This is a genomic window from Vibrio cidicii (assembly GCF_009665415.1).
Classification (GTDB): domain Bacteria; phylum Pseudomonadota; class Gammaproteobacteria; order Enterobacterales; family Vibrionaceae; genus Vibrio; species Vibrio cidicii.
On sequence record NZ_CP035922.1, the window covers coordinates 1037117 to 1152459 of the forward strand.

Genomic DNA, 115343 nt, shown 5'->3' on the forward strand with positions numbered 1-115343 from the left:
GCATAAAAAAAGCCAGAAAAAATTGAATTTCATCACAAATATTTCTTAGCAGTGGTAGAATTAGGCCGCCTAATCCCTTCAGCCCAAGTAAACACAAGGGCTGAGCTCAATCATTTATTGGTCAAATTGTAGATGATGGACGGTGAAACAGCCTGTTTTTGGTAGTAATAAAGCCGTGCAATGATTATAGTGTGCCCAATTCAAAACATAAGCTAAGAAAAGATGTTTCAAGATAATCCACTACTCGCCCAACTTAAGCAGCAAATTCAAGAAAATCTGCCTAAGAAAGAGGGAACCATCAAGGCAACCGAAAAAGGTTTCGGTTTTCTCGAAGTCGACAGCAAAACCAGTTTCTTCATCCCGCCGGCTTACATGAAAAAATGTATGCACGGTGACAAAGTGATTGCCATCATCCGCACGGAAAACGAACGTGAAGTCGCCGAGCCTCAAGAGTTGGTGGAACAATCACTCAACCGTTTTATTGGCCGCATCAAAATGTTCAAGGGCAAGCTCAACGTCACGCCTGATCATCCGCAATTGAAGAAAATGTCACTGAAAGCCAAAGTGAAAAAAGGGCTAAAAAGTGACGACTTCGCCGAGGGAGATTGGGTAGTTGCGCATCTTGTTCGTCATCCATTAAAAGACGAAAACGGCTTCTTTGTTGAGATCTCGGAAAAAATCACCGATGCCAATGACAAAATCGCTCCGTGGTGGGTTACGTTGGCCGAAAATGATCTACCAAATTCCGAGCCTGCGGGCATTGAACACTGGGAAATCAAAGACGATGCGGATCTACAACGCATCGACATGACGCACGTACCCTTTGTCACGATTGATGGCGAGTCGACCAAAGATATGGACGATGCCTTATACGCGAAGAAAAACGCCGCTGGTGATTTTGAGCTGACCATCGCAATCGCTGACCCAACTGCGTACATTACGCCAGACGATGAGATGGACAAAGTCGCGCGCGAACGCGGTTTCACCATTTACCTGCCCGGACGCAACATTCCGATGTTGCCACGCGATCTGGCCGACGAGTTGTGTTCGTTGATCGAAGGTGAAATTCGCCCTGCCCTTTGCTGCACGGTTACCGTGTCGAAAGATGGCGTGATCGGCGATGACATTCGTTTCTTTGCTGCCAATATTAAATCGCATGCTCGTCTGGCCTACGACAACGTCTCCGATTGGTTAGAAAACGGCGTATCGGAAAAATGGCAGCCAAGCGAAGAAATCGCAACCATCGTTCGTGACTTGTACGATTTTTCTCTGGCTCGCGCACAGTGGCGTGAAGAACACGCGGTCGTCTTCCCAGACAGACCGGATTACCGCTTCGAACTCAGTGAAGATAACGATGTGATCGCGATTCATGCCGACTCACGCCGCAGTGCAAACCGTTTGGTTGAAGAGTCGATGATCACCGCCAACATCTGTGCAGGTAGAACCTTGCAAGCGCACTTTGGTACAGGCGTATTCAACTGCCATTCTGGCTTCAAAGCAGAAAAATTGGCTGATGCGGTTGAACTGGTTAATCCCGACGGCACCTTACCTTTCACCAGTGAATCGTTAGCCACTTTACAAGGCTTTGCTGCGCTGCGTCGCTGGTTATGTCAGCAAGAAAGCACTTACCTCGACAACCGTATTCGCAAGTTCCAAACCTACAGTGAAGTGAGCAACCAACCGCTGCCTCACTACGCAATGGGGCTAGATATTTACGCGACTTGGACCTCTCCTATCCGTAAGTATGGCGATATGATCAACCACCGTATGCTTAAAGCACTGATCCTTAATAAAGAGCCAGTGCAAAAACCTGATGATACCGTCGGTGATGAGTTGGCTCTGCATCGTAAACACCACAAGATTGCGGAGCGCAATGTCGCAGATTGGCTTTACGCTCGCACTCTGGCAAATGAGCCAGCGAAAGAAACCCGCTTCCATGCGGAAATCTTTGATATCAACCGCGCGGGTATGCGTGTTCGTCTGCTGGAAAATGGCGCAGCAGCCTTTATTCCCGGAGCACTGATTGTCGACAATAGAGAGCGCATTGAGTGTAATGGTGATGCGGGGACAATCTCCATCGATAAAGAGTTGGTGTACAAACTGGGCGATGTATTGGAAGTGGTGCTCACCGAAGTCAACCAAGAAAACCGCAGTTTGGTGGCCAAACCAACCGCCGTGTTTGCCGAATTGCCAGTCGCTGAAGCGATACAAGGTGAATAAATGATAACAAGCGCTCAATTTGGGCGCTTTTTATTTTCCTCAATCCCAGTAAAATCACCTCGAAAAGAAAAAACGATTGAAGGGCACGACTCTAACTGTCCATTCAGTGATCAACGACCAAACAGCGATTTCGATTTTATGCCAGCAATAGAGCTTCTGACCTTTACTCACTTCGCGCCGCGCAAGCAAGAGCGCTACCCGACAGCGCAAAACGGTCTGTTTTGTGTCGAGAAAGGGAAATTGCAGCTTCATCCACAAGCTGGAGAAGCCTGTTTATTGGCAGAAGGCGAGTTTGCCTTTTATCACTCCGACCAATTTAAAGAAGCGTTGGCACTGCCCGGAGAGCAAGGCTTTTCCGCTGTCGTCCTGATCTTCACCCCAGCCCTGCTACAAAAATTTCGCAATAGCTACCCACTTGTCAGCGCAACCACCAACCAAACTGAATTTCTGACTAAGTTTGGGGCAACCGCGCCAGCTCTCCAACAGTTGAAGCAACTGCTAATCGAGTCCGTATCGCGCAAAAGCCCTCAACTGGCACAGGAACATTTAGCGCTGGCACTCTTGAGTTTGATGGTTGACGCTCAGCCTCAATTGTTGGGGTCTATCTTCGCGGCTACTCAGTTTAGTGAAACACAAAAGATCATCTGCTATATCGAAGAGAACCTCGATCACGAGATCTCGTTAGAATCACTGGCACAGCATATGGGCATGTCTATCGCGACCTTAAAGCGCCGCTTAGCCGCAGAGGAGATGTCTTTTTCGCAACTGCTGAAAATCAAACGTATTAGTTATGCGACCAACCAACTGCGCAACAGCCACAAATCCATCAATGAGATTGCAACGGAATCAGGCTTTAAAAGCGCCGCCCATTTCAGCACCGCCTTTAAAGCGCTTCAGCACATGACACCTAAAGAATTTCGTGCCAAGGTTTCTGGGAAATCGTGATTAATGGGAGAGTTGGAAAGGGATTACCAAAAACAGCCAGCCGGATCGTGCTCTATCTCATAGAGAATATCCTCAAGATGCGCACTTTGCGTTAAAGTCGAATACGGCTCCCAATAGTAGTTTTCACCATCGAATCGAGCGATAAAAAACAGCCAGTGCTGCTGCCCTTCATCAAAAAGAATCTGGGCTACAGGAGAGGTGTACTCACTGTGTCGGGAGTCCAGAAGATAGCTCGCTTTGTGCAGCTCAACCCCAGTTTCAAGCGGCACATAGAGACATTTGCCAAGCTCCACCGGTACATTGGTGTTACGCTTGGTACACAACTCTTCAACTTCTTTATAGAGACGATTGGTGGCTATTTGCGTGACTGACATGGTTTTCTCCCGCGCCCAATACGAGTAATGAGTATACGCAAACTCTACGCTTATCTCACAAGAAAGCCAGTCTGTAGCCATGCTTTCACAGGATATGCCAGCCCTTTCACAAAAGTGTAACCTGAACGAAATATCATAGGCGGCTAAAATACGCTTATATTGGAGTACCTTATGATTCGCTTAGCGGTCTCTACCTTTTTGGCTTTTGCCCTATCCTTTCCATCCGCTTACGCCAAAGAGCTCAATATTTCAGGTTCAACCTCTGTCGCACGCGTGATGGATGTGTTGGCTGAAGAATTTAACAAAACTCATACTGAAACCTTTGTTGCCGTACAAGGCATCGGCTCCACAGCGGGCATCACCATGGTCAATAAAGGGGTGGTGAAACTGGGCATGAGCTCACGCTACCTTACTGAAATGGAGAAAGGTGAAGACCTGAATGTCGATCTGATTGCTTATGACGGTTTGGCGCTGGTCGTCAATATCTCCAATCCAATCAATAACCTAACACAGCAACAAATCTTCGATATTTATCAAGGTAAGCTGACCAACTGGAAACAAGTGGGCGGTGAAGATAAACGAATTGCTGCGGTAACACGCGAAGCGTCGTCCGGTTCACGCTACAGTTTCGAAAGCCTTTTGGGTCTGACTAAAATCATTAAAGACCGATTAGTCTCCGATATCAGCACCAGCAATCTGGTAGTAAATAGTAACAGCATGGTGAAAACCATCGTCAACCACAACCCACAAGCTATCGGCTTCGTTTCTTTGGGGTCAGTGGATCGCTCAGTAAAAGCCATTACTATTGATGGTATTGATGCGAATGCGAAAAACATCGCGACTAACCGCTATCTTTTATCGCGGCCATTTTTGATTTTGTACAAAAGTGACAACCTAGATCAATCGGAGAAAGAGTTTATCCGCTTTATCAAGTCCGAGAGAGGCCAAGCGATTATTCAAGAGTACGGTTACATTCCGGCAAAAGAGCGTGATTGACCGATAGCCTAAGATCTGAAAGGCCTGCGATTGCAGGCCTTTTTAATACCACTTAGCGGGTTAATGACTTACTTGGCGCGGCGTGCGGCCACGGCATCAGCCAACTGACGAAGAACGTTTTCGGTATCTTGCCAGCCGATACACGCATCGGTAATCGACTGACCGTAAGTCGGTGCTTTGCCATCCACCAAATCTTGGCGTCCTTCAACGAGGTGTGACTCGATCATCACGCCGAAGATCGCATCTTCGCCACTGGCAAGCTGCTCAGACACATCATCGGCCACCAGCATTTGACGCTTAAACTGCTTCGAGCTGTTTGCGTGGCTGAAGTCAATCATCACTTTTTGTGGAAGACCAGCAGCGGCGAGTTCCTCTTTCACCGCAGCAACGTGTGATGCACTGTAGTTTGGCTCTTTACCACCGCGTAAAATGATGTGGCAATCTGGGTTACCTGCCGTTTCAACAATCGCAGAATGTCCGTATTTAGTGACCGAAAGAAAATGGTGTGAAGCACTCGCAGAGCGAATCGCATCACTGGCAATTTTGATATTGCCGTCGGTGCCATTTTTGAAGCCAACCGGGCAAGAGAGACCTGACGCCAACTCGCGGTGTACCTGAGATTCTGTGGTACGTGCCCCAATCGCGCCCCAACTGATCAAATCAGCGACGTATTGCGGGGTGATCATGTCTAGGAATTCGCTGGCTGTAGGTAGCCCCATGTCCGTGAGATCCAACAACAGCTTACGCCCCATACGCAGGCCATCATTCAGCTTGTACGTATCGTTTAGGTATGGGTCGTTGATAAGCCCTTTCCAGCCAACCGTCGTGCGGGGTTTTTCAAAGTAGACACGCATCACGATTTCCAGTTTATCGCTCAGCTCATCACGCAGTGCTTTGAGTTTCTTACCGTACTCCACCGCAGCGACAGGATCGTGAATCGAGCATGGGCCAACGATCACCAGCAGACGATCATCCTCACCGTTCAAAATATTGTGAATCGCATTGCGAGATTCAAAAGTGGTCGAAGACGCGGTTTCAGTGGCCGGATACTTCTCTAGAACCGCCACAGGTGGTAACAGTTCTTTGACTCGATTTATTCTTACATCATCAGTTTGAAACATTGCGTACTTCTTCCTATTCACTCTTTTCTGGCTGAAATCGCAGAAGGAACGGATCCTCTGCACAGCCCGTTTTTTCTGGGTATGGGGGTAACTTATCGGCTTAAAACGGAGACTGCAATCATTTTTTTTATCAAAAGGCAAACTTTTCAATAATTTTACGCTTTACATTGATTGTAAATATTTAATTACACCCTCTTGGAGTACACTCCTATGCAATGATCAAGAGAGACAAAACAAAGATTCCTATTCGTCCTATATATGAGACATATCACATAATTTCACATTCTCGCATGGGGTTTGCAACATTTTGTCACTAGAATGAAGCGACTTGACTCTCTTGCGTTGACCACGTTGTCATCACGTTTAATGACAAGTTAATCAAGTTCCCATACCGTCTTAGCCTGAGAACAGAAGGAATAATTATGAAAAAATTAGCTATCACTATTTCCGCCGTGCTAGCTAGCAGTGGTTTTTTCTCAGCTACCGCTACAGCCGCCCTCTCTGATGTATACGTGGGTGGTAAACTTGGCTACGTTGCTCTTGAGGATGCCTGCTACGCATCCAGCCCTTGTGATTACAAGTCCTTTGGTTTAGGGGCTTACTCTGGCTACAACTTTACCGATAATATCGCTGCCGAAGTGGGCATTGATATGCTGGGTAAATTTGAAACCACATTTTCAGATTGGCGCTATGTCAAAGATCGCCTCTCAGCAATTTCTGTTGCGCCAAAGCTCAACTTGCCAGTCAATGAAAAGCTCGATGCTTTTGCTAAGCTAGGTGCGGCCTACATGCGCTTTGGTGATGAGAATGACATTGTTGCCACAGGCTCACTGGGTCTTGAATATCAATTGTCAGAAACGCTAAAAGCGCGCGCTGAATATCAACGCTTCCAAGATATGAGTGACGATATCGTACAAGACATGGACACTAACGTGTTCAGCTTGGGTGTCACTTATCTGTTTGGCCAATCAAGTGCAGCGCCCGCTGCCACCAGCGAGTCTGTGGTAGAGCCACGTCCTGTCGAACAAGAGCAACCTGCCGTTGTTGAACCCGTTGCTCAAACTCAGCCAGAGGAAGTGGTTCAGGAAGTGAAAGAAGAAGTGAAGCCTGAGCCAAAACCGGAGTGGGTGACTAAATTCACTAATCAGAAGTACAACCAAGAGCTGTTTGCAACCGGAAGTTCCACACTTTCTGCTGGTGGCAAAAAATCGCTGGAACCTCTTTTGGAAGTGTTACTTGCTTACCCAACCGCGAACGCGGAAATTGTCGGTCACACTGATTCAACCGGTTCAGAGACAGTTAACCAACGCATTTCGGAGAAACGCGCTCAAGCGGTGGCAGATTATCTCATCCAGGGTGGCGTGAAAGCAGAGCAGTTGACCGTAGTCGGTGCGGGTGAATCAAGCCCTATTGCTTCTAACGATACGGCCGAAGGGCGTGCACAAAACCGCCGTGTAGAAGTCACGATTCCAAGCTTTGAGTATCAAGAGCTTAAAAAAACAAATTAAGGCTCACTTAGCCTCTACAGTCCAAGGGGAGCGAATCGCTCCCCTTGTTTTTTCTCTCTACCCCCCTTCGCATTCCTGTATACAGGTTGCTGATATCCCCTTGATTTCACTTCCATAGCAGAAGCTTTGGCAGAAATTGACTATCTTTACAGCAACACGTTTTTTTGTTCACAACTAAACGATTGGCTTCAAAGAAATGATAGTTGTTATCATTTAGATTAATTCCAAGCAAGATGCATAAGGAACAAAACAATGAACACCGAGATCGCTGCATGGTTAGCCCGAGATCCTGATCCAATCAGTAAAACCGAGTTACAAACCCTCATTGATAACCACCGAGACGAAGAACTGGCCGATCGCTTTCGCGGCCGACTCGAATTTGGCACCGCTGGCCTACGTGGCAAAGTCGGCGCTGGGCCAAATCGTATGAACCGCTTAGTCATTCAAGAAACGGCCGCGGGGCTTGGTCACTACCTGATGCAAACTATCGACAACGCCCAATCGCGCGGCGTAGTGATCGGCTATGATGGCCGCACCGATTCGAAACAATTCGCTCACGATACCGCGGCGGTGTTGAGTGCGCTGGGGTTTAGAGTCTACCTCACGTATAAAGTCTCCCCGACTCCGGTAGTCGCCTATGGGGTAAAACATTTCCACGCAGCAGCAGCCGTGGTGGTGACAGCGAGTCACAACCCTCCCGAATACAACGGCTTCAAGGTATATTGGGAAAACGGCGCGCAAATCATTCCCCCACATGATGCAGGCATTGCCACGCAAATCGACCTCGCCGCAGCGCGCCCGATCCCTTACCAAGCGCTGGAACAAGCTGAACAAAATGGTTCATTGATATGGCTGACGGAAGAGTATTACCAAAGCTACCGTGAAACCATGAATAACCATCCGCTGCTGGAGAAAAACGCGCCCAATAATCTCGTGCTGGCTTACACCGCTATGCACGGCGTGGGCGCTGAAATGGCCGAAACGCTGCTTCGAGACGCAGGATTTTCCGAGGTCCACAGCGTTGCCGAGCAACGTGAACCAGACGGCACATTCCCGACGGTAAACTTCCCCAACCCAGAAGAGGCTGGAGCGATGGATCGGGTGATCGAATTAGCCACATCGGTCAATGCCGAGATTGCGTGCGCCAACGATCCAGACGCTGACCGCTTTGCCGTTGCCGCAAGACGAAGTGATGGGCGCTACCAGATGCTCAGTGGCGACCAAGTCGGTGCGTTGTTTGCGGACTATCTGCTTAGCCGCGGCGATGCGAGTAAACAGTTGGTCGGCAATACCATAGTGTCATCTCGCCTGTTGTCTGCCATCGCCAAACATCATGGCGCAAGCTACTACCAAACGCTAACCGGTTTCAAATGGCTGACTAACGTAGCGATGAACCTGCAAAGCGAAAACCAGCAGTTTCTTTTTGCTTATGAAGAAGCGCTAGGATACACAATCGGCAACAAGGTTTGGGATAAAGACGGCTTGTCTGCGCTGGTGGCGTTTGCCCAGCTCACCGCCAGATTAAGCGCACAACACATGACCATTTGGGATAAGTTGGAAAGTCTCTATCGTCAACATGGTTTCTATTGCAATGCGCAGCGCAGTATCGCCCTCTCTCCCGATTCACCGCCGATTGGCGACAAGCTAAGAGCACTACCGCCCAAAACGATTGGCGGGCAGAAGGTCGTCGTGACTGAAGATCTCAAAGCTTCTTTGCGTTTTGTCTCAGGTGGCATCACAGAGGCAATCAATCTGCCTGCCAGTGATGTGCTGATCTATCATCTGGAGGATCAATCGCGTGTGATTGTCCGCCCTTCAGGCACAGAACCAAAGCTGAAGTGCTATTACGAAGTGATTGGCGATTTCCCGGCTGAAATGGATTACGCCACTGCGCAGCGTCATACTGAAGAGAAGATGAACGCCCTGATCAACGCTCATCAAGCAAGTCTATAATCTGATTGTTTCACGCCAAGCAGAAGCTTGGCGTGTTAACCATTCCCGAGTGTACGCTAAATACGTTTTTGCAGAAAATATTTACTAATGCCTTCGGCTGGAAATCCGCGATACTCACCCACTTTTTCAAAACCCAGTTTGAGGTAAAAACCCAGAGCTTGAAAACTGAAGGTGTCGAGATAAAGATCCGTTATCCCTTTGGGTTTGACTTCCGCCTCTAAACGTTGCATCAGTTGCGTGCCAAGACCGCCCTTGCGATGGTTTTCATCCAACCAGAGAAATTCAACAAACACCGTGTTCGCAAATAAGTTGCCTGTCAAACCGCCGACCATTTTGCCCTCTTCATCGCGCACAAAGCAGCCAATTCGTGTTACTTCACCTGAAGGTAAATGCTGCAAGTTATAGGCACGAATGCCGCTACGAATCGTTTCAAAATCCTCCGGCTGGAGATCAAAAGTGAATTCCGTTGTCATCGTCATGGTGACGTGCTCCTCTGGCTAAGAAAAAGCCAGCAGTTGCTGGCTTTAGAAATGAGGCATAACCCTATCACGAGTTGAAATTGGATAACATCCAAAGAGATAAGAAAACAAATACCAGCCCCATGAGCTTATGTTGATAGAGGCGGAAGGTATCGCTTTCCAGCAAACGCTTACCCAGCGTTCCGGCTAATACCACCAAGCCGAGATTGAACAGTAACCCCAGTAAATTGAGCAGCAGCCCCAGAGCCAGCATCTGCTCACCAGAGCTGGCGCTGATGTTGGCCGACACAAACTGTGGCAAAAACATCACAAAGAAAACGAGCGCTTTCGGGTTAAGTAAATTACTCATTAAAGCGCGCTGATAATAAGTGGCCGCCATCGCTTTGGCGTCGTAGTTTTCCGGGGCCTGCGCAGGCGTGCTTGTGAGGCAATCCCAACCCATTTTCAGCAAATACGCACCACCGAGCAGATGCAGCGCTTTTAAGGCAAGTGGGCTCATGGCAATTAAAGCCGACACGCCCATCGCCGCAAGCAGAGTGAGAATCATACCAGAGGTCGCATTACCCAAACTGGCAAAAAGGCCCACTCTTTTTCCGTAGCTCATACTTGAGCTGGCGATCAACAACATGTCGGGGCCAGGCAACAGTAGCAGAGCAATGACCGCCGTCAGGTAAACAGGCAATATAGAGAAATCGATCATTTGTTTAGTGAATCGTTGTCAACAAAGCGGCGGATTCTATCCTAAGCCATGCAAGCAAGCCATATTTACGGCTAATCATTTAATATCAAGCCAACTATATGACTAATAAATATCCGAAGAACGGAGAATCAAACCAATTTACCCGCGGTGATATCATCCAGAGCAATTTTGTACAAAAATGGCGTTTCGAACTCGGGTAGACTGGACGAAGATGCTGTTGCGAATCACCACACGATGAAAAATGAGAATAAAGAAATCGCCCATTTCCAGATTGCCGCCGAACTCGGGGGCTTAGAACTGCTGGATGCCAAGTACGAGAAACAGAATTTTTCTCGGCACTGCCACGAAGGCTACACCATTGGCGTGATTGAAAAAGGCGCGCAGCGATTTTTCCGCACCGGAGGAAACCACATCGCACCGCAAGACAGCATTATTCTGGTCAATGCCGATGAAGTGCATAACGGCCACTCAGCTACCGAAGGGGGCTGGGAGTACAAAGCGATGTATCCGGTGCCGGAGCAGTTTGCCAGACTGAGTGACGAGCTCAATTCGCCCAACTTGGCGCAGCCTTACTTCCCGCAACCCGTGGTGTACGATCCTGAATTGGCAATGCAGCTACGGCTGGTGTTTGACACTTTAGCCAATTCAGACAATCGGTTACTACGCGAAACATTGGTGTACGGCACCTTGATCAAACTGGCGGCCAAACACAGCAGTGTACGCCAGCCGCCACGAACGCCTGTCTCTGCTCAGCGCCAGCTCTCGCTGGTCAAAGAGTTTCTTGATGATTTCCCCCAAGCCGATGTCTCTTTGGAAGAACTGGCGAAACTTGGTGGCATAAGCCCGTTTCACTTGGTGCGGGAGTTTCAAAAAAACTACGGTTTTCCACCACACGCCTATCAGATCCAGCAGCGTTTGCGCCTTGCCAAGCGGTTATTAAGAGGTGGGCAGCGCATCTTGGACGTGGCGCAAGAGTGCGGTTTTCATGACCAAAGCCATTTCCACCGTCATTTTAAAAAAGCCATGGGCGTGACGCCGGGGCAGTATGTCAAGCATTTGGATCGCTTGGCAAATGGCTAGCCGTCGCGTCTTCTCTCAGCAAAAAAATACAACACTTTGCCCACACGTCTCGCTAAAGTGAGAAAAAACAGCAAAGAGTACACTATGGATATCAGTTTGACCTCACAACAACACGACTCAAAAACGAGACGATTCTGGCAAGGCACGATTGCCATGATGCCACTGAGTATCGCTGTTCTTCCTTGGGGGCTGCTTGCCGGCTCCTTTGCCATTGATTCAGGCTTACATCCTTTTGAAGGACAAGCCCTGTCGGCGATTCTATTCGCCGGCTCGGCGCAACTGGTCGCAATGGGCATGATCAAAGCGGGCGCAGGGCTGACGACCATGCTACTCACCACCTTTTTCATCACCTCTCGCCACTTTCTCTACAGCGTGTCGATGCGCAGTAAAGTAGCTCCTTTGCCGCTAAGGTGGCGTTTGTCACTGGGTTTCTTGCTAACCGATGAGCTGTTTGCCCTCGTTGGGCATCAAAGCGAAAAGCAGTTTGATCGCTGGTACGCGCTGGGTGCAGGGCTTAGTTTTTATCTCTTCTGGAATCTCGCGACCTTTGCTGGCATTTTGGCGGGCAGCTTCCTACCTCAGCTCAATGAACTGGGTTTAGAGTTTGCCGTCGCCGCCACTTTTATTGCCATCGTCGTCCCCGGGATCAAAAATCTGCCGGTCTTGCTCAGCGTCGTAACGGCCCTGCTGCTTTCGGTGGCATTGCACTTTTTTAAGGTCGAAGGCGCTTTGATGATTGCCAGTATCGGCGCGATGGCTACAGGCTATTTAGCCGAAGAGCTTGGAGGTAAAAAACGATGATTTTATTGACTATTTTAGCCATGACAGCGTTAGTGTTTGCCAGTCGCTATCTGTTTCTCGAACCCAATCTGCCTTTGAAATTAGGCCAGCGAACGCAACGCTTTTTGAGCTACGCCAGCCCAGCGGTTTTAACCGCCATCTGGGCTCCGATTGTCTTCTCCCCCGAGGGAGAGCTTCATCTGTCGCCGCAAAATCCGTACATTTTAGCCGCGCTGCTGGCGGCCTTCATCGCATGGAAAAGCAAGAACGTGCTGCTGACGACTATCGTCAGTATGGCGGTATTTCTGCTGCTAAAGCTGCTGGTGTTCTAGCTCGCCAGCCATTCGATTTCGATCAAGGTATGCTCACCACATTTAAGGCGGCCCAAGAAAACGTCGCCTTTGTGCACCACTCCGACACCTTGCGGCGTTCCAGTCATGACGATGTCGCCATCTTGTAATGTCACGTAGCCTTTCAGTTCGGCTAAGATGGTCTTTGGAGAGTAGAGCATCTGATTGACATGCCCCTTTTGTACTCGGACGCAGTTGATAAATAGCTCAAGGTTGAGATCGCCGATATCCAATCCGGCAAGCGAAACAAAACGGCTCAGAACCGCAGAACCATCGAACGCCTTCGCCCGCTCCCACGGCAGCCCTTTCCCTTTCAGATAAGTTTGCATCTCTCGTTTAGTGAGATCCAAACCGATGCCAACGCCTGTATATTGGCCATCTTCCACCACAAAACAGATCTCAGCTTCATAGTGCAACGGCTCTTGATGGAATGAACTCAGGGAGGGAGTGACCGAAGTAGCAGGCTTATGAAATAGAACCATCTGTTCAGGCAGCGCGTTATCTAACTCTTTAATGTGTTCGACATAATTTCGCCCGACACAGAGCACTTTACTTGGCTGCAAGTTTTTGTTTCCTAAATAGATAGGATGCATTTTTCTTCCCTGAATGAACTCAAAAAATAGATTCTAAACCAGCCACTGATAAAGTGCTCAGAATTCAATCACAGAATGACAGAAAATGAGATCTGCTCTCCATTAGCCCAGTTGGCCAATCACTCGTTCACACAACGTTTTCAAGGTGAGCAATTCATCCAAAGAGAGATCAAACTTGCACTGCATCTCTCGCGGAATCGACAACGCTTGCTGTTTTAACGCTTGCCCCATCTCTGTCAGGTAGAGCTCTCGTACTCTTTCATCATCTTTCCCGCGCCGCCGCTCTACGATGCCTTTGCTCTCCAAGCGTTTGAGTAGCGGCGTTAAGGTGCCCGAGTCGAGATACAATTTTGCACCGAGATCTTTCACGTTGATGCCGTTTTTCTGCCAGAGCACCAACATCACCAAATATTGAGAATAGGTGAGATCGAGCTTATCAAGTAACGGACGATACGATCGAATGACCGCATTCGCGGCGCTGTAGAGCGGAAAACAGATCTGATTTTCCAGCAAAATGGCATCTTCTATACTGATCTGGCAATTGGAGTGGGACTGAGACATAGAATCATCCTTGCAAATAAATTGCGCACAATATACTTGCAAACAACTCAGGGATCGATATAAGATTGTAAGCAATTAAATTGCACACAATCAAAAAACAAAGGAAAGACGATGACGACACTGTATAAAACATCCGCAACCGCTTCTGCTGGTCGTAATGGCATGGTCAGCACCGACGACAAACTGCTTGAGCTGAATTTAAGCTATCCAAAAGAGATGGGCGGCAGCGGCGCAGCCACCAATCCAGAACAGCTATTTGCTGCAGGTTACGCCGCCTGTTTTTCTAATGCGATTTTACACGTCGCGCGCGAGGGCAAAGTGGCTTTAAAACACGCTCCGGTAACGGCAACGGTTGGCATTGGTCCAAATGATCGCGGTGGATTTGCCTTAACAGTGGCTTTAAACGCCACACTGGATCTCCCTCAACAAGAAGCCAATCAACTCGTTAGCCTTGCGCATCAAGTCTGCCCTTACTCCAATGCTGTACGTGGCAACATTGATGTGAAAGTGAGCGTCAACGATCAGCCACTGTAACTAAATCGGCCAGCAGAAACGCTGGCCTTTTCTTCTGCCCATCTCTTTTTCATCTTTCGCTATACGCTTCGTATAAAAACCAATCAATTCATAGATTTGAAATATATTCACAACCGAATTGTCATCAATCAGCCATCGATTGTTCATTTTCAACCCGTACCTTAGCCACATAAACAAAACGGGCAAGTAAGCCCATTGATTACAAATAAGGTAACAAGTAATGAAAAAGGCAGCTCTAGCAACAGCAATTCTTTCAGCAGTGGTAACAGGTTCTTCATTTGCTGCAACGGTATACAGCAATGAAGGCACCGAACTAAAGATTGGTGGCCGCGTTGAATTCCGTGGTGACTTCATCGGCAGTAAAGGCGCTGAAATCGACGGTACGATGAAAGACAGCACACGTGCTCGTCTTAACCTTAAAGGCAGCACCGATTTGGGCAACGGCCTAGAAGCATTCGGTTTCTATGAAGCTGAGCAAGGTACAGGCAAAAGCACCTTTGACAACCGCTACATGTATGCTGGTGTGAAATCTGACGCAGGTTCGTTCTCTGTCGGCCGCCAAAACATGGCTGCAGTGATTATCTCTGACCTAACGGACATGACTGAGTTCTCTGGTGTACAACAGTACATCGACTCATCATCAGACAAAACAGACAGCACTTTTGCTTATCGTGGCACTTTTGATGCGCTGCAAATTCAAGCCACTTACTCAGCAAAAAGTGCAGACAACAGCGACCTTATGGGTATCAGCGGTTTGTTTTCCCTACCGATGGGTCTAGACCTTGGTCTGGCTTATTCATCTGGTGACCTCGGTAAAGGCGCAGGCAGCGAAAACCAAATCCTAGCAGGTGCAGGTTACACGCTCGACAAATTGTACCTCGGTGCCACTTACTCAACTGGTGATATCGATGATAAAGCGAAGAAAGAATTCACAGCGTACGAACTTGTCGCGCAGTACAAAGTCAGCAAACCTTTTAGCCTCGCGCTGCTCTACAGCTTCGCAGAAGAAGACAACAACGGCACGAAGTCTGACGCAACTAAGGGTATTGAGTTGGCTGGTTACTACAAACTGAACAGCAACTTCCGCACTTACGCCTCTTACTACATGAACCAAATGGATGAAGTAAAAGACGCAGCCGGTAAAGTCACCCAAGGTGAAGACACGCTTCGCTTGGGTGTACGGTACGATTTCTAATTGTCCTTAACACTTAGAGTCTTTAAGCCGGTCCAGTCACCGGCTTTTTTTGTTTTCGAGCAACGATGGCGTCAATTGGTGCATAACAACTTGCCCTCACTGTGCACCAAAGGGGATATTTGAGCCTGATCTTGGTGCAATCAACGGCATATCAAAATAGATAAGTCTATAAATATCAATAATTTAAAAATTGGCACACATCATGCTTTTATTAGAGTACAAATGCATGGCAGCGTTTGTGCTTCTCGTTCTTAGCCTCTTAATCAGAGGTAACGTCCTTTAAATCGGCATTTGCCCCCTTCACTGGGGGCTTTTTTTATCTCGCATTTGGTAGCGAAACGTTGGCTTAGCCGGCGAGAAAACGTATGATTCTCAAACTTTTATTAACACCAATTTTCTATGCATTCTCAACATCACCCTATTCGAGGCGCGAGTTGGATGTTAACCGCAGGGCTCGCTTTTGCTTTGGTTAACAGCCTCGCACAAATTGCCAGTATTCATTTTTCCATTCCGTCTACCACCGTTGCTCTGTTGCAATACGGTATTGCGCTGATTGTGATTCTTCCGTATCTCAGAACCCTCGGTATCCGCCGTTCACTGCGAACCTCGCACTTTGGTTGGCATGCACTGCGGGTTTTTCTCTCCGTGATTGGCATCCAATTGTGGTTGTGGGCACTCGCCTACCCGGTGCCAATTTGGCAAGGCATTGCGCTTTTGATGACATCACCTCTGTTTGCCACTATTGGCTCGGGCCTGTTTCTCAAAGAAAAAGTCGGTATCGCTCGCTGGGCCGCCACATTAATGGGGTTTGTCGGCGCGATGATCATTCTTGAGCCATGGACCGATGATTTCAGTTGGGCGACCTTATTGCCTGTCGGTGCAGCCTTCTTCTGGGCATGTTATTCACTGATGGTGAAAAAGCTCTCAGTGAATGATCCCCCTTCCACCATGGTGGTCTACTTACTGCTTTTGATCACCCCGTTTAACATTATGCTGGCCTTGCCCGATTTTACCCTGCCGAGCAACACAACTATTTGGTTGGTACTTTTTGCCGCAGGCTGCATGACCGCACTGGCACAGTGGGCGGTGGTGAAAGCGTATGACAGCGCTGATGCTTCCTTTGTACAACCGTTCGACCACGCAAAGTTGCCGCTCAATGTCTTGGCAGGTTGGCTGGTTTTCGGCTGGGTTCCACCAGGTCGGCTTTGGGTTGGCGCGGCGATCATTATCGCTTCCGTCGCTTTTATCACCCATTGGGAAAGTAAGAAAAACAGACGGTGAGAAATCGATACTAAGAAAGCCGTTGCTAACAAAACTGAAAGTAAGAAAGCCGAAAGTTAGAAAAACCGAAAGTTAGAAAAGCCGATAATTTCCACTAGGCTGAAAGAAAAGGCAGATAGGTTCGTTCTTATTCACAAGAAACTGATTAAATTAAAGCGAATAGCCAAATTAAGGAAACACTCGTGAGTAAACCGATCAAAATCACTTTGTATAAATGGGCCGGAAGTTGGGGCCCTTTTAAAGTCAATATTCCTTGTGGCGAGTGCACCTTAACCAAGGACATTCTCACTGACACCTTTGCCAACGAATTGGCAGACGTACCCGTTGAGCTTGAGGTCAAGGATTGGCTTTCTCACTGGTGGGAACCGCTAAAACGGGGCGCTTGGCACGCACCGATTCTGCTGGTTGAAGGCAAAGTAGTCAGTCAGGGAGAGGCGCTCAACCGTGGCGTATTGGTTCAATCGGTCATCGCCGAATGGTCTAAGCGCGATACACTCAAAGGCAACATCGTCTACGGCAAAGCGACCTGCCCTTACTGCGTGAAAGCCAAAAAACGACTGGATGATGCAGGCATAGAATATCTCTATCACGATGTGGTCAAAGAGAGTGCGGCTCTGTATCGCATGATCCCTGAGGTAAAAGCCATCATCGGAGAGAAAACGCCTGTGACCGTCCCACAAATATGGCTGGAAGGCCATTACATCGGTGGCTACGATCAACTGCAACTCTGGCTAGAGCAACGTGGTTTAACCTCGTTGCCAGACAATGTGCTGGATATGAGTCACCAATCGGCTCACTAAAATCCTAACTGAGCGAAAATAAAAAACCTGGCTAAAGCCAGGTTTTTTTTGAAATTTTATTACAAATCGATGATCTTATTTTGCCATTTTTTTAAACATACGGCTGATCAAAGAGGCTTTCTTCTTGGTGCTTTTTCCGTACAAAGCGTTGTGCATCGCTTGTTTTGCCATCATTTGACCAATGTACGCGCCACCTAGTTCGTTACCCATTTTGCTTCTCCTCAGTTTTCTTTTCTCTCATTTACGTTGTAATTTTACTTCATATTTGACCAATAACAAGCGTTAGATCACATTTATTTCGTAATTTTATTTCATGAGATGATAAAAAGATCTTATCGAAATAAGAAAAAGAGGGCAGCGTTGCCGCTATCAACAAAAAACGCCGCGGTGAACAACACGGCGGCGTTTTAACACAAAGAGAAAGGAGGTTAGCTGCGTTTGGGCTGCTGGTATGTTTTGCCTGCCGCTTGGTAAGTCTCCTTCGCTTTCACTTCAAACATGCAGTCAAAGAACCAAGCCGCAAATTTCACCAAGTGCTCGCCTTCGTTCATGATGTGTTCTAGGTACTCGGTTTCTTCTCCCGCGTCATTCTCTTGGTAAGAAACATGATAGACACGTCGCTCCCCCTCGACTTCAGCCAAAACAAATTGACCAGTGAGAGATTGCGCTGCCTGCGAAATTTCTTCATCGTCCGACGCTTTTAGCAATTCCAGCGCTTTAGGTAGGTTTTCTTGCTGGCAAAGCGCTTTCACCAGTTGTTCAAATTCGTTCTGTTGCATCAGTATGCCCTTGTGAAGATTTGCGCGCATTGTAGTAATGCCGCTCGGTAGAATCAAGCTCACACTTGCTGTACTTCGCGAGCAACAATAATACGGCTATTAAAAAGCAGTACCGCAAAGCAACCACTTGCCACCATCAGATAGAACAGCCCTAACTGTGTTTGCGTGGCAATGCAGTGCTCCACCAAAAAGCCGCCCAACAACGCGGCAACCGACATTTGTACCGAGCCAGAGAGCGCAGACACCGCGCCCGCCTTTTGTTTATGTGGCGCTAGCAGCAAGCTGATCGACAAGGGAAATGACAAGCCTTGAGCAAAACTCATCAAGGTGAAAGCGCCCACAAGACTCGCCACACTCAGCGGTAAGCTCATGAGTGCAAGCCCCGCCAGCACAATCAGGGTAAAACTGAATCCAAGCACCATCCGGATAGTAAAACGGCGCAGCAGAATATTCACTGCGACACTGCCACAAAGAAGCCCGACGGAGGGAACGATCATCAAGCTACCGTAATCTGCAGCCGATAAACCAAGTTGATTTTGCATCATGAAGGGGAAAATCGATAAGCTGACTAAACTCGCGAGGTAACTCATCCAGTTAAAACTTGCACTGCCCAAAACTTGCGGGCTGCTCAACAGTTCACGGTAGGTCGCAATTAGGCTCAGTGGACGAAAGCGTGTTTTCGCATACGGCAAAGTTTCCGGTAAGACAAAATAACCCAGCGTGAAGATAGCCAATAGGTAACAGAGCACGAACACAAACACCGCTTGCCAACTAATGTGAAAGGCTATCCAACCACCAAACACCGGGGCGATGATCGGCATAATTGACGCGGTTACCGAAATGTACGACAGCGCTTTGGTCAGTTGATCACCTTCGTAGCTGTCTCGCAATACAGAGCGCCCGAGTACCGATGCACTCCCTGCGCCCAATCCTTGCAACAAGCGGCCAAATTCCAACGCTTCCATACTGGATGAAAAAGCGATGCAGACTAAGGTACCCAAGAGATATATCCCTTGACCAACAATAAATACCGGACGGCGGCCAATCGCGTCCGAGAACGGCCCGTAGAAGAGTTGCGAGAAGCCAAAACCGAGTAAAAACAGGGTCACCAGTTGCTGCACACTGGCTTGCGCCAAACCGAGTTCAGCACTGATCATCGGCAGCGAAGGCATGTAGATAGCCACTCCAACCTGCCCAGTTGCAATAATCATCATCGCCAAAAGTAGTGGTGTTTTACGCAGCCGATTTTGCACTTTACTTCCTTCTCCCCTTAAGCTCATCGCCGCAGTGTATATTGCTTATGATTTGATGATAATCTAGGAAACTGGAAAGAAATTAATTCCTAGAGAGAATGAATAATGGATTGGATTCAAAGCGTACAGAGTTACATCAGAGTGGTGGAGGAAGGCAGCTTTAACGCTGCAGCGAGAAAGCAGAACACCACCAGTTCGGCGATCAGTAAGCGTATTCAATGGCTTGAAGATAAAATTGGCGTGCAACTGTTAAAGCGCACCACGCGCTCGATCAGCCAAACCGAAGCTGGCGCACTGTTTTATCAACGTGCAAAAGTGCAAATGGAGAGTTGGCAATCGGTGTTAGACGAAACACGTTCCGTCAACCAAAGCCCAGCAGGTCTGTTGAAAATTGGCGCAACCTTGGCGGTAGGCTCTAAGTTTCTCGTTCATTATCTAGATGATTTTCTTGAGAAATATCCAGACATCAAAATTCAGCTCTTTACCACGTTACCCGGCCAACTCCCTGAGTTGAGTTTGGATCTGTTTATCAGCCGCGAGCTAGAACAGTTAAACTCGCTCAGCTTTATTGCCACCCCTCTCTTTGAGCACAAGGCGACATTTTACGCCGCCCCTGCGTATCTAGCCAAACATGGCACCCCGACCTGTGCAGACGATTTGTTGCAACATAACATACTCATTTGGGGAGAAAAACCGAGCCGGGAGGTGAAAATCAACAAAGGAAAACGCCTTACTCTCTCCGGTAATTTCTCCACGACTAACCCAGAAGCGCTTTTCCATGGCGCCAAACGAGGCATGGGCATTTTGCTAAGTAACAACGTAATGATCAAAGACGAATTAAAACAAGGCACACTGGTGCGGGTTTTACCTGAAATCACTGCCGACGAATCAACGGTCTATGCTTACTATCCAAAACTCGACTACCAGCACACGCGCACAAAACTGTTTATCGACTATCTAAAAGAGCGTTTGGAGCAAGAAAGGGCCAGTTGACATGCATTTTTACCTAATGGAAAAACAGTAGCTTAGCGGCTAGGCAGACAATCAACGTTGCAAACTCAGCCAACCTGAACAATATTTAATACGATGCATAAAGTAATGATTTTGCAATTCTATGCACCAATAATAACTCGTGAAAACTATTCAGGCAGAGATAACGTCAGATGAAAGGTTCAACCTTGGAAGCTTGCATTGAACTCGATACCCTCATCCAGGCTTTGTCCCTCGATGGGAATGAGTTGCTGCACCAAGTCACTGTAGAACTGCAAAGAAAGTTTGCGGCTTACTCAACTTGCATCTTGCAGGTTGATTTGCATAGTGGCCACACCAGTATCAAGTCATGTGCCAAACGCGACTCGGATTCTGATCTTGCACGCGTGACGCCTGAATCGTTAGAGAGAGTCGCGTTAGCCATCACTGAGTATTGTCTTAGCCACGCGAGTTGTTACTGCTCTGCCCCTCATTCAGCGACACTCACCGCGATGGGAATCAAAACCTTTGTCGGGATCCCGCTTCACGCACCCAATGGTGACATTCTGGGTATGTTGATCTCCGTGTATGACTCACCGCCTGAGGAGACGGTTAATCTGATCAAGCACCATCAAGTGTACGCAAAATTAGCGGCGCAAAGCATGCGTGAACAGTGGCTCACAGCTCGATCTGATCAACTGGTTAATCAACTCAGCTACGAAGTTTCTCATGACAATCTCACTGGCTTGGAGAATCGCAGTAGCTTGAGTGATACCTTGGAGATGCTAACCGAACAGACTGAGAGCCCGTTTTCTTTAGTCTATTTAGATATTGATAACTTCAAATTGATCAATGATATTCACGGTAACTACGTCGGCGACCAAATTCTTAAATTTACTGCCAATGCCATTCGTCAGGTCTTGCCACCACCGAGGTTGGCCTATCGAATTTCTGGCGATGAGTTTGCTCTTATTACTTTCGCAGTACAGGCAGAAGATGTCTGCCAACAAATTTTGCACAGCCTCTCATCTGGGTATCAAGATAAATGCAACCATGTCAGTTTTGATGTCAGTATGGGCATAGCAAAAGCAGTCAACAAACGAGTGATGAGCGGTGAAGAACTGATCCTCAACGCTACCTTGGCGATGAAAGAGTGTAAGAAGAATCCTCAAGAACGGATACGCAGTTACGATACACATCTCAGTGCGCACTACCACCGTAAATCACAATTGATTGAAGCTATCCGCGAGCAACTCTCCTTACCTGTCGAACAAAGCGAGGAATTTTATGTCGTGGTTCAGCCCATTGTTAATGTCAATAACAAACGCTGGGACTATTTTGAAGTGCTCGCTCGCTGGAACAGCGCTGAGTATGGGGCAGTATCACCCGTTGAATTTATCGATGCTGCAGAACAGTCTGGCTTAATTACTCAGTTAAGCGAACGCATTATTGAGTTGGCGTGTCAAAGTAAAGTGTGGCTGGAAAATGAGCTAGGCTATCGAGTCAAACTCGGAGTTAACTGTTCAGCTTATGAGCTGGTCAACGACCAACGCTATTTGGCTTTTCTCGATTCGATGATGCGCAAGTATCACCACCATCCGAAAGATTTTGTTATCGAGCTAACTGAAACGGTCTTACTGACTCAATCTGGAAAAGAGCTACTTTTGCTTGATGCACTACGGCAGAAAGGCTTTCAAATCGCACTGGATGACTTTGGTACGGGCTATTCTAGCTTGAATTACATCTATAGCTACCCTATTGATGCCATAAAAATTGATGCCAGTTTTGTGCGAAATATGCTCAGCAACCAAACCGCCGAACGTGTTGTTTGGTTGATTATTCAATTAGCTAGCCAACTCAATGTCGATCTGGTCGCCGAAGGGGTTGAAGAAGAAAGTGAGTTGAACAAACTGATTGAGATGGGCTGTGAGCGAATTCAGGGCTACTACTATTCCAAACCGCAAAAACCTCAGGAAATTATTGCTAGATTGCAGGCACAGAACGCACGCAGCGCCTAAACAGAAAATCGTTTCAAACAGATCAAAGAGGGTTCACTTTGATCTGTTTGTTTGATCGTAATTGGATCATATCGCTTGTGAGGTCTGCTCATGCAAAATTGAATCCACTTCTTTCACCGTTGCTAAGAAAGATTTCATCTCCTTACTTGGCACCGAACTGGCCATTGGGATATTGGCTTTCATCGCATCAACCGGGCGATTATGCTCCAACAATTCATAGTGAAGATGTGGCCCAGTCACACGCCCCGTGTTACCAGACAAACCAATTTTTTGCCCACGCGACACTTTTTGCCCTTTTCGCACCAAGATCTTACTTAAATGCAAATAACGAGTTTTGTATTTGCTGCCGTGTTCAACCACTACATAGTTGCCGGCAAATGGATGATTACGCACCATGATGACAGTCCCATCGCCTGTCGACATCACTGGGGTACCAATTGGCGTGGCAAAATCGGTTCCGTTATGCGGGGCCACACGCCCAGTAACAGGATGCAAGCGACGTGGATTAAACTGCGAGCTCAAACGCCAATTGCGGGCAACGGGATAACGCTGGAAGGCGCGTTGCAAACTCTGCCCTTTGGCGTCGTAGAACTGCCCATCGGTGTGCAGATAAGCGCTGATTTCACGCCCACGGTTGTAAATTTTGATCGCTTCTAGCTGGCGCTTGCCACTGTCAATACCATCGATGTACTGCATCCGCCGCACGACTTCAAACTTGTCACCAGCGCGTAGATCTCGCGTGAAATTCAACTTCTCTCTTAACAAAGACACCACTTGATCAATTTCTGTACTACTTAATCCCAGGCGATTGGCCGAAGTAGAAAAGCTGCCATCAATCGTTCCCGTCAGCGGTTGCTGACGCCACTCACCTGGAAGGTTAACCTGCTCAAAATCGAAAGTCCCGTCACTGTTGCGTACATAAACCGCTTTGTCTGCGATGCTGAACTCCAACTCCATTTTATTGAGTTCACCAGTGACTTCATTTCTCCAGAATCTCAGCGTATTACCGGGTTTTAAAGTATCAAGCGCCAGATAGTTTAAGTCCGTTTCCATCACTTTCATCATCTCAGCGTAGCCAAAACCAAGCTGAGTGAAAATTGTGCTGAGGTTATCACCACTTTTTATCTGGTATTCAAAACTGGGCGGAATCAACCAACCGTCTGACTTGTTGACGAACAGCGACTCAACCACTTGGCTCGTCTCAGGTAAATTGAGCTCAATCGTGCGAGTGAGGTTGGATTGGGGTAATGACGCGGCAATACCGACAATTGCCACCAGCGGTAGTGAGAACATCATCCACTTTTTACCGCTAGTGCGTTGAGAAACACGTCTGTTAATTACTGGGGAAGACACGGCCTTACTATCTCCTGCTGAACAGGCTTCACAGCTTATGCATTTCTTATTGAGAAATCACCATGAAATTGCCATTTTTAGCACAAAAAGTCGTTCAAAAATGATTATTTAGATTGTTTGAGTTTATTTCCCACTCGTTCATATCGCTGCGTCACTCGGTCAAGCGGTTGTTCTATATAGGATTGTTGCGCCGAATGCTGCAAAAACGTCACTTCGATATACTTATTGTCGCCAAGCTGCGATTGTTCAAGCTCGATACGATCACCGAGAAGAACGGAGTCCGTCATAATGACTCGTCGCGGCTGTGGGTCATATTTAAACAATCCCAAATAGTAAAAACGGCCGCTTCCCTGATTACTGACCATGAATGGCGCAGTAAACCAGATTTCTTCATCTGAACGGAGATCCAGCTTAAATTGGGTAAACAGCGTAACGCGGCCTCTCTCCGTCCCCGCGTCATACTGACCAGATGCCAGCCCATTGGCGCTGTCATACTCATCAATAAAGGCAAACGCTTTGCTTTCGGGCACATTGAGGGTCAAGGGGTTGGGCGAAGAGATCCCAAGCCAAGCGTAAAGCAGCGCATCACTTTCTATAGGTTGATTGGGAAACTTTGCCATGATGTCGTCGTCAGTGAGGCTAAAGCGGTACATGCCCGCTACAATCACTACCGCTAACATTACAACTGGAATGAGCAAAATCAAAGGGAACAGCAATCGGCGTTTTTTCATCTTTCTACTGGGCAAAACTGAGTTAAGCAGACCTTAAAGATATTTTTCTCCATGATCAAGATAGCAACATAAAGTTGAAAGAGGACGGAACATACTTTGACTCGTTTTTGTCACGTGGAATGACCTTTCACTCAAATTTTTATATAAAAGTTAAAATTTACTTGAGAATGATCAACCACCAACAGCTCGTACCACTTTAACTTGGCGCACGCAGCGCTATAATCACCACCTTAGTCTTTGAGAGAGATGACCGTGATTTCAAGATTGCCTCGTTGGGTTGAATTTGGTGCCTTCTTATTGGCACTGTTGGCTGGCTGCGTGAACGCTATTGGTCTGATGGGGTTTCAGCACCAGGCGATTTCACATCTCTCAGGTACGGTAACGTTGCTCGGTAGCAGCTTTCTCACGGACACCACCAATACTTTTCACTTGGTGCTGATTATCGTTAGCTTTTTATTAGGCTCCACCTTCAGCGGTTTTTTTATCGAGAGCAGCGCATTAAAACTCGGTCGCCGTTACGGCGTGGCACTCTGTATCGAAGGCTTCTTGCTGATCATGTCACTCGGTTTCTTAGTCAATGGTCATATCTACGGACAATATTTAGCCTCTGCTGCCTGCGGGTTGCAAAACGCCATGATCACCACCTTCAGCGGCGCGGTAGTTCGTACCACCCATATGACCGGAGTGATAACCGATCTAGGCATCATGATTGGCGAAAGCTTGCGCGGTCAGCAGTTCGATAAACGCAAAGCTAAATTGTTCTTATGCATATTCTGCGGCTTTCTCCTCGGTGGATCAGTTGGCGCTGTTAGCTTCCTTCATTATCAACTTTACGCATTAATTTTCCCCGCCAGTCTGGCTATTACCATCGCGTTCGCCTACTGGATCTACCTATACATAAATCGAAACAAGGTTCTTTAACAGAGTTATCGATTATTTTTTGGCTTCTTCACGCAGACGAAATCACAAATTTTTGCATTAATTGAAGCTCCCCACACTCAAAATGATACAATTTCCTAACATTTGACACATAGTCAATACAATACTCTGATTTCATATCGCACATCGGATGTTACGCCTGAATATTTAGGGTATTTTGTTGAATAGTATTGCATCGAGGTGCGTTTGCGAGTACTCTCGCGAACTCTGTGATTAAACACAGACGTTTAGTGAATATCTATTCTCCAGAAATGGAAGTATTGACTAGTAGTAACATGAGAAACGTATGACAGAAAACACCAATACTGCCACGCTGACCAACGGTGAAGTGGCCGGAAAAAACAACTTTTGGAAATTTTTCATTCCTTCGCTTATTGGCCTACTTCTTTTTATGGCTCCAATCAGCTACCAAGGTGAATTAACCATCCCAGTGGCAATTTTAGCCAAGCTGGTACCTGCTTTGCTGGGCGATCATCTTGTCGCACTCGTGACGGCAATTATCGCTTTTATGGCTGTGGCCTCTCTTGCTACCAAACTTTTCCAGCCAGCGAAAATCGTCAACAATACGTTTCTCAACGGACTGTTCAACCCAAGCTCTCTGTGGCTAGTCGTTCGCCTTTTGGGTGGCGCAGCCGTGGTGATGACGTTCTTTCAAGTTGGACCAAAAGCAATCTGGGAAGAAAATACTGGTGGTTTAGTCCTAACTGGCCTTCTGCCTACTCTGTTTGCGGTATTTATCTTTGCGGGCATGCTACTGCCACTACTGCTCAACTTCGGTTTGCTGGAGCTGTTTGGCGCTCTTTTGAGCAAAGTTATGCGTCCTATATTTAACCTACCAGGTCGCAGTGCCATTGATTGTATGGCTTCTTGGCTTGGCGATGGTAGTGTGGGAATACTGCTCACGAGTAAGCAGTATGAAAGTAAGTTTTACACTCAGCGCGAAGCTGCGGTTGTAGGCACCACTTTTTCAGCGGTATCGATCACCTTCAGTTTGGTCGTGATTGCCCAAGTGAAACTGGAACACCTGTTTTTGCCATTCTACGGTGCTATCTGTCTCGCAGGCATTGTTGCCGCTATCATCATTCCTCGCTTACCACCACTGAGCATGAAAAAAGATCGCTATATCGATGGTAGTGAACCGCACGCTGACGCCAATGCCGTGCCAGCAGGCCATACCTCATTTAGCTGGGGCATGGAACTGGCTCTAGATCGAGCTGGCAAAGTGACGTCGGTAAAATCTGTGGTTGCTGAAGGTATTCGTAACGCGGTGGATATGGTGTTTGGAGTGCTACCCGTCGTTATGGGACTAGGCACCATGGCATTGATCATTGCTGAATACACACCTGTATTTTCTGTTCTTGGTCAACCGTTCATTCCTTTCCTAGAGCTACTGGGTGTACCAGAAGCCGTTGCCGCCTCTGAAACCATTGTTGTTGGTTTTGCCGATATGTTCATCCCAGCCATTTTGGCGGCTTCTATTGATAACGAGATGACTCGATTTATCATCGCAGCCATGTCGGTCACCCAACTCATTTATATGTCTGAAGTGGGCGCGCTATTGCTCGGCAGCAAGATTCCGGTCAATATCGTTGAGCTATTCGTAATTTTTATTCTACGCACACTGATCACTCTGCCAATTATTGCTGGCGTGGCGCATCTCATTTTCTAGCCCGTACGACCTTAGAGAGAGCCTCGTTTCATACGAGGCTTTCTTGCATTTGAGACATTAATGCATCTCATATTTGTGACACTTCTTTACTATCAATCCGCTTAATATTCAATCGGATGCAAAGGAAAGCCATCAAAGTCACAAAAAGAGGACTGACATCTACAAATATTTGCCTAGCTTGGAAAAAAGTAACAAATTGTACTTAGGTATACGGCGCAAATGCCGATATTACTTCTACAATTATTAAAAATTACAAAGCTTGCTGGAATTAAGTTAGGGGATTTATATGAAATTCAGTCATAAAGTTGTAGCAGCCTCTTCTGCGCTGCTGTTAGTGACTATATCCTTGCTGTCACTTAAGCAAATTTACACTGTTCGCAGCACCATCGAAGAACACGTAACTAAAAGCCTAGATGAGATGATAAGCAGTGTGCGCAATACCGTGGTTTCAGAGATGGAAGCGCGTAAGATGCTGGCTCAGTCCACCACCGAAGTGATCGAGATTTCGCCATCCGATAAAGCCTACGTCAAAACCATCCTTGAGAAACCAAAATTGAAATCCAGCTTTCTTGCGGTGGGTTTCGGTTATGAAAAAGATGGTTTCGTGGTAGAAAATGACGATGGTTGGGAAGCAGGTCCGGATTACGATCCTCGTAAGCGTCCTTGGTACATCGATGCCAAAAACAAAAATCAGCTCATCGTCACCGCCCCCTATGTGGATGTGTCGAGCAAAACTGTGATTATTTCGGTCGGTACGCCAGTAAAAGAGAATGGCCGTTTCGTCGCCGCCATGTTCTATGACATGAAACTGACAAATTTGGCTAATCTAGTTAACCAAGTTAACCTTTTTGACGCAGGTTATCTGTTCCTCGTCGCCGCCGATGGCACCACTATTGCTCACCCAGAGCAAAAGAACAACGGCGAGAAGTTATCGAGTTACTTGCCACAAGTACAGCTCAAAGAAGGCTCGCAAGAGTTTGAGCTCAACGGCACTCGCTATCTGGTTGAGTTTAGCAAGATCCCAAGTGAAAACTGGTATATCGGTGCAATTGTCGATCAAGACATCGCTTTCTCTGCGGTTAACTCACTGCGCAACAACTCGATGATTTATGCGGTGATAGCCTTAATCCTTAGCTTGACCGCGCTTACCATGCTGATCCGTTTCTTAATGCGCCCGCTGGATGCATTAAACGCAGCCATCCAAGATATGGCTTCGGGCAACGGAGATCTGACTCATCGCCTTGATACCAATACCGATCAAGAGTTTTCACAACTTGCAGCAGGCTTCAATACCTTTACCGCCAATCTGCAAAAGCAAATTATTGAGTCCAAAGAGATCGGCGTAGAAATTCGCCACGGTACGGAGCTGACGGCAAGCGGTGCTCGAGGTTCGGCAGAAGCCATGAGTGAGCAATTGCAAGAGCTGGAACAACTGGCGACCGCCATGAATGAGATGGCGGTCACCGCAACCGAAGTGGCGAACAATGCCCAAGGTGCAGCCGCCGCCGCTCAAGAAGCCGACGACGCCACACAACAAGGCGCTAACGTGGTCAATCAGTCAACCGATTCTATCAACCTGCTGTCGCAACGTATTGATATGGCCGTTGAAGAGGTGCAGGGATTGGAGTCCGCGACTGCCAATATCGAAACCATTTTGAAAGTCATCAACGACATTGCCGACCAGACCAACTTGCTGGCACTTAACGCCGCAATTGAAGCGGCCCGAGCAGGTGAATCCGGGCGTGGTTTTGCCGTGGTTGCCGATGAAGTTCGTACCTTGGCACAAAGAACTCAACAGTCTACGACCGAGATTCGCAATATGATTGAGCAACTGCAATCGGGCGCATCTTCTGTCGCTGGTGCAATGAAAGAGAGTAAAAGCAGCGCAGTTGACGCAGTAGAAAAAGCCAGCTTGGCACGTAACTCTCTACAACGTATCCGTGATGCGATTCAGCGAATCACCGATATGAATATGCAAATTGCCTCCGCTGCTGAGCAACAGAGTTTGGTTGCGGAAGAGATCAACAACAACACCGTTAACATCAAAGATCTCTCTACACAGGTAGCAGGTGAAGCGCGAAATGCCAACCAAGCGATGCAAGTACAGACGGACAACGTGCGTAAATTAGACGATATTCTCAACCGTTTTACTGTCTAACTAACGATAGAAAAAGCGAAGGGTTCCCCCTTCGTTTTTTTACGGACAAAAAATACTTTATAAATTAGATATTACTAAATAAATAACTGGATGAACGGTACTTTATTAACTATAAAATTATAAGTAGTTGGTTACTTAACCAAACTGAGGGACACAGGATGAAATTTAGCCATAAAATTGTTGCAGCCTCTTCATTACTGCTGCTCGTGACTGTTTCTTTGCTAACCGCAAAGCAATATTTTACTGTTCAGGACGAACTGACCAAACAAGTCGAAGCCAGTGTCACTGAAATTGTTGATGGGGTTCGCAATACGGTTGCGGCTGAAATTAACGGCAGAAAAGCCATCGCCGCCTACTCAACCAGTATGATGGAAACCGACCTCTCACCAAAACACATTTCCGACGTCATTACCCGCCCAGTGGTTAAAAATACCTTCCTGCTCGCGGGGTTGGGGTTTGAAAAAGATGGCTCGAACATTAATAACGACCCAAACTGGAACCCAGGGCCAACTTGGGATCCTCGTGTTCGCCCTTGGTATAAAGATGCGAAGAATGCCGGAAAACTGATCATTACCGCACCGTATGCCGACTCGGCGACGAATGAAATTCTTGTCTCCATCGCGACGCCGGTGCGCGACAACGGAAAGTTTATTGGCGCGATTTTTTACGACGTGAGTTTAGCGGGTTTGGCCGAATTGGTGAACCAAGTAAAACTGTTTGATGCAGGTTACGTATTCATCGTCGCAAAAGACGGCACCACCATCGCTCACCCAGAGACAAAGAAAAACGGCAAACCCATGTCGGAATACATGCCAAACGTGCAAATTACCGACAAACCGCAGAAAGTTGAGTTGAATGGTACTTCTTATACTCTTGATTTTTCTGCTGTTCCTGGGGAAGACTGGTATGTAGGCGTGGTACTCGATGAAAGCATTGCTTACCAATCGATCAGCCAATTACGCAACAGCTCCATCATCTATACCTTGATTGCACTGATTATCAGTATCGCAGTTTTGCTGGTGTTGATCCGCTCTTTGATGCGTCCACTTGATGACCTCAATACAGCGATTCAAGATGTTGCTTCTGGCGATGGAGACTTAACTCAACGTCTAGATACCAATACAGACCAAGAGTTCTCAAAACTGGCCAGTGGTTTTAATGCCTTTACGGGCAATTTGCAGCAACTCATTAAGCAGTCTAAAGCGATTGGAGCTGAAATCTTACATGGGTCAGAAAACACCTCCGTCGGTTTACAAGAGTCTGCTGCTGCGATGCAAGAGCAATTGCGTGAGCTCGAACAGCTTGCCACCGCGATGCATGAGATGGCGACCACCGCTTCTGATGTCGCTTCTAACGCACAAGGTGCAGCTTCTGCGGCGAAAGATGCCGATGACGCCACTGTCGATGGCACGGCCATTGTCAACGACACAACTCAAGCGATCGATGAACTATCTACCCGCATTGACGAAGCGGTCACAGAGGTACAAGTGCTCGAGTCGGCCACGTCGAATATCGAAACCATTCTAAAAGTGATCAATGACATTGCCGATCAAACCAATTTGCTGGCTCTAAACGCGGCAATTGAAGCGGCACGTGCAGGCGAATCTGGACGTGGGTTTGCCGTGGTTGCAGATGAAGTGCGCACCCTAGCTCAGCGCACTCAGGAATCAACAACCGAAATTCGCAGCATGATTGAGAAGCTGCAAAGCAGCGCGAATTCAGTGGCAAGTGCGATGAATCAAAGTAAAGACACCGCGATCAACGCCGTGGCAAGAGCACAAGAAGCCAATAGCGCACTTGAGCGTATTCGCGGCGCCATTCAGCAAATTAGCGATATGAATATTCAAATCGCTTCAGCCGCTGAAGAGCAAAGCTTAGTTGCAGAGGAGATCAACAACAACACGGTGAAGATCAAAGATCTCTCCGTACAGGTATCTGAGTTGGCAGAGAGCGCCAACATTGCGATGCAAGTTCAGGTAGAAAACGTCCGTGAACAAGACACTATCTTGAACAAATTCATCGTTTAGCGCTTTTACTCACCATAAAAGGCGGCGAAGCTTAAGCTTCGCCGTTTTCTTACCACATCATCAAGCTGGTTTTCGCGTCGATGGTGAAATCAACTCGGCCTCTACTTGAACTGTAACGTTTTCCAGTCAGCACATCCGTTAAGGACGCGTTGCTAGGGATAGAAACCGACTGTTTGCGACTCGACTTATTAATCACCACAAAGCCTTCTTGACCACGACGAAATAGCAGCATGTCGTCATTGCCCTCCAACACCTCCATCTCTTCACCGTGGAATCGGTTGTGAAATGCAATCATTTTCGCCATTTTGTCATCGCACCAAACGTTCAGCCAGCGCGGTTCTCCTAAGGAGTTTTTCATTTCACTGGTGTCGAGATCGGTATAAATCAACGGGCTACCACCATCACGGCCAAGGATATAAGCGTAAGCCAACCATTCGGATGTCTCATCCATCACCAGATTGGTAAACACATCGTTATTGGGAATATCGTGGGTTACTACAAAGGTTATCGCCCTGCGTTTAGACAGTGCTTGGCCAAAACAGTAAGGATCGATCAGGCTTTTGAAACTGCCCTTTTCTGAGAAAGCCTTGAATAGCGTACTAAAGAGCGGAAAGTCGTATGCCCCCAAACGCGTTTCTTGCAAATAAGGCTGTAGGAAAAGTTCATACTCCTCCTGAGTCGCCCCTCCATCGGTAATGATCTCACCAAAAATATGCATCCCCTCAGTAATTTCATCCGTCCAAACTTGTTTAATATGCTCCAAGGTCATGTGCTTGGCTGCATCAATGCGAAAACCTTTCACACCAAGTTTTTTCAATGCTCGAAGGTAGTTACGCTGCTGTTCAATCACATGTTCATGCACACGTAATGTCGGCAATCCCGGATCACTTGGACCACCGGAGATCCGCCCGTTTTGCACCTGCCATTTATCTTTCCAGTCTTGGATGCCGAACGCTTCAACAAAGTCATTCTCGGTGAATAACGGCTCCGAAAGATCACCAAACAGGCGCTGCTTTTCAAAGTACTCAGCGTTGCTGATGTACTCTTCCAGCACAGATTTAGCTGGATAGCTCAAGTCGCGACGTTGCTTGGCTTCGTTGGCCATATGGTTAAAGACGACATCGGCGTAAACGCGAACGCCAACCGCTTCAAGAGCTTGAACCATATTGCGGAAATCTTCGGTGTTGCCGAGAAAGTTGTCGATAACACGATAGTCTTGTGGCTGATACCGTTGCCACCATTTTGCGGATTTGGCGCTACGCAGCGGTGGTGATACCAGCACCGAGGCATAACCCATTTGATTGATCTTTTCTGCTTGAGCGCCAATCTCATCATAGCGCCAGTCGAAAGCGTGCAAAATCACGTTGCCTTTTCGTTTTTGCTCGTTGTTTAAGCAAGCCATTTTCACTCTCCTTTCACGTTGCACCTTGCGAAACTGCGTATCGCCATATCGCTTCGGTGCGCCTGAAGAAAATTATAGAGCGAACTGGCTATTCGCCATCCACCTAGTGAATGTACAAACGGGAGGAAACACAGGGCGTAGAAATTGGCCAAGTAGCCAACTATCATCCTTCCTACAGTCATGGAGAAACGAGAGCATATAGAAAAAGAATTCTATCTTACTGTTTTAAAACAACAAAACAGGAAATGCACGTTTCATTTTGGAAAGACAATCTAATGATAAGTATTTGAAATTAGGCTTGAGAGCAAAATAACACTGAGATGTATCACATCAAATTTGTGAACTTAATCCAAGTAAATCATCAATCCAGAGTATTAATCTCTATGATTCATTGCGCCAGTAAGCATTGATATTTACTAGTCAGGGCTTGTAACGCCTCTTCCAGATCAGGCTCCGGCTTACCCAGATGAGTCACGAGTGTCATGAAGTAGCAATCCAATAGTAAAGGAATTTTGTCTCTCAACGTGTCAGGCAAACTCATCGTCGCAAACAAAGTTTGGTTGAACGATTGATAGTAGTCCATATCCCACAGCACTTCTTTGAGCAGTGCGCGGCTCAAATTAACATTGGCAAAATAGTAGCTGTAATAGACTCGCGCAAACTGTATACCGAGCTCAAAAGGATCGAGCGATGGATTCGACACACCCTGCTGCGCAAGCAGCGACAACTGCTTCATCATACCTTCGCGTAAAATAGCCAGTTTAGTCGCAAAATGGCTAAACACGGTTCCATCGGCAACACCCGCTTCTCTTGCAATCTGCCGTGTTGAGGTTTCTTGATACCCCTGTGTTTCAAATAGTTGCCACGCAGCGGCTAGGATACGCTCTCTTGTCTGATCTCGCTTACTCATGCTTTATCCATCTCAAACTCTTTAGGAAAGATGATACCTTTCCTGACCAGAGTTGACAAACTGAGCACGCTCAATTATAAAATGAGCACGCTCAGTTTATTGGAAAAGTTTTATGCAACCTCTAATCAAAAACCTGATCTTAAAGATTGTTCAATGGGTTATATTTTTACCTGGGATCTTTCTCTTCTCTTATGTTATGCGTCCGATTTTGATGTTAATACTGGTGCCCGGCGGCTTGATATTACTGGCGCTAATTGGCGGTGCAGAAGTGAGAAGAGAAATAAAACTACTGTTTAAGGAGCTACTATGACGCAGATACACTCTGTCCCTATACCGAGCCAGAGTTCATTGTTTGGCCGTCAACAGAAAAGAGGGTTTAGTGACGCTTTGCGCTTCGAAATCGCAGACACCAACCGCACACCAAGCGAAGTCTATGTCGATGTTTTTGGCCATTTGCCAAAGAGTGTCGAAAAGCTCATGGCGCTGAGAAATGCGCTGGTAAAACCGTTTGGTTTTGCTATATCGGCGGGTAAAGTTGCGCTGAATGCACAACAACTTCGAGAAGGCGAAGGTATCGGTTTGCATCACGTCGAGTCACTCACCGCAGACGAGATCATCTGTACCACGGAAGATAAGCACATGCGTGTCTCTCTTTCCATCGTCAAACATGCGCCCGGAAAGTTTACGCTCTCGACTTTAGTCAATACCCACACTTGGATTGGTTATCTTTACCTGCTGGCGATCATTCCTTTTCACAAAGTGATCGCTTTAGGTAGTCTGCGTTCGATGCTCAATCGTGTTACAAATGCAGTGCACTCTTAACAATCAGTTGTGCGAAGTAGCGCCTAAGGACGTGGCTCTGACTCCGCGATCTTCTTATCGGCTCTTAAATGCAGCAGATGATTGCGGTAAAACTCGTCCTCAACACAACCATGTTGCCGTGCTTTTTTGTAGATTGATGCGACAAAAATGTCCGCCAGCGAGAAGTGATGACCGATGGCATAGCCTGAGTCACAGCACAGAGCTGCACGCAATTTCTCTAGGCAGCGCATAATCCACTGCCCACGCAAGACCCGCTTTTCTCTATCGCCTAGCTCAGGCCGCCAAAAGGCCAACACCGTTCTATTTTGTGGTGAGTGAATACTGGCATTAACGTACTCGCATACTCGTCGGACATGGGCTCTTTCACTGCGCGTTCGCCCGAGTAAAGGCCAATTGTCGCCACTTTCTTCAAGGTACTCAATAATCGCCATGGACTCTGAGAAGATCTCGCCATCCACTGACAATGCCGGCACGTAGCCAAAAGGATTAATATTGAGATAACTGCCAGCAAGCGCTTCGTTGCTCAGTTCTATCCGCTGGTAGGCAATTTGCTTGTAATTCAGTACCCATTCCACTCGCTCCGAGCTGTTGGAGCCTTTCGCACTGTAGAGAATAACATCCATATTTTGCCCTAAAACGCTCTGTTCAATCAGGAGATGACTAGCGAAGCTTAACTCATATCACGTCCGATACAGCACCTTCACCACATGCCAGCCAAATTTGGTTTTTACCAGATGTGGTGTGAGCACTTCGCCGCTGAAACACACTTTGTCAAACTGAGGAACCATCTGACCACGTTTGAACTCTCCTAAGTCACCACCGCGTTTACCCGATGGGCAAAGAGAATGCTTTTTGGCAAGTACGTGAAATTTTACCCCTTTTTTCAGTTGCGCAATGATCTCTTCCGCTTGTTCTTTGTGTTTCACCAAAATGTGCAACGCCGCTGCTGTTTGGGCCATGCTATTCCCCTCAAAAATGTCAAAGTGCGCAAGTTTACCTGAAGTCCTCAATCGGGTCATTAATTGCTGATGAGATAGCTCTATCGCACTTTCGTCGTCGATATCCCTTGAAGGTGAGCCATTATGCAGTAAGATTGACAGTAAAAAATAACGTTAAGCAAGGTAACAGTATGGCTAAAGCCCCTAGTAAGGCAAATCAATCGCAGGGAATGCTGGTGTTTAAGCTGACACTAAAGCAGAATTTCGCTATTGGTACGCTCAAAGTCCGGGAGATCGTGCCATATTTGCCCACCACGCAAATTCCTTATTCACACCGCCACGTCATCGGCACTGTGACGATTCGTAACCTGACCGTTCCAGTCATCGATATGTCGGCGGCGATTGGTTTTCGCCCGATTGATAAGTCGGAATACAAAAATAGCTATTTGATCGTCACGGACTGCTTGCGCACTGTCGTGGCTTTTATGGTGCGTTCGATTGAGAAAATCATCGACTGCGATTGGCGCTCCATCGAGACACCCCCAGCCAGTGCCGGACACAATGTGTTTGTCACTGGTATCACCCGTTACAACAATGAAATTGTGCAGATGTTGGACGTCGAACTGCTGCTGTCAAAAATTTACCCGCAGTATGAAAATACTAAGATTCCGATGCTCACCGACATTGAACGCGAACGACTTAAAGCATTAAGCATCTTGCTGGTGGATGACTCGTCGATTGCCCGTAAACAATTGAGCGATGCGTTGGACAGCATCAATATCTCTTACCAAATCTGCAAAAACGGCGCAGATGCACTGGAATTAATGCGCCGTGAAGCCGAACGGGGTCGTCCGGTTGATTTGCTGGTCAGCGACATTGAAATGCCGGGTTTGGATGGCTACGAACTGGCGTTTGAAGTACAAAACGATCCGGCGCTTAATCGCTCCTATCGTATTTTGCACACCTCACTATCGAGTGAAATTTGTGTCGATCGTGCCCATCAAGTTGGCGCGCATGAGGCACTGGAAAAATTCAATGCTGGTGAATTGGTGGAAGCCATGCTGCGCGGTGCGCGAGCGCTTGAAAAATCCAAAGAGGCGGTATAATCCGCCTCCTCTTTCCTTAACTTGCATTCATCACTGTCGTTTCGGCATCGGATAGCTTTTACTCACAAACTCCGTCTCTTCCACTTGGTTAACTTGGTTGGTGTACGAGGCAAGCGCGTACATCACATTGGCCAGTAAATTGCCATAGCGAAACAGGATTGGCGCAGGCGACTTCAGGCCACTGTGTTCAATCGCAACTAAGGCCCTCACTACTTTTTTTGCCTGACAGCGGCACAGGTGCAATTGCGACGACACCGGATGACCACCCGGCAGCACAAATCCAGCGAAACCACCGGACAAGGCTTCACGCAGCGCGTCATAGTCGGCAGTCAACGCCTCAACATCCTCTTCGCTGATCGCTAACTTACCACGCACTGAACCGTTGAGGTGATAGATGTTCGCTTGCAGTCGGCTCAGCACCTGTCGCACCAGTGGGTCGAGCGGCTGCATGCTCAGGACGAGGCCAACTCGGCAGCAGAGTTCATCTGCGGCAATTTCAAAATCACACACCGGACTCTGTTCATAAATAAACGGATAACAGAGCTCTACCATAACTTTACTGACGGGTTTCACAAGGTCTCTCCAACCGATAAAAAAGGGAGTCAGTATAACTAACTCCCTTAAAATCATGAATATTTACCAGCGTTGAGCTTAGCCATTAGAGATCTGGCGGTGCCCTTCTTGCAAATGAACAAAATCGACCAAATCCTCACCAGACACTTGATATGCTTGACCAAAGCCTTTGACAAACAAACCCCGTTCAGCTTTTAAATTGAACAAGACAAAATCTTCCAGTTGGCTCAAGCCTGCAACAATTTCACCAAAGCGCTCTTGCATCTGACCAATCACCTGCTGCCAAAGTTGGCTATCGCGCTCCACCACACTGGCAACCGCATCAAACGTCAGGCGTTTACGCGCAAATAGCTGCTTTGCAGAGTCTTCATCTTCGATCATCATCAAAGAGACTTGTGGATTCTCTAGGAGATTGCGGGCATGACGTGCGATTTGCGAAATCAGCACAAAGTAGCCTTCTTGGTTTTGTACAAAAGGCGCGTAGCTGACATTTGGGCGGCCATCTTTATCCACTGTCGCCAGTTGCAAGGTTTGACGCTCTTGACGAAACTCTTTGATCTCCGGCTCTAAGCGGCCTTGTAGTCGTTCTTGTTTTACCTGCTGATCCATGACTTTCTCCTCACTCTTATTCTGTTACTTTGCAAACTCAGCTTGCATCGCTTTAAAACGCTCCACTTGCTGTGGAATCAGCTCACGCTTCTCATCACGGCCAAGGTAGATTTTAAAAATATTTTCCCCGCTCTGGGAGAAAAAACCAAAATAGTGGCTTTCACGCCCCATAAAAGGCTTACTCACTAAACCAACCGCTTTAACGTTGTCCAGCTTGAGATGACCATGCAGCTCACCTTGGCGTCCCATCAGGTTATAGTAGCCTCTGGCTTCTTTTCCTTTGGGAAACGGCGCTTTCACCTCAAATATCGAACCAAAAGCGTGCACTATCGTCGTCACCGGGCCGAAATCGACCAGACTTTCCAATACAGGTTGAGCCATTTCACCCGGTAGCATTACCGCCATGTCGCTTGGCAAGGCACTGACCACATCCAGCTCTGACACATTAAGGCGTTCGGCCATTGCCCCCGGCAACAGCGTTGGTTCTTGTTGCAACAGTTCTGCGACTTTTGCTTGTAGTTCGTTCATTTTGCTTCCAAAAGTTCTTGGTTTATTCAATAAATTGCGCTGTTGTTACAGCGCAATATCGTAAATCTGCTGTTGCTGCTGATACTCAGAGCTTAGTACTTGGATGCAAGCTTGGGCGAGTGTCACCGCCCAAAAGCTGCCGGCTAACGTGAGCACCAGACTCTGCCCATTCAGCTCAATTAATCCTTTTTGCTGCCAAACTTCAAACAGTGGACGCAGATACTCAAATGTATCCATTCCAGCAAAATCAGTAAGCTGACAGGCTTGCAGCACACCGCGATCAAAACCCGATTTTAACGCTGAAAAAATTGGCTCTAAGTGGTGCTGCTTTGTCACCAGCATCAAGGGCACGCGTTGCTGTCTCATCGCTTCGAGATAGCGATCAAGCTGGCGCTCTTGCATCAAACCATAACCACCAATCGAGCCACCCGCACCACAACCGATTGGCAACACTTCAGCGTAGGTTTTTGCCAAACTGTTGTATAAACTGCGCTCGCGATTGTCCGTTGCCCAGTGATTAACACTGAGCTGCTTGAGGTGATGTGCTTGCATAAACTCAACACCCAGTTGATACATAGACGCTTTCTCTGCGGTGGTCGCGGGTGCGGGCAAACGGCCTTTTTCCACTAAGTTGAGCATGGGCGCACTGCCACCAACGACCAGTTGATACAGATCTAAACCATGCGCACCGGTTGAGATGAAATCCTGCAGATCTTGCTGCAACACTTGCTCAGTTTGATGCGGTAAACCGTAAAGCAGATCAACAATGATGGGCGCTTCATCGTAACCAGCCAGCTCACTAATGCGAGAAAGCACTTGCTCTCTGTCGTCTAAGCGTTTGGCGCTGCGTCTTACTAAGGTATCAAAACTCTGAACGCCAAAGGAGAAGCGGTTAAAACCACCTTTTAGCGCACTTTGATACATCTCATCGCTAAAACGGTTGATTCGACCTTCTAAAGTGATTTCGCAGTCAGCCGCCAATGGAAAGCGGCTGCGCAGCATCGTGCCGAGCTGCTCGACCTGTTCCGGCGATAAGTCTGTTGGCGTTCCGCCGCCAACATAGACAGCATGAAACACACCGTTTTGCGTCCAAGGCTGTGCCGCTTTGAGTTCAACTTCGGCCATCAAGGCGGCGAAATAGCTATCGACCAACTGACGGCTAGCCGCATTTTGGAAGAAATTACAAAAGGTACAGCGCACGCGACAAAATGGAATGTGCACATAAAGGCAACGCTTTTGCTTGGTGCTCTCTTGCTGAGACATCAGCCGCTGGAACGTCGGACTCATTTTGTCCGCGGCTAGGGGGCGACTTCCTCCGCCGGCGTGCGCAGCGTGTTTTTGTGCAAATGCAAAGCGCAGTGGATCGGGGGTGTTCGCGCCAAGAATCGATTGATCGTACTTCTCTAAATTAAGCGTCATCGGTACTCGCTTATTACTCACCAGGTGAAGCTTGGTAAGCCTAATTCCTTAAACTGGGCAAATGATAAAATCAGACAAATGATAATGCAATTGATAATTGATATTATTTGTATTGTAGGTAATAATCTCGCCCAGTTAGCTTGATTGGACAGTATGAACATTGTGAATTTACCTAGATATGTCTTCGCAGGAATGGCGTCTCTCGTGCTGCACGCTGCCATACTTTTTGTTGCAGATGAGAAGCAAGCCTTTGCTGCAACCGCTGGAAATCAATCGTCTTCCGTAGCGGTGAATCTTGTTGCGGTTAATCCTCAGCCACCGGCAGCTAAAGTCGAACCGCAACATCCACCCGTCGAAAAAAAACCGGTGATCGAAGAGGCAAAAAAGCCTCAGCCAGCACCCATTCAACGAGAAAAAGTGCACAAGCCAGTCAAGAAAGAGGCTATCAAACCGCCAGCAGAAACGCAGCCTGTCAAAACAAAACAGACGCCAACAGTGGCAACGAACAAGGTTGAAACTCAAGCAGAGCAGACAGAAGTACAGCCGACACAAGTAAAGCAAACCGTGACTGAAGATCCACAACCGAGCAGTAAACCGACACCAGCGCAGAGCGCGCAAGGAGCGAGCAGTTTACCGGTACTGGTCGACAGACCAAGTTATCTCGAAAGGCCCGTGCCACCGAAGTATCCTCGTCTTGCACAAAAAAGAGGCATCGAAGGCACCGCGATGATTGAGATTTGGCTCGATGAAAAAGGCGAGCAGATCAAATCGGTGCTGATCGCCTCCAGCGGCACAGAGATGTTGGACAACGCCGCATTAAAAGCGACCAAAGCGTGGCGCTTCTCTCCACACGTTGAGAACGGCAGAAGAATGCCTTCTCGCATCAGAGTTCCCGTTCGTTTTTCATTGGATTAACTATGCAACATATACATGAACTACAGAGCCAACTTGGGCTAATGGCTTGGCCGCTAATCATTTGTTCCACCGTGATGGTGATGATCCTTGTCGAGCGATCCATCCAAGTCGTGCTGAGTCTTGGCGTTGGCAAACGTGCCATTCGCCGTGAGTTGCACACTATTTCGCCCACCAATAACCTGCACATTGAACAGTTGGCCGAACGCCTAGCATTGAAGCGTCCACTGCTTTACAAAGGGGTCGCCATGTTACTGGCGCATCACGCGTTTGCGAAATCCTTGCGAGAAGATGCCGCTGGAATGTGGCTACAAGAAAAACGCCATCAACTTCACTCAGGCTTACGCTTGCTCACTCTGATCGGCGTGCTTAGCCCTTTAATTGGCTTGCTCGGCACCGTACTGGGGTTGATTGAGATGTTTAAAGGCGTCGCTGCTTCCAGCGGTAATATCACTCCCAACGATCTCGCCGATGGTCTTGGCCTCGCAATGCGCACCACCGCTGCTGGCCTATTGATTGCCCTGCCCGCAATTGCAGGGGCGCAGCTACTTGGCCTTTGGGCTGATAGAGTGATGGCCAAACTGGAGCACACGCTCAACTACGTCAACTTGTGGCTGGAAGGCGTTGCCGTACAGCACGTTTCTCCACAGGGTCTGCGCACAGCAACCGAACTGACGACGGAGCTGAAATGATCAAAGCGCCGCCACCCGACAACTCGCATGGCTTGACACCCGATCTCACTCCGCTGCTCGACATCATCTTCATTGTGATGGTGTTTTTGATGCTAACCGCGGCTGTCAAGCTCGATTCCATTGATGTTGACTTGCCGAGCAGCGATTCCAACGCCGTCGCACCAGTCGAAAAGCAGTCGTTGACCATCAATATTCTAGCTGACGAGCCACACTGGGCAATCAATGGCCAACGTTACATCGATTGGGACAACTTTACGCTCGCTTTAATTGAAGAAAGCAAAAACTCAGACAAACCCGTGGTGATTGGCGCAGATAAAACCGCCGACATTCAACATCTGGTGAGGCTGCTCGGATTTCTTCAAGAAAGCGGCATTAAAGCAACACAGCTTCTTACCGAACCACCGCAATAAGAGATTTCATCTATGAAAAAGCAACTGACAACCATCGCTGCGAGCATCGCTCTGCTTGGCACAGTGATGGTGAGCCAAACCGCCACCGCAGAGGAACGCCTCATCAGCGCAGGCAGCGCCGTAACTGAACTGGTTTTTGCGCTCCACGCTGAAAAAAGTTTAGTCGGCGTCGATGTGACGAGTCATCTACCCGATTCGGTATCACTGCCCAAAATTGGCTATCACCGCAGCCTCTCCGCTGAAGGATTACTGGCGCTAAACCCAACCACGCTCGTCGGCTCCGATGAAATGGGCCCAGCACCTGTGCTAGCACAGCTTAAATCCACCGGTGTGGATGTGAAAGTGGTTAACACCGACGCTGATGTCGACGGCTTGATGCAGCGTATCGACGATATTGCTCAACTACTTGATCGTAAAGAAGCAGCTTCTCAGTTGAAACAGATCGTGGCCCAGCAAGTAACTAAGCTCGACAGTAATCAACCGGCCGAAAGCAGTAAAAAGAAAGTGCTGTTTCTTTTGATCCACGATGGTCGCGCCCCCAGCGTGGCTGGCAATGACACTACGCCAGATGCCATCATCACGCTCGCTGGTGCCATCAACCCCGCCGCGACACAATTAAACTCATACAAACCGCTGTCAACAGAAGCCATGGTCGAAATGCAGCCCGATGTGATTTTGGTGAGCGGCCGAAGCTATGAAAAATTAGGCGGGCCGGATGCAATCATCAAGATGTTACCGCTACTTGCTGCAACCCCAGCAGGCATCAATAAACAGATCGTCACCATCGATGGGTCAGCCCTTGTGGGTGGCTTAGGTCTAAAAAGCTTAGCCGAAGCTGAGCGTCTTAATCAGCTTCTCTATACCAACTAGTGATCACCATGTTACGCCGTCTTTCTCTTGCCCAAGTGCTGTGCTTTTTTAGCTTGCTGTTAGTTGCAACCGCCGTCTCTTCAGTGACCGTCGGGCCGATGAACATCAGCGCCAATGACACTTTCCACAGCTTACTTAATTTAGGCGACTTACCAGCGCACATCGACATCGTGATCCGCGAGATCCGCCTGCCACGCACCTTACTCTGTATGTTGGTCGGCGCGATCCTCGCGTTGTGTGGCGTAGTAATGCAAGGCTTGTTTCGTAACCCATTAGCCGAACCCGGTATCATCGGCGTCTCGGCCGGTGCCGCGCTCGGCGGCGCAGTGGCCATTGTCGGCCTTTCTCAAGTCAGTCACCTATATCCGCAGCTGATGAACTTGGCGATTTTGCCGCTGTTTAGCTTTCTCGGCGGTGCGGGCGCAACATGGCTTGTCTATCGTATTGGCGCGAGCAAGTTCGGTACGTCAGTCACCATCATGCTACTTGCGGGTGTCGCTATCAGTGCCATTTCTGGCGCGGTGATTGGCTATCTCAATTTTCTCGCCGACGATCAAACCTTACGCGATCTCTCATTATGGTCGATGGGATCTCTCGCCGCCGCCAGTTGGTCATCCATCATGCTGGCACTGGTCACTATGCTGATTCTTTATGGTTACTTTGCCCGCAAAGCGATGCCACTCAACGCGCTGTTACTCGGAGAGGCCGAGGCAAGACACCTTGGCATTGAGGTGCAATCACTCAAGCGAGGGCTGATCACCTTGGCGGCTGTGGGCGTCGGCGTAACGGTCAGCATTTGTGGCGCGGTCGGTTTTATCGGTTTGGTCATCCCTCATCTTGGCCGAATGCTCGCCGGGCCGGACCATCGCAAGCTGATCCCTATTTCGGCGATGCTTGGCGCGTTGCTGCTGACAGCTGCCGATATGATTGCACGCATCGCAGTAGCCCCCGCAGAACTGCCTGTCGGTATTGTCACAGCGGCGATTGGCGCTCCTTTCTTCATCTATCTGTTACTGCAACAAAAAGGAAAAATGCTGTGAGTGGACATGTCGTGCTAAGTGGTCGACAACTGGAGGTCAAATTTGGCTCCCGAGTGGTGCTAAACAAAGTCGATATTGATTTTCGAGCTGGCGAAGTGACCGCATTGCTCGGTCCAAATGGCGCAGGCAAAAGTACCTTGCTCAAGCTGCTATGCCGCGAAATTTCATCGCAAAATGAGATCGAATATTTCGGCAAAGCGGCTTCACAATGGCAGCCCGCCGAACTGTCCCGCCATCTCGGCCTTTTGCCACAGAGCAGCGCACTCACCTTTCCTTTCCTGGCACGTGAAGTGGTCGAGCTGGGCGCGATCCCCTTAAGTTTGCCGCAGCATAAAGTCAGCCAACTGGCCCAAGATTACATGCAAAAGACCGATGTATTGCATCTTGCCGAAAGCGTCTACCCTTCGCTATCGGGCGGCGAAAAGCAAAGGCTCCATTTAGCGAGAGTGCTGACACAATTGCACCAAGCGGGAAAAGATAAAATTTTGATGTTGGATGAGCCGACTTCGGCACTCGATCTTGCCCACCAGCACAACACGTTGGTGATTGCACGTCAGTTGGCCAAAGAGGAAAATGCGGCCGTCATCGTTGTCTTGCACGATCTAAACCTCGCTGCACAATATTCGGATCGTTTGGTCATCTTACATCAAGGGAGAATTGCGGTAGACGCTGCGCCATGGCAAGCGTTAACGCCAGACATAATTGAAAATGTCTATGGCTACAAAGCACTGATAGCTCAGCACCCAACTCTGGGCTTCCCACTGGTCCATGCCGCAGCATAACGCGTAAACGTGAAAATAAAAAAGCTCCGAAACTCGGAGCTTTTTTATTCCACTAACTTAGCTGAATCAATGATTTACCTATCAGCCATTCCAACTCTTTCTCACTGCCCTCACCAAACTGGCTATCCACCATTTTATACAAACGATCGATGCCATTGGCGGCAAAATCATGGGCACGCTCTGCCGCCACGATGTGGTGAAACAGCAGACGGAGGATGGCACGGAATTGGTCATTTTCCAGTGCAGCTATCCAGCTATGAGAAAATTCACCCAGGCCTTTATCGAACTCAAGGTGCTCCACAAACAACTTAAAAATCCGCCCATCCAGTGCCGAGGTAAAGTCCGTTTTCTTTGGAAAATGGTGGCTTATCCCCGTACGTGAAATGCCTGTCTGTTGGCTAAGAGTGGTGTAGGACATTTTGTCGTACCCCAGTCTCAGAAGTTGATCAACAACCGCATCCATGATTTTCTGGATAGTGATTTCGGTATCTTCTTTACTACGCTTTGGCATATTTTCAGCTCTACTCTTTGTAAATACATCCTGCTCTACGTATGGAGCAGGAATGGTCATCGCGACTAGGGATCACGGCCCTTAGACTGCAAACCGAAAATAAAATCACCTACTTTTTATGACGGTACTCTGCAATAAATGCAGAGGCATGCCTAAGAGCAAATCCAAATCACAGAATATGCAACCAAATTAACAACAAATATTGTTATCAAATTGGATTTTCTATCTGCTTGAAGAATCTTTTAATAGCGATAGATTATGTAAAATTTATTTATGCCGAGATACTGTAATAAAATTCTCAAAGGTGCAACTCACGCAACAGGTTTACTGTACTACTAAACGGTTAAATCGGTTCAAAAATTGACGGAGATCACGTCATCCATTAACAAAAGCTAAAATGATAAGCGGGTTATGCTCACTGCGCTTAATCTGACTAGATAGAAACCGAGTGAGTCCGCTATAATCCCTTTTTTAAGTGAGGATTCGTTATGAGCATTGAGACACAAGAAAACGCCGTATGTGAGGCCTGTGGCTGCGCTGGTGAGATTGGGTTCATTATTAAAGAAGGCGATAATGTTGCCGACGTTACCATTTATGCAAGTTCAAAAGAGTTGCTGGAAGCAGAATTTGCACGTTATTTAGAATTGGCAAAGTCGGTGAATGAAAACGTTGAATTTAATACCAGCGAACTCAATTCTGAATCGACCGAATTAAAAGCGCGCTTTAAGTTTGAAGTGAGTGCAGAAAAACTGATTTTTGAATTAAAAAGTCGTTCTTTAGCACGTTAATACTAATTTGTTTAAATTATATGCAAACGAGTCTCTATGAGGCTCGTTTTTATATTTGGTGATTGATTAAACTCCACTCATCCTAAAGTAATAAAAAAGCAACTTGGCGAATATATTTTAAACACGTTGCAGTCACCTTCACCTTTTTCGCCTAAGTAGAGTACACTGATACTTCGCTACTGTTCTCAAACTAGGATGTTGTCGTGACACGGTCTGTTCTGCTCTCTTGTCTATTACTCTTGCCCATAACTCTTCAAGCGCAAGCCCTCGATCACTATCAGATCCTCAATCATCTGGATAACTACGGCAATTTAGACCTGCGAAACAAACCCTACACTTCGCTACCAGACGGATTGAAAGTCAAAGGCAATCTCAATATCGGTAAAACAGCAATAAAAGCACTGCCACAAGATCTCGATATTCAAGGCAGCTTGGATGCGAGAAATAGCACACTCACTACCGTCTATGCCGGTACTTCAATAAAAGGCTATGCCAACTTACTCGGCAGCCAAATTAAAAACTGGCCAGCAGGGGTGAAACTTGGCGGTTACCTTAATTTGACCGATACACCCCTGGAAAAGCTGCCCAACGGCTTGGTCGTCAAAGGTGACCTCAGCGTGATTCGCACACCGCTAAAAAGCCTACCGGAAGGGATCGTGGTAGAAGGGAATCTGTATATCGGCGGATCGGCCTTAAGCGAGTTCCCCAATAAAATGACCGTCAAAGGCAACATTTTCCTCGGGGGTAACCGCATATCCAAATGGCCACAAGAGCTCAACCTTGGTGGCGCAGTGGCTCGCTAGCACAAGCAGTGGCGCGCTAAAACAAATAATGCCGTTGATGAGAAAGTAAAAAAACAAAAGCCGACCAATTGGACGACTTTTGTTTTGAATGGTTAAACGCTTATCTGCAATCTGTTTGTAACTGATTGTTGACCGGGTTGGCGTAGCTCGCCACCAAATAGTCTCTGGCGCCCTCTGGGAGTTGATGCAATTTCTCGCTTAGCTGACGACGCACGGCCTCCGCAATCTCCGCACTTTCTTGACCAGCGGCCAGACGGTTGATCGGATAGACGTAGTAGTTGGCATGAATTTGACGATCAATCTCTTGCGCCAATGCTTCTGGCGTTTCAAAAGCCCCTTGGATCACATCACCAAACGCGACATGTACTCGGCCTTTGTAGCCGACAATTCCCTGTATGATGCTCTCGATATCCTCAAACTCACCTTTCTCATAGCGGCCATGCGTCGCTTTCTCGTACAACTCTTTCGCCTTAGCGATGTCGCACGGATCGTTCTCGTATGAGATGGAAACAGGAACAATTTTCAGCGCCGCCATATAGTCAGCAAAGGCGATTTTTTGCTTACGGCCTTCAACATGAAACATCTTTAAAATAGCGGGATCGGTAAAATCATTGCCATCTTTTGCTCGGCCCTCTTTCTGCGCGATCCAAATCGAGTTACCGCTATCAAGAGAAAACTTGATATAGGAAGAGAGCTGGCCCAGCACTTTCATCATTTCACGCGGCGCTTTTACCGAACGCTTCACAATAAAGCTCTTGTTTAGCTTCATCAGCTCCGTGGCACACGGCTTTTTCAGTAGGTTATCACCTATCGCGATACGTACCGTTTTGTGTCCGCTGGTAAATAGCCCATAGTTGACCAAAGCCGGATCCATCGCAATGTCACGATGGTTGGAGACAAACAGATAGGCACTGTTGCGGTCAAGTTTATCGAGCCCGCTATACGTCACCCCGTCGGTGGTGCTCTCTAAAGTATCTTCCAGATAGCGTTTCACCACTAACTGGATGGCTTCAACAGAATCCAGCGTACGCCACTTGCGCTTCAGATAGAGACGCAGAAACGGTTTTACTAGTCCTTTGAACCAAGGACTACGCTGTGGAAAACGATGTTGCAATATCGCACTGATAAATTCATCGTCTTGGATCAAGCGCTCTATTGCCGCAGGGATCTCTTCGTCATTGTAAGGACGAATCTCTGCATAAGGATCGATATGGTCAGTCATTATTCTTTTCGTGTTTTAAAAAAGCTGGCACATTCTACGCATTGTTATTCGCGTACGCAGCTACCTTAGCCATAGTTTGAGGAAGGTCATACCAGTCAAATCACAAATATGACAATTTGTTGCGCTCTGGGTTCATCGAAGTGCCGAAAATACCCAATCTCCGGGGCAGCAGTTGGCTTTTGCCTTAAGAGGCGGTAATCTTGGCGCCCCAAGATTTGAGGTACCTAAAATGAACTACGCGATCGAGTTTAAAAGCGAGCACCACCGCCACCTATTCGCCACGGCGAGAAAGCGCACTTTGAAACATCAACTGGTGATTGTGCGCACTGGTCTTGCGCTGGTGAAACTCGGTAAGCAAGAGTTTGCGGTCAAACCTGAGCAAGCATTTTGGATCCCACAAAACTGCTTAACCGCGCTGACGATTCTGCCACATACACAGCTAGAGCGGTGCGATCTTTCTCTTAGACTCAAAGAATTGTTTCCAAGCAGTTCAGGCTACGTGACACTCACCCCCTTGATGAGTGCACTGTGCGACAAACTTGCCGTGACACCCGCTCACTCCGCTGCCCAAAACGAATTGCTCGCCGTGCTCAAACGTGAGATCACCGAACTTGAGCCATCTTCTTTGCCCAACCCGCTCAACGACGCGATAAATCATTGGGAAAAAGCGAGCAAAGCACTGCCAAATGAAGTCTATCTGGCTTTATTGGTGCGTGAAGCGCTCAAACGCCAGCAATCCGGTGTGAGTAAAGATGCGATTGTCGATGCATTGTTTGCGGGAAATCTAGCGCAGTGCGATCAAGCTTGTGAAGCCATCGCAGGGCGGATTCTCTAAGCGAGAAATTGGGGACTTACAATACGACACCGCCGCGTAATCGCGGCGGTAAGTGAAAAAGCACGAAACGCTTAAAAAGGCAGTTCGATTTGCATCATCACATCCCCTTCCGAGGTATCGTGCCAGCGGTAATCAAAGCGCATTCGCGGATGACCTGCTTTTTTGTCGCCAAAACCAATACTAAAAAGCACGCCATGACTACGCAACCACTCTTCTGTTGTCATATTTTGCGCTTCTTTTTGGTACTCCTCCGGCAACCAAAAACCAATACCAAAATGATTACTGGCTAAATTTTGGCTGATCACAGGGCTGTCTTCAGATTTAAGTGCCCATTCATCCCAATAATCTTTTTGTTGTGTGGTCTGTTGATCATCCAAATGAAGTATCACTGCATCGCTTTCATCCTCATCGATGCTCTGGCATGCCTCATACATCTCATCTTCTAACATCACCGAACGCTCTTCGGGAAGAACGCATGAAGCGTAAGCATGATGAGATAGCAGCAGATAAAAACTTGCGATAACCAGATTCTTCAACATGCTCATCAGACCTCTACTCAGAAGCGGGTATTGTCTTATACAGACACTTTTTAATCAATAATTTTGTGACCGATGCTGTAGTTAGCGTATGTAAACTTTCACCATTTTCAGCCGCCCGACGAATATCGGTACTTCTGATTTTTACCTTCTCAGGGCAAGCCATCACTGACCAGCGCTTGAGTATTTCTTGCGCTTTATGGAAGTCAGCAAACTTAAAAAAGTTATCTGGTCCGATCACAAAGGTAATATCGGCATCAGGATACTTTTCTTGAATTTTTTCTAATAGGGCAAAAGTGGTGACGCTTTGACCTGGCTGGTATAACTCTTGCTCAAATGAGGAACGCTGAATGTTCGAGAGCGACAGATCCTCAATAAATGCGTCAAGCAGTTCGCACCGAGTTGGGTAATCGAGCATGGTTTTGCCCCACGCATGGGCAATCGCCGGTTCTAATAGGACTAAGTCAAAATGGGACAGAGACTCGATCACACTTTTGTGACCCAAACTGGGGGGATTAAACGCACTCCCAAATACAGCGATTTTCAGCATAAATGGTATTTACTCAGGCTTTGGAGTTTTCTCTTCAAATGAATCGGGTATGATACTACCAGTCTTGATTATTTTGTATTACTCATCTGGATTTACCCCTTCAGGTGTACTTCAGATGACTTAAGCTTGCAGGAAAAGGAAACCGAAATGGAACAACTCATCCGCGATGAAATGCGTGTTCTCCCAACAATTGACCCGCATTTTGAAATTGAACGTCGCGTTTCTTTCATCAAACGAAAACTGCTTGAATCCGGATGCAAAGCGCTGGTTCTTGGTATCAGCGGCGGTGTCGATTCCACGACTTGCGGCCGTTTAGCACAGTTAGCCGTCAATGAGTTAAATGCAGAGAGCGGCACTAACGCCTATCAATTTATCGCCGTACGCCTTCCTTATGGTGAGCAAAAAGACGAAGACGAAGCGCAGTTGGCACTCTCTTTTATCCAGCCAACTCATTCCGTTTCCGTCAACATCAAACAAGGCGTCGACGGCTTACACGCGGCGTCACACCGAGCGCTAGAAGGAACGGGCTTGATTCCGAGCGATGCAGCCAAAGTAGACTTTGTTAAAGGTAACGTCAAAGCGCGTGCTCGCATGGTGGCGCAATACGAAATCGCCGGTTACGTTGGCGGTTTGGTGTTAGGGACGGATCACTCGGCAGAGAACATTACGGGTTTTTATACCAAATTTGGGGATGGCGCTTGCGATATGGCTCCCCTATTTGGCTTAAGTAAACGTCAGGTGCGACAAGTCGCCGCAACCTTGGGCGCGCCAGAATTGCTGGTGAAAAAGACGCCAACAGCGGATTTGGAAGAGCTGGCACCACAGAAGGCCGACGAAGATGCATTGAATCTGACGTACGAGCAGATTGACGATTTCCTCGAAGGCAAACCCGTCAGCCAAGCAGTGTCTGAGCGACTGATTGCTATCTACAAAGCCACCCAACATAAACGTCAGCCTATTCCAACCATCTACGACTGAATAACTCGCTGACATGACACCATGTAAAAAGCCAGTTGCGCTGTGCAACTGGCTTTTTGTTTACTGCGGATGAGATAAGTTGCGCGACGTTAGCCGAGCTGGAAAGTCACATCCGACTCTGGTACGCAGCAACACGCTAGCGCTTTACCGTCACGTTTCTCTTCCTCCGACAGCGCAGGCACGTCCAGCTGATGCACACGCCCTGCAGTGACCGTCACTTTGCATGCGCCACAAAACCCGGCGCGGCAACTGTAGCTCATCTCCAATCCTGCGTTTTCCACTTGTTCGAGCAAAGGCTGCTGGTTGTTGCCGTCAAATTCGTGCTCACCGAAGCGGATGGTCACGTTTTGCAGCGGTTTATTGGTTGCAGCAGAAACCCCAAAAGCTTCTTGATGGTAATGGTTTTCAGGCAAGCCTTTTTTCAGCAATAGACTCTTAGCTTTTTGCATAAAGCCATCTGGCCCGCACACAAACACCTGACGCGTCTCAACCGCTGGGATCTGTTTGATGTGCGATAAGCTCAGCCGTCCTTTGAGCCCGAACCAATCCACTGGCGCTTGAGTTAAGGCGATTTTCACACTCAGGCCCGGATGCTGCGCTTTCAACTGCTCTAACTCGTCACGGCACGGAATGTCTTCAACACTACGGCACTGATGGTAAAAAACCACATCGTCCATCGCTTGATGATCAGCCAAATAACGCAACATGGAGAGCATCGGAGTCACACCGCTTCCGGCTGAGAGCAGAAGTAACGGGCTGTGTTTATCGGTGAGATGAAACTGACCATCAGGCGTTTGCGCACTGAGCACATCACCGACGGAAAGATGCTCTGCCAACCAGTTCGATACGCGCCCACCTTCAATACGCTTGACCGATATAGCATAACGCCCAGGTCGAGATGGACTCGACGAGAGCGTATAGCGGCGCGCAATCCGGGCTCCATCAATTTCAATTTCAATCGGTAGGTGCTGGCCGGGTTGGTAGATAGGCAATTGCCCCGACTTTGGCTCCAACCAAAAGGTGATAAAATCACGCGCTATGGTCTCTTTCTCAACACAAGTCAGTTCAATGCGCGCTGGCGAGTTGTCCGGGTAGAACTCTCTCTCTTTGCTTTCGAGCACTTCTACGCGATCGCCCGCGCGGATCATCCCTTCATTAAGCGCGACTAAGTTCTGGCCAAAAAACACGCCGCCACGTTCATTGGCTCTAAATTGCAGCAAGGTTTTTAGCGGCTCTTTACTCTGGCGAAACTGACCTTTTTCCACATCTACTGTGGTCAATACGCAGCGCTCACACGGCTTGACAGCCTCAAATTCCACCTCGCCAATACGAATGCGTTTCCAACCGTCCTCGGCAAACGCATCGGTATTGCTCACCACTAAATTAGTGCGAAATTGATCCATCAGATGATGTTCAGGACTACGACGATTCAGCTCCGCCAAAGACGCTTCACTGATGACAAGCAAGGGATAACCATCGGCAAAACTGACGTTGTGCCCTACTTTTTCACGCACTCGGTTCGACTGTTCACCGCAAAACAACAGTTCGACACGCTGCTGCAACACGTCACTAAACCAGTCATCCGCTTCATCGGTGGTGGTATAGGCAATAAACTGATCTTTCCACACCTGCGCGGGTGCTTCTTGCATTTTAAAATCGCGGTAGCGAATCGTCAGTGATGGTTTGCCAACAGAGCTAAACACCACACCGTCAGCCACAAGCGCGGAAGAAATGGTCACCAATTGAGGATATTTGCGCGCTGTTACCATGCCACCATCGGCGGTTGCCAGCATAAAGCGGCGGTCAAAACTCAGCCCCTGCTTCTCGACCCAAGCACTGGAGAGGGACAGTCCACCGACCGATTTCACCGGAAACACGTTAATTTGTTTGAGAATGGCTTGTGACATGGGCTTCGCTTCCTTGTTATTTGGCGTGAAGCATATGATAAACAATTGATATCCATGTTAAAACGTTTTTAATTTGCAGAATGGCAAACTGTAACCGCAATGAAAAAGCGGATGAAATGTCAGACGCTTTCCTATATCATCCTGTCGCCTAAACGGTAGCGTTTGCGCAAACTGTTTAGGCTCCTTTCGGATCACAACTTTTGGTGGGAGCAACAATGACAACACTTACGATTACTCGTCCTGACGACTGGCACGTTCACCTACGCGATGGCGAGGTTTTAGCCGATACCGTTCGCGATATTAGCCGCTATAACGGTCGCGCGCTGGTGATGCCCAATACCGTTCCTCCTGTTACCACCACCGAAATGGCGCACGCTTACCGCGAGCGTATTATGGCGCACCAACCCGCCGCCCAGTTTGAACCACTGATGACGCTCTATCTCACCGACAACACCACCGCTGAAGAAATTCACCGTGCGAAGGCAAGTGGTATCATCGTCGCGGCGAAACTCTATCCAGCTGGCGCAACGACAAACTCCGACTCTGGTGTGACCGACGTAAAGAAAATTTACCCAACGCTGCAAGCGATGCAAGACGCCGGTATGCTGCTGCTGGTCCACGGCGAAGTGACTCATCACGATGTCGACATTTTCGACCGCGAAAAGACTTTCCTTAAAACGGTTTTAGCACCGATTGTAAATGACTTCCCTGGTCTAAAAATCGTTTTAGAGCACATCACCACCTCAGACGCGGTCGACTTTGTCAACCAAGCGGGTGACAACGTGGCGGCAACCATTACCGCTCATCACTTGCTTTACAACCGTAATCACATGCTAGTTGGTGGCATCAAACCGCATTTTTACTGCTTGCCAGTACTAAAACGCAACACTCACCAACTGGCGCTACGCAAAGCGGCCACCAGCGGCAGCAAAAAGTTTTTCCTAGGGACCGATTCAGCCCCGCACGCTAAAGGGGCGAAAGAGTCCGCGTGTGGCTGCGCCGGCTCTTACACTGCGCACGCTGCACTTGAGCTCTATGCTGAAGTGTTTGAACAAGAAGGAAAACTGGAGAATTTAGAAGCGTTTGCCAGTTACAACGGCGCTGATTTCTACGCCCTACCACGCAATGCGGACACCGTTACTCTCATCAAGCAAGCGTGGTCCGTTCCCGCTTCTATGCCATTTGGCGGTGATGAAGTAGTGCCTATCCGTGCTAACGAAAAGATTGAATGGACCGTACAATAATCGATTTGTAGCGAAAATCGCAATAAGGCCGCTGATTTTAGCGGCTTTTTTATTCCTTTCACATTTCATCATCTACGCTTATAAGTGACACTCGGAGCGGCAAACCAACCGTCTCTAATAATCTATAACAATGATTGACGGCGCGATATGCATCTAGATTTAGATATAAGAACTTTGTCCATTGTTTCCGTATTGGTCTCGACTGCCTACGGTATTGGCATGCTTATGCTAAAAGCGATTCAAACGACTCATATTCGCGGGTTACAAACGCTCGTCTTCGCTATCTTTTTGATTGCATTTGGCTTTCTGGCACTCAGTTTTGGCAACTCAACCACTTTCTGGCTATCAAAGATTCTCGCCAACAGTGCCATAGGTTTGGGATATGCCTTAATCCTCGCCGGGCTCAGCCAGTTCCGCCAGGCCTCATCCAACAACACCGCCATCGCGTTGGCAGGCTTTCCTGTGCTGGTGTTGTATTTAATTTTTTACTCAGAGTTCCAAATGTCGACCAACGCGAGAATCATGGTGTTGAGTATGTACATTTCTCTTTGTTGCGCGCTCAGCGCCTACGTCGTCGCTCGCGGGGAAGCGAAAGATCATCCCATCGCAGTACGGCTACTTTCAGCCGCCTTTTCGCTGATGTCATTGTGGATGCTATTTCGCGCCGGATTCACCTATCACAGTGCAGAGATAGCCGATTTTATGCTCGCAAGTGATGTACATCAGATCTCCTTTCTCCTTTCCATCGCACTGATTCTGGCACTTGGTTTTACCTTCCCACTAATGGTTAACGCGCGCTTGGTCATCAACATTTATAATACCTCTCTGCTTGATCCTCTCACTAACCTCTACAATCGACGAGCGATGGAAGATATGGTGCCACGAGAGCTATCGCGAGTAGAAAGGACCCACTCTGAACTATCGATTATTTTGCTGGATATAGACCATTTTAAACAAGTTAACGACCAATATGGCCATCAAGTCGGAGATGTTACCTTGTCAGGAATCGGACAACTGCTCAACACACATTTGCGTGGGCAAGATTTGTCATTTCGTATCGGTGGAGAAGAGTTCTTAATTCTGCTGCCCGACACCAACTTAGACAGTGCATTAGTGGTGGCCGAAAAGCTGCGGCAAATCATGTCTGAGACACAATTTTCCGCCAAACAGCAAGAGCCTTGTACCGCCAGTTTTGGTGTCGCGCAATTGCTGCAACACGACGAATGGGATAGTTTGCTTAACCGAGCGGATGCGGCCTTGTATCTAGCAAAACGCAAAGGCCGCAATCGAGTCTGCCTGGTGTCCGATATTTAAACCCGCAAAATAGCAAACTGTGTGGTTATCAAGTGAACTGAGCACGAACTTTTTGCAAACCAGTGACAATAGCCACCACGATTAACCCCGCGAGCCCCCCAATAATACCGTTAAGTAGCGCTGGGAGCAGCGCATTGGCCAAAGTGTATGCCGAGAAATTCATTAACACTGGTTCAACCAGATGATGGATGGCCGGAACGTTGTGCACCACGATGCCGCCACCGACAAGGAACATAGCAGCCGTTCCCACTATCGTCAGCCCTTTCATTAGCTTAGGTGCAAAGCGAATGAAGCTCTGACCCAGCGTGTTGCCAATCCCCTTGCCTTGCGAGCGGCGTTCGAGATAAAAGCCAAGATCATCGAGTTTGACAATCGCCGCAACAAGGCCGTAGACACCGATAGTCATGACAAAAGCGATCAAACTCACCACCAATATTTGCGCGCTGGTACTTTGCCCTTGCACCGTCCCCAGCGCTATCACGATAATTTCCGCCGAGAGGATAAAATCGGTTCGTACCGCCCCTGCAATCTTCTGTTTTTCATAGGCAGCAATATCGGTAATCGCTTGTTCCGTTGCGATTTCCTTCTCTTTTGATGGTTGTGCATGATGCCACTTTTCAAGGATTTTCTCCGCGCCTTCAAAGCAGAGAAACAGACCACCGAGAAGAAGCAGCGGCATGATTAACCAAGGGACAAAAGCACTGATCAACAGCGCCGCAGGAACCAAAATGCATTTGTTTCTAAACGAACCCTTGGCAACCGCCCAGACAACCGGAATTTCCCGCTCTGCGCTCACCCCAGACACTTGCTGGGCATTAAGTGCCAAATCATCCCCTAACACACCAGCCGTCTTTTTCGCCGCCACTTTAGACATGACGGCCACATCATCCAACACGGTGGCAATGTCATCCAATAAGGTTAATAAACTCGCCCCTGCCATTTTGTTGTCTCGTTATATAAATTACTGTATTTCAAAATGTAACAGCGGCCTCGACTCTTGCAAAGCGATAATTCAGATCGCGATGGGAAGCGCCTTCACTCGGTTGTTTTCGGCTCAGAGTCGATCTACCCTTGGCTTTTCATCCACAGGTACGCCTAAAGGGAATGCCATGCAAACAAGACAAACTTACCCAATCGGAACACCGGGACAAAAATGGGGAGAAGAGGAGCGCCTGGCTTGGCGAGCTCAAACTCACATTCAACGTGAATACCAAAGTGAAGTGGTGCCAAAGATTCAAGCTTTGGCCGAGCAGTTTGACGTCGCGCAATATGGCGCGCTCTCTTACGACCCCGAGCGTTACCCGCTTTTTTGCCTCAAGAGCAAACATTGGGACGAATCAAAGCCAACGGTACTGATTACCGGGGGTGTACACGGCTATGAGACCAGCGGTGTGCATGGCGCTTTGCAGTTTATGGCAACCGAGGGTAAACGCTACGAATCTCACTTCAATCTGGTGTGCGTACCTTGTGTCAGTCCTTGGGGTTATGAAGTGATCAACCGTTGGAACCCCAACGCACTCGATCCAAATCGCTCTTTCTATCCTAATAGCCCAGCAGAAGAATCGGCCAATTTACTCAGTTTGGTCGCGCAGTTAGGCGATGTGCTGGTGCATTTCGATCTACACGAAACAACCGACAGCGACGAAAGCGAATTTCGCCCAGCGCTGGCAGCGCGTGATGGCCAAGAATTTGAACCCGGTAACATTCCGGATGGTTTTTACACCGTCGGCGACAGCGAAAACCCGCAGCCAGAGTTTCAAGCAGCGGTCATTGCTTGCGTGGCGAAAGTGACGCACATTGCGCCAGCGGATGACAATGGCGAGATCATTGGCTCTAGCGTGGTGCAGCACGGCGTGATCAACTACCCAATGGCGAAACTGGGGCTTTGCGGCGGCATCACGCAATGCCGTTTTGGCACCACCACGGAAGTCTATCCTGACAGCCCTAAAGTCACCGCCCAAGAGTGCAACGACGCACAAGTGGCAGCGATTGTCGGCGGTTTGGATTACGTGATCAGCACGCTTTAGAGCCAAACTCCACTTGGTTACAGCAAACGGCTTTTATACTGCTCCGGGGTTAGCCCGGAGTATTTTTTAAACATCGAAATGAATGGGCTCGCCTGATTGTAACCCAGTGTCAGCGCCACCTCTTTTACCGTTTGCCCTTTGCGCAACAGTTCCATCGAGTAAAGATAACGCACGCGCAGCCGCCACTCGGTAAAGCTCATCCCTAATTCACTCTGACAATGCCGCGCAAGTGTGCGCTCTGTGGTGTGTACGCGCTCCGCCCAAGCAGAAAGCGGCGTACCGTCGGTCGGATTTTCCTCCACATACGCCAGCACAGGCGCCAGATATTTATTATTCGACGAGGGCAAAAAGTGGTGTTCGGTTTTTTGCGTCGCAAGCTGATCGAGCAATACCTGCACCAAACGTTTGTCAGCATCACTTTGCGCCACACTGATATCACGAGCGCGAAAATCTTCAATGATCGCCGACACAATGGGCGTAATCTTGATCAAACTGGTTTTGGCGGGAAATTGGTCAGTCAAACTGCTGGAGATATTCATTGAGCAATATTCAAGCGGGCGACGATTGTAACTCTTGTGTGTCACGGCCGGAGGCACCCAAATGGCTAAATGCGGCGGCGCAAGAAAGCGGGTGCCTTGCGCTTCCATCTCCAGAATGCCGCCACTGATCAGCTGCACTTGCCCCCACGGATGACTGTGCGCACGCGTCTCGGTATTGGACAGAAACGCCTCAAAGTTCATGAATACGTCGGATGGTGCCCGCTCTATCGATAAAGAAGGATGGAGGTTTCGCGTCTTTTTTTTCAAACTTGTCTTCCTGTCACGCGCAATGTCTGATTGGAGATACATATAATTATACAGACCTGCCAAACTCTAATTCAACTTACATAGTGCGAGCAGGATCTCATGGTGTATCTTCTTCCGTTATTCACAGTATTCATCTGGGGTGGCAATTCGATTGTCAATAAACTCGCGGCTTCCACCATCGAACCCAGTGCGATGAGCTTCTACCGCTGGTTTGTGGCGATGATGATTTTAACGCCATTTTGTCTGCCGGGAGTCATTCGCCAGTGGGCAACCATCAAGCCTCACCTCACTAAACTGGCGTTTCTGGCAATGTTAGGGATGGTGCTCAATCAGTCGCTCGGTTACTACGCTGGGCTTACCACATCGGCATCGAACATGTCCCTTATCACTTCGCTGGTGCCGCTGCTGAGCGTATTTTTAAGTCTGCCCTTGCTTGGTAAAAAGATTTCACCACTGAGTCTGGTTGGCGGAGTCATCTCACTGGCAGGCTTAGCGTTGATGCTCGGCGAGGGCGATCCAAGCTACTTTTTCCACCAACCGATCACACCGGGAGATGGCTTGATGGTACTTGCCGCTATCGTCTACGCCGCCTATTGCGTGCTGCTCAAGCGCTGGAAAATGCCGATGTCTAATTGGACACTGATTTACATGCAAGGCTTGTTTGCCGTGGCTATGCTCACGCCGCTTTGGCTGACCAGCGAACAGTTGCAACCGTCATCGGCTGCGTTACCACTGATTTTGTACGCTGGCATTGCTGCGTCGATTCTTGCTCCTTGGATGTGGGTCAAAGCCATCGACACCATAGGAGCCGACTCCAGCGCCATGTTCATGAATCTGCTTCCGGTGGTTTCTGTGACATTGGCGACCACCTTGTTGGATGAACAAATCTATCTCTACCATTTCACGGGGGGATTGATGGTAGTCAGCGGCGTCATTCTGTCGCAGATTAAACGGCGTAAAAAAAGTGTCCCCGGGCCAGCAGAAGCGACCGCTGCCAGTATCTCTTAGCCCAAGAAGCACTCTATTGCGCTACTCACGTTAAACTGATTGCTAATAAGTAACATCTTTGTTATCTAGTGTCTGGTATTTTGCCAATAAAGGATTGCTCAATGAGTCGTGGTCAACGCAATATTACTCTTCGTTTTCTCGCTGAACCGGGTGACGTCAACTTCGGTGGCAAAGTCCACGGCGGCGCCGTGATGAAATGGATCGATTTGGCTGCTTACGCCTGTTCTGCCGCTTGGAGTGGTAAGTATTGCATTACAGCCTACGCGGGGGGCATTCGCTTTGTCGCCCCGATCCACGTCGGCAATCTGGTCGAAGTCAGCGCAAAAGTGATCTACACGGGAACCACATCCATGCACATTGCCATCGATGTGCAAGCCAGCGATCCTAAAGATCTAAAAAATCGCTTAACCACTCACTGTATTGTGATCATGGTTGCCGTCGACGAAGAAGGGACACCGACGCCTATTCAAAAGTGGGTGCCAGAAACCGATGAAGACAAAGCGCTGGAACAATCTGCGATTAGGTTGATGAACATGCGCAAAGAGATCGGTGAAGAGATGGAGGCACACGTTAAGTATCTCAAATAACGAACTCCATAAGCTCTGCGCGTAGCCGTCGTGCAGAGCCTGCTCCCAACTTCTACGAATACACTGCTCTTGTTACATCATCCTGAAACCAATCTGTCATAAATTCTTCATTCATCTTTGCTCTAATCGCAATATTCCAACGACCAGTACAGGCTCATCAATTGAAACTTCAGGAAACGACACTGAGTGAAACTACCCTTTCCAATCTAAAATCTGTCGAATACCAGTGGGTTAGAACCATGTATGTGGAAGGTTATAACAATGATGAGATTAACCACTACATTCGCACTTGCTTTGGCGGTGACTCTACGTTTGCCGATCTGTTTCGCAAAGTCGCGCTGCAGCAAGAAAGCCTTTATACCTTGCTGCAATACTTAGGCTGCGCCCCATCCAGTCGAGAGTTTTAACCCCCTCTTTTCCCATTCTTCCAGACTCGCGGTTATTTTTGTGAACTGATACGCATCAGGTGTTCATGCATCTGGGCGAATTGTCGCTAAATGGGTAGTCTTCTCACGTCTGAAACATAATTTACAGATATAAAAAAGCCTGAGTCTAGACTCAGGCATCTGGTTACAAAAACTGTTAGTTTTTAAGCGTAAGGAACAAAGCTAACAGCCAGCTATGCGTAACGCCAGAAATGCCTTTGCTACTGATCGGCGGCCAAACCAAGAGTGTAGACAAAGGACAAATAAATGAGCGACCTGTTACGGTCGCTCTTATTCTTATACTTTCCAGTTAATGCCTTAGCGATTAACCTTTCACACCACCGGCAGTTAAACCACCAACCAGCCAGCGCTGTGCGAGTAAGAAAACGATCGTGATTGGCAGTGCAGACAACACAGCAGCAGCGGCAAAGTCGCCCCACAGGTAGTTTTGTGGGTAGAGATACTGCTGCATTCCAACCGCTAATGTGTACGAGTTTACATCAGAAAGCAGTAATGATGCCACAGGAACTTCACCTACTACACCGATAAACGACAGAATAAACACCACCGCGAGGATTGGCACAGACAATGGCAGAAGCACTAAACGGAATGCTTGCCAAGGTGTCGCGCCATCTAACGCCGCCGCTTCTTCTAGCGAGTTATCGATAGTTTCAAAGTACCCTTTGATCGTCCAAACGTGCAGCGCAATACCACCTAAGTAAGAGAAAATCAAACCGCCATGCGTATTCAAACCAAGGAAAGGAATGTACTGACCTAGCTTGTCGAACAGAGCATAAAGTGCTACCAGAGCCAATACCGCCGGGAACATCTGGAAAATCATCATCGCTTTTAGGATGGTGTCTTTGCCTTTAAAGCGCAGACGTGCAAACGCATAAGCCGACGTGGTCGAGAGTGTTACAATCAGCACCGACGTGATGCCCGCCACTTTCACCGAGTTCCATAGCCAAGTGAGTACCGGAAATGGTGGTGGCGTGACACTGCCATCCGCATTGGTCACGGCAAAGCCGAGTGCCAACTTCCAGTGCTCGAGTGATGGGTTATCTGGGATCAAGCTACCTGTTGCAAAGTTACCTTCACGGAATGAGATCGCGACGATCATCAACAGCGGGAAGATAATCATTGAGAGGAAAACCCACAGAGCAATATGCGTCGCCCAGACACGGTATTTAAGAGAGTTACCTTGTACCATTGCCATTTTTACTGCTCCTTAGTTCTGAGATAGCTTAGTGAAACGCAAGTTAAGCAGTGCTAATGCGCCAACCAGTAAGAAAATCAACGTTGCGATGGCACTCGCCAAACCGAAGTCTTGACCGCCGCCGCCTTCAAACGCGATGCGGTAGGTGTAGCTAACCAAGAGGTCAGTGTAACCTGCGGGTTCTGAAGTACCGATCATGTTCGGGCCACCAGAGGTCAATAGCTGAATCATCACAAAGTTGTTGAAGTTAAACGCGAAGCTAGCAATCAGCAGTGGCGTTAGCGGTTTGATCATCAGTGGCAATGTTACGCGAGTGAAGTTATGTACAAAGTTCGCCCCGTCAATCGCAGACGCTTCGTAAAGATCTTCAGGAATCGCTTTAAGTAGGCCCATACACAGGATCATCATGTAAGGGAAGCCAAGCCAAGTGTTGACGATTAACACCATGCTTTTCGCCATGATCGGATCTGAGAACCAACTCGGGCTGATACCGAACAGGGCGTTCAGTACCATGTTGATCTCACCAAAGCTTTGGTTAAACAAACCTTTAAAGATCAAGATGGAGATAAACGCAGGTACAGCGTAAGGCAGAATCAGCAGAACACGATAAATTGCACGACCTTTCAGCTCTTCCCACTGCACCACGCTAGCCAATACCAAGCCAATCATCAGAGTAAGAACGACGGTCAGAATTGAGAACACCACGGTCCAGATAAAGATACTGATGAAAGGTTCTTTAATGCCCTCGTCTTTCCATACACGCTCAAAGTTATCAGTGCCGATTTGCACTACAAAGCCCGGAGAAACCGTACTGCCAACAAACTCGCCTTGCTCATTGATCGCTTGATAGAAACCAACATCCATATTCGGTTTAAGCAGCTCGCCAGTTTGGTTGTTTTTTAGTGTCTCACCATCGGCTTGCATGGTGTACAGCGGCACAACCCCAGCAAACTTGCGCAGGCCACTCATGCGGATCTCTTCACCGCCAGGGAGATGCAGATCGATGCTGTTGAGCGCGCTACGGTTACTCACGATGGTTTTGATCGGCTCAATTTCGCCAATCGGCGTTTCTACTGGCGTCAGACTCAGCTCAGAAGGCGCAGCGCCCATCACAAAATCGTCCGTTGAAAGTGACGCGTCACCATCTTTAATTACAATGCGATAACCTGCATCGGTTTTGTATAGGGTGAATGGATAACTTTCACCGCTTTGGAACGTGCGATCGAGCAAAACAGTTTGCGCGCGATCCAAAGAAAGTTGGTTTTTAGCACTGTAGTTGGTAAACGCGAGACCGACGGTATACGCCAACGGGAAAAGAATGAACAAGATCATTCCGGCAATACCAGGGTAAATGTAGCGGTGTGCGTACGTCTTTTTACTACCAAAAATATACAATGCTAACGCAGTAAGAATGATAGTGAGCATTGCAAACGCAACCTCACCTCGGGAATACATCAGAATTGTTGCGTATCCATTTAGAATGCCGATGGTGCCAAGAAGTGCCCACTTGATAAGCACTTTTTTACTGCCCGGCACACTGGTTGCTGGAGCTGTCATAGCATCTGTACCTTGAACTGACTGCATAGGAAACCTGCTAGCGATATAAAAACATAAAAGAGAAAAGTGAGGAGGAGTTACCCCCTCCTCAAAAGGGTATTTATTTAGTCATTTGTTTTTCTGCGTCTGCCAGTGCTGCATCCACAGTTTGGCGACCATCAACAACGTTGACGATAGAGTTCTTCGCCGCACCCCAGAATGCACTCATCTGAGGGATGTTTGGCATGATTTCGCCGTTCATTGCGTTGTCCATGGTTGCAGCGATACGAGCATCTGCATCCAATTCACGTTGGAAAGAGTTCAACGCAACCGCGCCTAGTGGTTTATCGTTGTTCACCATACGCAGACCATCGTTGGTTAGCAGGTAGTTTTCGATAAACTCAACCGCGAGGTCTTTGTTTGGCGATGCAGTTGAGATACCAGCGGTCAGAACGCCAACAAACGGTTTAGAAGACTGGCCATTGAATTTCGGCAAAGTGGTGACACCGTAATTGATGCCCGATTTCTCCACGTTACCCCAAGACCAAGGACCGTTGATGGTCATAGCTGTTTTGCCTTGGTTAAACGCTGATTCAGACACGGAGTAATCCATATCCGCAGAGATAACACCTTTCTCAACCAGTGACTTGACGAACTTCATCGCGTCTTTCACGCCGTCTTTTGCGATACCTGCGTCTTTCACATCGTAACCTTCAGAGGTGTACTTGAACGCGTAACCGCCATCAGCCGCCATCAGAGGCCAAGTGAAGTACGGTTCTTTTAGGTTCCACATGATGGCTGATTTGCCTTGTTTTTTCAGTTTCGCGTCCAGCGCTTCCACTTCTTCCCAGCTCTTAGGTGGGTTTGGCACCAAATCTTTGTTGTAGATAAGTGATAGCGCTTCAACTGCCACTGGGTAACCGATCAGTTTACCGTCGTATTTCACGGCATCCCATGCGAAATCAACGATGCCTTCTTTGATTTTTTGCGAAGGTTTGATTTCAACCAGAAGACCCGCTTCTGCATAACCGCCAAAACGGTCGTGCGCCCAAAATACGATATCAGGACCATCGCCAGTCGCTGCCGTTTGTGGGAACTTGTCCTGCAGGCCGTCTGGGTGTGCGACGGTCACTTTAATGCCCGTTTCCGCTTCAAATTTCTTACCAACTTCCGCAAGGCCGTTATAACCTTTGTCGCCGTTGATCCAAATTGTCAGTTGTCCTTCTTCGATGGCAGCATTCGCACCAAAAGAACCCAGTGCAACAAGAGTACCTAGTGCGACAGCGCTTAGAGCATTTTTCATGTTCGTATCCTTTTTATATTTTGATGTAGGGCCACTCCACAGAGGATGAGCCGTATTTCGACATGTATCATCTGAAAAATACCGTTGTGACTCATCCTCCTATCCTCTACGCCCTCGATATTATGGCGTATTTTCGTGATCTTCATCGTTACCGTACCGCGAGCTAAATCACAAAATGGTCACTTGATGTGATCGAATTCATATTTGCAGCATTGATTATTGTGATGTTTGACCACTCTGCGTTGGCAGACAAGTTTATCGCTCCTCCCTGACTACTCCCCCTACAATAAATTGTGACAGGAGGATGTCGGCTTGCTCCGGATCGAAGAAACTTCACTCATCCAAGAGTGGATGGTAAGAACCCTTTCCAGCAGAGTCTGATTAGACCCATTTTTCGCTGGTTTTAGCATTGCCATGCGGGTGAAATAGCATACGTCAATATGTTTGTGGTAATTATTCACGGGGGAGGCATATTGACAATGTGGGGGAGAAAAACCCGTATTTGGCTATGGCGGGTAGCACTTTCAATCTAAAAATTGTTAAAGTGCTACCCTATTTTCTTACCATATCCCTGCTTACCGATTCCTACTGTTACTGTCCGCTTCCATAATTCATATAATGATGGGCAGTGAATTATAAAAAAATTGATCGAGGACGAGCTAAATGGCGAGTGTCACGTTAAAAAATGTTTGTAAAGCGTATGGCGACGTAATGATTTCTAAAAACGTCGACTTAGAGATCCACGAAGGCGAGTTTGTCGTTTTCGTCGGACCATCAGGCTGTGGTAAATCGACCCTATTGCGTTGCATCGCAGGGTTAGAAGACATCACCTCCGGCGACCTTTACATCGGTGATAAACGAATGAACGATGTTGAGCCATCTAAACGTGGCGTTGGCATGGTTTTCCAGTCTTACGCGCTCTACCCTCACTTGAATCTGTATGACAACATGTCTTTTGGCCTCAAACTGGCAAAAGCAGACAAGAAAGAGATCGACAAACGCGTTGAACAAGCGGCTGAAATCCTTCAGTTGGGTCACTTACTAGAACGCTTACCAAAAGCCCTATCCGGCGGTCAGCGTCAGCGTGTCGCGATTGGCCGTACCTTGGTTTCTCAACCAAATGTGTTCCTGCTTGATGAGCCGCTTTCTAACCTTGATGCGGCGCTGCGTGTCCAGATGCGCGCGCAGATCACTAAACTGCAACGCCAGCTCGGCTGCACCATGATTTACGTTACCCACGACCAAGTGGAAGCGATGACCATGGCCGACAAGATTGTCGTGCTGGATGGCGGTTTCGTTTCGCAAGTGGGTAAGCCGCTTGAACTTTACCATTACCCACAAAACCGTTTTGTTGCTGGCTTTATCGGTTCACCAAAAATGAACTTCATGAGCGTCATGATTGAAGATGCCGAAGCCAATCAGGTGAAAGTCAAACTGTCGAACGGCACCTCGTTCTGGATCCCTGTTGAAGGCACTACCGTGAATAAAGGCGATCGCATGTCTTTAGGCGTACGTCCTGAGCATTTAGTGTCGGCACAAGATGGCGACGCCGTCATCGATGGTGAAGTGATGATCGTCGAAAAGCTGGGTAACGAAACGCAAGCTTACCTCAACTTAGAAAGTGCGGATGCAGACGTAATTTATCGCCAACCTGATACGCTTGATGTGGAAGCGGGCGATCGCTTGGAGATCGGCATCCCAGCGCACCGTTGTCACCTGTTCCACAGCGATGGCCGTGCTTGCAAACGTCTATTTAATGAAAAAGGCGTCGAGCGTTAATTTCGCCCTCTTCGCTATGCATTCAAGTTGCCAAATCAGCGCCTTCCTTATGGAAGGCGTTTTTATTGGTACGGAGGAATATCACAGCGCGCCCACGCTCCATACTGGCACCTAATTTTCAAGCACACAAAAAGGGAAGCCGTGCTTCCCTTTCGTCTATCCATACTTCACTGAGTGGTGAGCTTAGTGGATAGGCGCATCACCTTTCGCTGCAAACTGACCGAAATAATGCTCTAGCACTTCCGGAGTCAGTTTACCTTCTGCTTCCAACTTTTTTAACTCGGCAACAATCGCTTGTTGCTCTTCTAGAGAAGGCAGTTTTACTTCAGGTTCTTGCGCCACTTCCGCAGACATTGCTTGCAGCTCTTTTTCAAAATCAGTCATGGTTCTTACCTAAAACATCGAAACTAGTAGAATTCTACCTGACTCTAGAGTTTGAAGCTACCTACCATAGAATCGAGACGTTGCGACAACAAACGAAGATCACGGCTGGCCTCGGCAAGCTCTTCTGCAGTGCTGGTGGTCACTTCATTGATGGCGTTAATTTCTTCGATATTTTGGTTAATCGTATGCACTACTGTCGATTGCTCTTCCGTCGCGGTTGCCACTTGAGTGTTGCGATCGGAGATATCGGCAATGCGCTCGGAGATACTCACCAGCACATGCACCGCTTCATCAGTCGCTTCCACCCCTTCAAAGGTGACGGTTTTACCTGCATCCATCGCGGTCACCGCATCTTTAGCATCGCTTTGCAACTGATTGATCATTTTCTGGATCTCTTCGGTTGACGACGCAGTGCGGCTGGCTAGATTACGCACTTCATCGGCCACCACCGCAAAACCACGCCCTTGCTCTCCTGCACGCGCCGCTTCAATCGCTGCGTTCAGTGCCAACAAGTTAGTTTGGTCGGAGATATCACGAATCACATCCAAAATCGAGCCAATATCTCTGGTCGTGGTCGCCAATTGCGTCACCACTTGGCTGGTTGCTTCCACATCATCCGCTAAACGGGCGATCACGTTTTTCGCTTTCGACACCACTTCACGTCCCAGCTTGGTATTGTCTGACGCTTGGTTGGCGGTATCGGCTGCGGTTGCCGCGTTGGACGCAATCTCACTGATGGTCGCGCCCATCTGGTTGATCGCGGTAACCACTTGGATGGTTTGATCTCTTTGCTCTTGGCTGTTGTTGTGGGTGGTGGATGCTTTCGAAGAGACACTCTCCGCCGCTTCACTGAGCGACATACTGGTCGACGCCACTTCTTTCATGGTGGCGTGGATTTTCTCAATGAAGCCATTGAAACCCGATGAAAGCTGAGCGATTTCATCTTGCCCTTTCACTTCAATCCGTTGAGAAAGATCGCCTTCGCCTTTACCCAAATCGGTAAAACGTAGCGCAATTTGCTCAATCGGTTTGGTAATGCTGTTGGCCAGGAAAACGCCCATAAGAATGAAGGCAATCGCCACAATAGCCGTGGTGATCATCATCTGCGTTGCTGCTGCATTCAACTCAACAAACACTTCATCGACAGGCACCACGCCGACCACAAACCAATCCATTGATGGCACATAGGCACTGGCTACAAATACATCTTGACCATCCATCTCTATCTGCAACACAGTTGCTTTGCTTTTGTTAAGCAGTGCAGCTGAGTTGGAGTCAATGTAGGAAGATAGCGGTTTTCCTACCGCCTGCTTATCGCGGTGAATTTGAATTTTACCCGCGCTATCCACCAGAAACACATAACCGCTGTCTTCAATTTGGAAGCCGTTCAGTTTATCTACCATGTCGTCCATCGATTTAGAAACACCGGACATAGTAAAGCCGCTCAGATGCTGGTAGTTGGCAAACATTTTCACCTCGCCATTGGCTTCGGTAAAAATGCTCACCATGGTCTGTTTACCCGAGTTAGTAAAGCCAAAGAACCAGCCATCTTGTGACTGATTGAGCTGGCGTAGGAAGCCATTCTGGTTCCAGTAATACGCGGTCTGACGGTTTGCAACCGACGCATCGTTAAGCTGATACTGCTCTTTGACGTTATTCAGTTGCTTAATCAGCTTGGTTTGGCCTTGCGGATCGGCCGTGTCACGCACACTTTCACGCACAAACTCATTTTTTGCTAACTGCTCTGCAGCAGAGAGCAACTGAGACACATCCTTGTCGACTTGCAGGTTAATTTGGTTCAAGATCAAGGGCAGTTCGATATCGACCAAACGATGGCTGATAACGTCTCTTGATTGTTTCTGCGCCATAATGCCCAGTAAAATGGTGGAAGCAAGGACAGCAAAAGTTATCCCGATGACAACTTTTTGTTTAATGCTCAGGGAGTGAAGATTCATCATATTTGGACCTTTAATTAGAATCACTTTTTGTCTGGTGCCTGCGCACAATGTGCTTAGACTGGCAAATACTTTTAAAGAATAGTCTATTACCTTCTCATAGATAGAAAATATATCGGCTAAGTCAGCAAAAACTGGAGAAAAAGCGTCATAGAGCGATTTTTTACCTCAATCTGTTGATCACCTCTTGAGATCACCTGCCTAGCCCCAATAACAATCAACAGAAAAATAACGGAACTTTCTTTACTTTTTGTGAACAAAGACAAAAAACTCAATTGATGTAAGTAACCATGCAACACGCTCATTTTGAAGGATTAAAAAGCTATCTTGAGGGCCAAGTGATTGGCCAGCATGAATTAGTTAAACAACTGCTTATCGCACTTCTCGCCGACGGACATATTCTGGTCGAAGGGCCTCCGGGGCTGGCAAAAACTCGCGCGGTCAAAAGCCTAGCCGATTGTATCGAGGGAGATTTTCACCGTATTCAGTTCACACCAGACCTTTTACCTGCCGATTTGACCGGAACCGACATTTTTCGCCCGGAAACAGGCGATTTTACTTTCCAAGCCGGCCCGATTTTTAATAGTTTGATCCTCGCCGATGAAATCAACCGCGCCCCCGCTAAAGTGCAAGCGGCGATGCTGGAAGCGATGGCCGAGGGCCAAGTGACTGCAGGGCGTCATACTTATCCGCTACCGGATCTTTTTTTGGTGATGGCGACGCAAAACCCGATTGAACAGGAAGGCACTTATTCCCTGCCGGAAGCGCAATTGGACCGTTTTCTCTTGCATCTTGAGGTCGATTTCCCGGATGAAGAGAATGAGCTTGCCATTTTGCGCATCAACCGGGGAGAAGCCAAAGGCGAAAAGGCGGTGGACAAACCACGCGTCACGCAGCCTGAGATTTTTGCAGCGCGCCAAGCCGTGCTCAACGTGCACATGGCGGAAACCTTGGAGCGTTATCTGGTGCGCTTGGTGATGGCAACCCGTGCTCCTCAGCAGTACAGCGATGAGCTGGCGGGCTGGATCAGCATGGGCGTCAGTCCAAGAGCCTCCATCGCGCTGGACCGATGCGCTCGTGCACACGCTTGGCTCAGTGGCCGCGATTACGTCACACCTGCCGACATTCAAGCCATGGCGTACCCAGTGCTACGCCACCGAATTATGCTGAGCTATCAAACGCAGGCAGAAGGCGTTAACGCCAATCAGGTGATTGACAAACTCCTCACTCTGGTTGGCAGCGTGTAACTTATGGCTCAGTTTGCACTGCCACCGCACAGCAACGGGGTTACTTTGTCGCTGGAGGAGCTTTTGTACTACAAAAGCCAATCGATACGCTGGCTGCCTCCGGCACGCTCACTTTGGTCCGTGCTTGGCGGGATGAACAGCAGCCGCCAGCGCGGTCGAGGAATGGACTTTGAAGAGGTACGCCAGTATCAGGCTGGTGATGATATTCGCAGTATTGACTGGCGCGTCACCGCCAGAACCGGTAAACCGCACACTAAGTTATTCAGCGAAGACAAACAGCAATCGGTACTGATTTATCTCGATTTGGGGCCAGATATGCTGTTCGGTTCTCAATATCTGTATAAATCGGTTCAAGCCGCCCATCTCGCTGCCGTTTTGATATGGACCACGCTCAGTAAGAAAGATAGGATTGGCGCGCTCATCGATACGGGTTCAGAGCTGCTGGAGTTTAAACCAACCAGTCTGGTCAAAGGTGGGCTGATGATACTTAACGCCATCCTAAGCGCTCACAATCGTGTCGTTGCAGATAGCCCTACTCATCTCGATAAAGCCGCAGTAATACCGCGACTACAAAGGATGTCGGCCAAAGGCAGTGAGATCATTTTTATCAGCGATTTTGTGCGTTTTGCTCCATCGGTGCTTGAACAGATCGCGACGCTGAAACAGCATCATAACGTGCGATTGGTGCAACTGTATGACCCGCTAGAGTACGGTGAAACCGATTACCGGGGCCAGTTAAAACTGACCGATGGACAAACCTCACGCTGGTTTAATTTTGGTTGTAAACAACAAAAAATGGACTTAAAAAATAACTTTGAACAGCATCAGCAGCAGCTTCGTCTGTTAAGTTATCGTCATGGAATTCCGTTTAGCACGCTCTCTTGCGCTAAACCTCTCATCAATCAAATTGCAGAACAATAATGACAACCCAAACTGATACTTTAGCCTTGCAGCCTATTCTTCTTCCTGCCGCTCCCTCTTGGTTTCCACTTGCTTGGGGTTGGTGGGCGATGCTTGCCGCCGTGGTCACCACACTGCTGTGTATCGTGCTTTATCTCCGTTGGCGTACCCATAGGCTACGTGCCAAGCGCACTGCACTGAAATTGTTTGAAAAACCGATCGTGGCACATACCCCATCTTCGGCGATTGAGCTGCTGCGCCAAGCCGCATTGTGCTATTTCCCGCGCGAGACCATCGCGTCGCTACATGGAGAAAAATGGTATCAGTTTCTCGATTTGCAGCTCGGCGAAGCGCGCTTTTGCAACAAAATGAACGAGTGGCAGGCCGCCTTATATCAGAGCAAGCGCAGCGAACTCGACGCTGAACTTATCAACGACTGTAAAATTTGGGTTGAACGGGCACTACCGCCTAAGCGAGGTAAACGTGGCTGAACTACAAGGATTGAGTTTTGTTTGGTGGTGGATGTTTGTGTTATTGCCACTGCCGCTCATTCTTTACAAGTTGCTGCCTGAAGCAAAAACCGAACACGCTCTGCGTTTCGCTTATCTGCCAACCAGTACCACAAATCAGACAAAACAAGGGCGAATCACCAAAGCCACGACACTCCTGATTTGGCTGTGCCTGCTATGCGCGGCGGCGCGTCCGGTCTGGTTTGGTGAGCCGATTGAGTTCCAGCCTGAATATCGCGATCTGATGCTGGTGGTCGACTTATCCGGCTCGATGCAAGAGGAAGACATGCAGGATGATGGTCAATATATCGACCGCCTGAGCGCAGTTAAAAAAGTGGTGACACAGTTTATCGAGCAACGTCAAGGCGATAGACTCGGCCTTGTACTGTTCGCCGACCATGCCTATCTGCAAACGCCGTTAACCGCAGACCGCCAAACGGTGGCCGCGCAGCTCAACCAGACAGTGATTGGCCTGATTGGGCAAAAAACCGCCATTGGCGATGGTGTTGGCTTAGCAAGCAAAACGTTTATTGACAGCAAAGCGTCACAACGCACCATTATTTTACTCAGTGATGGCAGTAACACCGCGGGTACACTCTCGCCATTAGAAGCCGCTGAAATCGCGCAGCGTCATCAAATCAAGATCTACACCGTCGGCGTTGGCGCAGGTGAAATGATGGTGAAGCAGTTTTTCATGACGCGCAAAGTCAACACCGCCGCCGATCTGGATGAAAAGACCTTAACGCAGATGGCTGAAATGACTGGCGGGCAATATTTTCGCGCGCGCGATGCCAAAGAGCTGGCGGGAATCTACGACGCCATCAACCAACTCGAACCGGTCACCAGCGATGTGCAGATCTGGCGCCCGCAATCAGAGTGGTTCATTTATCCGTTAGCCATCGCATTCTTGCTGTCGCTATTGCTGTTTGTTTTTAGGAGCAACCGTGTCTGATTTGATTTTTCTTCATCCACAATGGCTGTTTGCGCTTATCGTTATCCCCGTGGCGATATTGATCCAAGCCAGCCGGAAAAAATGGCGCACAGGCCCGATTGCCGCGCACCTACTCAAAAACAACGCCATGCAGCGAACCTCAACACTCTGGCTATGGCTGCTGGCTTGGACTCTCACTATCGTGGCACTGGCTTCCCCCAGTTGGCAAAAGAACTCGCTACCGAGCTTTGACCTCGCCCACAACCGCGTGTTGCTGATGGATATGTCGCGCTCAATGTACGCCGATGACATCTCGCCCAGCCGTTTGCAGCAAGCCAAATACAAAGCGCTCGATCTGCTGCCCAAATGGCAAGAAGGTAGCACCGCCTTAGTTGCCTACGCCGCCGATGCGTATTTGCTCAGCCCTTTGACCAGCGACAGTAAAACGCTAGCCAATCTGGTGGAAAACTTGTCGCCAGAGCTGATGCCGTTTCAAGGCTCAAACTTAGCCAGCGCATTGCAATTGGCGCTCACTCAATTGCAAGCGGATTCGGGCCGTGGCGGCGACATCGTGCTGATCAGTGATGATGTCAACGACAGCGAGTTACAACAGGCGTTGGCGCTACTGCAAGGACACTCGGTGCGCGTCTCGGTATTGATGGTTGGCACACCTGCGGGCGCACCTGTGCGTCTGCCAAACGGCTCACTGCTGACCAATGCGCAAGGTCAGCCAATCGTCGCTCAAGCGAATCTGGCCAATATGGCCAAGCTCGCCGCGCAAACTGGCGGGGTTTTTCTTCCCGTACAACACGATAACCGCGACGTCGAACAGCTTGCCGCGCTCAGCAATCAACCCGGGTTGTGGCAGCAGGTGGAAAGCCGTCAACAAGAGAGCGGTCTCTCTCGTGTTAACGGCGGTTTTTGGCTGATGCCTCTGATTCTCGGCTTAAGTTTGCTGCTGTTTCGTAAAGGCGTATTTTGGATGGTGCTCATCGCACTGCCACTTGCCCACACGCCAAACGCCAGTGCCTCGCCCTTTTTAACGCCAGATCAACAAGGCAAAACGCTGTTTGATGCAGGAGAGTATCAAGCCGCGCAACAAACGTTTAGCGACCCACTATGGAAAGGCGCAGCCGCTTATGAAGCGGGTGACTACGCGCAAGCCGCGCAGTGGTTTTCTAGTTCAGACAGTGCAGCGGCGCTGTATAACCTTGGTAATGCATTAGCCAAAAACGGCCAGCTTGACGACGCGATTTCGGCTTATCAGCAAGCGTTAACCAAGCAGCCGGATCTTAGCCAAGCGCAAGCCAACCTTGAGGCGGTAAAAAAGGCGCAACAGCAACAGCAACAGCAACAGCAACAGCAACAGCAACAGCAACAGCAACAGCAACAGCAACAGCAACAGCAACAGCAACAGCAACAGCAACAGCAACAGCAACAGCAACAGCAACAGCAACAGCAACAGCAACAGCAACAGCAACAGCAACAGCAACAGCAGTCTTCGAGTTCAGAGAGCAGCCGTCAAGAAAAAACGGCAGAAAAATCGCCGTCAGCAGATAAAAAAAATGCGCAAGATGATCGCCGCGAAGACGCAGAGTCAAAGCCTCAAGAAACTGCCAAAGCACAAGAGCAAGAGCAAGAGCAAGAGCAAGAGCAAGAGCAACAAGGCAAACCCAACTCCACAGAAAGTAGCAATAGCGAACAACAGCCAACCGCTCAGGCAAAGCAAGACGAAGTGGATGCCGATAAACGCAAGTTGGAGGCGATAGAGAGTGCTCGCGACCCTGCTTATTTGCTCAAAGCGCAGATCTTGTTGCAAGCACAAAAGAGACCTAAACCGGATAACAATGGAAAAACTTGGTAGCGAAACCCGATGAAAAAGTTAAGCCTGTTTATTATCTTGCTGATTGGCTTTGTCAGTCAGCATGCCTTGGCAAACGCCTTGGTTGCCAGCGTCAATAAGACCCGATTGGCACAAAATGAGCTGATCGAGCTGCGCATTCGCGCCGATTTTTCTGTCGATTCCAGCGACATTGATTTGAGTGTACTCGACAGCGATTTCTTCAAATCGGGCCCCCAGTTCAGCTCGGCCAAGAACTACATCAACGGTCAGTACTCACAAAAAAGTGAATGGGTACTTTCCATCTCGCCAAAACGCACTGGGAACCTGACGATCCCCGCGTTCAGTGCGGGAGGGCTGCAAAGCCAACCCATCGAGTTGATCGTCTCAAGCGATAGCAATACACCCAAGGCGAGTGACATCATTCAATACTCGATGCAGCTCGGGCAACAAACGCTCTACCCCGCGCAGACCACACCGCTAAAAGTGGAGATCCGCATTAAAGCTGACCCAAGACGGTTGGAAAACCCGCGTATCGTTCCGCCCTCAGTAAACGGTTTGTCGATGCAGCCTGTCGGACAAAGCAAGCAATACCAAGTAGTCGAACAAGGACTGCAAGTGACCGTGGTCGAGCAAAACTACCTGATAAGCGCACAAACCGCAGGCGAGTATGAAATCCAAGGCCCGCAGTTTCAGGGCTCGCTGATTTATGGCGACAGCTTAACCGGCTCGGCCCGCCTGCTATCGCTCAACAGCCGCGGCGAATCGAAACACATTGAAGTGAAAGCCATCCCGGCCAACGCCAGTCGGCCTTGGTTGCCCGCGAGCCAGCTTGCACTGACCCAAAGTTGGCAAACCAGCCAAGGGGGAGATTTAGACAGCGTGGAACAAGGCAGTGCGATTACACGCCTTATCAAGCTCAAAGCCAAAGGGATCTCGGCGGATCTGCTGCCGGAGATTGCCATCCATTATCCCGATTCGGTGCGTGTCTACCCAGAAAAGCCACAGTTTAGTACCGCTGATGATGGCAGTGTAGAAATGACCGTAAAACAGGTGCTGATCCCCAGCCAAACAGGCCGTTTAACGTTACCCGAACTGAGTATCGATTGGTGGAACACGCAAAGCGATCAGCCCAAAAGTGCTAGGCTCTCTGGGTTAACCCTAGACATCACCCCGAGCAGTTCACAAGTGTTGAACCTGCCGAGCTTGCCGGCAGCAAGTCAGATCAACAACGACAGCAACCAGAACCCGGCGGCAGAAAGCGGCGCATCCCCCATTTGGGTTTATCTCACGAGTCTGTTTGCCGCGCTGTGGGTTCTCACTCTGCTTGCTTTTGCACTTTACTGGCGCCGCCAAGTTCGTCGCACGCAGGCACCTCATCAGCAACCGGCTCTCATGGGCGAAACCTCGGTACTGCAAGCGATTGAGCGAGGCGACGCGGCGCAGATTGAAGCGGCCACGCGCGTTTGGCTAAACCAACATAAGGTAGACGCCGCGTTACGTGCAAAAATTGAGCAGCAGCTTGAGTTAATGCATCAGGCGCACTTTTCAGCACAGCAGGGAGCTTGGACGCCAGAGCAACTGAAGCTTTTGCTTAGTCGCGTGGGGAAAAGTCACAACAGGCAGGAACAGCCGCTCGCCAGGTTATAAACGGCCTCGCCACGGCACGAAAAATTTTTGGCCATCGATTGATGGCCATTATTCAGTGAGCGCTTCAACGATGTCGTGATAGTGACACACTCGGTTGCGCCCCGTCTCTTTTGCTCGGTAGAGCGCTTGGTCGGCTTGTTGATAAAGGCGATCAAAATGCAGATCGCGACCATAGGCTCGTTTGCTTGATACGCCAACAGAAACGGTGAGCAAACGGCCATGCGGATTCACTTCGTGTGTAATTTGCTCTTGTTCAATCCGCGCACGAATACTTTCCGCTCTTGCTCTGACCGTCTTTTCATCGCTCCCCACCATCAACAAAACAAATTCTTCGCCGCCAATTCGGCAGAACACTTCTTCTTCATTTTGTGTGTGATGCTCAAGAATATGGCCGATGCGCATCAAGGCGATATCGCCCTCTAAATGGCCGTAATGGTTGTTGAACAAGCCAAAGTGGTCAATATCAAGCAAGATCAAACCAAAAGCGAGTTCCTCATCATCGTCATTGTGGCAAGCGGTTTCCATAACATGTTCGAGCATGCGGCGGTTACCAAGACGCGTGAGAGGGTCGAGTTTAGAGAGCACTTCCAGTTGCAGATTCGCTTGTTCCAGCTCCAACGTCCGTTTACGCACCTCTTTTTCCAGATTTTCATTAAGCTCACGAATCGCTTCCTGCGCTTGGGTGCGTTGCAATACCTCGGCTAAACTGGAAGCAAACATGCGGATCACCTCTCGCAGTTGCGAGGTCAGCGGCCCACGGGTTAATAGGTTATCAACCGCGATGAATGCAATCGGGCCATCGCTATTGCTGGTGAGTAGCGTCATCGCCCCCCAGCCAAAACCGACAATATTGCAATCGTGATAAATTGGTACTGACTCTTCAAACGCGACTTCGTTAGGCATAGAACGAGCGAGATTGATAAGCGAATAATCTTGTGTTTCACCAAAGAAATAGGACTCATCGACCACATTACCTTGAATGTCCGTCCCCCAAGTCCCTTGCATGTAAGAGCAGCTCTCATCAGTAAGAAATACCGCCATGCGATCTACGCCCAAGTGCGTTATAGCAAAGCTGACCGCAGAACGGCACACATCACTCACTGTGGTACAGCGCGACAACTCCACCATACTGGAGTGCAACATTCGCACGTTTTGCTCTTGCCGTTTACGGATATAGATCTGCGACAGTAGCGCACCGAACGACTGCAGCATCTGTTTTTGATAGCTGGTGATGGGTTTGCGGTGAATAAAATTATCCAGCGCCAGCCAACCGAAGGGCTCGTTTCCGTCACGCAAAATCAGCATCACATTCCAACCCTGACCAACCACTTTACCTGCGGTATAGAGCGGCGTTTCATTAATCACTACCAGGTTAGTTTCACGCGAGGAGAGTGCGGTGATGTACTCTTCACCCAGTTGGTGCAGATCGTATTGAGTGTGGAATTCGCTGACGGTGTTTCCGTGTTCGTCGGTACCATAAGTACCGCTAAAACAACGTTTTTTCATGTCGAGTAACATGAATGTTGAGCGGTCAAAACCAAGGCGATCACGCAGCGCCTCGACGGCCATTCGGTAGAGATCGTTGAGCGAACCGGGGTTTGAGATTTCCAATGCCACTTGCTGCACCAACTTCATATTGTCGATAAACCGCTCACGCTGATTGATTTCGTCGATGTATTGCGCTTCACGGATATCGCGGTTTTTCACTTCCAAGCAAGCGTGTTTCTCGGCGCGAATACACTGCCAGCGCGCCGCCGCCAGTTGCATCACATCGTGGGTCTCTTCATAAATGTGATGCGCAGAACCTTCGTTTACGCCCTGAATTAACAAATAGGTACGCAGCATCGGATAGTTGTCCAACATCATGATGTAGCTGGCGCCACCTAACGGCTGTTGGTGATCCCAGTTGCAGGTGTTGATAGCAAGAGGGATCAAGCTTTCGGAGGTATCAAACTGGCCTGCCCAAGGCCAGAAAGTGGCTGGAAATTCGCTTAAACTGCACGGTTCACCATGGCTGTATTGCAAATTAAAAGAGGTATTGATCAGCGGATCATCAAAAATCGCCATCGCTTTCGGACACACCAACTCAGACAAAAACTCAAAAATGGTTTGCGCCAATAATCGATGATCTCTCGTTGACGAGACCTTACGTGTAAAGTTCCTGATCTTCACCTTGCTACACCACTTAATTATTCTCTCGAATTAAAGTTAGCGGCGAGTCAATGTGCAATCAATGGCATTTACAATCAGCTGTTAAGTGCTTCGCAATTCTGTTGCTGGAATCGTCACAAATACGATAGCGGCAACAATTTAAGTGCCAACAGACTTGCTATCTTATGCGGCTTTTTATTGCCACAAAGGCTTTTGCTGCCACAAATAGAAAAAAGCCCCTCGTATGAGGGGCAAGATTTACCATCGCTTGTAGTTATAATATTGTATGCCAGCAATTTCGCATTAACCAAAGTCACCATTCACGTAGCCGCGAGTGCGATCGTCTTTCGGCTCACCGAAAATCACTTGCGTCTCATTGTGTTCCACCAGCTCTCCCATCAGGAAAAAAGCGGTACGGTCGGAGATACGGCGCGCTTGCTGCATCGAGTGGGTTACGATAACAATGGTGTAGTTCTTCTTCAGCTCTTCCATCAACTCTTCAATTTTGTGCGTTGCGATCGGGTCAAGTGCAGACGTTGGCTCGTCCATCAGAATCACATCCGGCTCCATGGCAATCGTACGGGCGATACACAAACGCTGTTGCTGGCCACCAGAAAGACCGAACGCGTGTGATTTCAGACGGTCTTTTACCTCATCCCACAACGCAGCACCGCGCAGAGAGCTTTCCACCACTTCATCGATATGTTTTTTGTCTTTAATGCCTTGAGCACGCAGGCCATAAGCCACGTTTTCATAGATGCTCATTGGGAACGGGTTTGGCTTTTGGAATACCATGCCAACTTTGATACGCAGATCGGCGACATCAACGTTGCCATAAATATCTTCACCGTCCATCGCCAATTTGCCGGTGATTTTTACCCCTTCAATCAGGTCGTTCATACGGTTGAGGCAACGCAGCAGCGTCGATTTTCCACAGCCTGAAGGGCCGATTAACGCCGTCACTTGACGAACAGGAATCGGTAGGTTGATCGCTTTTAGCGCTTGGTTGTCGCCGTAGAAAAGGTCTAAGTTTTCGATATCAAATTTGTTCATGTTCTTTATCTCTAAATCGGAAAATTCGTGTCATTTAACCTGCGAAAGCACGCAGTAATTAATACGTTGCGGTGTTGAAGCGCTTGGCGATCAGTTTGGTCACCATGTTGATCAAAAGGACCAATACAATCAGCACCGTTGCTGTACCGTAAGCCTGATTCCACTCTTCGATGGTAAACAGCTCTGTGGTTAGCTTATAAAGGTGAACTGTCAGCGTACGGCCTGAATCGAACAGCGAATCAGGAATACGTGCAACCATACCTGCTGTGAGGAACACAGGCGCGGATTCACCAATGACACGACCAATACTTAGAATGACCGAGGTTAAGATACCTGGCATTGCGCTTGGAAGAATCAAACGCCAGATAGTGTAAATTTTAGATGCACCCAGACCGTACGAGCCTTCGCGGTACGTTTGTGGCACGGCCATCAACGCCTCTTCCGTGGTACGAATAATCACAGGCAAAATCAGAATACTCAGGGTTAATGCACCGGAGAGAATCGAGAAACCAAGTCCAAGAATGGCAACGAAAAACGTCATACCAAACAGACCGAAGATAATCGATGGAATACCCGCCAGCGATTCGGTACAGAAGCGAATCACTTTGACCAAGCGGCTACCCACTTTGGCGTATTCGGTTAAATAAATCGCAGTCATGATGCCCAGAGGCGCCGCTACTGCGATGGAAGCGATAACCATGTAAACGGTTGAGATGATCATCGGGAAGATGCCGTGCTCATCGCCTGTACGAGTGTAATCGTCAGTAATGAAATTCCAATCCACGTGCTGTAAACCATTCGACAGAATGTACCAGATGATCCAGAAGAGGAAGCCAACGGTCAGAGCCGCTGCCAACCAGATAAAGCCACTTAACACATTGTCTTTAAACTGACGTGCTTGTTTTAATTTTGCGCGATCCATAATTGTCACCTTCACAAGCGATTATTTCGCTTTTTCTCGGTTAAGGTAAAGCAGAGCTGCATTGAGCATCATGATGAACACCAGTAGCACCACACCCGTAGCGTAAAGTGCGTTGGCGTGCACACCGCTGGCGTATGACATCTCAATAGCGATGTTTGCCGTCAGTGTACGAGCGGAGTCTAAAATGCCTTGCGGCATGGCTGGAGCGTTGCCCATCACCATAATGATGGCCATGGTTTCGCCAAGCGCTCGGCCAATTCCTAGAATAACGCCAGTCATAATGCCGCTGCGCGCAGCAGGAACAAGCAGTTTGAAGATAGTAAAAATTTTCGAGGCACCTAGCGCCAAAGAGCCTTCTTTGTAAGCTTTCGGTACTGCGCGAATCGAGGTTTCAGAAACGGTAATGACCGTCGGCAGAATCATCACGCCAAGTACGATAATCCCGGCCAAAATGGTGTTACCAGCTGGTACATCAAATATGTTCTGGATAAGAGGCACGATGATAACCAGACCAAAGAAGCCATACACGACTGAGGGGATACCAGCGAGAAGCTCAACCGCTGGACGGATGATATCAGCGACACGTTTTGGCGCAATTTCTGCGATAAAGATGGCGGTTAACACCCCGACAGGCACACCAACCAAAACCGCGCCAAAGGTGGACACCATTGAAGCGACGATCATGGTCGCGACACCATAAAGTGCAGGCGGCAGCCAGTCTTCACCGAGTACGATGCCTGAAACACCAGCCTCTTGGAAAGCGGGAATACTTTCACGCACGATGAAGTAGGCGATCACGGCCAGAGAGACGATACCGATAACCGCACTGGTTAAGAAGAGGCCATGGAAGATGCGTTCTCTCCAGTCAACTCTCTTTTGTGTACGTAAACCGGATTTGCTAATAGCTTTGGCTTCATTGTTCATAAGCTTTTCACTACGAGTTGCGATGGTCATTATAAAATCTCACGTTTCGATAAAGTTCGAAGTGGATAGAAAACGCTCAGCCCACAATCAGGGCTGAGCAAATTGAGCGATATTGATTAATGAACTGAGATGTAGCCTTTTTTCTCTACCAGAGTTTGCGCTTCTGGCGTCAGCATCCAATCGAGGAACTTCTGAGTTTCTGCTGAAGGTTTGCCTTGCTTGTAAAGTACAAGGAAAGGACGCGCTACTTTGTAAGAGCCGTTTTTCACGTTAGTTACCGATGCGTCAGTACCGTTAATCGCGAGTGCGTGCACAGATTCATCGACGGTGCCCAGCGAGATATAACCAATTGAATATGGGTTTGAAGCAACCATGGTCTTCAGCGCACCGTTACCGTTAGCAACTTGAGCACGTTGAGAGATGGCTGACACTTCTTTACCTGACACTTTCTTCTTCAGTTTCAGGATATCTTCGAATGCGCCACGAGTACCGGAAGCCGTGTCACGAGTAATCGCAACGATTGGTTTGTCTTCGCCACCCACTTGTTTCCAGTTGGTCACTTCACCTTTATAGATAGCCGATACTTGCTCTGAAGTCAGACCTTTTAGCGTGTTTTTAGGGTTAACCACCACTGCGATGCCGTCACGAGCGATCACTTCTTCAACCAAGGTTGGCTCTTTTTCAGAAGATTTTAGGTCACGAGATGACATGCCAAGGTCGGCACTGCCGTTTTTCGCCGCTTTCACACCAGCAGAAGAACCCGGTCCTTGTACTTCGATAAATACATTAGGGTTTTTCTTCATGTACGTTTCAGAGAAAACTTCCATCAGTGGAGTTACACTGCTTGAACCCACTGCAGAGATAGTTTCTTTAGCAGAAGCTGAGGTCACTGTCAGAGCGCCCAATAGAGCGATTGCACCGATTACTGTCTTTTTCATCACAATATCCTTTATGGCTCGATTGCCGTTGTGTTTTACTTGAACGAAGCTCACTTTAGGACGCGAATGTGACATTTGTGTTTCACTTAATTGAACCCTCTATGACACATTGCTGATTGATCAATTAATAATCACAGCCACCACTTAGAGAAAATAGACGGGAAAAACAGCCTTTCCATGCAGCACTAAAAACGCCCACCCCAGCTGAGGCCCACTTTCAACGAGCAATTTATTCATCAAAAGTGACAGATGTGAGTAAGAATTCGGCACTCGTTCGCACCATCTCATCGATTTGAGACACACAGCAAATTAGTAGTGATATTTTTGACAAAATAAGTGGTTGAATAGGCCAAATCTCAATTGATAGATTTATGTATAATTTACAAATAATATTTATTATCATTTAGAAAATAAATACAGAGGGTTGTTTTAATGCGTCAATTACTTAGCGCACTGTCGATCAAGGCACAAATTCTGCTGCCGGTCGCATTTACCATTGTTCTTTTGCTCGCAGGGCTCACCGTAGGCACAAGCACACTTAAGCAGGCGTTTGAACGCGTCACTGTCTCCACAGAGCAGCTCATCGAGCACAAAAGTGAGCTGGGCGAAATCGTCGATAATATGTACGCGATGCGTATCAAGGCCATTTATAGCCTGTTTAATCCCGATGATGTCAGTACCTTGAGCCAAGTCCTCGGTGAGAGACAAAGCAATATTCGCCTCTTGCTTAACCAGATAAGCACCATGGATGGCTTAGAAACGGAGACGCAGCAAATGCGTCAGGCGCTGAATCACTACGTCAGCTACTCTCGCAACACCATGCTGCCACTGCTCAATACCAAGCATCACGAGCGTTACCCGCCACCGGGCTTTCAGGAACAATACGATCACGCCATGAGCGCCTATCGCCTCGCTGGCGAAGAGATGGTGAAAGCGATTGATCGACTGTCCACAAAGCTCAATCAGATGGCATTAGAAGAAGTCAGCGCAACGGGGCAACAGCACGATAAAACCCTGACGGTATCCGTATTCGCCATGATTGGTATTCTGACCGTCGCCGCGCTGATTAGCCTACTGTTAGCCAGCCTGATCGTTAAGCCAATCCGCGCTTTGCAGCAGACAATGCAACAAGTCGCCAGCGGTAACTTGCTGGTTAACGCCGAAGTAGAAGGTAAAAATGAAGTCGCGCAACTGGCGCAAGATGTCAACAGCACGGTGAAGCAGTTACGCCAAACCGTCGATTCTCTGGTGCGAATCAGTGTCGATGTGGCATCAGCGTCAACCGAACTCGCTGCGGTAATGACACAATCGAGTGTCAATTCTGATCAAGAAAAGAGCGAAGTCGAACAAGTGGCTTCCGCCATCAACCAGATGGAATCGACCGCCGCCGATGTGACCGCCAACGCGGCCAAAGCAGATGGTGCGGCCAATCAAGCCAATCAACTGGCTAAGCGTAGCCTAAGTATGTTCGAACAAAACAGCCGCGCCAACGACAAGATGGCCGATCAGCTTAACAACGCCGCGCAAGTGGTTAACTCACTGAAAACCCAATCGGAACAAATTGGCAAAGTGATTGAAGTGATTCAAGGCATCTCGGAGCAAACCAACCTACTCGCGCTCAACGCAGCCATAGAAGCTGCGCGAGCAGGTGAAAGCGGTCGAGGGTTTGCGGTGGTTGCCGATGAGGTCCGTATGCTCGCAGCAAGAACGCAAGACTCAACCAAAGAGATCCAAGCCATTATTGAAGAGCTGCAAAATCAATCGGGGCGGGCCAACGAGAGCATGCACGCCAGTTTGCAAATGCTGACCAGTAACCAAACCTTGGCCAGCGATGTCAGCGCCACACTGCAGGAGATCAGCCATTCGATTGAGGAACTGGCGCTGATCAACGCCCAAGTGGCGACCGCGTCTGAAGAACAGAATCAGGTGACGTCAGACATCAACAGCAATCTGAGCAATATCTACGAGCTGGTGAGTCAAAATGTCACAGGTATTACCCAAGCAGCGGCGGCGAGCCACGAGCTTTCTAGCTTGGCGGAGAACCAAAAGCAACAATTGGCTTACTTTAAGGTTTAGACGCTTAAGGTTTCGCTTTGAGCGCCTCGATAAACCATTTCCTATGACGAAAAACAACAAGCTCCGCCAGTGCGGAGCTTGCTGCTATTGATTTTCAGTAAACCGCTGAGTGTTAGTAGGCAATGATGCGCGTAGACAGCGATTCTCGCTACAGCGTGATTATTGTTCGTCGGTCACCAATAACATTGAGAAGGTGCTATCCTGCGCAGAATGAGAGTAGTTGTAAATCTCACCATTAACGGAATCAAAGGTCATGATCCCCTGCCCATCACCACTTGGTGTGTTGCTCCAGATGTAACCTTTTAAATCCCCTGTTTCCACCGTGTAGCCGCTAGCAAACGCCGTCCCATTCATCGCCGGTCCGAAGCAAGCGTGTTCGGTCAAAGCGACCAACTCTTTAATGTTTGGCAAACGCCACTGCTTTTTCTCTGCAAAATTGTGCAGTGCATGGTTACCCGACTCATCGCGGATCTGCTGGGCGGTCAAAAGTGCACTTTGCCACGTCACTTGGTCAGCCGTACCCGTACACGCTTGCTGCGCCGTATTCCAACTCATACCAACCGGGCAACGCATCCACGTCAAACCTGTTTTTAAATCGGTTACTGTACCTTGCGCGGAGTAATCATAACGCGAGTTTGGGGCACTTTTGGCGATATCAATTGAACACTCTTGCACGGCCATCGCCGTTTGAGACGCCGCAGCGAGCGCCAGTGCGGTGATTAATTTTTTCATCTTACTTGCTCCTTTGCTGCAACCAGACGGATTGGGAATTGGAAGGAAGTACCGCTATCTGGGGTCACCCTGTCGGAGTATATTTCCACAAAACTCACGTATCCACGATCCGCACCTTTGGTCGCGACCACAGGATACTGAACCGCGCCCAAAGTTTGATATGGCGAATAGTTGTTGAAGCTAATGTTGTTCAGCCAAATCGCGCCAGTATTAAGATCTGGGCTGCCTTGTGTCTGCTGGGGAAAATAGCGGACATCGAGACCATAGACGTGGTCGTTCTCATCTTTGGTCGTTTCCCCAAAATCGATGATGTCGTAAAACTCAAGGTAGGTCGGCAAACGCCACTGAGTGATGCCACACAGACTTTGTTGGTTCATGTGAGCAACGTATTGTTGGGTAGAGCAGAGATTGTCTTTGGCCTCGACACAACCAACCACTTGCAGATCGTCGCTGTAAGGTTTGAAAGTCTGTGACTCAAACACAAAGGTGCGATCCTTAAACTGCACTGAGCTGGCATCGCCACTTTTGTTTTCCCACACCAGCCCGCTACGCTCATCCAGCGTACAAGCCCAATTGGTCGCGTCATCGGCTAAGGTTTGGCCTTTGGCATCCAACTTAACAAATTTGAAACCGTTGCCCGTCAGCGTTTGTTGGTCGCTGTTATCAAGGCCATATTCTGCATCCTGCCCAGGGTAAGACTCTTGCGCTTCGGCCACCTCTTGATCGCCATCGGTGAAATAGCGTGTCGCGCCTGTATCATTGTGGCCGATACGACGCTGTACTTCGGAGACGATGTTCGCCACGAGCGCAGCGCGCTCCGGTGGAGTAAGGAGCGCAGCCGTAAGGGATTTGCCGTCAAAACTCAGATCCTGCGCTAACAACGAAACGCCGCTTCTCATTTGATCTGTCGTCATCTCAGCCAGCAAAGCCAGCGTGTTTTGTTCCAGCGTCACCAACGCATTTTCACTGGCATTTGCCAGCACACTGCCACTTAGCCATACGCCCGCCGCGTTCAACTGCGATTGCACGATCTGCTCCGCTTGCTCTAGGGTGTAACCATCATTGACCAATCCTGCCAGCAAGGTGGTCACGCCATTGATGTGATTGCCTTGCACGAGTCGTTGTCCCGGAGCCGCCAGCGGTACGATCTGCCCTACTCCGTTATCCACTTGCGCGAGGATCGTGCTGATCAAGATGTTTTTGTTGGTCGAGGTAAGAGAAAATTTGCCGCTATTGTCGCTTTTCGCTTTCAGCTCAGTGCTATCGCAGACAAAATTTTGGTTGTCATCGATACACACCGACGTATCGAGCAATGAGCCGGGCATCGCGATATTTCCTGACACTTGGTAGGTTGGCACTTCGCTACCGCTACCGCCGCCTCCACCACCGCAGCCAGCAAGAGCTAAAGAGATAGCAATGACAGAATATTGAAACTTCATAGATTGATCTTCTTCTAGTAAATTGCGTTTGTTGTTATCGAGAGCGCAAGGCTCTCACCATGGCAAGCAGTAGCAGCCCGAGCAAAGCAAAAGGAGAACCGCTGCCGCCGGAACGGCTGTTCTGGCTCTCACCCGCCGTATTGTTGCGGCTGCCCGCACTGCACTGATATTGAGCAAAATGACTTACGCCCCACGCTTTCAGAACCCCAACATTCCCCGAGACGCGATCAGATATCTCAAGACGCCAAGTGCCCCAGCTTGGTTCACCGAGCAGCGCTTGCAGCTCGTCGTCATACTGAGCCGTGAAGTAACCTTGAAAACCGTGTTGAGAGCCAGATTGGTGATTGAGCAGTGGCACCGATTTACCTTGCGGAGAGATCAACGTCACCTGCAGCTCTTGCAGTGCGCTGTGCTCGATGTGCAAATAAACGGCGAAGCTGTTGTCAATTTTGCGCGTTTTGTCGGTTAGGGTTTGCACAAAGATCTTGTTGCCGGGGCTAGTCCTGCCTTGGCTATCGACTTTGGCATCCAACAAAGGCGCATTCAGGTTTCTGGCTGGAGTTTGCAGCAGCGGCGTGCCGTTCACTAGCGATACGATGTCGCGCCACGACTGCGCTTTTAGTCTGTCGGCGAACTGATAATCCAACGCCACAGTCGAGTCAAACTGCGCGCCACAAACAAGCCCATCGGGCAGTGCGGCCTGCAAGGTTTGCGCATCCGATAAGGTGGTCGCGATCTCTTGCACCTTCGCTCCGTTGAGCTGCCATTGACCTTGAATGCTCGCTTGACGCTCATTGGCCGTCAGGCTGAGTTCCACTGGTTCGCTTTGTCCAATGTAACGGGATTTGTAGCGCACGTTGAATGGCGCTTTGAGCAGGTTATGACGATTGAAGCTTTCAATAAGAAACTGCGCATATTCCTTGTTTGGAAACAGCGTTTTGGCAGCAAAAACCGTCGACTCCGCTAAATCGTGCATTTTTACCCCACGGCCAACCCCGTACATACCCTCAAGCACAATGGTGTCAAACTCTCGAAACACGCTGTCACTGCCATCGCCATAGCGGGCGACCGCCACTTTGAGCGCTTGAAACAGTGGCGTTGACCAAAGCTCGTCGCCTAACTCACCTCCCACACTCACGTGCGCGGGGTATTCGGCCTCTTCGAAGTAGCGCGCGCGCTGATTCCACAAGCTGCGGGTCGAGCGGCGCACGCCAAACACACCATCCCAATTAAATACGGTATCGATCTCAAACTCTTGGCCACGACGAGAAGCGTCCAAATATTGCTGACGATAGCTGGCGCTGCCTGCCCAATAGTCTCCCAGCCCTTCGCCAATCGCTCCTGTGTGTCCATAAGCCCAGTCCGGTACTATTTGATAATGGATACCGTGACCGAGCTCATGACGGATCACGTCGGCATCGATGGCGTCAGGCGACGCGCCACCAATACCGAACATCACGGCACGCGGGCCGTAGTAGTAACTGGAATTGTCCTTGGCTAAACCGCGCGCATCAAAACGCAGTGGCTCGCTAAACAAGGTGTAGTTCAGGCTGGCCAAATAGCGCAGCGAGCTATCGAGATGATAGAACGCCATGAGCTGCGGGAAAGCGTCGTCACCCAAACGCACACTTTGCAACGCATCAATAGAAGGAAATGCTTCAACGCCCTCAGGCGCTAAGAAATCACCACTGTCACGCACCGGCTCACCCCCCTGCTCAGTGACCGCGAGCAGCGCCTGCGCGTCCACTTGCTTGACACGCGGATTGGCAAGGTAGAACTTGCCATCGGCTTGCAACACTTGAATGGATTTCTCAACATACTCGACCGCTTGCGGGTATTCATCCAATGAGGACCAGACCGTCTCTGGCGCCGCTTGCTGCTGCATGGTGCGCAGATCTGGGTCAAACAGCGAGACTGTTACATCCAGCAAATTGCCTGAGCTCAGTGCTGGCGGCTCGTCAGCTTCCAGCGTGCGCGGTGACTCGATTTCTGCCGCCACCAGCGCTTGCCCGTTACGCATCTGGGTGTCTTGCACACTTTTAAACACACGCACCACTTGCTGCTCTGGGTTAGTCGTTACGACCAAGGTGCGCTGCGGCTGATAAACACCATTGACCCAAACATCAAAATTGTAATGACTGCCCAGCTTCGACGCCGTTTGGTAGCGCAAGATAAACTCGCCGTCCTGCGCATAATGGGTATCAAGATAGCTTTTGGCTTGCGCGGCATCGGCGACCATCGTGCCTTCGGCAGGGTAATCCCACTGTCCGGCCTGAATCGCTGGCGCTGCCGCAACCAAAAGTGACAGCGCTAAAGGGGTTAACTTCATGGTGAAATCCTAGAACTGATATTTGGCATTGAGAGTGAAATAGCGTCCCGGCTCACTCGAGTAGTGCTTGTCTTGGTCAAGAATGCCGGCAACGTCTTGATAACGAATGTACTTTTTGTCAAACAGATTGGCGATCGTCGCACTGAGACGAAGATCTTTAGACAGCTGGTAGGTCGCCCCGATATCCACGCGATTCCACGCGCTGGTGGTGGCACACTGAGCCGCTAAACCGAGATCGGTTTGGCAGGTCGGTACGCGATCCATCGCCGTTGCCCAGCTCCATAAGCCGTAGGCACTAAAATCTTGCACGTGATAGCCGAGCGACACACTGCCTTCTAGTGGCGTGATACTGCGAATGTAATCGCCGTCTGCCTCTTTACCATCGACATAACCCAGCTTGGCGCCAACGTCCCACTTTTGGCTCAAGGCGTAACCCGCAGAGACTTCAGCGCCATACGTTTCTACGCCCTCAAGGTTTTGATATTGCTTGATATAATTGCCGCTGTTGGTATCAAAGCTGATGGTGACGATATCGATGAAATTGTCGAACTTGTTGTAAAACGCAGCCAGCGACAAACGCGCGCGGCCGTTATCAAATTTGCTGCCAATCTCAAAAGATTCCGAGGTTTCCGCTTTAAGATCCAGATTCGGCGCAATCACAAAAGGGGTCAAAGGAACGAACTCGTGTGACACATAGCCATAGGCTTTGTCATACTCCGCGGCTCGGTAACCGTGGTTGTAAGAGAGATAAACCCGGTTGTTGGCAAAAAGCTCACGCGACAACGACAAACTCGGCGACAGCTCTGAACTGTCGATATCTTTCAGCGGGAAACCGCCGACTTCGCCATCGGCATCTGGCGTCAAGCGATGAGCGTCAAAGCGCAAGCCGCCGGTAAGGGTCCATTGTTGCAACTCGATCATGTCTCGCACATACAGCCCAAGGTTGTAAGCGCGAGCCGGGGCAAACGGCTGCTTGGCTGAGATTTTGACGCCGTTCCAATCCAGCACCTTATCGCGATCGGTGCGTTGGTAGTAGTCACTTGCCAGTTCGATGCCAAATGCCAGCTGATGATCTGCGCCTGCGGCGAAAAGCGACTGCGTGAAATCAGCGCGCATGCCGATGGTTTCATCGGTGAAGGTTTTGTGTTCCTGTTCGCGGCGCTTGACCAGCAAATTATTGTGATCCACTTGATGCATCAAACGGTTGGTTTGCTCGTCTGACTCAGTATGACGCCAATAAAGTTTTGTATCTAACTGGCGAAACCAAGTGGGCTCCAACGGGGTGAGTTCAGCGCCAAGGTAAGCGCTGTATTCTTCGCTACTTTGCTCTTGCGCGAAGTCTGCGATTTTCCATTCCCCATCTTTTTGAATCGAGGCAGAGCCTTCCAAACGAGTTTGGTTTTGTGTGTACAGCTCGGCGCGCGCTTTTAACATCAGCTCGTCGCTGTAAAAATGGTTGAGGCTGTACGCCACGCTATAACCATCAAGCTCACGGTTATAGGTATCTTGCTCAAAATTGCGCGTCTCTTGCCCTTGCCAGTAAGCCACGCTAATCAGGCTGTCAGTATCGCCAGAACGAAAAGCAAGATTGCTCGCACCTTTGTACTTTTGGCTGATGTCGGTGTACGTGCCAGAAACATCGGCGTAGAAATCCTTGCCTTGCAGAAAATCACTCGGCTGTTTGGATTTTACGATCACCGCGCCGCCAATCGCCCCCGAACCATGCACCGATGAGCTTGCTCCCTTGATAAGCTCAATGGTACTGACATTGGCAAGATCAAAGGTATCGCGCCCCACTTGATCATTGATGTCATTCGCGCCAAAGCCGTCAGCAGAGCGAATGCCATCGCGAATGATGCTGATACGATTGCCCGTCATACCACGAATGGTGATGTTTTGTGGTCGGCCCGCACCGCCCGTCACGCTCACGCCGGGCTCGCCTTGCAGCGCATCGTACAGCTCGGTCACCCCTCTCTCTTCCAGCGCATCCCCCGTCACTACCGCGACACTGCCCGCCACTTTCGAGATCGGCTGCTCAATCCTATTCGCCGTAACGACCACTTCTTCCATCACCGCTAGGTTTTCTTGCGCGTGGACGACATTTGCAGCCAGTACCGACAGTACCGCCGCACAAACAGGATTCAACTTCATTTTTGCTCCGCTTGGCTCGATGTTTTAAACAGTGAAATCAGAAACGCGTATTCCAACGCTTGTTGCTCCAGCGCTTTTCGACGATCGCTGGCATGGCCCGATTCGAAATCGGTTTGCAGTAAATAAGGACCTTGACCTGTGCTCAGTTCGGCCAACTTGCTGAGATATTTGGCTCCTTCCCAATAAGGCACGCGCTGATCATTAAGGCCGATCTGCACCAATAAAGGCGGATAAGGAACGGCTTTGACATTTCCATATGGGTCATAGGCTTGCATCGCTTTTAACGCGCTTTCCACCTGCGGATTGCCCCACTCGCCATATTGCTGCTCAGTCAACGGTAGGCTGGTGTCGGTCATGCTGTTCACCACATCGACAAACGGCACTTTGAGCACCGCTCCGGCAAAAGCTTGCGGCGCTTGATTGAGCGCTCCGGCCACTAAAGTCCCACCTGCGCTAGAGCCCATGGCGTAAACCAAACGCTCACCCTGTTGGTAGTGTTGCAGGCTTTTAGCGGCGGCAACGAAATCATCCATCGAGTGGCGTTTTTGCTCACCTCGCCCTGCTTGGTGCCAAGCGTCGCCGTAGTACCCGCCGCCGCGCACATGGGCAATGGCGTAAATCGCCCCTTGATCCAGCAAGCTGATGATTTGCGGCATAAAGTAAGGTTTCATGGTAAAACCGTAAGCCCCGTAGCCGTACAAAATCACTGGCGAGTGCGCGGTGAGTTTATCTTTGCGATAGGCGAGCGTGATCGGCACCTCAACGCCATTTTGATGGGCGATCACCTGCTCAGAAACGTAGCGCTCAGCATGGTAGTTTTGATAGATATCTCGTGACAACGTCACCAAATCAAGAGTCTTCACATTCAGCTCTTGCCACATTGGCGGAGTGGTCATGGACATGCTGCGCAGACGAAGTTGATTGCTGGCAAAATCGCCATTGCGTGATACCCACGCCACTTGTCCTTGCGGATTAAGCGGCAAACGCTTTTTTAACTCGCCAGCATAGTCAAATACCAAGACTTGTGAATCGGCCTTTTGCTGAGTTACGGCCACTAGCGCGTCGGCAAACAGATAGAACTGCTGCAGACCATCCAGCGCCTGAGTAAAGCGCGTCCATTCGCTTGGCTGTTTCAGCGGCGCGGTATACAAGCGCGCTTGGCCGTGCAAATTACTCTTGATGAACAGCGTGTCTTTGGCGACATCGGCGTAATACTCAAGGCCAGCTTGCGCTGGGCGAATTGGCCGCACTTCACCGCTTTGTAGATCAAGCAGTTTTTGCTCACTGCTATTTTCATTGTTACTTTGCAGCAAGGCATAACGCGGATCGCTGGCTTGATAAAAAGAGAGTAACCAGTCCGCTCTCTCCTCTTGCCAAATCCGTTGTTCGCTCAAATCGGCGACGGTTAGGCGGCGGATTTCACTTGGTCTTTGCGTGGTGGGATCTTTACGAATCAAGTAAACATATTGCCCATCGGCCGAATAAAGCATTGACTGATCGAGCCCGATGGCTAAGATTTTCTCTCCCCCTTGTTTGAGGTTGACTTCCACCAGTTGATAGCGCTCTGAGCCGTCGATATCTTCACTAAACAGCAACTTACTTTGATCGCGGCTGACCGCCCAAGCGCCGATTTGGTAATAATCGGCTTGCGCTTGTCTTGGCGCAAACGAGTAGACCAGCTGAGCTTGCGCTTTTGCGTTTGCTCGGCGCAACAAACTAAGCTCGCCCCGTTGTGATGAGAGCTTCCATTCCATTGCTAAACGGCTTTGCCAAGGCTCATCAGCCTTACTTACCGTCATCGTTTGCCATTGGCTCAGTAACGAATGCTGCAAATCACGTACAGGTGACAGTGCCTCGTCAGTCAAGCGATTGTGTTGCTGCAAATACTCCAGCACTTGCGGTGATTGGCGACTCTCATCGCGCAGCCATTGGTAAGAATCTTGGGCAAAAGTAATCCCTGCCGGAGCCACAGCCAGCATGAATAAAACATGAGCAAATTTCATGAGAAAAGGCACTTAGATTTATAGAATTAATAAACGTGCCTATTCTGCCTATAAATAGAAATGATATCAATTATCATTGGCATTATTTTTGAGATTAATATCACATGACCGTAGTAGGAATACATCTCGTTTACATACGTTCGACGGTAAATGCGGCCAATCGATCATATCGCGAAGACTTGGGGTAGAAAAAAACCGCCAGTCGGCGGTTTTTCAAACAAGAAGGTTGACGCTTACTCGTCAGCGGCGGATGGTGACTTTTTCTTCGGAATAAAGATGCTGTCGCCCACGGCCACGTTCTGATAGAAACTCTTATCGCGTTTGGCAGGCTTCTTCGCTGTCGATTTCGCTTGCGGTTTGGCTTTCTTTTGCACCACTGCTTTTTTACGGTAATCCGGTTTGCGTGGTTTCAGACCAGTAAACTTGCCTTTCAGATCGTCGAAGTGGCTAAAGGTAATGTCCTGCTGCAAAAACGCTTCAACACGCTTAAAGCTGTCCCAATCTTTTGGCCCGACAAGCGAAATTGCGTCGCCTTTGTTACCAGCACGTCCAGTACGGCCAATGCGATGCACGTACTCTTCGGTGTGTTTTGGCATATCGAAGTTAATCACATGAGTCACGTTGGCAATATCCAAACCACGCGAAGCAATGTCGGTTGTAACTAAGATCTTAAACACCGCACGCTCAAACTGGCTCATGATGGTGTTGCGCTGGGTTTGGATTAACCCACCACTCAGCGCCACCGCTTTGAGGTTTTGTTGGTTGAGTTTTTCCGTCAGGCGATCGGTGTCAGCACGCGTGGCGGTGAAAATGATCACCTGACGGTATTCGGCTTCGCTTAATACGCGATCCAGTAACGCTTCTTTATGATCCAGATGGTCACACAAGTAGAAACGCTGTGTGATGTCTTTGTGCTCTTCATTCGAAACACCGATGGAAATGCGCTTCGGTGAATCAAGCATTTCCGATGCAATATCATTTACTTCCGCATGATCTAACGTCGCCGAGAACATGAGCGTCTGACGACGACGATGCTTGGCCGCGTTATGAATACGGCGCAGCTCTGGGGCAAAACCGAGATCCAACATGCGATCGGCTTCATCCAGAACCAGAGTTTCTAGGCCGTCCAAGTAAAGTGAGCGGTGCTCAAGGTGGTCCGCCAGACGTCCGGGCGTGGCCACAATGAATTTCGGGTAACGGCTGAGCGCTTTCACCTGATCATTAAAGTTTTCCCCACCAACCACCAAGGTCGCATCGTAAGACAAGCCCGCCAGCATAGAGCGCAACTCGCCATACACCTGTTTGGCTAACTCACGGGTTGGCGCAAGAATGAGCGCTCGAGGATCTTTTGCAGATAATGCTTTGTTCTTTAAAGATTTGTGCAAAATCGGCAATACAAACGCAAGGGTTTTGCCTGAACCGGTTTTGGACGATGCCAGCAAGTCTTTTCCTGCGATCGCCACAGGAATGGCTTGCTGCTGAATTTTGGTCGCTTGCTTGAAATCAAAATGCTTTAAGGTTTTCAACAAACGATTATCTAGGCCTAAATCTTTAAATTGCAAAGGGTTCTCCACTTATTCGCACCAGTCCAGACAGGCAAATTTTACGCTGGAAATGGCTTTTAAAAAACGCGCAATGATACCGCAAACCACTTGATAAAGGATAGAGATCACAGAAAATTAATCCACCTTGATGGCGTAGTTTCAAACTCAACTTCCGCTGGTCACGATGCACAATGGGCCAAAAGTGAGTGTTTGGTCAAAAATTCAGGTATTTGCGCCTCTGCCACAGTTTAACTCACGCTTGTCACTTATACTGTTTACAATCATGGAGTCTTTTCGATTGATCTAAGCTTTATGATTGATCTAAGCAGTGACTAATTAAAAAGTAGAACAAGGAGTTTTTATGAACAAAATCCTAATCGCAGCTGCCGCAACGTCTGTCCTTTTACTGGCGGGGTGTGCATCTGGTCCGGATGCACAGACCAAAGCAGCCATGTCGCAAGTCGACCAACTGAAGAATCAAGTTGAGATGCTGAGCAAAGAAGTCGCAGCATTGAAGAGCAATCAAGCCGATGCAGAAATGCAGGCCCAAAACGCCTCAATGGCGGCAAAAGAAGCGTCAATGGCCGCGATGGCAGCACAGGAAGAAGCGGTGCGTGCTAACGAGCGTATTGACAATATCGCGCAATCTTATACCAAATAAGCTTCACTCAGCGCCGGACTTAACCAAAGTCTGGCGCTGCTACTTCGACTGGCACCCCGTTTTGCGATGTCAGTACCGCTCTGGCTTTGCTGTCATCCAAATTGAGCTCTCCCATCCACCAATCCAACTCGATAGGCACTGTCAGTTCATCTTGTACGCCGTTACTGCGTGTCAACGGTTCATGCGCTTCAAGATAGACAATGCGCCCCGGCTCCAAGCTGACTTTGACTGGCTGGTTGATAACCGTCACCTGCTCCCCTTTTTGCACTTGAGAAAACAGCCACTGGATGTCTTTTGGCTCCATTCGAATGCAACCAGCGCTCACACGCAAACCGATACCAAAATCTTTATTGGTACCGTGGATCAAATAATCACCACTGCCATAGGCAAGACGCAGCGCAAATTCTCCGAGCGGATTTTCCGGGCCTGAGGGAACGATGGGAGGAAGTTCAATGCCTTTCTCAAGATACTCTTTACGGATAGAAGCGGGCGGCGTCCACGTTGGGTTAGGCCGCTTTTCACTGATTTTGGTCACCATTTCTGGCGTGTCTCGGCCAACACGTCCAATCCCTACAGGGAACACGTGTACCTTGTTGATCTCAGGCTCAAAATAGTAAAGACGCAGCTCGGCCAGATTGATCACTATCCCTTTGTACTCCACAGGCGGCAGGATCATCTGCGTTGGCACGGAGAGCACGTAACCTTCTTGCGGCAAAAAAGGATCAACCCCTTTATTGGCGGCCATCAAAGCAAGAAAACCGACATCGTAGTGCTTGGCAATATTGGCCATGGTTTCACCACCTTCAACCACATGGTGCTGAATGCGGCCAATTAATCGGCTCCCTTCCCGCGGCAAATCAAATGTCGCCGCCCATAAACTGCTGCTGGCAAAAAGTGAGATAAAATAAGCCGATAATCGCGCCGTCTTGCCTTTCATCTAGTCGCTGTCCTTTGCTCTTTTGTACTCCGCTAAGGTTATCTCTCTTTCCCGCTTATGATCAACCATCGGCGCTGGGTAACTGAGCATGCTTTTCCCAGGCCAGTTCCACGGCTGATGAATGTATTTATCCGGTACGCTTGTCAGCTCAGGCACCCAGCGGCGAATGAAGCGGCCATCTGGGTCAAATTTTTCCCCCTGACTGGTCGGGTTGAAAATACGAAAATAGGGCTGACCGTCACACCCGGTGGATGCCGACCACTGCCAGCCACCATTGTTAGCTGCAAAATCACCGTCAATCAGATTCTGCATAAAATACTGCTCGCCATCGCGCCAGTTGAGGTGCAAATCTTTGGTAAGAAAACTCGCCACGATCATCCGCAGGCGATTGTGCATCCATCCCGTTTGGTTCAGTTGGCGCATCGCCGCATCGACTATCGGATACCCAGTTTGCCCTTGCTGCCACTGTGTAAGCCATGCCGACTTCCCCGGCCAACAGAGTTTGCTTTCCCATGCGACAAAGCCCGCCCCTTTAACCAATTTAGGTTCAAACCAAATTAGATGTTGATAAAACTCGCGCCAGATCAGCTCACTCAACCACGTTTCCCGCCCCGGAGATAAAAACGCTTGCTGCCAATGCAAACGCACGATGCATTGGCGTACCGACAACGCGCCTAACGCTAAATAGGGCGATAGCTGACTGGTGCCAGCCACAGCGGGAAAATCGCGCTGCTTGTCGTAGGTATCCACCGACGTTGAGCAAAAGTCCCTGAGGCGTTGCAAAATCGAAGCGCTGTCTGCTGGCCAAGCCTCGCTGGCTTTTCTTGGGAAAGAAAAGGGCGCGTCAGGCGTTAAAATTTGCTCAGCCAAGCTTTGCGGCAAGTGACAAGGCGCAACCGCAGAAGAGGTGGTAATCACGGGCAGCGTAAACTGGCTTAACCAAGCACGTTTAAACGGGGTAAAGACTTTGAAGTACTCACCTTGCTTGTTGCGCACTGAACCAGGTGGCATTAAACATTTGTCGTGAAAACTTTGTAGATGCATGCCGCTTTGCGTTAACTCAGCTTCCAGCCAATGGTCACGCGCCTGCTCATTCACTTCGTATTCGGCATTGATCGCCACACTGTCTGCACCGAGCTGCCTAGCCCAGCTTGCGACTTGCTCTGCGCTCTGTTGGTAAGTGTCCACTTCGGCGTAAAGCATAGGAATATTGAGCGCCGCGAGATCGCGCTGCAACTCAGGTAAGCGACGCCAAATCCAGTCGGCTTGGATAGGCGCCATATGTTGAGATTGCCACTGAGTGGGCGTGGCGACAAAACAGGCGACCACCTGCTGCGAGTTTTCTGTGGCATATTGCAAAGCGGGGTTATCGATCACGCGCAGATCGCGTCTAAACCAAACCAGTTTCATTGATTTTCCTGCTCAAAATGGAGTTTGCTCAACACTTCTGACAACGTCACAGCACTATGTTGCTGCTGTAGTTGGCGTATGATAGCTTGCTGCTTTTCCTGCAGCGCACGATTGGAAAACAGATGCACTCGCTGATATTTGGCTAGCACATCGGCTTGCAGCAAACCACTGACATCATCAACATGATCAATCAAAGTGATATGCCAGCCTTGATCGCTCAAACGCGCCGCTTCTATCCAGCCTGCCAATGAATCGCTGCTTTCATAACTGACAATTAGACACTTACCTTTACTCGCTGCTTTGTTCTCGGCATCTAAAACGGCGGCTAAACGGCGTACAAGGATTGAACGCAACAAGCCTTTTTGCAGTGAACGATTTGCGCTTTTCACCAACTCTACAGACTGTAATATCGGCGACAGAAACTGCTGACAAACCACATTAAAGGGGTACTCGCGCAGCACAGTGTTTAACAGGCTTTCCACTTTGCCAGCGCTGAGATCGGCTAGCGCCGAAAGCATGGCTTCGACTTCATCAAGCGCTTGACTCTCTAGGCCGCTAATATCCGCCGCTTGGCCCAACAAGGCCTGCACTTTACCAATCGCCACCCCTTTGGCCAGCCAGCCTTGGATCTCGCGGATCATCGCCAAGTTTTCTTCGTTGTACAGCCGATGACCTTTTTCCGTTCTTTGCGGCTGAACGAGATTATAGCGACGCTGCCAAGCTCTGAGTGTCACAGGCTTCACGCCCGTCATTTCTGCCACTTCGCGGATAGCGTAGAGTTTCTCTTCTGTTTGTTTATAAACCATAACGTAACTTCAATTCTTGAGGATGAGGGGCTAAAAACTTCTGACTGTGCAGATAATCATCGGGATAAGTGTTGAGATAATGTTTTATCAGCGTCAGTGGCGCTAGCAAAGGCAGCATGCCTTGACGATACTCGTCTATCGTTCGCGCCAATTCCGCTTTCTGCTCTTTATTGAGCACTTTCTTAAAATAGCCCTGCAAGTGCATCAACACATTGGTATTGTTTTTGCGACTAGCACGATGGGTCAATGCACGCATCAAACCCTCGCGATATAAGGGAATAAAGGCTTCCAAGTCATACTCAGCAATCGCGGCGACCAAACGACCAAGCTCACGATAAGATTGCGGATGATGGGCCATCAAGGTCAGTTTATAGCGTGAGTGGAAATCGACAATGCTCTTGCGTGTGCGCACGCGGCCAATATTCTGATTGAAATCATGTAAGCAATAAACGCGGGTGATAAAGTTTTCACGCAATACCGGGTCATGCAGTCGGCCATCTTCTTCTACCGGCAACCACGGCATTTTGCGCATCAAAGTCTGCGTATATAAGCCGACTCCCTCTTTCTCCGCGCCATGCTGTTTGTACACCTTGACCTTTTCCATACCACAGGTTGGCGATTTGGCGCAGACAATATAACCACTCAACTCTTGATCCATCAATTGCGATACTTTCTGTTCGGCGTAGGCCAACATCGCATGCGAGTAATCCTTGTCAGGATTTTTGGTTTCCACTAAAGCAATGCGCTCGGCGTCCGAGACCAAACGAATTGTCGGGCGTGGCACAGGCATGCCCATCCCCACTTCCGGACAAACAGAAACGAAATCCATATAAGCACCAAGATCCTGAACAACAAATCGGCTCAGTTTGTGTCCAGCGTCAAATCTGACTTTATCGCCAAGCACACAGGCGCTGACGCCAACTTTGATACCTGTCTTTTCCATCACACCACACCTTATACAAAAAAATCTCCTGTATAGATATAGCAAAAAAATCATGAGTTATACAAGATTTGTTTTTGTATACATCCAGCTTTTCGCAAACAGAATAGGTTACTTTATGATTAACAAGGTTAATACCTTGTGAGCTTAGACAGCCAATTACATCAATATCATTAACAGCAAGCCAAGTTCACTACTGGTTTGCCTAAGACAAATCGATTGCCTTTTTGCTTTCAACACATTTAGTTATCAATAGAGGCACGGAGATATAAATCAAAGCAATCTGTGAGCCCTGTCTCATGGAATATCCATTTATCTAGCTAGTATTGCCTCAACGAACAGAAACAGTTTCAACAGAATTGGTAATTAGAATTCATTTTGATGACAATTACCTCAATAGAAATATTGGAGAAGACTATGGCAACCCCACATATTAACGCACAACCTGGTGATTTCGCTGAAACCGTCCTGATGCCGGGTGATCCACTTCGCGCTAAATACATCGCAGAAACCTTTTTGGAAGATGTAAAACAAGTTTGTGACGTTCGTAACATGTTTGGCTTTACTGGTACTTACAAGGGCAAAAAAGTCTCTGTGATGGGCCACGGTATGGGTATCCCATCCGCGTGTATCTATGTACACGAGCTGATCGCTGAATATGGCGTTAAGAATGTTATCCGTGTCGGTAGCTGTGGTGCGGTACGTGACGACGTAAACCTAATGGACGTGGTTATCGGTATGGGCGCATCAACTGACTCTAAAGTGAACCGTATCCGTTTTAACGACCACGACTTTGCTGCTCTAGCAGACTACGGCCTACTTGAAGAAGCGGTGAAGCAAGCACGTGCGCAAAATGTACCTGTTAAAGTGGGTAACGTGTTCTCTGCCGACCTGTTCTACACCCCGGAAGCTGATATCTTTGAAAAGATGGAAAAACTGGGCATTCTAGGTGTGGATATGGAAGCGGCGGGCATCTACGGCGTAGCCGCAGATCTCAAAGCCAAAGCGCTGACTATTCTGACCGTTTCTGACCACATCATCCGTGGTGAAAAACTGAGCTCAGAAGATCGTCAGAAGTCATTCAATGACATGATGAAAGTGGCTCTTGAAACAGCAATCAATCTCTAAACTTTTGGCCGGGTTCGCTCGGCCATCCGAATAATCCCGAGGGGGTGATCGTGTCTAACGGCCAACTGCCAAAAGACGCAGATGGGTTACAACTCAACTTTTGTAAAACATTGGCGTGTGACAACTTTGGTCTGAGCGATGCAAAACGATACGTTTTGCAACATGCGAACCCTAAGCGTCCAGCGATGGTCTGCCGTGAATGTGGAGCTTTCCCCCCCTTACTTAACAACCGTGAAGTGCTGAACGAGCTGCATCGCTTGCGTCAGCTTCACAGCGACGGCCTGCCTGCTTGCCGCAACGACGATTGCGCCAACTTTGGCCTATCCGTTCATACTCACAAACATCTCTACCATGCATTTGGCTACAGTGGCGATCGACAAAGATATCGCTGCAAAAGTTGTCAATCGACCTTTGTCGATAAATGGTCTGGGGCAAATAAAAAGCTGCAATTCCAAGAAAACTTGATGGGCCTGTTGTTTACGGGTTACTCAGTGCGAGAGATCTGCCGCAAGCTTCACATCAATCCCAAAACGTTTTACGATCATGTCGACCACATTGCCAGCCGTTGCCGCCGCAAATTGGCCACCATTGATGCGCGCTGGGTCAACCATGCACAAAGTTATCATCTTGCTTCCCATTACGTTTCGCTACAGCCGAACAGTGATAACGGCGTGTACTGGATCGCCTCTGGTGAAGCCCAGTCCGGCTACATTCTCTGCCAGCACGTCAACTACTCGGCCAATGAACAACCTTTAGGCTCGGTGGATCATAACCCTTACGAGCCGATTTCTCGTTTTGTTGCCCCTGAATACGTTGCCGAAGCCAAAGAAGCGACTGGCGCACCGTCAAACTATTTGCGCGAGCGAATTGATCAGAAATATCAAACCATTCTGGCACGCGGAAACGTAGAAGACCCGATGGGTAACATGACGGTGTTTAACTATCCGTCAAAAGGTGCGGTGGTTCGTCCGCCTTACACCTCTTACGCTCACTACCTTCATGTGTTGGATATGTGCAACGACGCTTGTCGTGTCTCTATTTACATGCCACAAGATCCATTGCTGCGATCTGCGGCACTGAGTGTTTGCCTCTCACGGATCAAGAGCCAGAATGTTGACCTGATGTATGTTGAAGAAGATGCGGACTGGAAAATGGATCAGCCTTTTGAACGAGTCGACATTGTCTATATGAGCTGGTGGCGTGATCGCTGGGCGATTGCCAATCAAGGCGACGTACAAAAAGGCATCTGTTATCTTGCCGGCAATAATAACCATCCCGAACAATGGTTTAATACCGCCACTACGCGCAACATCGCATTCTTCCAGCGTCGCTTCCAAGTTCTATTTGAAAGCTTTATCAACGAGCCAAGACGTAAACTCCGCCCCGGAGGCATTTTGTCGCTGCTGGACATATTCAGAGCGTGGCACAATTTATGCTATCAAGACAAACAAGGGCAAACCGCGGCACAGCGGCTCGGAGTGACCGAAAAGCCACTGACACTCAAGCAGCTTTTGTCCTAATGCAGCACTGTAGAAGGTTCAACCTGAGTTAAGAATGTGAAATAACGCCCATTATTCATAACCCAGCGGCAGCGAGCGGAACAAATAAGCCCGGATATAGTGCTAATTTTTGACACGTCAATATAATGAAAGTGTTAGACGCCCTCTTTACTGTCACGGATGTACACTTTGGATAAAAGCCAATTTCAGTTAGATACAGAACTCAGACAGCTCAAGGCTCGCATCAATCAAGAGCCAGAAGCGGTATTCAAAGTCGCTGAACAGTGCTACGTCCGTGCGGAACAGATTCTCTACCCTGAAGGTGAAATTCGCGCACTGCTGATCCTCTCGCAGTGCTGTTGGAACTTGATGGACTACCGCCGTGGGCTGAAATTTGTTAAAGACGCTTACAGCAAACAAAACCGCTTAGATAACGACGATCATCTTCCAGAAATTCTCCACCTTCACGCCCTGCAATACTGGGGACAAGCCAAGTATTACTCCGCCCAGCAGTATTGGATAAACACCCTCGAGCAATCCGCACTGGTTGATGAGGTGGAGATCCAAATTGAGGCTTTGATTGGCCTTGGCAATGTTTGGCGCATTACGACAGACTACAAACTGGCCGCCGCCACTCATGAACTCGCGGTAAAAGTCGCCAATAATGCACGCATTGATTGGCTGGAAGGCAAAGCACGTATTTTGCTGGCTTGGGATTACTATCTACTCAACAATTACGTAGAAATGTTAACTGTGCTGGATGGTGCGGCCGAAGTGCTGAAGGATTACCATGACAAAACGTGGCAAGCCGAAATCTGGGATTTTCGTGGATTGGCCTTACTTGGGTTAGAACGGCTTGATGCCGCCGATGAGGCAACGCAAAAAGCGCATGAACTCGCTGTTGAGCACGACCTTACCTGGATGAAAGCCCACTCTTACATCAGCCGAGCTCGCTTAGAACTACTGCGTAAAAATACCCTCAACGCAGCGAAACTGCTCGCTCAAGCAGAAGCGTCCGCCGTTCGTTTTGATAATGGCGAACTACTCAGCCAAATTTGTTTTCAGCAGTCTAAAGTCGCCGAAGAACAAGGCAATTATGAGTTGGCGTATCAAGCGTTTCAGAAATATCGCCGCCACTCACTGCAAATGCTCCGAGAACAAACCAGCCGCGTCAGCATGGACAAAGCTCGTGGCTCAAAAAGACAACTGGAGCAGCGTGCACGCAAACTGATCAACCGCATACGCGCGCAGCACGAATATGATCCGGAAAAACAATTTTCCAATGTTGTGTCTGAGACATATTGGTGGGAACAACTGGTCCTGTTTAAAACCGAACTGAAAAAGGGCAACCATGCCGTTATCGTGATACGCCACAGTGATGCGGCTTACCTAGACGTTTGTACTGAACTGGCGCACAGCCTCTCCACCACCAAAGATCTGATTTCTCGTTTGAGCGCCGATCGTGTGGCGATGCTCATCAGCGAAAAGGAACAAGCGGCCGAAGAACTGTTCGCCATATTCTCCAGTATCCTGAGTATCTACCCTTGGAAGCGTAAAGGATTAAACGGCGCCCTACCCGAAATCACGCTGCACGATATTCTCACTTTTCCGTTTACACTTGAGCAGTTGGAAGAGAGCCAAAGAAAAAAAACAAAGGTAAAGAAGCATGGAAAAGCTGCTGAATAAAGTCACCGATGCAGGTTTTGATCCCGCCTCCGTGGCCGGAGAAGAAGCCATTATTCTTTGGAATCATGTTCGCCAGCATGTTGCTTCCACCCGCAAAGAGCGCGCGCACTGCTACATTATTAGTGCAGAGTACCGTTATGAATTAAAGCAGTTACAACTGAGCATTGACGAGTTACGCCAAGCGCTGCAATTACTTGAATTACCTGACGATGCCGAAGATATTCTCACGGTTAAAGCCAGCCTGAGTGAACGATTGGTCGACAGTGGTGACTATACCGCCGCACTCAATGAATACATCTCTTCCTCTAATATTGCCGTTGAACACGGGTTTATCGATGAATATGTAACCTCGATTGTCGGCATGGGTAACCTTTGCGATGCGTTTGGCGATCACAACCGCGCGCTGCGTTACTATCAAAAAATTGACGGCATTGACCACTCCATCAGCAGCCGTTCACTACGGCTACGTTATAAACTCTACCTACTCTCCTGCTACATCCATTTGGGCCGTGTCAATGTGGCCAAGGATCTCTTAAAGGAGTGTGAAGAGCTGAGTATTCTGGTCAGCGATAAAATTCTTTCTGGGCAAGTTCTGCTTTACCAAGCCAAGTTGCACCGATTGCAAAACCAACACATGCAAGCCTTGCTGGCCCTGTCAAAAACGCAGTACTCTTCGAGCAGCCTACACTCGAACTGGTTGTCGATCATGAACCGTATCGAGCTCGCTTACTCTCTGTGTGCGATTGGCAAACAAGAGCTCGCCAATATGCTGCTGGTCAGTGCAGCCAAGAACATTGAGCTAAAGGCCTCTCCCATCGTTGCAAAACAGTTTTACGATGCAATGAGTAAGGTATTAGCCGCGCAAGGTCGATTTAAGGACGCGTTGGCATGTGAGAAAAAAGGCTTCCGTATTGAGTCGGATCTGATGAAGCACATCCCGATCAGTGAACTGGGGGCAAGCCAGCTGCGCCGCATCTCCCGTTTTGATCTGCAACTGAAGTTGATCCTCTCGGAGATTGAAAACAAGGAACTCAAAGAGACCACACAGCAACACAAAAACACCATGGCGCAGTTGCAACAGGATGTGTTCACCGATCCGCTCACCGCGCTGCACAACCGACGTTGGCTGGACGTCAAACTCAAAGATCTGCTGCTGCATGAAACACCGTTTGCGCTGATGGTGATCGATATCGACCACTTCAAATCGATCAACGATGAGCTAAGCCATTTAGTCGGCGACAAGGCGATCGTCAGCGTTTCACATGAGCTTGCCGCTTACTTTAAGTTTCGCGGTGCCTCGTGTGTGCGTTTTGGCGGAGAAGAGTTTTTAGTGATCTTAGAAAATACCGATCTCGCTAAAGCCGAGCTGCACGCTGAAAATTACCGCGAACGCATTTTCCAGTTTGGCTGGACAGAGATTTTAGGTGAACGCGGTTTGACCGTTTCAATCGGCATCACCATGCATCGCGACGGTGAAAATACCCAACGCACCTTCTATCGCGCCGATAAAGCGCTCTACCGCGCCAAAGCCAACGGACGCAATCAGGTGTGCACCGAAGAATAGCGCAGCGTGGGGGTACCCGCGCTGCTCTTTTCTTTCTAAAGCATTCCCATTCACTTCATCCCATCACACTCCATTCCCTCACCTCATATAATTCTGTATACTGCGCGCCTTATTTTTATGTGTGCGGAAAAAGCAAGCGTGTCATAAGGATATGCAGAAAACATCACAACTTTTCTGATGATTAATCGCACCGACCATAAGCGACTTGGTTGCTTTGTCTATTTCATAGACAATCAGGCGGCTCATCGCAAACAATGATGTGTTCTTTCGACAATTGAACAGAGGTTAACTATGAATCTTTCAGCTAAAACCGTAGTGGTGATTGCAATCGGTGCGGCGCTTTACGGCATTGGTGGCTTGCCCATGTTTGGCATTCCGGTTTTTGCCAATACCACACTCAAGCCGGCGATGGCGGTACTCGCGCTGTTTTCTGTTCTCTTTGGCCCTCTGGTCGGCTTTTTGGTGGGCTTTATTGGTCACTGGGTAACGGACCTGTTCGCCGGTTGGGGCGTGTGGCTGACTTGGGTTCTCGGCTCTGGTTTGGTTGGTTTAATTATCGGCTTCTTCCCATATCTAACTCGCAATCGCTTGGAAAAAGGCGAGTTTAGTATGAAAGACTTTGCCCTGTTTGTGCTGCTCGCGCTACTTGGTAACGTGTTTGGTTATGGCTGTTCTGCGTTCCTCGATACCCTGTTATATGCCGAACCTTTCACAAAAGTGTTTACCCAACTGACGATTATTGCCTCTGGTAACACCGTACTGATCGCCGTTGTGGGCTATTTTATTCTTAAATCGGTCGCGAAACGCAATAAACAGAGCCGCAACTTAACTGAGGCTTAATCGCGCATGACCATCGAATTTTCTAACTTCTCTTTTCGATATGAGTCGCTGGACAAACCGACGCTAAAAAATATCAATCTAAGGATAGAGAAAGGAGAGAAAATCGTCATCATTGGCCCAAGCGGTAGCGGTAAATCGACGCTTGGCCAATGCCTCAACGGGCTGATTCCGCACGCGGTTAAAGGAGAAATCTCTGGCAAGCTGCGTATCAATGGGCAAAATACTGACACTTTTGACATGCACCAATTCACCGAACAAGTGGGCACGGTTTTGCAAGATACCGACAGCCAGTTTGTCGGGTTGAGCATTGGTGAAGATATTGCGTTCGCGCTGGAAAACCAACTGACTAGCAATATTGAGATGTACCCGCTGGTCAAAGCCACTGCGCGTATGGTTGATCTGGAGATGATGCTGGAGCGCTCGCCGCACGATCTCTCCGGTGGGCAAAAGCAGCGTGTCTCACTGGCGGGCATTTTAGTCGACCATGTCGATATTTTGCTGTTTGATGAACCGCTAGCCGCACTTGACCCGAAAACGGGCAAGAAGACCATTGAAATCATTGATGATCTGCACACACAAAGTGGTAAAACCGTGGTAATTATTGAACACCGTTTGGAAGATGTCCTGCATCGGCCAGTGGATCGCATCATCTTGATGGATAACGGCGAAATAATTGCTGACACCACACCTGACAAGCTACTTGCTTCTTCTTTGCTGGCGCAGTACGGAATTCGTGAGCCGCTCTACCTTTCGGCTTTAAAAGCGGCTGGCTGCCAGCTTACTGAACATCATCATCCATCGAAGCTGTCGCACATCCCTGTCGAACCTTTTGCCGAGCCGCTTCGCGCTTGGTTTGATGCCGCCGAGCCTGTTTCTGTGCGTTCACTATCGGCGCCTCTTTTGCAAGTGCGTGATTTGACCTATTCCTATGATGGTGAGAAAAATGCGCTTGAGAACGTCAGTTTCGATATTCAACGTGGCGAGTTTGTCTCCGTGCTGGGTAAAAACGGCTCAGGAAAATCCACCATCACCAAACTGCTGATGGGGGTACTGACGCCAGATGCAGGTTCAATGCACTTACATGGCGACGATCTCAGTCAATTGTCGATTTTTGAGCGCAGCCAAAGAATCGGCGTAGTGATGCAAAACCCCAATCATATGATCTCCCATCACATGATTTTCGATGAAGTCGCTTTTGGCCTGCGTAATCGTGGCCTCGACGAAACTCAGATCGAGAGCAAAGTGCTTGACGTTCTGGCCCTGTGTGGGCTGAGCAAGTATCGGCATTGGCCAATTGAAGCGTTGAGTTACGGACAGAAAAAACGCGTCACCATCGCCTCAATTCTCGCTTTAGAGCCGCAACTGTTGATCCTTGATGAACCGACCGCGGGTCAGGATTATCGCAATTACACCGCGATGTTGCGCTTTATCGAAAAACTCAACCGCGAGCTTGGCATAACGGTAGTGATCATCTCGCACGATCTACACCTAGTGCTTGAATACACCACACGTTCGCTGGTCATTGCCGACAGCAAATTGATCGCCGATGCACCGATGACCCATGTTTTGAGTTCGCCCGCTTTGCTCGATAGCGCCAACCTCACGGTCACCAGCTTGTACCCATTGGCGGAAAAGTTTGCCATTGCCGACCGTGATGGGTTGATGCGCCACTTTATCGCCAGCGAGAAAGTCCATCGCGAGAAAGTCCACGAAAGTGAAACCTCGTCAAACAAGCGCTGTCACGAGAAGCAGGCATGAAAGAGACCAAAATGAAGTTTGGTATCAACTACATTGATACCCAATCGCCTTTGCACCAACTGAACGGCATCACAAAATTCGCCCTCTTCATCGCGTGGATCACGGTAGTACTCACTACCTTTGACTTACGGATGATTGGCTTGTTGATCATCGCGGGTCTTGGGCTGCTCAAACTCACCCGAGTGCCATTTCGCGTTTATAAACCGTTACTGCTCGGTACTGCGAGCGTACTTCTGCTCAACGCGCTGTTTATGTTTGCCTTAGCCCCGCAGCAAGGTAGCGAATACATCGGCACTGCGCATGTGCTGCTCTCGCTGCCCGGTGACTACTCGCTCACCCAAGAGACGCTGTTTTACTTAGTCACCGTGACACTGAAATATTTCAGCATGTTCCCGATTGCGTTGGTGTTTGTCTTCACAACCCATCCGACGGAGTTTGCCGCGAGCCTTAACCGCCTCGGTGTGCCGTACAAAATCGCCTACGCGGTCAGTTTAACGTTGCGTTATCTGCCGGAAGTGAAGAAAGATTTCGTCAATATCATGCACGCCCAGCAAGCTCGCGGAGTCGAACTCAGCAAGAAAGCACCGCTGTTCACGCGTTTGAAAAACGTCGCCAAAATTCTTGGTCCGCTCATTTTTTCCAGCTTGGAACGCGCGGATCAAATTTCCAACGCGATGACACTACGCGGCTTTGGTCGGCATAATTCGCGTACTTGGTACAGTTTGAAACCGCTCAAACAAGTGGATTATCTTTGTCTCACCGCGATTGTCGTGATCGTCGCGGCAGCGATTGGTAAGCGCTTACTCGACACGGCTCTATTCTGGTATCCGTGGTCGTAAAAACAGCGAGGCCCAGCATACTGCAGGGCCTCGCAATTTAGCATAGTGATTACACTGCGGTGGTCGCAATCACCTCACTTGGCTGGGCTTTTTCAAGTTTAATCGCAATAAACTTGGAGGTCGGGGTAAATGTGCGTTCACCGTAACTCTCCAGCGGAACCAAAGGGTTAGTCTCAGGGTAATAGGCCGCAGCTTGTCCCGCGGGCATATCATACGCCACCAGCTCAAAGCCGCTCACACGGCGTTCCACGCCATCTTCCCACAAGCTCACCAAGTCTACTTTGTCACCCGCTTGATAACCCAACCGGCGAATTTCCTCTTGGTTGACAAACACCACATCACGTCGGCCAAACACGCCACGATAACGGTCGTTCAGACCATACAGCGTGGTGTTGTATTGATCGTGCGAGCGCAGCGTTTGCAAAATCAGATCCGGCTTATCACCACGAGACGTGACATGCTCATTCACCAGTTGTGCTGGCAAAGCCGAAGAAGAAAACTGCGCTTTGCCACTGGCGGTGTTCCACTCACGCCGCGCCGCCGCATTGCCCAGATAGAAACCACCGGGGTGCTGCACGCGTTGGTTAAAATCTTTAAAACCGGGAATGGTCTGTTCAATCAAATCACGAATGCGGCTGTAATCAGCAATGGCCCAATCCCAGTCAATCGGGAAGTTGCCCAGCGTCGCTTTGGCAATCCCGGCCAAAATGGCGGGTTCAGAGCGCAAATGTGGCGAGCGCGGCTTCAGTTGACCATACGAGAGGTGCACCATACTAAAGGTATCTTCCACCGTCACACCTTGAGGGCCATGGGCTTGCACGTCGATTTCAGTGCGACCCAAGCACGGCAGGATCAAGGCATCACGCCCGGTCACCAAGTGAGAGCGGTTGAGCTTGGTGGCGATGTGTACCGTTAGCTCGCAGTTGCGCATGGCTTGGTGAGTACGAGGCGTATCCGGTGTTGCTTGGGCGAAATTGCCACCAAGACCGATAAAGACTTTAGCGCGTTTTTCTTCCATCGCCTGAATCGCCTGTACGGCGTTGTGGCCATGTGAGCGAGGTACCTTAAACTGAAAACGTTTCTCCAGTGCATCAAGCAAAAACGCAGGCGGTTTCTCATTGATACCCATGGTGCGATCGCCCTGCACATTACTGTGACCACGCACTGGCGATAAACCAGCGCCCGGTTTGCCCACGTTGCCGCGCAGCAATTGCAGATTCACCACTTCCTGAATGGTCACTACCGAGTGGCGATGCTGCGTCAGCCCCATCGCCCAGCACATGATGACGCGATCGGCGTGACGATAGATGTGCGCCAGCGACTCAATCTCATCAAGTTGCAAACCTGATTGCTCAACAATTTGCTGCCAAGATGTTTGCTCAACAGCGGCTAAATAGGCGTCTAATCCGTTGGTGTGCTGACGAATGAACTCGTGGTCAAACACAGGTTCCCCGCCCTGCGCATACGCTTCACGTTCCCATTGCAATAGAAACTTCGCCATGCCGCGAAACACCGCCATATCGCCGCCCAGAGCCGGATGGTAGTAAGCGCTGCTGGTCGGTTTTGAGCCGTTGCGTAGCATTTCAATCGGCAATTGTGGGTTTTGAAAACGCTCCAAACCACGCTCTTTGAGAGGGTTGAGACAGACAACCTGTGCGCCGCGTTTTACCGCCGCGCGCAGCGGTTCTAACATCCGCGGATGGTTAGTACCGGGGTTTTGCCCGATAATAAAAATCGCATCAGCGTGTTCTAAATCTTTAAACACCACAGTGCCTTTACCCACCCCGATGGTTTCAAACAACCCTATCGCGCTGGCTTCGTGGCACATATTGGAACAGTCGGGAAAATTATTGGTGCCAAAGGCACGCACAAACAGCTGATAGAGATAGGCCGCCTCGTTGCTGGCTCGCCCCGAGGTGTAAAATTCCGCTTCATCAGGCGATTGCAGCGCGTTGAGATGCTTGGCGACTAAATCAAACGCTTCTTGCCAAGAGATAGCGACATAGTGATCGCTACTCGCATCGTAGCGCATCGGATGGCTCAAACGACCTTGGTATTCCAACCAGTAGTCAGTTTGCTTTGCCAACTCACTGACACTGTGCTGGGCAAAAAACTCCGGATCGACTAAGCGGCTGGTGGCTTCCCAGTTAACGGCTTTGGCGCCGTTTTCGCAAAAATTGACCATGCCGTTTTCTGGTGATTCTCCCCAAGCGCATCCCGGGCAGTCAAAGCCGCCATTTTGGTTAGTCTTGAGCATCGCACGTAAGTTTCGAAAGGCATTGTCGCTGCCTAACCAGCTTTTCGTGACCGCTTTGAGCGCTCCCCAGCCACCCGCAGGGCCAGAATATTGTTCAATCTGTTCTTTTTGCTTCATGACGACACTCCTCGTTCGGAATGACAATGAACTCTGATTTACCACTCGGATTTATTAATGAGCGATAGAAAATAGCGATCCTAGCGTCAAGCACTTTGATTTCGGTGAAATAACGTTGAGGAGGTAAAGTTCACTGACTGATTATTCAATGCCACAAATTATTTGGGCGATTTTTATTTTAGATAGAGGTTAATCCCTATTTCTACGTTAGTCAAATTGATTGATTTAATTTTAATTGATAGGAACTATCAGGATAATTAAATACAAAGTTTGCATTTTCATCACTTGTCTCGCTATTGCTCTCTTAAAAACAAAGCGTTGATGGCCATGGTTGCCAGGCAAGTCCACATTTCAATCTTGATAGAGCCCACCTATCAATTGATAAAAACAATCAATTTGATCTGGGTCATTTTCAACTTTATTCTTGACCACAATCAAAGAAAGTGAAAATCAGCACGAAGTAAAAGCGTATTTAAAGCTCAGAAACATTTCTGTAAATAGCTATTTTTTGACATTGAAAGTTATTATTAAAATGAAGATTAAATGTCTTATAGAAATTTAACTTTCTCTGTAATTTCCTAAAAAGTAGCAAACTGATATATTCGAGAAATAAATTAAAATAGTTGTGTCACTCGGAGCGACATATTTATTTCACTGGTAGATAACTGTATTCCATGAAAACGTCATCACGACTATCAACGCTTATTTATTAACCAGCTCCAACCACTGTCATTACGCGACCCCGGTTCAATTCACGACATTTTTTCTATCGTGCACCTTGAGTAAAAAGATATGGCGTTTTCAATAAGCGATGCGTACTCACCGATTGCAATCCGAAGCGCTGATCGTCAATATTGAGCAAAACGACTCAAGTCAGGCCATTTTAACGCCTGCAACCTCTCTACGCTTGGCTGCTTAGGAAAGCACTATGGATATTAAGCAATTGAAATACCTCATTGCTCTCGACGAAACCCAGCATTTTGGGCAAGCCGCAGCGATGTGCCACATTACCCAGCCAACTCTTTCGATGCGCATTCGCAATTTAGAAGAGGAGTTGCAACTCACTTTGATTAACCGTGGCCAGCGCTTCGAAGGATTTACCGATGCAGGCGAGCGCATTCTCGCTTGGGCGCGCAGTGTGCTCGCCGCGCACGACGGTTTGCAAGCAGAAGCTGCCAACTGCCGCGGACAGCTGGTCGGGAATCTGCGTTTTGGCATGGTCCCTCTAGCCAGCCTTGACCCTATGACATTGCTCAAGCCACTCACCCAACACTACCCAGATCTGCGCTATCAGCTCTTTTCAATGACCTCGGAACAAGTGGTTGACGCGTTAAACCGCAACCAGCTTGATCTCGGTCTTTGCTATCTCGATCAACTCGATACGCGCCAATTTGAGGTGTTTGAACTTCAACCTACCCGTATGGGGCTGCTGCACGATAGCCGCTATTTTTCCTTCGGCGAGAGCGAAATGGGTTGGGAGAGTCTCGATAAGATCCCGCTTGGCTTGCTTACTCAGGGGATGCATTACCGCCGCTCGATTGACCTTAGTTTTCACAGTCACGCAATTGAACCACACATTCAGTTAGAGAGTGACTCGACATTTCAGTTGCTGCAAGCGGTCAACGCCGGGCTATGTTGCACCATTATGCCACTTAATGGTGGCATGGAAGCCATGAATGAGCATCTGCGGATGATCCCGATCTCCAAAGCCAAGGTACACTCGCGGATTGGCCTACTGATTCGTAGCAGTGAACCGCGTTCGGTCCTGGCTGAACGATGCTTTGCCAAAGCACAGACGATATTTGCCGCTGACTCGCTCACCACGGCATAAAGAGAGAAAGAATCATGACCTGCACCATCACACCTCTGACGCAACTGAGTGAAGCCAACTTCGCTGCACACAAACCAGATCGTTATCAATATGTAGAGATGAATACTGGGCGCACTCAAGGCAGTAAAGCGCTGGCGAGTGAAACGGCGCTCTCCATCAGTTTTAATGGCATCAGCTACGCAGTGATGATGGTGACACCGGGCAACATCGAAGATTTCGTTACCGGGTTTAGCCTCAGCAGCGGCGTGGTGCACTCAGCTCGTGAAATTCACGATGTACAGTTAAGCGTTGGCCAAGATTCACTGCATGCGGCGGTTGAGATCGCCAATCGCGCATTTTGGGCGTTGAAAAGCCAGCGTCGCCAGTTAGCCGGAACCAGCGGCTGTGGCATTTGTGGGGTTGAAGCGCTTGAGCAAGCTTTGCCATCGCTGGAGGCGCTACCAGAGGTTGCGCCGCCTAAGCCAGATTTGTTTGCTGGGCTACGTGAGCGCATTCAGCAAGCGCAAGTGTTAGCTCAACACAGCGGCGCATTGCACGCGGCGCTGTATGTCACTGACGTCGGTGAACTGGCACTGTGCCGCGAGGATATTGGTCGTCACAATGCCTTGGATAAACTGATAGGCGCGATGGTGCGAGCAAACGTCAATCCAGAACAAGGCTTTGTGGTGATGACCAGTCGCTGCAGTTTGGAGCTGATCCACAAAGCGGTGCGCGCCAGAATCGCCACATTAGTGACGCTCTCGGCACCGACTTCACTGACGGTGCAATGGGCTCGTCGCCATCATTTGAACCTTGTCCATCTGCCCAAAAACAGCGCGCCGAGGCTCTACAGCCCGGCGCCAATTCAAGACCATCAGCCGCGAAAGCAACATTGTTATCTTAACGACCAATAAGCCCAGCGTTGAAAGAAAGTTAGCTCCAGCGCAAGACGCGCGTTTCGTTCCCTTCCTCAGGTTTGGCCGGAATATTGAGCGAAAGTAGCAAACTCATCCCGGCCATTAGCGCGCCAATGTAGAACACGCTGGAAGGCGAAACCAGCCAGATCATACCAAAGGTCACCGGAATCACCACCGCCGCGATGTGATTGATGGTGAAAGCAACGCCTGCGGTTGAGGCCATGTCTGCGGGATCAGCAATCTTCTGGAAGTAGGTTTTGATCGCCAGCGCCAGCGCAAAAAAGAGGTGGTCAACCACATACAGCGCAGCGGCCCACTCTGCACTTTTGACTAAACCGTAACCGACGAAGACAAAAATCAGCCCAACGTACTCAAACATCAGCGCCTTGCGCTCGCCCACCACACCGATAAAACGGCCAATCCGTTTGGCAAACAAAAAGTTGAACAGATAGTTGACCAAAAACAGCAGCGTAATATCTGCCGCTGAGTAGCCAAATTTTTCCACCATCAAAAAGCCCGCAAACACGGTAAAGATCTGCCGACGTGCACCACTCATAAAAGTGAGGGCGTAGTAGAGCCAGTAACGCTTGCGGAGCACCAGCTTTTTATTTTGCGGCACCTCGGTTTTAAACTCTGGAAAAGCAAACACCATCACCAGCACCAACACCAAACCCACCCCACCAGCGACTAAGTATACGGTGCGAAAATCGAATTTCAGTTGCTCCAACATTAACCAAATGGAGCCGTAAGTAACCAGCGAAGCCAGTGCGCCCACTGAGACATATTTACCCAACATTTCCGGCGCTTCTGCTTTACTCAGCCACTGTAAGGAGAGCGACTGCTTGAGGGTTTCAAAGTAGTGAAAGCCGGTCGACATCAATAACGTAGTCAGCAGCAAACCAAACAGGGAAGGAAACAGCCCAGTGATCGCCGTGCCGAGCGTGAGCATCGCCAGTGAAATCAACATGAAACGCTGTTCGCGAACAAACAGTAAGACAAATACCACGGTGAAGGCGAGAAAACCGGGTATTTCGCGCACACTTTGCAGTAAACCAATGTCTGCACCATCAAAGTTGGCTTTTTCTATAACGAAGTTATTGAGAAGCGCCATCCAAGTTGAGAAGGCGATGGGTACGATAATAGAAACGAGCAGTAAGAAGTTTTGCGGTGTTTTCCAACCTTGGCGGTTTGCGGTCATGATCTGTCCCTAGTTTTGACGTGAATAAGCCCAGCGCGGCTGATTCAGAACAGTGGTCATCATACTCTGCTGGCATCCAAAGGTGAAATAATTGTTACAAAAGGTGTCTGTGGGAAGAAAAGGATAAAAAAAGCCCCCGAGATGGACAATCTTCGGGGGGCTCAATCGACGTCGAACAGTGAGGAATAGAAGCTCTGCTACTTCGCTTTATCCAAATCTGCGAGTAGGGTTTCAACCGCCACTTTCAGTTGTCTGTCGTGATTTTTGGCTATGTCTTCCGGCGAGTTGTAAACCAGCACATCCGGAATCACCTCTTGGTTTTCAAACCACTGCCCTTGGTCGTCTTTAAAACCAAGTTGAGGCACACCGTAAACGAGTCGAGACTCTTGCTGAGGCTCCCATAACACCGCCGTGCCCGTACCCGGCACACGCTCACCAACCAGTTGGCCAATGCCTTCACGCTTGTAAAAATAGGGCACAATCGAGCCATCAGAATAGCTCGCCGCATTGGCCAACATGACACTCGGTTTCGCCCAGCGACGCTCAGGGAAAGTCGACAACTGATAGCCATCACGAGTGACTTGGGCGCTGTGGCGCGTACCGGAGAGCACTTCCATGAGCTGGTCGTGCAAATTGCCGCCCATGTTGTAGCGAATATCGACAATCACACCTTCTTTGTCGTTGTATTCGCCAAACAACTCATTGATCAAGCTTTCGTAAGAGATCGGTCCCATCTCTGGCACATGTACATAGCCCAAGCGCCCCTCAGACCACTGCTCCGTCAGCGCTTTGCGCTCATCAACCCAACGCTCATACGCCAGTTCCGCTTCGCGGCCCAGATCAATCGCCACCAATTGGGTCTCTTGCGGCTCTTTTTCGCCCGGGCTCAACACATTCAGACGCACCATTTTGCCGACTTTGCCGTCCAGTAGCGGATAAATGTTCATTTCTGGTGTGATCTCTTGGCCATCTACCGAGTAAATAATGCTGCCCGGTTTGATGATGGTCTGATAGGTATCAGCTGGACCCGCAGGCAGCACAGCCTTAACACGCACCCCTTTTCCTCGATAGTTGTCATCATAGAAAAGACCTAATGAAGCTTGTTCTGGCCAACCAGGTTTGCCGTCTAAGAAGAACGCGCCAGTGTGTGAGGCATTGAGCTCACCCGACATCTCACTCAGCAGTTCGGCGAAATCTTTGTAGGTGCGAATTCCAGCCAAATGCTTGCGATACGCTTCGCCGTAAGCAGCCCAATCCACACCATGCAGACCTTTATCGTAAAACTTGCTTGCGGTTAAACGCCAAGCATGGTCAAAAATGTACGCTACTTCTGCGCTAAAGTCGTAATTGGCCTCGGCTTGGTAGTCGACATAGTTGGATTCGCCACTGGGCAAATGGAGTTCTTCAATGCCGTGATCGCCAATCAGCACCAGTGTCTCACTGTCTGGCTCCATTTCGATCGCTCTCACCTCTTCCGCAGCTCGGGTAAACAACACTTCAGTGCTGCTGTCCTCAGTCATGATTTTGGTGAACTCGACGCTGTC

Annotated in this window: 103 protein-coding genes and 2 pseudogenes (1 of these 105 cut by a window edge); 56 read left to right on the forward strand and 49 right to left on the reverse strand. The window is 48.9% G+C overall.

Going from position 1 to position 115343, the window contains the following annotated elements; genetic code table 11:
• Positions 1 to 222 precede the first annotated feature (222 nt).
• Positions 223 to 2220, forward strand: coding sequence for an exoribonuclease II (gene rnb / locus EWA64_RS20140; RefSeq protein ID WP_061894460.1), 1998 nt, complete (start codon positions 223 to 225; stop codon positions 2218 to 2220).
• Positions 2221 to 3165, forward strand: a complete 945-nt coding sequence (locus EWA64_RS20145; RefSeq protein ID WP_244881458.1) for an AraC family transcriptional regulator — start codon at positions 2221 to 2223, stop codon at positions 3163 to 3165. It abuts the gene before it with no gap.
• Positions 3166 to 3188: 23 nt separating this feature from the next.
• Here EWA64_RS20145 and EWA64_RS20150 read toward each other — a convergent pair whose 3' ends face one another.
• The gene (locus tag EWA64_RS20150) at positions 3189 to 3539 is read right to left on the reverse strand and encodes a DUF3024 domain-containing protein (RefSeq protein WP_061894459.1); all 351 of its coding nucleotides are present in this window, start codon (positions 3537 to 3539) and stop codon (positions 3189 to 3191) included.
• Between the two features lie 171 nt (positions 3540 to 3710).
• Between EWA64_RS20150 and EWA64_RS20155 the strand changes: the two genes are divergently transcribed.
• The gene (locus EWA64_RS20155) at positions 3711 to 4535 is read left to right on the forward strand and encodes a phosphate ABC transporter substrate-binding protein (RefSeq protein ID WP_061894458.1); all 825 of its coding nucleotides are present in this window, start codon (positions 3711 to 3713) and stop codon (positions 4533 to 4535) included.
• Between the two features lie 68 nt (positions 4536 to 4603).
• On the opposite strand, the gene aroG is transcribed toward EWA64_RS20155, so the two are convergent.
• Positions 4604 to 5656 (reverse strand): 3-deoxy-7-phosphoheptulonate synthase AroG, encoded by a 1053-nt coding sequence (gene aroG, locus EWA64_RS20160; protein ID WP_039435204.1) that lies wholly within the window; start codon positions 5654 to 5656, stop codon positions 4604 to 4606.
• A 422-nt stretch (positions 5657 to 6078) separates the two neighbouring features.
• On the opposite strand from aroG, the gene EWA64_RS20165 reads away from it, so the two are divergent.
• Together EWA64_RS20165 and EWA64_RS20170 are read left to right on the forward strand one after the other, a co-directional pair.
• Positions 6079 to 7164, forward strand: coding sequence for an OmpA family protein (locus EWA64_RS20165; RefSeq protein ID WP_061894457.1), 1086 nt, complete (start codon positions 6079 to 6081; stop codon positions 7162 to 7164).
• Positions 7165 to 7416: 252 nt separating this feature from the next.
• Complete coding sequence (locus EWA64_RS20170; RefSeq protein ID WP_061894456.1) at positions 7417 to 9117, forward strand: phospho-sugar mutase; 1701 nt, start codon at positions 7417 to 7419, stop codon at positions 9115 to 9117.
• Positions 9118 to 9173: 56 nt separating this feature from the next.
• On the opposite strand, the gene EWA64_RS20175 is transcribed toward EWA64_RS20170, so the two are convergent.
• Together EWA64_RS20175 and EWA64_RS20180 are read right to left on the reverse strand one after the other, a co-directional pair.
• Positions 9174 to 9590, reverse strand: coding sequence for a GNAT family N-acetyltransferase (locus EWA64_RS20175; RefSeq protein ID WP_413777512.1), 417 nt, complete (start codon positions 9588 to 9590; stop codon positions 9174 to 9176).
• Positions 9591 to 9663: 73 nt separating this feature from the next.
• On the reverse strand, positions 9664 to 10296 hold the full coding sequence (locus EWA64_RS20180) for a LysE family translocator (RefSeq protein ID WP_061894454.1): 633 nt from the start codon (positions 10294 to 10296) through the stop codon (positions 9664 to 9666).
• A gap of 234 nt (positions 10297 to 10530) precedes the next feature.
• Here EWA64_RS20180 and EWA64_RS20185 point away from each other — a divergent pair, with 234 nt between their 5' ends.
• The 3 genes from EWA64_RS20185 to EWA64_RS20195 all read left to right on the forward strand — a co-directional run bounded on the left by EWA64_RS20185 (position 10531) and on the right by EWA64_RS20195 (position 12488).
• Positions 10531 to 11376, forward strand: a complete 846-nt coding sequence (locus EWA64_RS20185) for an AraC family transcriptional regulator (protein WP_061894667.1) — start codon at positions 10531 to 10533, stop codon at positions 11374 to 11376.
• Between the two features lie 84 nt (positions 11377 to 11460).
• On the forward strand, positions 11461 to 12177 hold the full coding sequence (locus EWA64_RS20190) for an AzlC family ABC transporter permease (protein WP_061894453.1): 717 nt from the start codon (positions 11461 to 11463) through the stop codon (positions 12175 to 12177).
• Positions 12174 to 12488 (forward strand): AzlD domain-containing protein, encoded by a 315-nt coding sequence (locus EWA64_RS20195; protein ID WP_039461754.1) that lies wholly within the window; start codon positions 12174 to 12176, stop codon positions 12486 to 12488. Before EWA64_RS20190 ends, EWA64_RS20195 begins: the two co-directional genes overlap by 4 nt.
• On the opposite strand, the gene EWA64_RS20200 is transcribed toward EWA64_RS20195, so the two are convergent.
• On the reverse strand, positions 12485 to 13099 hold the full coding sequence (locus tag EWA64_RS20200; protein WP_061894452.1) for a fumarylacetoacetate hydrolase family protein: 615 nt from the start codon (positions 13097 to 13099) through the stop codon (positions 12485 to 12487). The two genes, EWA64_RS20195 and EWA64_RS20200, sit on opposite strands and share 4 nt — an antisense overlap.
• A gap of 102 nt (positions 13100 to 13201) precedes the next feature.
• Positions 13202 to 13660: a transcriptional regulator OhrR gene (ohrR, locus tag EWA64_RS20205; RefSeq protein ID WP_061894451.1), complete on the reverse strand. Its 459-nt coding sequence runs from the start codon at positions 13658 to 13660 to the stop codon at positions 13202 to 13204.
• Between the two features lie 111 nt (positions 13661 to 13771).
• Here ohrR and ohr point away from each other — a divergent pair, with 111 nt between their 5' ends.
• The 4 genes from ohr (at position 13772) to EWA64_RS20225 (ending at position 17470) form a co-directional block, all read left to right on the forward strand.
• The gene (ohr, locus tag EWA64_RS20210) at positions 13772 to 14194 is read left to right on the forward strand and encodes an organic hydroperoxide reductase Ohr (RefSeq protein ID WP_061894450.1); all 423 of its coding nucleotides are present in this window, start codon (positions 13772 to 13774) and stop codon (positions 14192 to 14194) included.
• 220 nt (positions 14195 to 14414) lie between these two features.
• Positions 14415 to 15389 carry a porin gene (locus EWA64_RS20215; protein ID WP_039444996.1) on the forward strand — a complete coding sequence of 325 codons (975 nt, stop codon included), beginning with the start codon at positions 14415 to 14417 and terminating at the stop codon, positions 15387 to 15389.
• 399 nt (positions 15390 to 15788) lie between these two features.
• Complete coding sequence (locus EWA64_RS20220) at positions 15789 to 16670, forward strand: DMT family transporter (protein WP_061894449.1); 882 nt, start codon at positions 15789 to 15791, stop codon at positions 16668 to 16670.
• Between the two features lie 182 nt (positions 16671 to 16852).
• Positions 16853 to 17470 carry a glutaredoxin domain-containing protein gene (locus tag EWA64_RS20225; RefSeq protein ID WP_061894448.1) on the forward strand — a complete coding sequence of 206 codons (618 nt, stop codon included), beginning with the start codon at positions 16853 to 16855 and terminating at the stop codon, positions 17468 to 17470.
• 75 nt (positions 17471 to 17545) lie between these two features.
• Here the strand turns inward: EWA64_RS20225 and EWA64_RS20230 are convergent, their stop codons facing one another.
• From EWA64_RS20230 to EWA64_RS20240, 3 genes are all read right to left on the reverse strand, one after another.
• Entirely contained in the window at positions 17546 to 17680 is a 135-nt protein-coding gene (locus EWA64_RS20230; RefSeq protein ID WP_264299426.1) for a hypothetical protein, read from the reverse strand.
• Positions 17681 to 17898: 218 nt separating this feature from the next.
• The gene (locus tag EWA64_RS20235; protein WP_061894447.1) at positions 17899 to 18249 is read right to left on the reverse strand and encodes a hypothetical protein; all 351 of its coding nucleotides are present in this window, start codon (positions 18247 to 18249) and stop codon (positions 17899 to 17901) included.
• Between the two features lie 59 nt (positions 18250 to 18308).
• The gene (locus EWA64_RS20240) at positions 18309 to 19463 is read right to left on the reverse strand and encodes a multidrug effflux MFS transporter (RefSeq protein ID WP_369435845.1); all 1155 of its coding nucleotides are present in this window, start codon (positions 19461 to 19463) and stop codon (positions 18309 to 18311) included.
• 144 nt (positions 19464 to 19607) lie between these two features.
• Between EWA64_RS20240 and EWA64_RS20245 the strand changes: the two genes are divergently transcribed.
• Positions 19608 to 20495 (forward strand): LysR family transcriptional regulator, encoded by an 888-nt coding sequence (locus EWA64_RS20245; protein ID WP_061894445.1) that lies wholly within the window; start codon positions 19608 to 19610, stop codon positions 20493 to 20495.
• A gap of 170 nt (positions 20496 to 20665) precedes the next feature.
• Positions 20666 to 22489 (forward strand): putative bifunctional diguanylate cyclase/phosphodiesterase, encoded by a 1824-nt coding sequence (locus tag EWA64_RS20250; RefSeq protein ID WP_061894444.1) that lies wholly within the window; start codon positions 20666 to 20668, stop codon positions 22487 to 22489.
• Between the two features lie 66 nt (positions 22490 to 22555).
• On the opposite strand, the gene shyA is transcribed toward EWA64_RS20250, so the two are convergent.
• Together shyA and EWA64_RS20260 are read right to left on the reverse strand one after the other, a co-directional pair.
• Positions 22556 to 23842 (reverse strand): peptidoglycan DD-endopeptidase ShyA, encoded by a 1287-nt coding sequence (gene shyA, locus EWA64_RS20255; protein ID WP_061894443.1) that lies wholly within the window; start codon positions 23840 to 23842, stop codon positions 22556 to 22558.
• 104 nt (positions 23843 to 23946) lie between these two features.
• Entirely contained in the window at positions 23947 to 24573 is a 627-nt protein-coding gene (locus tag EWA64_RS20260) for a hypothetical protein (protein WP_061894442.1), read from the reverse strand.
• Between the two features lie 252 nt (positions 24574 to 24825).
• Between EWA64_RS20260 and EWA64_RS20265 the strand changes: the two genes are divergently transcribed.
• From EWA64_RS20265 to EWA64_RS20280, 4 genes are all read left to right on the forward strand, one after another.
• The gene (locus tag EWA64_RS20265; RefSeq protein WP_061894666.1) at positions 24826 to 25494 is read left to right on the forward strand and encodes a YoaK family protein; all 669 of its coding nucleotides are present in this window, start codon (positions 24826 to 24828) and stop codon (positions 25492 to 25494) included.
• Positions 25495 to 25798: 304 nt separating this feature from the next.
• Positions 25799 to 27181 (forward strand): YjiH family protein, encoded by a 1383-nt coding sequence (locus tag EWA64_RS20270; RefSeq protein WP_061894441.1) that lies wholly within the window; start codon positions 25799 to 25801, stop codon positions 27179 to 27181.
• Between the two features lie 286 nt (positions 27182 to 27467).
• Entirely contained in the window at positions 27468 to 29339 is a 1872-nt protein-coding gene (locus EWA64_RS20275; protein ID WP_061894440.1) for a methyl-accepting chemotaxis protein, read from the forward strand.
• Between the two features lie 158 nt (positions 29340 to 29497).
• Entirely contained in the window at positions 29498 to 31366 is a 1869-nt protein-coding gene (locus tag EWA64_RS20280; protein ID WP_061894439.1) for a methyl-accepting chemotaxis protein, read from the forward strand.
• Positions 31367 to 31415: 49 nt separating this feature from the next.
• Here EWA64_RS20280 and EWA64_RS20285 read toward each other — a convergent pair whose 3' ends face one another.
• Positions 31416 to 32768 (reverse strand): alpha-amylase family glycosyl hydrolase, encoded by a 1353-nt coding sequence (locus tag EWA64_RS20285; RefSeq protein WP_061894438.1) that lies wholly within the window; start codon positions 32766 to 32768, stop codon positions 31416 to 31418.
• A gap of 388 nt (positions 32769 to 33156) precedes the next feature.
• A complete protein-coding gene (locus tag EWA64_RS20290; RefSeq protein WP_061894437.1) occupies positions 33157 to 33678 on the reverse strand; it encodes a TetR/AcrR family transcriptional regulator in 522 nt (173 codons plus the stop codon).
• 112 nt (positions 33679 to 33790) lie between these two features.
• Here EWA64_RS20290 and EWA64_RS20295 point away from each other — a divergent pair, with 112 nt between their 5' ends.
• Positions 33791 to 33988, forward strand: coding sequence for a hypothetical protein (locus EWA64_RS20295; protein ID WP_061894436.1), 198 nt, complete (start codon positions 33791 to 33793; stop codon positions 33986 to 33988).
• Positions 33985 to 34500: a DUF2867 domain-containing protein gene (locus tag EWA64_RS20300; protein WP_061894435.1), complete on the forward strand. Its 516-nt coding sequence runs from the start codon at positions 33985 to 33987 to the stop codon at positions 34498 to 34500. Before EWA64_RS20295 ends, EWA64_RS20300 begins: the two co-directional genes overlap by 4 nt.
• 23 nt (positions 34501 to 34523) lie before the next feature.
• Here the strand turns inward: EWA64_RS20300 and EWA64_RS20305 are convergent, their stop codons facing one another.
• Together EWA64_RS20305 and ppiC are read right to left on the reverse strand one after the other, a co-directional pair.
• On the reverse strand, positions 34524 to 35123 hold the full coding sequence (locus tag EWA64_RS20305; RefSeq protein WP_061894434.1) for a glutathione S-transferase family protein: 600 nt from the start codon (positions 35121 to 35123) through the stop codon (positions 34524 to 34526).
• A 57-nt stretch (positions 35124 to 35180) separates the two neighbouring features.
• A complete protein-coding gene (gene ppiC, locus EWA64_RS20310; protein ID WP_061894433.1) occupies positions 35181 to 35459 on the reverse strand; it encodes a peptidylprolyl isomerase PpiC in 279 nt (92 codons plus the stop codon).
• Positions 35460 to 35629: 170 nt separating this feature from the next.
• Here ppiC and EWA64_RS20315 point away from each other — a divergent pair, with 170 nt between their 5' ends.
• Positions 35630 to 36544 (forward strand): chemotaxis protein, encoded by a 915-nt coding sequence (locus EWA64_RS20315; RefSeq protein WP_061894432.1) that lies wholly within the window; start codon positions 35630 to 35632, stop codon positions 36542 to 36544.
• Positions 36545 to 36574: 30 nt separating this feature from the next.
• Here the strand turns inward: EWA64_RS20315 and EWA64_RS20320 are convergent, their stop codons facing one another.
• The 4 genes from EWA64_RS20320 to hutW form a co-directional block, all read right to left on the reverse strand.
• Positions 36575 to 37117 carry an ATP:cob(I)alamin adenosyltransferase gene (locus EWA64_RS20320; RefSeq protein WP_061894431.1) on the reverse strand — a complete coding sequence of 181 codons (543 nt, stop codon included), beginning with the start codon at positions 37115 to 37117 and terminating at the stop codon, positions 36575 to 36577.
• A gap of 78 nt (positions 37118 to 37195) precedes the next feature.
• Complete coding sequence (gene hutZ, locus EWA64_RS20325) at positions 37196 to 37726, reverse strand: heme utilization protein HutZ (protein ID WP_039434577.1); 531 nt, start codon at positions 37724 to 37726, stop codon at positions 37196 to 37198.
• A 24-nt stretch (positions 37727 to 37750) separates the two neighbouring features.
• Complete coding sequence (gene hutX, locus EWA64_RS20330) at positions 37751 to 38254, reverse strand: heme utilization cystosolic carrier protein HutX (RefSeq protein ID WP_061894430.1); 504 nt, start codon at positions 38252 to 38254, stop codon at positions 37751 to 37753.
• Positions 38255 to 38299: 45 nt separating this feature from the next.
• Positions 38300 to 39673: a heme anaerobic degradation radical SAM methyltransferase ChuW/HutW gene (gene hutW / locus EWA64_RS20335; RefSeq protein ID WP_061894429.1), complete on the reverse strand. Its 1374-nt coding sequence runs from the start codon at positions 39671 to 39673 to the stop codon at positions 38300 to 38302.
• Positions 39674 to 39826: 153 nt separating this feature from the next.
• On the opposite strand from hutW, the gene EWA64_RS20340 reads away from it, so the two are divergent.
• The 6 genes from EWA64_RS20340 to EWA64_RS20365 all read left to right on the forward strand — a co-directional run bounded on the left by EWA64_RS20340 (position 39827) and on the right by EWA64_RS20365 (position 44379).
• Entirely contained in the window at positions 39827 to 40588 is a 762-nt protein-coding gene (locus EWA64_RS20340; protein ID WP_230856351.1) for an energy transducer TonB, read from the forward strand.
• A gap of 2 nt (positions 40589 to 40590) precedes the next feature.
• Positions 40591 to 41277 (forward strand): MotA/TolQ/ExbB proton channel family protein, encoded by a 687-nt coding sequence (locus EWA64_RS20345; RefSeq protein WP_061894427.1) that lies wholly within the window; start codon positions 40591 to 40593, stop codon positions 41275 to 41277.
• Positions 41274 to 41687: an ExbD/TolR family protein gene (locus tag EWA64_RS20350; RefSeq protein WP_061894426.1), complete on the forward strand. Its 414-nt coding sequence runs from the start codon at positions 41274 to 41276 to the stop codon at positions 41685 to 41687. The genes EWA64_RS20345 and EWA64_RS20350 overlap by 4 nt, the downstream gene beginning before the upstream one ends.
• 66 nt (positions 41688 to 41753) lie before the next feature.
• The gene (locus EWA64_RS20355) at positions 41754 to 42557 is read left to right on the forward strand and encodes a heme/hemin ABC transporter substrate-binding protein (RefSeq protein ID WP_425315135.1); all 804 of its coding nucleotides are present in this window, start codon (positions 41754 to 41756) and stop codon (positions 42555 to 42557) included.
• An 8-nt stretch (positions 42558 to 42565) separates the two neighbouring features.
• Entirely contained in the window at positions 42566 to 43597 is a 1032-nt protein-coding gene (locus EWA64_RS20360; RefSeq protein WP_061894424.1) for a FecCD family ABC transporter permease, read from the forward strand.
• Entirely contained in the window at positions 43594 to 44379 is a 786-nt protein-coding gene (locus EWA64_RS20365) for a heme ABC transporter ATP-binding protein (RefSeq protein ID WP_061894423.1), read from the forward strand. Before EWA64_RS20360 ends, EWA64_RS20365 begins: the two co-directional genes overlap by 4 nt.
• A gap of 52 nt (positions 44380 to 44431) precedes the next feature.
• Here EWA64_RS20365 and EWA64_RS20370 read toward each other — a convergent pair whose 3' ends face one another.
• The gene (locus tag EWA64_RS20370) at positions 44432 to 44890 is read right to left on the reverse strand and encodes a TetR/AcrR family transcriptional regulator (RefSeq protein WP_061894422.1); all 459 of its coding nucleotides are present in this window, start codon (positions 44888 to 44890) and stop codon (positions 44432 to 44434) included.
• A gap of 488 nt (positions 44891 to 45378) precedes the next feature.
• Here EWA64_RS20370 and EWA64_RS20375 point away from each other — a divergent pair, with 488 nt between their 5' ends.
• Positions 45379 to 45678, forward strand: a complete 300-nt coding sequence (locus EWA64_RS20375; protein ID WP_061894421.1) for a YfcZ/YiiS family protein — start codon at positions 45379 to 45381, stop codon at positions 45676 to 45678.
• A gap of 203 nt (positions 45679 to 45881) precedes the next feature.
• Positions 45882 to 46481: a hypothetical protein gene (locus tag EWA64_RS20380; protein ID WP_139045670.1), complete on the forward strand. Its 600-nt coding sequence runs from the start codon at positions 45882 to 45884 to the stop codon at positions 46479 to 46481.
• 100 nt (positions 46482 to 46581) lie between these two features.
• Here EWA64_RS20380 and EWA64_RS20385 read toward each other — a convergent pair whose 3' ends face one another.
• Positions 46582 to 47703, reverse strand: coding sequence for a 1-acyl-sn-glycerol-3-phosphate acyltransferase (locus EWA64_RS20385; protein ID WP_061894420.1), 1122 nt, complete (start codon positions 47701 to 47703; stop codon positions 46582 to 46584).
• A gap of 229 nt (positions 47704 to 47932) precedes the next feature.
• On the opposite strand from EWA64_RS20385, the gene EWA64_RS20390 reads away from it, so the two are divergent.
• On the forward strand, positions 47933 to 48538 hold the full coding sequence (locus tag EWA64_RS20390; protein WP_061894419.1) for a hypothetical protein: 606 nt from the start codon (positions 47933 to 47935) through the stop codon (positions 48536 to 48538).
• 71 nt (positions 48539 to 48609) lie between these two features.
• Here the strand turns inward: EWA64_RS20390 and EWA64_RS20395 are convergent, their stop codons facing one another.
• Together EWA64_RS20395 and EWA64_RS20400 are read right to left on the reverse strand one after the other, a co-directional pair.
• A complete protein-coding gene (locus EWA64_RS20395) occupies positions 48610 to 48987 on the reverse strand; it encodes a hypothetical protein (RefSeq protein WP_230857247.1) in 378 nt (125 codons plus the stop codon).
• A 103-nt stretch (positions 48988 to 49090) separates the two neighbouring features.
• The gene (locus EWA64_RS20400; RefSeq protein WP_061894418.1) at positions 49091 to 49624 is read right to left on the reverse strand and encodes a nicotinate-nicotinamide nucleotide adenylyltransferase; all 534 of its coding nucleotides are present in this window, start codon (positions 49622 to 49624) and stop codon (positions 49091 to 49093) included.
• Between the two features lie 147 nt (positions 49625 to 49771).
• Between EWA64_RS20400 and nadE the strand changes: the two genes are divergently transcribed.
• Complete coding sequence (nadE, locus tag EWA64_RS20405; protein ID WP_061894417.1) at positions 49772 to 50602, forward strand: NAD(+) synthase; 831 nt, start codon at positions 49772 to 49774, stop codon at positions 50600 to 50602.
• An 89-nt stretch (positions 50603 to 50691) separates the two neighbouring features.
• Here nadE and EWA64_RS20410 read toward each other — a convergent pair whose 3' ends face one another.
• The gene (locus EWA64_RS20410; RefSeq protein WP_061894416.1) at positions 50692 to 52509 is read right to left on the reverse strand and encodes a hybrid-cluster NAD(P)-dependent oxidoreductase; all 1818 of its coding nucleotides are present in this window, start codon (positions 52507 to 52509) and stop codon (positions 50692 to 50694) included.
• 215 nt (positions 52510 to 52724) lie between these two features.
• Between EWA64_RS20410 and pyrC the strand changes: the two genes are divergently transcribed.
• Together pyrC and EWA64_RS20420 are read left to right on the forward strand one after the other, a co-directional pair.
• Positions 52725 to 53753 carry a dihydroorotase gene (gene pyrC / locus EWA64_RS20415; protein ID WP_061894415.1) on the forward strand — a complete coding sequence of 343 codons (1029 nt, stop codon included), beginning with the start codon at positions 52725 to 52727 and terminating at the stop codon, positions 53751 to 53753.
• Between the two features lie 219 nt (positions 53754 to 53972).
• Entirely contained in the window at positions 53973 to 55067 is a 1095-nt protein-coding gene (locus EWA64_RS20420; RefSeq protein ID WP_244881457.1) for a GGDEF domain-containing protein, read from the forward strand.
• Between the two features lie 28 nt (positions 55068 to 55095).
• On the opposite strand, the gene EWA64_RS20425 is transcribed toward EWA64_RS20420, so the two are convergent.
• On the reverse strand, positions 55096 to 56007 hold the full coding sequence (locus EWA64_RS20425) for a DUF808 domain-containing protein (protein ID WP_061894413.1): 912 nt from the start codon (positions 56005 to 56007) through the stop codon (positions 55096 to 55098).
• A 169-nt stretch (positions 56008 to 56176) separates the two neighbouring features.
• Between EWA64_RS20425 and EWA64_RS20430 the strand changes: the two genes are divergently transcribed.
• A complete protein-coding gene (locus tag EWA64_RS20430) occupies positions 56177 to 57094 on the forward strand; it encodes a M14 family metallopeptidase (RefSeq protein WP_061894412.1) in 918 nt (305 codons plus the stop codon).
• A gap of 17 nt (positions 57095 to 57111) precedes the next feature.
• On the opposite strand, the gene EWA64_RS20435 is transcribed toward EWA64_RS20430, so the two are convergent.
• The gene (locus tag EWA64_RS20435; protein ID WP_039427986.1) at positions 57112 to 57900 is read right to left on the reverse strand and encodes an AraC family transcriptional regulator; all 789 of its coding nucleotides are present in this window, start codon (positions 57898 to 57900) and stop codon (positions 57112 to 57114) included.
• A 99-nt stretch (positions 57901 to 57999) separates the two neighbouring features.
• Here EWA64_RS20435 and EWA64_RS20440 point away from each other — a divergent pair, with 99 nt between their 5' ends.
• The 3 genes from EWA64_RS20440 to EWA64_RS20450 all read left to right on the forward strand — a co-directional run bounded on the left by EWA64_RS20440 (position 58000) and on the right by EWA64_RS20450 (position 59902).
• Entirely contained in the window at positions 58000 to 58908 is a 909-nt protein-coding gene (locus EWA64_RS20440; protein WP_061894411.1) for a DMT family transporter, read from the forward strand.
• A 101-nt stretch (positions 58909 to 59009) separates the two neighbouring features.
• A complete protein-coding gene (locus tag EWA64_RS20445) occupies positions 59010 to 59495 on the forward strand; it encodes an acyl-CoA thioesterase (RefSeq protein ID WP_039442576.1) in 486 nt (161 codons plus the stop codon).
• A gap of 161 nt (positions 59496 to 59656) precedes the next feature.
• Entirely contained in the window at positions 59657 to 59902 is a 246-nt protein-coding gene (locus tag EWA64_RS20450; RefSeq protein ID WP_039427993.1) for a hypothetical protein, read from the forward strand.
• Between the two features lie 343 nt (positions 59903 to 60245).
• Here EWA64_RS20450 and malG read toward each other — a convergent pair whose 3' ends face one another.
• From malG to malE, 3 genes are all read right to left on the reverse strand, one after another.
• Complete coding sequence (gene malG, locus EWA64_RS20455) at positions 60246 to 61136, reverse strand: maltose ABC transporter permease MalG (RefSeq protein WP_045570457.1); 891 nt, start codon at positions 61134 to 61136, stop codon at positions 60246 to 60248.
• A gap of 12 nt (positions 61137 to 61148) precedes the next feature.
• Positions 61149 to 62720 (reverse strand): maltose ABC transporter permease MalF, encoded by a 1572-nt coding sequence (malF, locus tag EWA64_RS20460; protein WP_061894410.1) that lies wholly within the window; start codon positions 62718 to 62720, stop codon positions 61149 to 61151.
• A gap of 73 nt (positions 62721 to 62793) precedes the next feature.
• A complete protein-coding gene (gene malE / locus EWA64_RS20465; RefSeq protein WP_045570459.1) occupies positions 62794 to 63975 on the reverse strand; it encodes a maltose/maltodextrin ABC transporter substrate-binding protein MalE in 1182 nt (393 codons plus the stop codon).
• A 663-nt stretch (positions 63976 to 64638) separates the two neighbouring features.
• Between malE and malK the strand changes: the two genes are divergently transcribed.
• Complete coding sequence (malK, locus tag EWA64_RS20470; protein ID WP_061894409.1) at positions 64639 to 65754, forward strand: maltose/maltodextrin ABC transporter ATP-binding protein MalK; 1116 nt, start codon at positions 64639 to 64641, stop codon at positions 65752 to 65754.
• Positions 65755 to 65937: 183 nt separating this feature from the next.
• Here malK and EWA64_RS20475 read toward each other — a convergent pair whose 3' ends face one another.
• Positions 65938 to 66138, reverse strand: coding sequence for a restriction endonuclease subunit S (locus EWA64_RS20475; protein WP_061894408.1), 201 nt, complete (start codon positions 66136 to 66138; stop codon positions 65938 to 65940).
• 44 nt (positions 66139 to 66182) lie between these two features.
• Complete coding sequence (locus EWA64_RS20480; RefSeq protein WP_061894407.1) at positions 66183 to 68096, reverse strand: methyl-accepting chemotaxis protein; 1914 nt, start codon at positions 68094 to 68096, stop codon at positions 66183 to 66185.
• A gap of 287 nt (positions 68097 to 68383) precedes the next feature.
• On the opposite strand from EWA64_RS20480, the gene EWA64_RS20485 reads away from it, so the two are divergent.
• The 6 genes from EWA64_RS20485 to EWA64_RS20510 are packed head-to-tail and all read left to right on the forward strand — an operon-like array spanning position 68384 to position 75170.
• A complete protein-coding gene (locus EWA64_RS20485) occupies positions 68384 to 69340 on the forward strand; it encodes an AAA family ATPase (RefSeq protein ID WP_061894405.1) in 957 nt (318 codons plus the stop codon).
• A 3-nt stretch (positions 69341 to 69343) separates the two neighbouring features.
• Entirely contained in the window at positions 69344 to 70261 is a 918-nt protein-coding gene (locus EWA64_RS20490; protein ID WP_061894404.1) for a DUF58 domain-containing protein, read from the forward strand.
• Positions 70261 to 70731, forward strand: a complete 471-nt coding sequence (locus tag EWA64_RS20495; protein ID WP_061894403.1) for a DUF4381 domain-containing protein — start codon at positions 70261 to 70263, stop codon at positions 70729 to 70731. Before EWA64_RS20490 ends, EWA64_RS20495 begins: the two co-directional genes overlap by 1 nt.
• A 31-nt stretch (positions 70732 to 70762) precedes the next feature.
• Entirely contained in the window at positions 70763 to 71701 is a 939-nt protein-coding gene (locus EWA64_RS20500; RefSeq protein WP_082796656.1) for a vWA domain-containing protein, read from the forward strand.
• A complete protein-coding gene (locus tag EWA64_RS20505; protein ID WP_061894401.1) occupies positions 71694 to 73544 on the forward strand; it encodes a vWA domain-containing protein in 1851 nt (616 codons plus the stop codon). The genes EWA64_RS20500 and EWA64_RS20505 overlap by 8 nt, the downstream gene beginning before the upstream one ends.
• Before the next feature lie 9 nt (positions 73545 to 73553).
• Positions 73554 to 75170 (forward strand): BatD family protein, encoded by a 1617-nt coding sequence (locus EWA64_RS20510; protein WP_061894400.1) that lies wholly within the window; start codon positions 73554 to 73556, stop codon positions 75168 to 75170.
• A 48-nt stretch (positions 75171 to 75218) separates the two neighbouring features.
• On the opposite strand, the gene EWA64_RS20515 is transcribed toward EWA64_RS20510, so the two are convergent.
• The 5 genes from EWA64_RS20515 to EWA64_RS20535 form a co-directional block, all read right to left on the reverse strand.
• Positions 75219 to 77288: a sensor domain-containing diguanylate cyclase gene (locus tag EWA64_RS20515; protein WP_061894399.1), complete on the reverse strand. Its 2070-nt coding sequence runs from the start codon at positions 77286 to 77288 to the stop codon at positions 75219 to 75221.
• A 336-nt stretch (positions 77289 to 77624) separates the two neighbouring features.
• Positions 77625 to 78374 (reverse strand): phosphate ABC transporter ATP-binding protein PstB, encoded by a 750-nt coding sequence (gene pstB / locus EWA64_RS20520; protein WP_039428020.1) that lies wholly within the window; start codon positions 78372 to 78374, stop codon positions 77625 to 77627.
• Between the two features lie 58 nt (positions 78375 to 78432).
• Positions 78433 to 79296 carry a phosphate ABC transporter permease PstA gene (pstA, locus tag EWA64_RS20525; protein WP_061894398.1) on the reverse strand — a complete coding sequence of 288 codons (864 nt, stop codon included), beginning with the start codon at positions 79294 to 79296 and terminating at the stop codon, positions 78433 to 78435.
• A gap of 21 nt (positions 79297 to 79317) precedes the next feature.
• Positions 79318 to 80250: a phosphate ABC transporter permease subunit PstC gene (pstC, locus tag EWA64_RS20530; RefSeq protein ID WP_061894397.1), complete on the reverse strand. Its 933-nt coding sequence runs from the start codon at positions 80248 to 80250 to the stop codon at positions 79318 to 79320.
• An 86-nt stretch (positions 80251 to 80336) separates the two neighbouring features.
• Positions 80337 to 81158 carry a phosphate ABC transporter substrate-binding protein gene (locus tag EWA64_RS20535; RefSeq protein WP_061894396.1) on the reverse strand — a complete coding sequence of 274 codons (822 nt, stop codon included), beginning with the start codon at positions 81156 to 81158 and terminating at the stop codon, positions 80337 to 80339.
• A gap of 432 nt (positions 81159 to 81590) precedes the next feature.
• Between EWA64_RS20535 and EWA64_RS20540 the strand changes: the two genes are divergently transcribed.
• Positions 81591 to 83234 (forward strand): methyl-accepting chemotaxis protein, encoded by a 1644-nt coding sequence (locus EWA64_RS20540; RefSeq protein ID WP_061894395.1) that lies wholly within the window; start codon positions 81591 to 81593, stop codon positions 83232 to 83234.
• Between the two features lie 159 nt (positions 83235 to 83393).
• On the opposite strand, the gene EWA64_RS20545 is transcribed toward EWA64_RS20540, so the two are convergent.
• From EWA64_RS20545 to EWA64_RS20570, 6 genes are all read right to left on the reverse strand, one after another.
• Positions 83394 to 83966: an Lcl C-terminal domain-containing protein gene (locus EWA64_RS20545; protein WP_061894394.1), complete on the reverse strand. Its 573-nt coding sequence runs from the start codon at positions 83964 to 83966 to the stop codon at positions 83394 to 83396.
• A complete protein-coding gene (locus tag EWA64_RS20550) occupies positions 83963 to 85405 on the reverse strand; it encodes an Lcl domain-containing protein (protein WP_061894393.1) in 1443 nt (480 codons plus the stop codon). Before EWA64_RS20550 ends, EWA64_RS20545 begins: the two co-directional genes overlap by 4 nt.
• 34 nt (positions 85406 to 85439) lie before the next feature.
• Positions 85440 to 87734, reverse strand: coding sequence for a proprotein convertase P-domain-containing protein (locus EWA64_RS20555; RefSeq protein ID WP_061894392.1), 2295 nt, complete (start codon positions 87732 to 87734; stop codon positions 85440 to 85442).
• A 9-nt stretch (positions 87735 to 87743) separates the two neighbouring features.
• Positions 87744 to 89885 (reverse strand): TonB-dependent hemoglobin/transferrin/lactoferrin family receptor, encoded by a 2142-nt coding sequence (locus EWA64_RS20560; protein WP_061894391.1) that lies wholly within the window; start codon positions 89883 to 89885, stop codon positions 87744 to 87746.
• Complete coding sequence (locus tag EWA64_RS20565; protein ID WP_061894390.1) at positions 89882 to 91888, reverse strand: prolyl oligopeptidase family serine peptidase; 2007 nt, start codon at positions 91886 to 91888, stop codon at positions 89882 to 89884. The genes EWA64_RS20560 and EWA64_RS20565 overlap by 4 nt, the downstream gene beginning before the upstream one ends.
• A 233-nt stretch (positions 91889 to 92121) precedes the next feature.
• Positions 92122 to 93462, reverse strand: coding sequence for a DEAD/DEAH box helicase (locus EWA64_RS20570; protein WP_061894389.1), 1341 nt, complete (start codon positions 93460 to 93462; stop codon positions 92122 to 92124).
• Between the two features lie 331 nt (positions 93463 to 93793).
• Between EWA64_RS20570 and EWA64_RS20575 the strand changes: the two genes are divergently transcribed.
• Positions 93794 to 94093, forward strand: coding sequence for an Lpp/OprI family alanine-zipper lipoprotein (locus EWA64_RS20575; RefSeq protein ID WP_061894388.1), 300 nt, complete (start codon positions 93794 to 93796; stop codon positions 94091 to 94093).
• A gap of 19 nt (positions 94094 to 94112) precedes the next feature.
• Here EWA64_RS20575 and EWA64_RS20580 read toward each other — a convergent pair whose 3' ends face one another.
• Genes EWA64_RS20580 through EWA64_RS20595 form a run of 4 tightly spaced genes read right to left on the reverse strand, consistent with a single transcriptional unit; the run spans position 94113 to position 98189 of the window.
• Positions 94113 to 95030, reverse strand: coding sequence for a L,D-transpeptidase family protein (locus EWA64_RS20580; protein WP_061894387.1), 918 nt, complete (start codon positions 95028 to 95030; stop codon positions 94113 to 94115).
• Complete coding sequence (gene phrB / locus EWA64_RS20585) at positions 95031 to 96440, reverse strand: deoxyribodipyrimidine photo-lyase (RefSeq protein ID WP_061894386.1); 1410 nt, start codon at positions 96438 to 96440, stop codon at positions 95031 to 95033.
• Entirely contained in the window at positions 96437 to 97246 is an 810-nt protein-coding gene (locus EWA64_RS20590) for a MerR family transcriptional regulator (RefSeq protein ID WP_061894385.1), read from the reverse strand. The genes phrB and EWA64_RS20590 overlap by 4 nt, the downstream gene beginning before the upstream one ends.
• Entirely contained in the window at positions 97236 to 98189 is a 954-nt protein-coding gene (locus EWA64_RS20595) for a YbgA family protein (protein WP_061894384.1), read from the reverse strand. The genes EWA64_RS20590 and EWA64_RS20595 overlap by 11 nt, the downstream gene beginning before the upstream one ends.
• A gap of 414 nt (positions 98190 to 98603) precedes the next feature.
• Here EWA64_RS20595 and deoD point away from each other — a divergent pair, with 414 nt between their 5' ends.
• The 8 genes and pseudogenes from deoD to EWA64_RS20630 all read left to right on the forward strand — a co-directional run bounded on the left by deoD (position 98604) and on the right by EWA64_RS20630 (position 107500).
• Entirely contained in the window at positions 98604 to 99314 is a 711-nt protein-coding gene (gene deoD, locus EWA64_RS20600) for a purine-nucleoside phosphorylase (protein WP_011082389.1), read from the forward strand.
• 50 nt (positions 99315 to 99364) lie between these two features.
• The gene (locus tag EWA64_RS20605; protein ID WP_061894383.1) at positions 99365 to 100834 is read left to right on the forward strand and encodes a hypothetical protein; all 1470 of its coding nucleotides are present in this window, start codon (positions 99365 to 99367) and stop codon (positions 100832 to 100834) included.
• 168 nt (positions 100835 to 101002) lie between these two features.
• Entirely contained in the window at positions 101003 to 102499 is a 1497-nt protein-coding gene (locus EWA64_RS20610; protein ID WP_061894663.1) for a tetratricopeptide repeat protein, read from the forward strand.
• Positions 102480 to 104063 (forward strand): GGDEF domain-containing protein, encoded by a 1584-nt coding sequence (locus EWA64_RS20615; protein WP_061894382.1) that lies wholly within the window; start codon positions 102480 to 102482, stop codon positions 104061 to 104063. The genes EWA64_RS20610 and EWA64_RS20615 overlap by 20 nt, the downstream gene beginning before the upstream one ends.
• Positions 104064 to 104354: 291 nt before the next feature.
• The gene (locus EWA64_RS20620; protein ID WP_061894381.1) at positions 104355 to 104903 is read left to right on the forward strand and encodes an ECF-type riboflavin transporter substrate-binding protein; all 549 of its coding nucleotides are present in this window, start codon (positions 104355 to 104357) and stop codon (positions 104901 to 104903) included.
• A 6-nt stretch (positions 104904 to 104909) separates the two neighbouring features.
• Positions 104910 to 105767 (forward strand): annotated as a pseudogene (locus EWA64_RS21270) (ATP-binding cassette domain-containing protein); the annotation flags it as partial.
• A 33-nt stretch (positions 105768 to 105800) separates the two neighbouring features.
• A pseudogene (locus EWA64_RS21275) lies at positions 105801 to 106661 on the forward strand (energy-coupling factor ABC transporter ATP-binding protein); the annotation flags it as partial.
• Positions 106658 to 107500, forward strand: coding sequence for an energy-coupling factor transporter transmembrane component T family protein (locus EWA64_RS20630; protein WP_039463463.1), 843 nt, complete (start codon positions 106658 to 106660; stop codon positions 107498 to 107500). The pseudogene EWA64_RS21275 and the gene EWA64_RS20630, both read left to right, overlap by 4 nt.
• A 49-nt stretch (positions 107501 to 107549) precedes the next feature.
• On the opposite strand, the gene EWA64_RS20635 is transcribed toward EWA64_RS20630, so the two are convergent.
• Entirely contained in the window at positions 107550 to 109874 is a 2325-nt protein-coding gene (locus tag EWA64_RS20635) for an FdhF/YdeP family oxidoreductase (protein ID WP_061894379.1), read from the reverse strand.
• A 928-nt stretch (positions 109875 to 110802) separates the two neighbouring features.
• Between EWA64_RS20635 and EWA64_RS20640 the strand changes: the two genes are divergently transcribed.
• Complete coding sequence (locus tag EWA64_RS20640; protein WP_061894378.1) at positions 110803 to 111705, forward strand: LysR family transcriptional regulator; 903 nt, start codon at positions 110803 to 110805, stop codon at positions 111703 to 111705.
• A 14-nt stretch (positions 111706 to 111719) separates the two neighbouring features.
• Positions 111720 to 112598 (forward strand): formate dehydrogenase accessory sulfurtransferase FdhD, encoded by an 879-nt coding sequence (gene fdhD / locus EWA64_RS20645; RefSeq protein ID WP_061894377.1) that lies wholly within the window; start codon positions 111720 to 111722, stop codon positions 112596 to 112598.
• Between the two features lie 19 nt (positions 112599 to 112617).
• On the opposite strand, the gene EWA64_RS20650 is transcribed toward fdhD, so the two are convergent.
• Together EWA64_RS20650 and EWA64_RS20655 are read right to left on the reverse strand one after the other, a co-directional pair.
• The gene (locus EWA64_RS20650) at positions 112618 to 113799 is read right to left on the reverse strand and encodes an MFS transporter (RefSeq protein ID WP_061894376.1); all 1182 of its coding nucleotides are present in this window, start codon (positions 113797 to 113799) and stop codon (positions 112618 to 112620) included.
• A gap of 197 nt (positions 113800 to 113996) precedes the next feature.
• A protein-coding gene (locus tag EWA64_RS20655; protein WP_061894375.1) for a S41 family peptidase crosses the window boundary here: on the reverse strand, positions 113997 to 115343 show its 3' end. 1917 nt of this gene lie beyond the right edge of the window; only the last 1347 of its 3264 coding nucleotides appear in the window; the start codon falls outside the window, past its right edge; it ends in the stop codon at positions 113997 to 113999.

Bases quoted from the DNA above. Each gene is read 5' to 3' on its own strand.
- rnb (WP_061894460.1), top strand. From the start codon at position 223: ATGTTTCAAGATAATCCACTACTCGCCCAACTTAAGCAGCAAATTCAA.
- EWA64_RS20145 (WP_244881458.1), top strand. From the start codon at position 2,221: ATGATAACAAGCGCTCAATTTGGGCGCTTTTTATTTTCCTCAATCCCA.
- EWA64_RS20150 (WP_061894459.1), bottom strand. From the start codon at position 3,539: ATGTCAGTCACGCAAATAGCCACCAATCGTCTCTATAAAGAAGTTGAA.
- EWA64_RS20155 (WP_061894458.1), top strand. From the start codon at position 3,711: ATGATTCGCTTAGCGGTCTCTACCTTTTTGGCTTTTGCCCTATCCTTT.
- aroG (WP_039435204.1), bottom strand. From the start codon at position 5,656: ATGTTTCAAACTGATGATGTAAGAATAAATCGAGTCAAAGAACTGTTA.
- EWA64_RS20165 (WP_061894457.1), top strand. From the start codon at position 6,079: ATGAAAAAATTAGCTATCACTATTTCCGCCGTGCTAGCTAGCAGTGGT.
- EWA64_RS20170 (WP_061894456.1), top strand. From the start codon at position 7,417: ATGAACACCGAGATCGCTGCATGGTTAGCCCGAGATCCTGATCCAATC.
- EWA64_RS20175 (WP_413777512.1), bottom strand. From the start codon at position 9,590: ATGACAACGGAATTCACTTTTGATCTCCAGCCGGAGGATTTTGAAACG.
- EWA64_RS20180 (WP_061894454.1), bottom strand. From the start codon at position 10,296: ATGATCGATTTCTCTATATTGCCTGTTTACCTGACGGCGGTCATTGCT.
- EWA64_RS20185 (WP_061894667.1), top strand. From the start codon at position 10,531: ATGAAAAATGAGAATAAAGAAATCGCCCATTTCCAGATTGCCGCCGAA.
- EWA64_RS20190 (WP_061894453.1), top strand. From the start codon at position 11,461: ATGGATATCAGTTTGACCTCACAACAACACGACTCAAAAACGAGACGA.
- EWA64_RS20195 (WP_039461754.1), top strand. From the start codon at position 12,174: ATGATTTTATTGACTATTTTAGCCATGACAGCGTTAGTGTTTGCCAGT.
- EWA64_RS20200 (WP_061894452.1), bottom strand. From the start codon at position 13,099: ATGCATCCTATCTATTTAGGAAACAAAAACTTGCAGCCAAGTAAAGTG.
- ohrR (WP_061894451.1), bottom strand. From the start codon at position 13,660: ATGTCTCAGTCCCACTCCAATTGCCAGATCAGTATAGAAGATGCCATT.
- ohr (WP_061894450.1), top strand. From the start codon at position 13,772: ATGACGACACTGTATAAAACATCCGCAACCGCTTCTGCTGGTCGTAAT.
- EWA64_RS20215 (WP_039444996.1), top strand. From the start codon at position 14,415: ATGAAAAAGGCAGCTCTAGCAACAGCAATTCTTTCAGCAGTGGTAACA.
- EWA64_RS20220 (WP_061894449.1), top strand. From the start codon at position 15,789: ATGCATTCTCAACATCACCCTATTCGAGGCGCGAGTTGGATGTTAACC.
- EWA64_RS20230 (WP_264299426.1), bottom strand. From the start codon at position 17,680: ATGGGTAACGAACTAGGTGGCGCGTACATTGGTCAAATGATGGCAAAA.
- EWA64_RS20235 (WP_061894447.1), bottom strand. From the start codon at position 18,249: ATGCAACAGAACGAATTTGAACAACTGGTGAAAGCGCTTTGCCAGCAA.
- EWA64_RS20240 (WP_369435845.1), bottom strand. From the start codon at position 19,463: ATGATGATTATTGCAACTGGGCAGGTTGGAGTGGCTATCTACATGCCT.
- EWA64_RS20245 (WP_061894445.1), top strand. From the start codon at position 19,608: ATGGATTGGATTCAAAGCGTACAGAGTTACATCAGAGTGGTGGAGGAA.
- EWA64_RS20250 (WP_061894444.1), top strand. From the start codon at position 20,666: ATGAAAGGTTCAACCTTGGAAGCTTGCATTGAACTCGATACCCTCATC.
- EWA64_RS20260 (WP_061894442.1), bottom strand. From the start codon at position 24,573: ATGAAAAAACGCCGATTGCTGTTCCCTTTGATTTTGCTCATTCCAGTT.
- EWA64_RS20270 (WP_061894441.1), top strand. From the start codon at position 25,799: ATGACAGAAAACACCAATACTGCCACGCTGACCAACGGTGAAGTGGCC.
- EWA64_RS20275 (WP_061894440.1), top strand. From the start codon at position 27,468: ATGAAATTCAGTCATAAAGTTGTAGCAGCCTCTTCTGCGCTGCTGTTA.
- EWA64_RS20280 (WP_061894439.1), top strand. From the start codon at position 29,498: ATGAAATTTAGCCATAAAATTGTTGCAGCCTCTTCATTACTGCTGCTC.
- EWA64_RS20285 (WP_061894438.1), bottom strand. From the start codon at position 32,768: ATGGCTTGCTTAAACAACGAGCAAAAACGAAAAGGCAACGTGATTTTG.
- EWA64_RS20290 (WP_061894437.1), bottom strand. From the start codon at position 33,678: ATGAGTAAGCGAGATCAGACAAGAGAGCGTATCCTAGCCGCTGCGTGG.
- EWA64_RS20295 (WP_061894436.1), top strand. From the start codon at position 33,791: ATGCAACCTCTAATCAAAAACCTGATCTTAAAGATTGTTCAATGGGTT.
- EWA64_RS20300 (WP_061894435.1), top strand. From the start codon at position 33,985: ATGACGCAGATACACTCTGTCCCTATACCGAGCCAGAGTTCATTGTTT.
- EWA64_RS20305 (WP_061894434.1), bottom strand. From the start codon at position 35,123: ATGGATGTTATTCTCTACAGTGCGAAAGGCTCCAACAGCTCGGAGCGA.
- ppiC (WP_061894433.1), bottom strand. From the start codon at position 35,459: ATGGCCCAAACAGCAGCGGCGTTGCACATTTTGGTGAAACACAAAGAA.
- EWA64_RS20315 (WP_061894432.1), top strand. From the start codon at position 35,630: ATGGCTAAAGCCCCTAGTAAGGCAAATCAATCGCAGGGAATGCTGGTG.
- hutZ (WP_039434577.1), bottom strand. From the start codon at position 37,726: ATGGATCAGCAGGTAAAACAAGAACGACTACAAGGCCGCTTAGAGCCG.
- hutX (WP_061894430.1), bottom strand. From the start codon at position 38,254: ATGAACGAACTACAAGCAAAAGTCGCAGAACTGTTGCAACAAGAACCA.
- hutW (WP_061894429.1), bottom strand. From the start codon at position 39,673: ATGACGCTTAATTTAGAGAAGTACGATCAATCGATTCTTGGCGCGAAC.
- EWA64_RS20340 (WP_230856351.1), top strand. From the start codon at position 39,827: ATGAACATTGTGAATTTACCTAGATATGTCTTCGCAGGAATGGCGTCT.
- EWA64_RS20345 (WP_061894427.1), top strand. From the start codon at position 40,591: ATGCAACATATACATGAACTACAGAGCCAACTTGGGCTAATGGCTTGG.
- EWA64_RS20350 (WP_061894426.1), top strand. From the start codon at position 41,274: ATGATCAAAGCGCCGCCACCCGACAACTCGCATGGCTTGACACCCGAT.
- EWA64_RS20355 (WP_425315135.1), top strand. From the start codon at position 41,754: ATGGTGAGCCAAACCGCCACCGCAGAGGAACGCCTCATCAGCGCAGGC.
- EWA64_RS20360 (WP_061894424.1), top strand. From the start codon at position 42,566: ATGTTACGCCGTCTTTCTCTTGCCCAAGTGCTGTGCTTTTTTAGCTTG.
- EWA64_RS20370 (WP_061894422.1), bottom strand. From the start codon at position 44,890: ATGCCAAAGCGTAGTAAAGAAGATACCGAAATCACTATCCAGAAAATC.
- EWA64_RS20375 (WP_061894421.1), top strand. From the start codon at position 45,379: ATGAGCATTGAGACACAAGAAAACGCCGTATGTGAGGCCTGTGGCTGC.
- EWA64_RS20385 (WP_061894420.1), bottom strand. From the start codon at position 47,703: ATGACTGACCATATCGATCCTTATGCAGAGATTCGTCCTTACAATGAC.
- EWA64_RS20390 (WP_061894419.1), top strand. From the start codon at position 47,933: ATGAACTACGCGATCGAGTTTAAAAGCGAGCACCACCGCCACCTATTC.
- EWA64_RS20395 (WP_230857247.1), bottom strand. From the start codon at position 48,987: ATGTTAGAAGATGAGATGTATGAGGCATGCCAGAGCATCGATGAGGAT.
- EWA64_RS20400 (WP_061894418.1), bottom strand. From the start codon at position 49,624: ATGCTGAAAATCGCTGTATTTGGGAGTGCGTTTAATCCCCCCAGTTTG.
- nadE (WP_061894417.1), top strand. From the start codon at position 49,772: ATGGAACAACTCATCCGCGATGAAATGCGTGTTCTCCCAACAATTGAC.
- EWA64_RS20410 (WP_061894416.1), bottom strand. From the start codon at position 52,509: ATGTCACAAGCCATTCTCAAACAAATTAACGTGTTTCCGGTGAAATCG.
- pyrC (WP_061894415.1), top strand. From the start codon at position 52,725: ATGACAACACTTACGATTACTCGTCCTGACGACTGGCACGTTCACCTA.
- EWA64_RS20420 (WP_244881457.1), top strand. From the start codon at position 53,973: ATGCTTATGCTAAAAGCGATTCAAACGACTCATATTCGCGGGTTACAA.
- EWA64_RS20425 (WP_061894413.1), bottom strand. From the start codon at position 56,007: ATGGCAGGGGCGAGTTTATTAACCTTATTGGATGACATTGCCACCGTG.
- EWA64_RS20430 (WP_061894412.1), top strand. From the start codon at position 56,177: ATGCAAACAAGACAAACTTACCCAATCGGAACACCGGGACAAAAATGG.
- EWA64_RS20440 (WP_061894411.1), top strand. From the start codon at position 58,000: ATGGTGTATCTTCTTCCGTTATTCACAGTATTCATCTGGGGTGGCAAT.
- EWA64_RS20445 (WP_039442576.1), top strand. From the start codon at position 59,010: ATGAGTCGTGGTCAACGCAATATTACTCTTCGTTTTCTCGCTGAACCG.
- malG (WP_045570457.1), bottom strand. From the start codon at position 61,136: ATGGCAATGGTACAAGGTAACTCTCTTAAATACCGTGTCTGGGCGACG.
- malF (WP_061894410.1), bottom strand. From the start codon at position 62,720: ATGCAGTCAGTTCAAGGTACAGATGCTATGACAGCTCCAGCAACCAGT.
- malE (WP_045570459.1), bottom strand. From the start codon at position 63,975: ATGAAAAATGCTCTAAGCGCTGTCGCACTAGGTACTCTTGTTGCACTG.
- malK (WP_061894409.1), top strand. From the start codon at position 64,639: ATGGCGAGTGTCACGTTAAAAAATGTTTGTAAAGCGTATGGCGACGTA.
- EWA64_RS20475 (WP_061894408.1), bottom strand. From the start codon at position 66,138: ATGACTGATTTTGAAAAAGAGCTGCAAGCAATGTCTGCGGAAGTGGCG.
- EWA64_RS20480 (WP_061894407.1), bottom strand. From the start codon at position 68,096: ATGATGAATCTTCACTCCCTGAGCATTAAACAAAAAGTTGTCATCGGG.
- EWA64_RS20485 (WP_061894405.1), top strand. From the start codon at position 68,384: ATGCAACACGCTCATTTTGAAGGATTAAAAAGCTATCTTGAGGGCCAA.
- EWA64_RS20490 (WP_061894404.1), top strand. From the start codon at position 69,344: ATGGCTCAGTTTGCACTGCCACCGCACAGCAACGGGGTTACTTTGTCG.
- EWA64_RS20495 (WP_061894403.1), top strand. From the start codon at position 70,261: ATGACAACCCAAACTGATACTTTAGCCTTGCAGCCTATTCTTCTTCCT.
- EWA64_RS20500 (WP_082796656.1), top strand. From the start codon at position 70,763: ATGTTTGTGTTATTGCCACTGCCGCTCATTCTTTACAAGTTGCTGCCT.
- EWA64_RS20510 (WP_061894400.1), top strand. From the start codon at position 73,554: ATGAAAAAGTTAAGCCTGTTTATTATCTTGCTGATTGGCTTTGTCAGT.
- pstB (WP_039428020.1), bottom strand. From the start codon at position 78,374: ATGAACAAATTTGATATCGAAAACTTAGACCTTTTCTACGGCGACAAC.
- pstA (WP_061894398.1), bottom strand. From the start codon at position 79,296: ATGGATCGCGCAAAATTAAAACAAGCACGTCAGTTTAAAGACAATGTG.
- pstC (WP_061894397.1), bottom strand. From the start codon at position 80,250: ATGACCATCGCAACTCGTAGTGAAAAGCTTATGAACAATGAAGCCAAA.
- EWA64_RS20535 (WP_061894396.1), bottom strand. From the start codon at position 81,158: ATGAAAAAGACAGTAATCGGTGCAATCGCTCTATTGGGCGCTCTGACA.
- EWA64_RS20540 (WP_061894395.1), top strand. From the start codon at position 81,591: ATGCGTCAATTACTTAGCGCACTGTCGATCAAGGCACAAATTCTGCTG.
- EWA64_RS20545 (WP_061894394.1), bottom strand. From the start codon at position 83,966: ATGAAAAAATTAATCACCGCACTGGCGCTCGCTGCGGCGTCTCAAACG.
- EWA64_RS20550 (WP_061894393.1), bottom strand. From the start codon at position 85,405: ATGAAGTTTCAATATTCTGTCATTGCTATCTCTTTAGCTCTTGCTGGC.
- EWA64_RS20555 (WP_061894392.1), bottom strand. From the start codon at position 87,734: ATGAAGTTAACCCCTTTAGCGCTGTCACTTTTGGTTGCGGCAGCGCCA.
- EWA64_RS20560 (WP_061894391.1), bottom strand. From the start codon at position 89,885: ATGAAGTTGAATCCTGTTTGTGCGGCGGTACTGTCGGTACTGGCTGCA.
- EWA64_RS20565 (WP_061894390.1), bottom strand. From the start codon at position 91,888: ATGAAATTTGCTCATGTTTTATTCATGCTGGCTGTGGCTCCGGCAGGG.
- EWA64_RS20575 (WP_061894388.1), top strand. From the start codon at position 93,794: ATGAACAAAATCCTAATCGCAGCTGCCGCAACGTCTGTCCTTTTACTG.
- EWA64_RS20580 (WP_061894387.1), bottom strand. From the start codon at position 95,030: ATGAAAGGCAAGACGGCGCGATTATCGGCTTATTTTATCTCACTTTTT.
- phrB (WP_061894386.1), bottom strand. From the start codon at position 96,440: ATGAAACTGGTTTGGTTTAGACGCGATCTGCGCGTGATCGATAACCCC.
- EWA64_RS20590 (WP_061894385.1), bottom strand. From the start codon at position 97,246: ATGGTTTATAAACAAACAGAAGAGAAACTCTACGCTATCCGCGAAGTG.
- EWA64_RS20595 (WP_061894384.1), bottom strand. From the start codon at position 98,189: ATGGAAAAGACAGGTATCAAAGTTGGCGTCAGCGCCTGTGTGCTTGGC.
- deoD (WP_011082389.1), top strand. From the start codon at position 98,604: ATGGCAACCCCACATATTAACGCACAACCTGGTGATTTCGCTGAAACC.
- EWA64_RS20615 (WP_061894382.1), top strand. From the start codon at position 102,480: ATGGAAAAGCTGCTGAATAAAGTCACCGATGCAGGTTTTGATCCCGCC.
- EWA64_RS20620 (WP_061894381.1), top strand. From the start codon at position 104,355: ATGAATCTTTCAGCTAAAACCGTAGTGGTGATTGCAATCGGTGCGGCG.
- EWA64_RS20630 (WP_039463463.1), top strand. From the start codon at position 106,658: ATGAAAGAGACCAAAATGAAGTTTGGTATCAACTACATTGATACCCAA.
- EWA64_RS20635 (WP_061894379.1), bottom strand. From the start codon at position 109,874: ATGAAGCAAAAAGAACAGATTGAACAATATTCTGGCCCTGCGGGTGGC.
- EWA64_RS20640 (WP_061894378.1), top strand. From the start codon at position 110,803: ATGGATATTAAGCAATTGAAATACCTCATTGCTCTCGACGAAACCCAG.
- fdhD (WP_061894377.1), top strand. From the start codon at position 111,720: ATGACCTGCACCATCACACCTCTGACGCAACTGAGTGAAGCCAACTTC.
- EWA64_RS20650 (WP_061894376.1), bottom strand. From the start codon at position 113,799: ATGACCGCAAACCGCCAAGGTTGGAAAACACCGCAAAACTTCTTACTG.